101 protein-coding genes and 1 pseudogene (2 of these 102 only partly in view) are annotated in these 115,343 nt (G+C 61.3%); 50 read left to right on the top strand and 52 right to left on the bottom strand.

Features of this window, described 5'->3' with window-relative positions:
• From D8670_RS11550 to D8670_RS11530, 5 genes are all read right to left on the bottom strand, one after another.
• On the bottom strand, positions 1-789 hold the start of the coding sequence (locus D8670_RS11550; RefSeq protein WP_121818242.1) for an FAD-binding and (Fe-S)-binding domain-containing protein. It extends 2,286 nt beyond the left edge of the window; 789 of the gene's 3,075 nt are visible here — the first part of the coding sequence; the start codon lies at positions 787-789; its stop codon lies off the left edge, out of view.
• Positions 790-1,437: 648 nt separating this feature from the next.
• Positions 1,438-1,875, bottom strand: a complete 438-nt coding sequence (locus D8670_RS11545; RefSeq protein WP_121818241.1) for a universal stress protein — start codon at positions 1,873-1,875, stop codon at positions 1,438-1,440.
• Positions 1,876-2,129: 254 nt separating this feature from the next.
• Positions 2,130-2,540 carry a cupin domain-containing protein gene (locus tag D8670_RS11540; protein ID WP_121818240.1) on the bottom strand — a complete coding sequence of 137 codons (411 nt, stop codon included), beginning with the start codon at positions 2,538-2,540 and terminating at the stop codon, positions 2,130-2,132.
• 65 nt (positions 2,541-2,605) lie between these two features.
• Complete coding sequence (locus D8670_RS11535; protein WP_121818239.1) at positions 2,606-4,627, bottom strand: TRAP transporter permease; 2,022 nt, start codon at positions 4,625-4,627, stop codon at positions 2,606-2,608.
• Between the two features lie 27 nt (positions 4,628-4,654).
• A complete protein-coding gene (locus D8670_RS11530) occupies positions 4,655-5,725 on the bottom strand; it encodes a TAXI family TRAP transporter solute-binding subunit (RefSeq protein ID WP_121818238.1) in 1,071 nt (356 codons plus the stop codon).
• 153 nt (positions 5,726-5,878) lie between these two features.
• Between D8670_RS11530 and D8670_RS11525 the strand changes: the two genes are divergently transcribed.
• The gene (locus tag D8670_RS11525; protein WP_121818237.1) at positions 5,879-6,865 is read left to right on the top strand and encodes an NADPH:quinone reductase; all 987 of its coding nucleotides are present in this window, start codon (positions 5,879-5,881) and stop codon (positions 6,863-6,865) included.
• A 32-nt stretch (positions 6,866-6,897) separates the two neighbouring features.
• Here the strand turns inward: D8670_RS11525 and D8670_RS11520 are convergent, their stop codons facing one another.
• The 3 genes from D8670_RS11520 to D8670_RS11510 form a co-directional block, all read right to left on the bottom strand.
• Positions 6,898-8,097: an MFS transporter gene (locus D8670_RS11520; protein WP_121818236.1), complete on the bottom strand. Its 1,200-nt coding sequence runs from the start codon at positions 8,095-8,097 to the stop codon at positions 6,898-6,900.
• A gap of 42 nt (positions 8,098-8,139) precedes the next feature.
• Positions 8,140-8,910, bottom strand: coding sequence for an IclR family transcriptional regulator (locus D8670_RS11515; RefSeq protein WP_121818235.1), 771 nt, complete (start codon positions 8,908-8,910; stop codon positions 8,140-8,142).
• Positions 8,911-9,462: 552 nt separating this feature from the next.
• Positions 9,463-10,722, bottom strand: coding sequence for a CaiB/BaiF CoA transferase family protein (locus D8670_RS11510; RefSeq protein ID WP_121818234.1), 1,260 nt, complete (start codon positions 10,720-10,722; stop codon positions 9,463-9,465).
• Between the two features lie 146 nt (positions 10,723-10,868).
• On the opposite strand from D8670_RS11510, the gene D8670_RS11505 reads away from it, so the two are divergent.
• The 5 genes and pseudogenes from D8670_RS11505 to D8670_RS20960 all read left to right on the top strand — a co-directional run bounded on the left by D8670_RS11505 (position 10,869) and on the right by D8670_RS20960 (position 15,373).
• Positions 10,869-12,047 (top strand): thiolase family protein, encoded by a 1,179-nt coding sequence (locus tag D8670_RS11505; RefSeq protein ID WP_205254077.1) that lies wholly within the window; start codon positions 10,869-10,871, stop codon positions 12,045-12,047.
• On the top strand, positions 12,044-12,370 hold the full coding sequence (locus D8670_RS11500; RefSeq protein WP_121818232.1) for a Zn-ribbon domain-containing OB-fold protein: 327 nt from the start codon (positions 12,044-12,046) through the stop codon (positions 12,368-12,370). Before D8670_RS11505 ends, D8670_RS11500 begins: the two co-directional genes overlap by 4 nt.
• A gap of 113 nt (positions 12,371-12,483) precedes the next feature.
• Positions 12,484-13,128 (top strand): annotated as a pseudogene (locus D8670_RS11495) (IS6 family transposase); the annotation flags it as partial.
• 754 nt (positions 13,129-13,882) lie between these two features.
• Positions 13,883-14,896, top strand: a complete 1,014-nt coding sequence (gene ilvC / locus D8670_RS11490; RefSeq protein WP_121818231.1) for a ketol-acid reductoisomerase — start codon at positions 13,883-13,885, stop codon at positions 14,894-14,896.
• Positions 14,897-15,094: 198 nt separating this feature from the next.
• On the top strand, positions 15,095-15,373 hold the full coding sequence (locus tag D8670_RS20960) for a HalOD1 output domain-containing protein (protein ID WP_162994277.1): 279 nt from the start codon (positions 15,095-15,097) through the stop codon (positions 15,371-15,373).
• A gap of 274 nt (positions 15,374-15,647) precedes the next feature.
• On the opposite strand, the gene D8670_RS11485 is transcribed toward D8670_RS20960, so the two are convergent.
• The 5 genes from D8670_RS11485 to D8670_RS11465 form a co-directional block, all read right to left on the bottom strand.
• Positions 15,648-17,603: a VirB4 family type IV secretion system protein gene (locus tag D8670_RS11485; protein WP_121818230.1), complete on the bottom strand. Its 1,956-nt coding sequence runs from the start codon at positions 17,601-17,603 to the stop codon at positions 15,648-15,650.
• The gene (locus tag D8670_RS11480; RefSeq protein WP_121818229.1) at positions 17,600-18,616 is read right to left on the bottom strand and encodes a TraC-like domain-containing protein; all 1,017 of its coding nucleotides are present in this window, start codon (positions 18,614-18,616) and stop codon (positions 17,600-17,602) included. Before D8670_RS11480 ends, D8670_RS11485 begins: the two co-directional genes overlap by 4 nt.
• Complete coding sequence (locus tag D8670_RS11475) at positions 18,613-19,893, bottom strand: TrbL/VirB6 family protein (protein WP_121818228.1); 1,281 nt, start codon at positions 19,891-19,893, stop codon at positions 18,613-18,615. Before D8670_RS11475 ends, D8670_RS11480 begins: the two co-directional genes overlap by 4 nt.
• Positions 19,894-21,546: a DUF8186 domain-containing protein gene (locus D8670_RS11470; protein ID WP_233752231.1), complete on the bottom strand. Its 1,653-nt coding sequence runs from the start codon at positions 21,544-21,546 to the stop codon at positions 19,894-19,896. It abuts the gene before it with no gap.
• Between the two features lie 65 nt (positions 21,547-21,611).
• Positions 21,612-22,019 carry a DUF7985 family protein gene (locus tag D8670_RS11465; protein WP_121818227.1) on the bottom strand — a complete coding sequence of 136 codons (408 nt, stop codon included), beginning with the start codon at positions 22,017-22,019 and terminating at the stop codon, positions 21,612-21,614.
• 471 nt (positions 22,020-22,490) lie between these two features.
• On the opposite strand from D8670_RS11465, the gene D8670_RS11460 reads away from it, so the two are divergent.
• Positions 22,491-24,845, top strand: a complete 2,355-nt coding sequence (locus tag D8670_RS11460) for a bacterio-opsin activator domain-containing protein (protein WP_193569351.1) — start codon at positions 22,491-22,493, stop codon at positions 24,843-24,845.
• A 121-nt stretch (positions 24,846-24,966) separates the two neighbouring features.
• Here the strand turns inward: D8670_RS11460 and D8670_RS11455 are convergent, their stop codons facing one another.
• Together D8670_RS11455 and D8670_RS11450 are read right to left on the bottom strand one after the other, a co-directional pair.
• Positions 24,967-25,398, bottom strand: a complete 432-nt coding sequence (locus tag D8670_RS11455; RefSeq protein WP_121818226.1) for an ester cyclase — start codon at positions 25,396-25,398, stop codon at positions 24,967-24,969.
• A 20-nt stretch (positions 25,399-25,418) separates the two neighbouring features.
• Positions 25,419-25,850, bottom strand: coding sequence for an ester cyclase (locus D8670_RS11450; protein ID WP_121818225.1), 432 nt, complete (start codon positions 25,848-25,850; stop codon positions 25,419-25,421).
• A gap of 804 nt (positions 25,851-26,654) precedes the next feature.
• On the opposite strand from D8670_RS11450, the gene D8670_RS11445 reads away from it, so the two are divergent.
• Complete coding sequence (locus tag D8670_RS11445) at positions 26,655-28,838, top strand: DUF6345 domain-containing protein (RefSeq protein WP_162994276.1); 2,184 nt, start codon at positions 26,655-26,657, stop codon at positions 28,836-28,838.
• Positions 28,839-29,088: 250 nt separating this feature from the next.
• Here D8670_RS11445 and D8670_RS11440 read toward each other — a convergent pair whose 3' ends face one another.
• Entirely contained in the window at positions 29,089-30,027 is a 939-nt protein-coding gene (locus D8670_RS11440; RefSeq protein ID WP_121818223.1) for a transcription initiation factor IIB, read from the bottom strand.
• A 308-nt stretch (positions 30,028-30,335) separates the two neighbouring features.
• Entirely contained in the window at positions 30,336-31,490 is a 1,155-nt protein-coding gene (locus D8670_RS20955; RefSeq protein WP_162994275.1) for a hypothetical protein, read from the bottom strand.
• A gap of 104 nt (positions 31,491-31,594) precedes the next feature.
• Here D8670_RS20955 and D8670_RS20950 point away from each other — a divergent pair, with 104 nt between their 5' ends.
• Positions 31,595-31,897 carry a hypothetical protein gene (locus tag D8670_RS20950; protein WP_162994274.1) on the top strand — a complete coding sequence of 101 codons (303 nt, stop codon included), beginning with the start codon at positions 31,595-31,597 and terminating at the stop codon, positions 31,895-31,897.
• 759 nt (positions 31,898-32,656) lie between these two features.
• Complete coding sequence (locus D8670_RS20945) at positions 32,657-32,968, top strand: hypothetical protein (RefSeq protein ID WP_162994273.1); 312 nt, start codon at positions 32,657-32,659, stop codon at positions 32,966-32,968.
• Here the strand turns inward: D8670_RS20945 and D8670_RS11425 are convergent.
• The 3 genes from D8670_RS11425 to D8670_RS20940 all read right to left on the bottom strand — a co-directional run bounded on the left by D8670_RS11425 (position 32,932) and on the right by D8670_RS20940 (position 34,295).
• Positions 32,932-33,468: a DUF7342 family protein gene (locus tag D8670_RS11425; protein ID WP_121818220.1), complete on the bottom strand. Its 537-nt coding sequence runs from the start codon at positions 33,466-33,468 to the stop codon at positions 32,932-32,934. The genes D8670_RS20945 and D8670_RS11425 overlap by 37 nt on opposite strands.
• A 131-nt stretch (positions 33,469-33,599) precedes the next feature.
• Positions 33,600-34,046 (bottom strand): SWIM zinc finger family protein, encoded by a 447-nt coding sequence (locus tag D8670_RS11420; protein ID WP_121818603.1) that lies wholly within the window; start codon positions 34,044-34,046, stop codon positions 33,600-33,602.
• A 96-nt stretch (positions 34,047-34,142) separates the two neighbouring features.
• The gene (locus tag D8670_RS20940) at positions 34,143-34,295 is read right to left on the bottom strand and encodes a hypothetical protein (RefSeq protein ID WP_162994272.1); all 153 of its coding nucleotides are present in this window, start codon (positions 34,293-34,295) and stop codon (positions 34,143-34,145) included.
• Positions 34,296-34,742: 447 nt separating this feature from the next.
• Between D8670_RS20940 and D8670_RS21830 the strand changes: the two genes are divergently transcribed.
• Positions 34,743-34,934, top strand: coding sequence for a hypothetical protein (locus tag D8670_RS21830; RefSeq protein ID WP_375137274.1), 192 nt, complete (start codon positions 34,743-34,745; stop codon positions 34,932-34,934).
• A gap of 105 nt (positions 34,935-35,039) precedes the next feature.
• Complete coding sequence (locus D8670_RS11410) at positions 35,040-35,600, top strand: TATA-box-binding protein (RefSeq protein WP_121818219.1); 561 nt, start codon at positions 35,040-35,042, stop codon at positions 35,598-35,600.
• A gap of 585 nt (positions 35,601-36,185) precedes the next feature.
• On the opposite strand, the gene D8670_RS11405 is transcribed toward D8670_RS11410, so the two are convergent.
• A complete protein-coding gene (locus D8670_RS11405; RefSeq protein ID WP_121818601.1) occupies positions 36,186-37,061 on the bottom strand; it encodes a DNA-binding protein in 876 nt (291 codons plus the stop codon).
• Positions 37,062-37,731: 670 nt separating this feature from the next.
• On the opposite strand from D8670_RS11405, the gene D8670_RS11400 reads away from it, so the two are divergent.
• Together D8670_RS11400 and D8670_RS11395 are read left to right on the top strand one after the other, a co-directional pair.
• A complete protein-coding gene (locus tag D8670_RS11400; protein ID WP_121818218.1) occupies positions 37,732-40,017 on the top strand; it encodes a copper-translocating P-type ATPase in 2,286 nt (761 codons plus the stop codon).
• A gap of 389 nt (positions 40,018-40,406) precedes the next feature.
• Positions 40,407-41,273 (top strand): alpha/beta fold hydrolase, encoded by an 867-nt coding sequence (locus D8670_RS11395; RefSeq protein ID WP_233752229.1) that lies wholly within the window; start codon positions 40,407-40,409, stop codon positions 41,271-41,273.
• A gap of 5 nt (positions 41,274-41,278) precedes the next feature.
• Here D8670_RS11395 and D8670_RS11390 read toward each other — a convergent pair whose 3' ends face one another.
• Together D8670_RS11390 and D8670_RS20935 are read right to left on the bottom strand one after the other, a co-directional pair.
• The gene (locus D8670_RS11390) at positions 41,279-44,335 is read right to left on the bottom strand and encodes a PAS domain S-box protein (protein WP_121818217.1); all 3,057 of its coding nucleotides are present in this window, start codon (positions 44,333-44,335) and stop codon (positions 41,279-41,281) included.
• Between the two features lie 192 nt (positions 44,336-44,527).
• Positions 44,528-45,016: a hypothetical protein gene (locus tag D8670_RS20935; RefSeq protein ID WP_162994271.1), complete on the bottom strand. Its 489-nt coding sequence runs from the start codon at positions 45,014-45,016 to the stop codon at positions 44,528-44,530.
• A gap of 355 nt (positions 45,017-45,371) precedes the next feature.
• On the opposite strand from D8670_RS20935, the gene D8670_RS11385 reads away from it, so the two are divergent.
• The 4 genes from D8670_RS11385 to D8670_RS11370 all read left to right on the top strand — a co-directional run bounded on the left by D8670_RS11385 (position 45,372) and on the right by D8670_RS11370 (position 47,780).
• Positions 45,372-45,860, top strand: a complete 489-nt coding sequence (locus D8670_RS11385; protein ID WP_121818216.1) for an Lrp/AsnC family transcriptional regulator — start codon at positions 45,372-45,374, stop codon at positions 45,858-45,860.
• Positions 45,861-45,939: 79 nt separating this feature from the next.
• Entirely contained in the window at positions 45,940-46,191 is a 252-nt protein-coding gene (locus tag D8670_RS11380) for a HalOD1 output domain-containing protein (protein WP_121818215.1), read from the top strand.
• A 238-nt stretch (positions 46,192-46,429) separates the two neighbouring features.
• The gene (locus D8670_RS11375) at positions 46,430-47,227 is read left to right on the top strand and encodes a TrmB family transcriptional regulator (protein WP_121818214.1); all 798 of its coding nucleotides are present in this window, start codon (positions 46,430-46,432) and stop codon (positions 47,225-47,227) included.
• Positions 47,228-47,426: 199 nt separating this feature from the next.
• Entirely contained in the window at positions 47,427-47,780 is a 354-nt protein-coding gene (locus D8670_RS11370) for a DUF7344 domain-containing protein (protein WP_121818599.1), read from the top strand.
• 367 nt (positions 47,781-48,147) lie between these two features.
• On the opposite strand, the gene D8670_RS11365 is transcribed toward D8670_RS11370, so the two are convergent.
• Entirely contained in the window at positions 48,148-48,468 is a 321-nt protein-coding gene (locus tag D8670_RS11365) for an antibiotic biosynthesis monooxygenase family protein (protein ID WP_121818213.1), read from the bottom strand.
• Positions 48,469-48,670: 202 nt separating this feature from the next.
• Here D8670_RS11365 and D8670_RS11360 point away from each other — a divergent pair, with 202 nt between their 5' ends.
• Entirely contained in the window at positions 48,671-49,855 is a 1,185-nt protein-coding gene (locus tag D8670_RS11360) for a trans-sulfuration enzyme family protein (protein WP_121818212.1), read from the top strand.
• Between the two features lie 308 nt (positions 49,856-50,163).
• Here the strand turns inward: D8670_RS11360 and D8670_RS11355 are convergent, their stop codons facing one another.
• Positions 50,164-51,489, bottom strand: a complete 1,326-nt coding sequence (locus tag D8670_RS11355; RefSeq protein WP_121818211.1) for a Cdc6/Cdc18 family protein — start codon at positions 51,487-51,489, stop codon at positions 50,164-50,166.
• Between the two features lie 925 nt (positions 51,490-52,414).
• Here D8670_RS11355 and D8670_RS21935 point away from each other — a divergent pair.
• Positions 52,415-52,573, top strand: a complete 159-nt coding sequence (locus D8670_RS21935) for a DUF7563 family protein (RefSeq protein ID WP_449272252.1) — start codon at positions 52,415-52,417, stop codon at positions 52,571-52,573.
• 39 nt (positions 52,574-52,612) lie between these two features.
• Here the strand turns inward: D8670_RS21935 and D8670_RS11350 are convergent, their stop codons facing one another.
• Together D8670_RS11350 and D8670_RS20930 are read right to left on the bottom strand one after the other, a co-directional pair.
• The gene (locus tag D8670_RS11350; RefSeq protein ID WP_121818210.1) at positions 52,613-53,545 is read right to left on the bottom strand and encodes an ArdC-like ssDNA-binding domain-containing protein; all 933 of its coding nucleotides are present in this window, start codon (positions 53,543-53,545) and stop codon (positions 52,613-52,615) included.
• Between the two features lie 172 nt (positions 53,546-53,717).
• The gene (locus D8670_RS20930; protein ID WP_162994270.1) at positions 53,718-54,053 is read right to left on the bottom strand and encodes a DUF5615 family PIN-like protein; all 336 of its coding nucleotides are present in this window, start codon (positions 54,051-54,053) and stop codon (positions 53,718-53,720) included.
• A 591-nt stretch (positions 54,054-54,644) separates the two neighbouring features.
• Here D8670_RS20930 and D8670_RS11335 point away from each other — a divergent pair.
• The 5 genes from D8670_RS11335 (at position 54,645) to D8670_RS11315 (ending at position 64,457) form a co-directional block, all read left to right on the top strand.
• Positions 54,645-55,214, top strand: a complete 570-nt coding sequence (locus D8670_RS11335; protein ID WP_121818207.1) for a DUF7342 family protein — start codon at positions 54,645-54,647, stop codon at positions 55,212-55,214.
• Positions 55,207-55,632 (top strand): toxin-antitoxin system TumE family protein, encoded by a 426-nt coding sequence (locus D8670_RS11330; RefSeq protein ID WP_121818598.1) that lies wholly within the window; start codon positions 55,207-55,209, stop codon positions 55,630-55,632. The genes D8670_RS11335 and D8670_RS11330 overlap by 8 nt, the downstream gene beginning before the upstream one ends.
• A 161-nt stretch (positions 55,633-55,793) precedes the next feature.
• On the top strand, positions 55,794-59,594 hold the full coding sequence (locus D8670_RS21520) for an ATP-binding protein (RefSeq protein ID WP_233752228.1): 3,801 nt from the start codon (positions 55,794-55,796) through the stop codon (positions 59,592-59,594).
• 1,484 nt (positions 59,595-61,078) lie between these two features.
• Positions 61,079-63,418, top strand: a complete 2,340-nt coding sequence (locus tag D8670_RS11320) for a PAS domain S-box protein (RefSeq protein ID WP_121818206.1) — start codon at positions 61,079-61,081, stop codon at positions 63,416-63,418.
• 154 nt (positions 63,419-63,572) lie between these two features.
• Complete coding sequence (locus D8670_RS11315; protein WP_121818205.1) at positions 63,573-64,457, top strand: PhzF family phenazine biosynthesis protein; 885 nt, start codon at positions 63,573-63,575, stop codon at positions 64,455-64,457.
• 520 nt (positions 64,458-64,977) lie between these two features.
• Here the strand turns inward: D8670_RS11315 and D8670_RS11310 are convergent.
• The 3 genes from D8670_RS11310 to D8670_RS11295 form a co-directional block, all read right to left on the bottom strand.
• On the bottom strand, positions 64,978-65,994 hold the full coding sequence (locus D8670_RS11310; protein ID WP_121818204.1) for a DUF7972 family membrane protein: 1,017 nt from the start codon (positions 65,992-65,994) through the stop codon (positions 64,978-64,980).
• Positions 65,991-66,197, bottom strand: a complete 207-nt coding sequence (locus tag D8670_RS11305; protein WP_012945603.1) for a Sp36 family protein — start codon at positions 66,195-66,197, stop codon at positions 65,991-65,993. The genes D8670_RS11310 and D8670_RS11305 overlap by 4 nt, the downstream gene beginning before the upstream one ends.
• 1,026 nt (positions 66,198-67,223) lie before the next feature.
• The gene (locus D8670_RS11295; protein ID WP_121818202.1) at positions 67,224-67,688 is read right to left on the bottom strand and encodes an SPW repeat protein; all 465 of its coding nucleotides are present in this window, start codon (positions 67,686-67,688) and stop codon (positions 67,224-67,226) included.
• A gap of 291 nt (positions 67,689-67,979) precedes the next feature.
• Between D8670_RS11295 and D8670_RS11290 the strand changes: the two genes are divergently transcribed.
• Positions 67,980-68,393 carry a hypothetical protein gene (locus D8670_RS11290; protein ID WP_121818201.1) on the top strand — a complete coding sequence of 138 codons (414 nt, stop codon included), beginning with the start codon at positions 67,980-67,982 and terminating at the stop codon, positions 68,391-68,393.
• A gap of 154 nt (positions 68,394-68,547) precedes the next feature.
• Here D8670_RS11290 and D8670_RS11285 read toward each other — a convergent pair whose 3' ends face one another.
• On the bottom strand, positions 68,548-69,267 hold the full coding sequence (locus D8670_RS11285; RefSeq protein WP_121818200.1) for a DUF2270 domain-containing protein: 720 nt from the start codon (positions 69,265-69,267) through the stop codon (positions 68,548-68,550).
• Between the two features lie 578 nt (positions 69,268-69,845).
• Between D8670_RS11285 and D8670_RS11280 the strand changes: the two genes are divergently transcribed.
• Positions 69,846-70,304: an SHOCT domain-containing protein gene (locus tag D8670_RS11280; protein WP_233752227.1), complete on the top strand. Its 459-nt coding sequence runs from the start codon at positions 69,846-69,848 to the stop codon at positions 70,302-70,304.
• Complete coding sequence (locus D8670_RS11275) at positions 70,301-71,848, top strand: multicopper oxidase family protein (protein WP_121818199.1); 1,548 nt, start codon at positions 70,301-70,303, stop codon at positions 71,846-71,848. The genes D8670_RS11280 and D8670_RS11275 overlap by 4 nt, the downstream gene beginning before the upstream one ends.
• A 186-nt stretch (positions 71,849-72,034) precedes the next feature.
• On the opposite strand, the gene D8670_RS11270 is transcribed toward D8670_RS11275, so the two are convergent.
• The gene (locus D8670_RS11270; protein ID WP_121818198.1) at positions 72,035-72,862 is read right to left on the bottom strand and encodes a helix-turn-helix transcriptional regulator; all 828 of its coding nucleotides are present in this window, start codon (positions 72,860-72,862) and stop codon (positions 72,035-72,037) included.
• Positions 72,863-72,997: 135 nt separating this feature from the next.
• Here D8670_RS11270 and D8670_RS11265 point away from each other — a divergent pair, with 135 nt between their 5' ends.
• From D8670_RS11265 to D8670_RS11215, 11 genes are all read left to right on the top strand, one after another.
• Positions 72,998-74,389 (top strand): FAD-binding oxidoreductase, encoded by a 1,392-nt coding sequence (locus D8670_RS11265; RefSeq protein WP_121818197.1) that lies wholly within the window; start codon positions 72,998-73,000, stop codon positions 74,387-74,389.
• 350 nt (positions 74,390-74,739) lie between these two features.
• On the top strand, positions 74,740-75,648 hold the full coding sequence (locus D8670_RS11260; RefSeq protein WP_121818196.1) for a phosphatase PAP2 family protein: 909 nt from the start codon (positions 74,740-74,742) through the stop codon (positions 75,646-75,648).
• 507 nt (positions 75,649-76,155) lie between these two features.
• A complete protein-coding gene (locus D8670_RS11255) occupies positions 76,156-76,596 on the top strand; it encodes a universal stress protein (RefSeq protein WP_121818195.1) in 441 nt (146 codons plus the stop codon).
• Positions 76,593-78,857, top strand: a complete 2,265-nt coding sequence (locus tag D8670_RS11250; protein ID WP_121818194.1) for an amino acid permease — start codon at positions 76,593-76,595, stop codon at positions 78,855-78,857. Before D8670_RS11255 ends, D8670_RS11250 begins: the two co-directional genes overlap by 4 nt.
• Positions 78,858-79,102: 245 nt before the next feature.
• Positions 79,103-80,656: a sensor histidine kinase gene (locus tag D8670_RS11245; RefSeq protein WP_193569350.1), complete on the top strand. Its 1,554-nt coding sequence runs from the start codon at positions 79,103-79,105 to the stop codon at positions 80,654-80,656.
• A 214-nt stretch (positions 80,657-80,870) separates the two neighbouring features.
• Positions 80,871-81,293, top strand: a complete 423-nt coding sequence (locus D8670_RS11240; RefSeq protein WP_121818193.1) for a hypothetical protein — start codon at positions 80,871-80,873, stop codon at positions 81,291-81,293.
• A gap of 121 nt (positions 81,294-81,414) precedes the next feature.
• A complete protein-coding gene (locus D8670_RS11235) occupies positions 81,415-82,464 on the top strand; it encodes an RNA-guided endonuclease TnpB family protein (protein WP_121818192.1) in 1,050 nt (349 codons plus the stop codon).
• 374 nt (positions 82,465-82,838) lie between these two features.
• Positions 82,839-83,303 carry a nucleoside deaminase gene (locus D8670_RS11225; protein WP_259370042.1) on the top strand — a complete coding sequence of 155 codons (465 nt, stop codon included), beginning with the start codon at positions 82,839-82,841 and terminating at the stop codon, positions 83,301-83,303.
• A gap of 103 nt (positions 83,304-83,406) precedes the next feature.
• Positions 83,407-83,571, top strand: coding sequence for a hypothetical protein (locus D8670_RS20925; RefSeq protein WP_162994269.1), 165 nt, complete (start codon positions 83,407-83,409; stop codon positions 83,569-83,571).
• Between the two features lie 144 nt (positions 83,572-83,715).
• Positions 83,716-84,309, top strand: coding sequence for a hypothetical protein (locus D8670_RS20920; RefSeq protein WP_162994268.1), 594 nt, complete (start codon positions 83,716-83,718; stop codon positions 84,307-84,309).
• A gap of 279 nt (positions 84,310-84,588) precedes the next feature.
• Positions 84,589-84,957 (top strand): DUF7522 family protein, encoded by a 369-nt coding sequence (locus D8670_RS11215; protein WP_121818190.1) that lies wholly within the window; start codon positions 84,589-84,591, stop codon positions 84,955-84,957.
• Between the two features lie 133 nt (positions 84,958-85,090).
• Here the strand turns inward: D8670_RS11215 and D8670_RS11210 are convergent, their stop codons facing one another.
• Positions 85,091-85,789 (bottom strand): SDR family oxidoreductase, encoded by a 699-nt coding sequence (locus tag D8670_RS11210; RefSeq protein ID WP_121818189.1) that lies wholly within the window; start codon positions 85,787-85,789, stop codon positions 85,091-85,093.
• 83 nt (positions 85,790-85,872) lie between these two features.
• On the opposite strand from D8670_RS11210, the gene D8670_RS11205 reads away from it, so the two are divergent.
• On the top strand, positions 85,873-86,967 hold the full coding sequence (locus tag D8670_RS11205) for a phosphotransferase family protein (protein WP_121818188.1): 1,095 nt from the start codon (positions 85,873-85,875) through the stop codon (positions 86,965-86,967).
• Positions 86,968-87,171: 204 nt separating this feature from the next.
• Positions 87,172-88,767: a COG1361 family protein gene (locus D8670_RS11200; protein WP_162994267.1), complete on the top strand. Its 1,596-nt coding sequence runs from the start codon at positions 87,172-87,174 to the stop codon at positions 88,765-88,767.
• Here the strand turns inward: D8670_RS11200 and D8670_RS11195 are convergent.
• The 13 genes from D8670_RS11195 to D8670_RS11135 all read right to left on the bottom strand — a co-directional run bounded on the left by D8670_RS11195 (position 88,687) and on the right by D8670_RS11135 (position 100,850).
• Positions 88,687-89,313 (bottom strand): DUF8054 family protein, encoded by a 627-nt coding sequence (locus D8670_RS11195; protein ID WP_375137273.1) that lies wholly within the window; start codon positions 89,311-89,313, stop codon positions 88,687-88,689. The genes D8670_RS11200 and D8670_RS11195 overlap by 81 nt on opposite strands.
• Positions 89,310-90,083, bottom strand: a complete 774-nt coding sequence (locus D8670_RS11190; protein ID WP_121818186.1) for a nucleotide-binding protein — start codon at positions 90,081-90,083, stop codon at positions 89,310-89,312. The genes D8670_RS11195 and D8670_RS11190 overlap by 4 nt, the downstream gene beginning before the upstream one ends.
• A gap of 437 nt (positions 90,084-90,520) precedes the next feature.
• Positions 90,521-92,071: a cobyric acid synthase gene (locus tag D8670_RS11185; RefSeq protein ID WP_121818185.1), complete on the bottom strand. Its 1,551-nt coding sequence runs from the start codon at positions 92,069-92,071 to the stop codon at positions 90,521-90,523.
• Positions 92,071-92,691, bottom strand: a complete 621-nt coding sequence (locus D8670_RS11180; RefSeq protein ID WP_121818184.1) for a cob(I)yrinic acid a,c-diamide adenosyltransferase — start codon at positions 92,689-92,691, stop codon at positions 92,071-92,073. The genes D8670_RS11185 and D8670_RS11180 overlap by 1 nt, the downstream gene beginning before the upstream one ends.
• A gap of 23 nt (positions 92,692-92,714) precedes the next feature.
• Positions 92,715-94,022: a cobyrinic acid a,c-diamide synthase gene (locus D8670_RS11175; protein WP_121818183.1), complete on the bottom strand. Its 1,308-nt coding sequence runs from the start codon at positions 94,020-94,022 to the stop codon at positions 92,715-92,717.
• Positions 94,019-94,732 (bottom strand): adenosylcobinamide amidohydrolase, encoded by a 714-nt coding sequence (locus D8670_RS11170; RefSeq protein WP_121818182.1) that lies wholly within the window; start codon positions 94,730-94,732, stop codon positions 94,019-94,021. Before D8670_RS11170 ends, D8670_RS11175 begins: the two co-directional genes overlap by 4 nt.
• Positions 94,725-95,735: a threonine-phosphate decarboxylase CobD gene (cobD, locus tag D8670_RS11165; RefSeq protein ID WP_121818181.1), complete on the bottom strand. Its 1,011-nt coding sequence runs from the start codon at positions 95,733-95,735 to the stop codon at positions 94,725-94,727. Before cobD ends, D8670_RS11170 begins: the two co-directional genes overlap by 8 nt.
• Positions 95,732-96,745, bottom strand: a complete 1,014-nt coding sequence (gene cobT / locus D8670_RS11160) for a nicotinate mononucleotide-dependent phosphoribosyltransferase CobT (RefSeq protein ID WP_121818180.1) — start codon at positions 96,743-96,745, stop codon at positions 95,732-95,734. Before cobT ends, cobD begins: the two co-directional genes overlap by 4 nt.
• On the bottom strand, positions 96,742-97,284 hold the full coding sequence (locus D8670_RS11155; RefSeq protein WP_121818594.1) for an NTP transferase domain-containing protein: 543 nt from the start codon (positions 97,282-97,284) through the stop codon (positions 96,742-96,744). Before D8670_RS11155 ends, cobT begins: the two co-directional genes overlap by 4 nt.
• Positions 97,284-98,099, bottom strand: a complete 816-nt coding sequence (gene cobS, locus D8670_RS11150; protein WP_233752226.1) for an adenosylcobinamide-GDP ribazoletransferase — start codon at positions 98,097-98,099, stop codon at positions 97,284-97,286. The genes D8670_RS11155 and cobS overlap by 1 nt, the downstream gene beginning before the upstream one ends.
• Complete coding sequence (gene cbiB / locus D8670_RS11145; protein WP_121818179.1) at positions 98,090-98,992, bottom strand: adenosylcobinamide-phosphate synthase CbiB; 903 nt, start codon at positions 98,990-98,992, stop codon at positions 98,090-98,092. The genes cobS and cbiB overlap by 10 nt, the downstream gene beginning before the upstream one ends.
• A complete protein-coding gene (locus tag D8670_RS11140) occupies positions 98,983-99,612 on the bottom strand; it encodes an HAD family hydrolase (RefSeq protein ID WP_121818178.1) in 630 nt (209 codons plus the stop codon). The genes cbiB and D8670_RS11140 overlap by 10 nt, the downstream gene beginning before the upstream one ends.
• Before the next feature lie 41 nt (positions 99,613-99,653).
• On the bottom strand, positions 99,654-100,850 hold the full coding sequence (locus D8670_RS11135) for a M24 family metallopeptidase (RefSeq protein WP_121818177.1): 1,197 nt from the start codon (positions 100,848-100,850) through the stop codon (positions 99,654-99,656).
• Between the two features lie 99 nt (positions 100,851-100,949).
• On the opposite strand from D8670_RS11135, the gene D8670_RS11130 reads away from it, so the two are divergent.
• The 4 genes from D8670_RS11130 to D8670_RS11115 all read left to right on the top strand — a co-directional run bounded on the left by D8670_RS11130 (position 100,950) and on the right by D8670_RS11115 (position 103,169).
• Positions 100,950-101,348: a universal stress protein gene (locus D8670_RS11130; protein WP_121818176.1), complete on the top strand. Its 399-nt coding sequence runs from the start codon at positions 100,950-100,952 to the stop codon at positions 101,346-101,348.
• Between the two features lie 113 nt (positions 101,349-101,461).
• Entirely contained in the window at positions 101,462-102,043 is a 582-nt protein-coding gene (locus D8670_RS11125; RefSeq protein WP_121818175.1) for an NADPH-dependent FMN reductase, read from the top strand.
• On the top strand, positions 102,043-102,945 hold the full coding sequence (locus tag D8670_RS11120; protein ID WP_121818174.1) for an arylamine N-acetyltransferase family protein: 903 nt from the start codon (positions 102,043-102,045) through the stop codon (positions 102,943-102,945). The genes D8670_RS11125 and D8670_RS11120 overlap by 1 nt, the downstream gene beginning before the upstream one ends.
• A gap of 11 nt (positions 102,946-102,956) precedes the next feature.
• Entirely contained in the window at positions 102,957-103,169 is a 213-nt protein-coding gene (locus D8670_RS11115) for a heavy-metal-associated domain-containing protein (RefSeq protein WP_121818173.1), read from the top strand.
• A gap of 6 nt (positions 103,170-103,175) precedes the next feature.
• On the opposite strand, the gene D8670_RS11110 is transcribed toward D8670_RS11115, so the two are convergent.
• Positions 103,176-103,823, bottom strand: coding sequence for a DUF2238 domain-containing protein (locus D8670_RS11110; protein ID WP_121818172.1), 648 nt, complete (start codon positions 103,821-103,823; stop codon positions 103,176-103,178).
• Entirely contained in the window at positions 103,820-104,407 is a 588-nt protein-coding gene (locus D8670_RS11105) for a hypothetical protein (RefSeq protein WP_121818171.1), read from the bottom strand. The genes D8670_RS11110 and D8670_RS11105 overlap by 4 nt, the downstream gene beginning before the upstream one ends.
• A gap of 110 nt (positions 104,408-104,517) precedes the next feature.
• On the opposite strand from D8670_RS11105, the gene D8670_RS11100 reads away from it, so the two are divergent.
• Complete coding sequence (locus D8670_RS11100) at positions 104,518-105,162, top strand: phosphatase PAP2 family protein (RefSeq protein ID WP_121818170.1); 645 nt, start codon at positions 104,518-104,520, stop codon at positions 105,160-105,162.
• Positions 105,163-105,181: 19 nt separating this feature from the next.
• On the opposite strand, the gene D8670_RS11095 is transcribed toward D8670_RS11100, so the two are convergent.
• Entirely contained in the window at positions 105,182-106,795 is a 1,614-nt protein-coding gene (locus D8670_RS11095) for a long-chain-fatty-acid--CoA ligase (protein ID WP_121818169.1), read from the bottom strand.
• Between the two features lie 91 nt (positions 106,796-106,886).
• A complete protein-coding gene (locus D8670_RS11090; RefSeq protein ID WP_121818168.1) occupies positions 106,887-107,495 on the bottom strand; it encodes a translation initiation factor IF-2 subunit beta in 609 nt (202 codons plus the stop codon).
• Between the two features lie 242 nt (positions 107,496-107,737).
• On the opposite strand from D8670_RS11090, the gene D8670_RS21930 reads away from it, so the two are divergent.
• The 4 genes from D8670_RS21930 to D8670_RS21925 all read left to right on the top strand — a co-directional run bounded on the left by D8670_RS21930 (position 107,738) and on the right by D8670_RS21925 (position 114,838).
• Positions 107,738-107,899, top strand: coding sequence for a DUF7563 family protein (locus D8670_RS21930; RefSeq protein ID WP_449272251.1), 162 nt, complete (start codon positions 107,738-107,740; stop codon positions 107,897-107,899).
• A gap of 440 nt (positions 107,900-108,339) precedes the next feature.
• Entirely contained in the window at positions 108,340-108,504 is a 165-nt protein-coding gene (locus tag D8670_RS20915) for an FmdB family zinc ribbon protein (protein ID WP_162994266.1), read from the top strand.
• 92 nt (positions 108,505-108,596) lie between these two features.
• On the top strand, positions 108,597-109,985 hold the full coding sequence (locus D8670_RS11085; RefSeq protein ID WP_121818167.1) for an arylsulfotransferase family protein: 1,389 nt from the start codon (positions 108,597-108,599) through the stop codon (positions 109,983-109,985).
• A gap of 50 nt (positions 109,986-110,035) precedes the next feature.
• A complete protein-coding gene (locus D8670_RS21925; protein ID WP_121818166.1) occupies positions 110,036-114,838 on the top strand; it encodes a PAS domain S-box protein in 4,803 nt (1,600 codons plus the stop codon).
• 43 nt (positions 114,839-114,881) lie between these two features.
• Here the strand turns inward: D8670_RS21925 and D8670_RS11075 are convergent, their stop codons facing one another.
• Complete coding sequence (locus D8670_RS11075) at positions 114,882-115,223, bottom strand: 2Fe-2S iron-sulfur cluster-binding protein (protein ID WP_121818592.1); 342 nt, start codon at positions 115,221-115,223, stop codon at positions 114,882-114,884.
• A gap of 93 nt (positions 115,224-115,316) precedes the next feature.
• Positions 115,317-115,343, bottom strand: partial view of a helix-turn-helix domain-containing protein gene (locus tag D8670_RS11070; RefSeq protein WP_121818165.1) — the 3' end only. Its footprint extends 645 nt past the window's final position; the window shows 27 of its 672 coding nt (coding positions 646-672); its start codon lies off the right edge, out of view; the stop codon is at positions 115,317-115,319.

Genomic DNA, 115,343 nt, shown 5'->3' with positions numbered 1-115,343 from the left:
CGCTTCCTCGACGAGTACGTCGAGGTTGTAACCGGAGACATTGCGCTTCAGATCGGGAAATCGCTCCCGAACTTCGTCAGCTTCCTCGTCAAGGATGCGGACGACCTCGGCGTACACGCGTTCGAGCAGGTCTCCATCGAGGTCGGCTTCCTCGCGCAGAGTCTGGACTTCAGTATCGCCGAGTGTTGCGACAGTGCCGTCTGCGAGGACGACTTCGCACTCCTCGATGTAGGCGTCGGTCTTCCCGTAGACGAGTGAGTGAGCCCCAGTCGAGTTGTTGCCGATGGCACCGCCGATAGCGCTGCGGTCACCGGCAGCCGGATCGGGCGCAAACTTGAGACTGTGCGGAGCGAGTCTTCGGTTGAGGTCGGCAAGAACTGTCCCCGGTTGCACCCGGACGCGACGAGCGTCGGTCGAGACTGAGATGATATCATCCATGTATCGCGTGAAGTCCAGAACGACAGCCTCGTTCACTGCCTGGCCGGCTAGACTGGTTCCGCCTCCACGCGGGAGGACAGGAATCTCTCGCATGGCGCAGTAGGTAACGACTGCCGAGACGTCGTCAGTCGATGTCGGATAGACAACGCCGATCGGCGTTTGTTCGTAGGCGCTGGCGTCTGTCGCGTACAGCTGTCGCGTGTACGTATCGAAGCGAACGTCGCCGTCAATACGACCGCGGAGATCTTCGACTAATCCGGGGCGTTCGACGTCATCGGAGACGTAGTCGTACTCTGCACGATCGTCGGCGGCCGGTGATACCTCAACCGGCGTGTTGGAATCTGCGGTCATCCTTCTATCTGGATCCTTTTGAACAGTTTCTTTCCACAGATATGGTATATGTCGTCAGCTTGATCACGTCAAGAATAGCCATGATTACGTCCTTATGGGAGATCCGCCAATATAAGTCCTATTCTCGGAGTAAGTTTTCTATCCGTTTTCAGCCCATCACTCCGGAACTGGCTCTGTGATGCTACGAAATATCATACCGGATGGATCTCATCAATGTCTATTCGGTCCGCTGGTCGAGATCATCGTTCCAAGTTGGATGTTATCCGTGAACCGCTGTGTCCGTAACAGTGAGTCGAGCGACAACGAAAACGGCAATAAGGCAAACGAGGAGACCAATCGGGATCATCATTGCCAACGCGAGTTCTATCTTTTCCGCGAGGAGGCCGATACTGACTGGGCCCACGGCCATGCCGAGATAGGTAGCAGCGGTTGCGATCGCGCTTGCCGGTCCACTAAATTTCGGTGCAGCGTCGACGCCGAACGCAGAGTGGAGAGGGATGAACCCGGAGAAGAAAAAACCGGCGACTAATATGGCGATGAACAGTTTCAGGGCTCCGCCGCCGGTGACAGCCCACGGTTAGCGGCTTCGCAATCAAGACGACGTTCGGTCGCCGATCGTCACGAGGTCAAGGGACGCCCGGAGGACGGTCAGTCCTCATCCTTCGGGAAGACGAGGATGGGGCGGTCGGCCGTGAGGATCACCTCTTGAGTCACACTTCCCAGAAGTGCCTTACCAACTGGGCTACGCTGTCGTCCGGCGATGGCGATTGCATCCACATCGAGTTCGTGAGCAAGGCTGATGATTTCCTCCGTTGGGTCGCCATGCTCTCGGCGAACGTCGACTGTATAGCCGAAGTCAGACAGTTTTGCGGCGGTCCGCGCGACGTTTTCAGGGAACTCTTCTTCGTTGTAGAAATCGTCTGACTCGATGGTCGACCACTCCCCGCTCGTCACTTCGAACTCCTCAAAGACGTTCAGTACCGTGAGACGGGTCTCTTCGGGATCAAACGGGAAACCTGCGATTCCATCCACAATCCGTTGAGCTGGTTGTTCCTGCTCGTCTATCGGAACGAGAAGTTCAGGCATATTCAACATATGATCGGCTGGCAACTTAATATTCCCGTTGGAACCCGCTCTCGGTCTGGCCAGAACACTTCGAAAACCCGATCTGAACGACGGGCATCTCTGTTGGGTTTACTCTTGATTTCGTACCCCACATAAACGAGACCTATCTCAATCAAATAGATGCTTCTAGCCCATATCGATGTTATCAAGGTTCACGCGGATGGCTAGAAAATAGGCGCTAATACGCTTTCGTGACAATTATCATCGATAGCTGATCACTCCCGTTCTTCGAGCAGTTCATCGCGCGTCTTTACCTTCTCGACGGGATACCGTCCCTCTGGCGGCCATCCGATTGCAATAATACGGCAGGGCTCGTCGAAGGGATTATGCACGAGGTGGACACCGGTTTCGCCGGCATCGAAGCGGACTGTGTCTCCGTCGTCGACGTCGAAGCGGTCGTTTGCCACTTCGACCTTGCAACGGCCGACAGCGACGTGAATGAGTTCTTCCTGTTCCTCATGGTAATGGAAGTGGTTCTGGGAGAGCCGTTCGCCGGGCTCAAGGACGGCGACGTTAATATTGAACGCATCGATACCTAGTTCAGGCGATAGTTCCCACCGTCGACCGGGTTTCTCGTCCTCTGGGTCATTCTCCGCCGCTTGGAGCAATTGCCATCCATCAGCCATACAAGTCCATTATCTTCGTACATAATAAAAACAATCACTGAAAAGCCGACAGAAGTGGTCGACACCTATCCTTCGGTCGTCTGCATCGTGCTGATTTCAGTGGTGCGCAGGAAGTAGGCAATTCCGGCGACGATAGCGGCGGCGATGACTGCCTGACCGATCATCGCCGGCACAAAGATGGCGCCTAGCCCGAGTGCTACGAATGCGACCCGCATGTACCCAGGAATCTCCTGCTGAACGCGACCCATGAGGCCAATGCTGACGGCGATGAATCCGGCGAACACGATTAGGAACGCGACGATTGTCATCGGTCCGGGGTACAGTAGCGCCTCGTTGTAGAAGAACGCGAACGGGATCAGGAACATCGGGAAGCCGATCCGTAACGCCTCCAGCGCGGTTTCCCAGAAGTCCGACCCTGCGATACCCTGACCGATGATAACCGACAACGCGATCGGGGGAGTGATGTTCGAGACGATAGCGAAGTAGAACACGTACATGTGAGCGGTGAACTCGTTGACACCGATCTCGGTCAGCGACGGTGCGACCAACACGGCGACGATCATGTACGCGGCCGTCGTCGACATACCCATGCCGAACGCGATCGCCGATAGCATTGCAAGGAACAGCATCACGATGACGCTACCGCCCGACAGGAGAACGAGGTACGACGAGAGCTGCTGGGCGAAGCCAGTGACAATAAGCGCCCGGATGACGATGCCAAGGCTCGCCAGGAGGATGGTGATGTCGAGCGTCGCCTCAGCACCGCGCCGAAGGCCCTCAAGTGACTCGCGGAGGTACTGCTTCAGGGCCGGTTGGGCCTCGTCGTCCCCGGTAACGATTTCGAGGGCGACTCTCACTAGGCGCAACACCATCAGCGCGAGGATGCTGTAAAACCCAGCGACCATCGGGTCTGCCCCGATCCCGATTAAGTACCAGAGCAGAACGGCGAACATCCCCAAGTACTCGAAATGCCAGAATATGTCGAAGACCCGCTTGAAGGCGCTCCGAGAGTCGGGCGTCGTCCGGATGTTCTGTCCTACAGTGTGACTAGTGCCGAGCGAGATAGACACTGCGACTGTCAGGAAGAACAGTAGCGCGGGAGCGACGGCGCCGACGACGATGTCGGAGTAGTTTGGATCGATGAGCTCCGCCATCAGGAAGGCGCCTGCGCCCATGATCGGGGGCAGGACCTGACCGCCGCATGAGGCGACCGCCTCGATTGCGGCTGCGACCTTCGCCCGGTAGCCGTTTTCTTTCATCAGCGGGATGGTGAACGCACCGGTCGTCGCAGTGTTCGCGGCGGTCGAACCATTGATCGACCCCATAAACATGCTCGCGGCGACGGCCACTTGCCCGATCTCGATGTGCTTGCGGCGTGCGGCCAGGCGGGTCATTCCCTTAATGAACGTCGCCATCCCGCCGTATTTCTCCATCAGGCCAGCCAGCAGGAGGAAGATGACGACCCAGGTCGCCGAAATCTGCAACAGCGTCCCGAACAGACCCTGCATCTCAAGGGTGTTCATTGTGATGATCCGCCGGGGCGTTAGGCCGCGGTGGGCTAGGATCCCCGGCATCATCGGGCCGAAGTACGAGTAGACGAGACCGAACAGTACAACGCCAGTGATGAGCCGGGAAATGTGTAGGAGCGCGATCATCACTAACGCGATGACCAAGATTCCCAGATATACATAGGTATCTTGGTAGATACCCGCGGCCATCACGATGCTGTCGAAGTTGTCTTGGATGATATATAGCGGTATCACCGACACCACACTGTAGAGCCCGTATGCGGCCGTTTTTATCTTCCCCTGCCACGACGACCGGTCGACGCCGAGCATCTGAATGATTCCCCAGAGCGAGAGGACCATCGCCAGGTGGATGATCCCATGGCGGGAACCAGGTATCGCAAACGTGTAGCCGTACCACATGTGGTACGCAAAGAAGACGATAGCGATTGCGTACGTAAGCAATTCCAGTAGTCCCTGGTTCCAGATCGAAACCTCATAGTTGTCTCTAAACTTTTCGTCTATCGTTTGCTCGATATCCTCTAACGTTCGGCTGTTGTCCGACGGTGTTTCTTGAGCCATTTGTAGAAAAAGGAGTCTGCTACTAAATCAAGCTTCGGGCGGGGGAGTCAGGTCGTAGTCCTCCCAGAGCCCCTCTTCGGTGTAGTAGTCGTACGCTCCCTGATGAACCGGAACATCGGGGTGGAGCGTCCCGAGGAAGGCATCAGGGTCAGGGAAGAAGCCCATAACCTCGTCCTCTTCAAGCAGATCCTCACCGTGCTCGTACGTCATCTTCGTTATCTCGTAAACCCTCTCTGGATCACGGTCGCTCTTGACCACGTAGAGGTACGTCAGGGTGAACGAATCGATCGGATCCTGATAATTCTCGGCGAACTCAGAGACGGTTTCCGAATCGAGTTCGACGTATGTAGAGTACCCTAGTTCGTTGTTGAGTTTATCGATGGTTGAGTCCGAGAACTGCAGGGGTTCCCAGTTGACTGTCGCGTCGATCTCCTGGAACCAGCCCTGCGGAATAGTCTGATTGACCGTCCACGTGAATGCCGCGTCGACCTGCCCTGAACGCAATGCGGCAGGAATGTCGGCGAATGCCATGTAACGGTTGTCGATATTGTCCAGACCGATCTCTTGGTCAACAAGCCACTCGACCGGCGGTCGAGTCCCGGACCCGGACGAGGAGATGGCAACTGAACGTCCCTCAAGGTCGTCCCAACCGCTGACCTTGTCAGCGTTGTATACACCGAAGTTGTAGAAGCCCATATACCCCCGAACCTGCCGGATCGAATCGAAGTCCTGCAACGATTGGTCGGAGAAGGCTCCTTGGTCAGGCGAGTCGGCTAGCAGTTGCGTCGTTGTGCCACTCATTTCGAATTCGTCGTTATCTAGCCGCCGATAGGAAGCGCTGGTCCCTTCTGTGACGACAGCCTCTACGCCAACATTGTCGAGCAGGTCGTTCTGCTCGGCATACTGTGTCCAGGTAGACCCGATACGGAACGAAGACGATCCTTCGGAAGAAGTCCCCAGCGTCCAGTTTGATCCGCCGCCATCACCACCACCACTACCGCCAGCCGTCTGATCGAGACAGCCAGCGACGCCGAGTATTCCTGCAGCTGATGCTCCCTTGATGAACGTCCGCCGGTAGTGTTTGTTACTCTCAGTCATTCTTCAGACCCGTCCGGAACCCTACTGGTCCGAACTTACACCAAGAATAGTGACAGGGGTTGTTAAGCTTTTTCTAGACCAAACTATCTAAACTCAACCCACGTTGTGAGTTCTTGCCGCAACATTATATACGAGGTCTCCTAACGTGACGGTATGCGAGCTGTTCGTTACCACGAATACGGCGACGAAGATGTATTGCTACTCGAAGACGACGTGGAAAAGCCTACGCCAGATGACGATCAGGTACTTATCCAGATCGAGGCAGCCAGTGTGAATCCTATTGACACGTACCTACGGAAAGGAAACGTTCCTCCAGCGGAAGGGCTTCCACACATCGGGGGCTCGGACATGGCCGGCGTCGTCAAGGAGGTCGGAGATGACGTTAGTAACTTCAAAAAGGGTGACCGTGTCTTCGCCACTGGCCTTGGGATCTTTTCGCCGGGGACCTATGCAGAGTACACGGTGGCGGCAGAGAACATGTTGGCACACCTTCCTGAAGCAGTGTCCTTTCGAGAGGGTGCAGCGGCCGCAATGGCCTTCGCGACTTCTTGGCGTGCACTCATTGACCGTGGCGGACTCTCTATGGGAGACGTTTGTCTAATTCATGGTGCGTCCGGCGGCGTCGGTCACGCTGGTGTTCAGATTGCGGCCCAAGCCGGGAGTTACGTGATTGGGACAGCTCGCGAGGGCGAACCTGCATCAATGGCCAGATCGATGGGTGCCGACGCTGTCGTCGATTATCGCTCCGATGACCTCGTCGACGACCTCAAGGCTGCTGCGGATGGACAAGAGATCGATGTGGTGCTTGAACCCCACGCCGACGCCAACATTAAAGCCGATCTCGAACGGCTCGCCGCCAGTGGACGCATTGTCATCATTGGTGAGGAATCACCGATCGAAATTCCACCAGGTCCGTCGATGACAGCGAAACAGGCTGACGCTGACTTGCGGTTCATGTCGCTTGCGGCATCACCGGACGTACAAGCGCCGATCCTGCAACGCGTGGCTCCACGACTTGCCGATGGGCGGTTTACTGTTCAGATCGATAGCGTATTTGACCTTGATGAGCTATCAGCGGCTCACGAGCAGCTAATGTCCTCCGGTGTAATGGGGAAAATCGTCATCGATCCTACCAGCTGAGTAGTGCTTTAGTGAGGATCTGAAATCTTGTTTTAGATGTGTCGTAGAACGAGGACACAGAAGGCCCCTGTTGCCGCGAGCGCCGCAAGTACCAGAAATAGACTCGAGGTCGTAGCGTATGTCAAAACCGTCCCAGCGACGCTCGCTCCTATTGCCCCAATACCGAACATTGCTAGGTACGTGAACCCGTATGAAAGCCCTTGGACGCCGTCTGCGGCCTGTTCAGAGATGATGACCTGGTAAATAGGCGCAGTTCCATACACGAAAAACCCAAGTGCGAGACTAACAGCCACGATCGCAGTCGCGCCCACCTGCCACACGAGAACAAATGCCAAAGAGAGAACAACGAGCCCGGTCAGCGCACCAAGGAAAGCAACCTCACTTGAAATTCGGTCGGTTAATTTACCACCTGCGTACTGGCCAGCGATACCCACGGTTAACAGACCTGAATAGACATACTCAGCAGGTGAGAACGACTGGCCGAGAAATTCGGACGGGGAGAGCCACGGGGACTGTCCGAGAACATCGGGGAGAAACGTCAACAGTCCTCTGTAATACGTTCCGTATAGCAGCACGGCGATGAACGCGACTGAGAATCCAAGTGTGAAAAGCCTCCGGGAATTTGTGACAACAGTTCGACTGGCATCAAACAGCGAAGTTGGCGCCATCGCATCCCGTTCTCCCCCCTCGAACTCTATACTGATGCCAATGAGGGCGGCGATAGCGGCTGGAACGAACAGAATCACCACAGTCATCCGCCAGTCTACGACCGAGAGAAGGAACGCCGTACACAGTGGCCCGAGCGCAGTTCCAACATTACCCCCCGCACCATGATAAGCGAAGACAGTCCCTTCTTCCGTCGCTACACGGCTAATAAGAGAAAGCCCAGCAGGATGATATATGCTGGCGAACACTCCCCAAAGAAGGACGGCAAGCAGCAAACTGGCAATCCCACTAGCTAAACTCAGTAAAGCGAATCCCACTCCCATGCCCAAGATAGAGATGATGATCAGACGCCGGGATCCAAAGTAGTCCGACAGCACGCCGCTGACCGGCGCACCAATCCCGATGAGTGCATACCCGGCGCCTACGACAGTACCAATGACAAGTGCTGAGAATCCAAACTCGTCCATCCACAGTCCGACGAATAGGGGAATAGAAAGCTCGTACGTATGAAAGAGCGCATGACCGAGTGTCGTAAACTGGGTCACCTTCAGATCGTTTGTCTGCATATTTACTTCGTAGTTCTCTTGCGATACCGAAAACAGTTCTGCTCAGTTAACCGAATGCTCGATATGGAGTTCGAGTTCGTTAACTGCTCCCAGAACTATTTCTGGTAGTTCCTCAGTCAAGATGTCCTCCTTTAACCGATGAGCGGGTCCAGAAACACTGAGCGCACCGAGGACCTCACCTTCCGAATCCAAGACGGCAGCACCCACCGCATGCACGCCTTCTGTCGTCTCCTGTTTATTGAATGCATATCCCCGATCCCTGATTTCGTCGAGTGCATCAAATAACGTCTCCCTTGAAGTGATCGTGTTCTGGCCTGTCTTAGATAGACCCCGCTCTTCGACGATCTCGTGAACACGCTCTTCGGGAAGGTTCGCCAAGATTGCCTTCCCGCCTGCACTTGAATAAGCTTCTCCTCGCTTCCCGACGTGAGCCCCCGTTTGGACTGCACTCTCTCCAACCTCTGTATACAAGTAGACACGCTGTCCTTGTTCCTCGACGATGAATTGCGCACGTTCGCCTGTCTCCTCAGCTAGTTGGTCTACCTTCTCCTTGATCATCGGATAGGCATCGACTTGGCGCTGTGCATATCCTCCTATAGAGAGAAACTTCAGTCCGATTCGATAGACATCATCTTCTTGAATCACATAGCCGTAGTCCCTGAGCGTCGCTAAGTGACGATGTACCGTGCTGGTAGACATTCCCATGTATTCGGATAATTCTTCCAAAGTAGCCCCATTAAGCTCACGTACAGTCTCAACCAGCTCAAGGGACGTTTGCGTCGTTTTAGCGCGTGTTTTTATCTTATCACTCATGGATGGATCCTGGGGATACGTAAGCATAAATCTTACATTCTGGGATGCGACCTCTGGATAGCCGTATTCTGCTGTTTCGGTCTCTCTGCCCACTACCCCAAGATACTGCTTCCGCTGACCTCCCTTCTTGAATCCTAAAAGCGGTTTGTGGGGAGAAAAAAGAAAATAGAAGTAGAGAATGCAGGTGATCTAACACCGCTGCACCAGGGATCTTCATATACTAGGATGGCATTGCCAGAATATCAATTCCAGAGTTCTCTATGAGAGGTGGAGGAGCCAAAGTCAGTGAGGTATCCCCTCGCCTTTACACTCATATCATTGTAAAAAGGATCGTAAAATGGGTCAGATCTTATCCCGTATATTAGGATGAATGATGGGGGGAAATGACGATAGTCAAGCCAAAGTATGGTGATTGGGTGAACTTATGATTTCTAATCTACAGGACAAAGAATAGTTCCTAATAGAACGTATCTGCACCCAGTAATCCAAAATACGGCATTCGTGATGCTTCCAAAAGTTATCTCAGCAGTGGCAGAGACCGACAGATGATTATTATTCGTCCGGTATTGCGCCTTTCTCTCGCAGAGTATCCAACTCCTCGGTGGTATATCCGAGGTTCCGAATTACAGACTCAGTGTCCTCACCAAGCAGCGGCGGTGCATCGGCAAAGCCCGCATCAGCATTCGCGTAGTTCAAGGGATGCTCAATGACTGGGATCTCGCCAGCCGCCGGGTGTTCGGTCTTTCGGACTACATCTCGTGACTGAACCTGCTCGTTCTGCAGTGCTTCCTCCACCCCATAAACTGGCCCCACCGGGAGACCTTTCTCCTCAGCTAACTTTTCCACCCAGTCGTTGGTTGTCTGTTCACTGAACGTCTGTGTGAGTTCGTCTTCCAGTTCTTCCATGTGCTCAACACGGGTCGAGTTTGTCTCAAAGCGGGAATCACTGATAAGCTCCGGACGATCGATTGCTTCACAGAGTTCTTCCCAGAGTTTCTGGTTCCCACAGGCAACATTTAGGAACCCATCAGCAGTGGGTATGCTCTGGTATGGAGCCAAGACTGGATCTTTTGTACCCATGCGGCTCGGCTCCTCGCCGGCATACACCTTCCCTGCCTGCTTGGTGAGCCAAGGTAGAGAAGCATCAAGCATTCCCAGTTCAACGCGATCCCCTTCTCCAGTGAGCTCTCGTCGGAAGAGAGCCCCAACGATGCCGAATGCCGCCCACATCGCTGTGATGAGATCTGTCTGTGGGAGCCCAACCTTGACTGGATCACCATTCTCCGGCCCGGTAACATTCATGATTCCGCTCATCCCTTGGATGAGTAGGTCGTATCCTGGTCGTTCGCTCCACGGCCCTGTATCACCAAACGCCGAGATGGAGCAGTAGATGATGCTATCGTTCACCTCCCGGACATCATCGTAGCCGACGCCGAGTCGATCAGCTGTACCAGGACGGAAATTCTCGACAACCACATCTGCCTCTTCGATTAAGTCATACAACACTGCCAGTCCTTCGGGGCTCTTAAGATTGAGTTCGACGCTACGTTTATCGTAATTGACTGTCCAAAAGTAGGGTGACTCCCCCTCCTCCGCAGCGGACTTCCCAGGACCATCGTATTCGCTCGTATCCACAAACGGTGGGCCTGAGTACCGACTATCATCTCCGACATCTGGCCGCTCTACTTTAATCACCTCTGCACCTTGATTAGCGAGCATCAAGGTGGCAAATCCACCAGTTACGAACGTCGTCAGGTCGATCACAGTGATACCATCGAGTATTTTCTGCGGAGTGGCCTCTCCATCTGCCATGCAAAGATGATGCGGAACGGTGCTAATAAGAGTTTGGTGTAGTACGATGTTAGAATAGAACTGATATTACCTGAAAGTACCTTGACTACAGTGTTCTATACGGACAACACATTTTTACCACCGTGGATGATATGCCAACACGTACAATGACACAATCGACGGGAAGCGGAGAGCCATTAGATAGATCTCCAACCATTACTGGTGTTGGAATGACAGTGTTTACTAATAAAGACGAGCGTCCTCTTCTCGAACTGCTCACGACTGCAGCAGATCGTGCATTAGATGACGCTGATGTAATACCGACTAACATAGACTCGCTTCACGTAGGCAACGCTGCTGCCGAAGCATTCAATCGCCGGTCCGGGTTAGCGAATGCACTCTCCTCCGAATTGGGGATTACTGATATTACTGCACGCCGTATCGAAAACACCAGTGCAAGTGGCGCTAGTGCTTTCCTTGATGCTTTTGATGCCATCCGATCAGGCCGATCCCAGGCTGCGCTCATTATTGGTGGAGAGAAGATGTCGGCCGCCGACACCGCGACTTCGACTGAGATCATCAGTCGAATCACTCATGACGCGGAATATGAGCAGGGCGTGACTCTTCCCTCATTCGCGGGCTTAGCAGCAGATCGCTATTTCCGGATGTACGACGCCGATAGAGAGGACCTTGCACATGTCGCAGTCAAAAATCACGACAACGCTAGGCAGAACCCCTATGCTCACTTTGATAAGGAGGTAACTGTCGATGACGTACTCGAATCACCAGTAGTGGCAGATCCCCTTCGCCTCTATGATTGTTGTCCGACAGGAGATGGAGCTGCTGCCGTGCTACTTACTGCAGGAGATGATGGCGTTGAAGTTGCTGCCTGTGAAGGGGCTGTCGGAACCCATGCTGTTGCAGACCGATCTGACCCCCTCAAAATCGAAAGTGTCCGAGAGGCCGGTAACTCCGCTTACGCTGCTGCCGACGTAACCCCAGCCGATATCGATGTTGCGTGTATTCATGATGCCTTTTCAATTTTAGAATGGTTAGAAGTTGAGGAATTGGGTCTTGCAGAACGTGGCAAGGCATGGCAGCTTACAGTTGATGGAACTACTAACCGAGACGGGAGTCTTCCAATCAATCCGGGTGGAGGACTCAAAGCACGTGGCCATCCACTCGGGGGTACAGGTATTTCTCAGATCATCGAACTTGTATGGCAACTTCGGGGTGATGCGCCAAACAACCGTGCGGTAGGTGACGTCAACTGTGGGCTGGCAGTCAACGTTGCCGGGTTTGGAAATAATAGTGTTTGTACGGTGCTGAAGGGTGAGACAGCATGACGAAAGTTCTAGAGTGTAGTAACTGTGGGTATCGAACATTCTACAAGAAGAAACACTGTCTAGAGTGCGGTGGTCAAGAGTGGAACAAACAGGAACCAGGTGTCGGAGAACTACTCGCAATTACAACTGTCCACGTTTCTCCTGAAGGTGTTCGGGAACCAAATCGACTAGGAATAGCCAGATTTGAGGGGGCAAACTTGGTTGCGCAAATTAGGAAAGGTCTCAATCCAGGTGATAATGTGAAACTTGATGACAGTAACATACTTCGGGAAGGAGATAATGGAACTCATGTCGGAGCACAATTCGCTCCTGTTGACGATTGATACGAGTTGATAAATCTAGAAGATACCCCAGAAGTTCACCATATCTGTAAAACAAGGAAACAGGTACTGTCTAGATAAAGAACGAACTGGTTGAAGAGCTAGGTGTTCATGCCATTCTCTGCCCTGCTCAGAGAGAGTTTCGCGGCGGATATCTTGAGTGTTGGCAGCGGGAGCGGACGCCCGTCAGGGTATTCGACGTCCGCCTCGCCGCTGGCGGTTGACGATCAGGGACACAACCGCTGTATTACGGCTCTCGGCCTAGATCGCTCGCATGGTGCAGTCTGGTAGTGGATTCATCGGCTGGCAGACATTCTGATGGACCCTCCGACGGCAACGCTGTCGCGGATCGCTGTCGATGACTTGGCTGTCCGAATTAACGATGAGTTCCACTGGCTCTATACCACCATCGTCATCGAGACAAAACTCTTGCTCGATGTTGAGATCTTCGAACGGCACGGCACGGACGCTGCAACAGCATTTCTGTACTTCTTGGACCGGTAGCACGATCTCGCAGACACTGTGGTTCTGGTCGATGGCTACGGCTATGTGACTGCCCTCGTGTGCCTCGATCTCACCGGTCGGTTCGTCTACTCCTTGCAAAACCACATCGAAAAGTGATTTCAGACTCTCAGGATTCAGATCGACCGCTTTCAGGCCTCGTGGGCAGGCAATCAGACGCTCACTGGATCGCTGTCTTCGTCAAGTAGTATAATCGTCAGCGGCCGCATCAGGCACTCAACCACCGCACGCCGGCAGAGGTGCTCGATAAGACAGTACCTTCCCCCCTCACCCATTCTCCGAGAGGTATTTATTCTATTTTACATCTCTCGAATCCCCCACAATCCTAATATACGGGATTCAGGGAGAAAATCAGGGGCGCCAATTACAATAATATTAGAGTAAAACACCAGAGTTTCCTAATTGAGTACGATCCCAAAAGGCCGCCATATTCTGTATCTTTTATACCGCTCCACTCCTTGCTGGCAGTATTAAACTCCCTACACATTGTTCCCAGTTATCGGGATGTGATTGATTCAGACGCAACCTCACGTACAGATCCAAGAAATATAGTTTAGTGTAAATAGTACAATGCTAATGTGGCATATCATGAGGGACCAGGACTTTATTCCGAATCTATAATTATATTATAAATTGTATTCCTATTAGATCATGGCTAAATGAGAGGGGTATATGGCCAATAGATGGGGCTGGTCGTATTTACTTCACTGGATTCTAAATTCGCATCATGGGGATCGTTTAACGACAGATTTTAAATTTCGGTGCAATACTACAGCCGTTATTTTCCAGTTGATATATCTCACATGAATTTTCTGGCCGAATAAAATCGGCCTATGATTTTGTATGGTGCTGGAGAGGAGATAACAGACTTTACGACCCTGCAAGACAGGAGTACACATACCACTAATAGAAAAATGGGAAGAGGCCGCGATCAGATAGCGGAAAAGCAATTGTACAGCGTAGTTAATAGGCCAATAGAAACCAAGAACGAATATGACTGAAAAAGAGTTCACAACATCGGTATATTATGACGAAGACGCAGAGGATTCTCAAATAGAAGAAAAAACGGTTGCTGTCCTCGGGTATGGCAGTCAAGGACATGCTCATGCACTTAATCTACATGAGAGCGGGGTGAATGTGGTTGTTGGCCTTCGCGAAGGGTCATCTACCCGTAAGGCAGTTCAGGATGATGGTTTAGAGGTAATGGAACCTGTGGAAGCGGTTGCTCAAGCAGACATCGTCTCCATCCTTGTCCCTGATACTGTCCAACCAGCTGTTTATGAACAAATCAAAGACGAACTCACCGCCGGTGATACGTTACAGTTTGCTCATGGGTTCAACATTCACTATAACCAGATCCGACCTCCCGAGGATGTAGACGTGACGATGATAGCGCCAAAAAGCCCAGGGCACCTTGTCAGACGCAACTACGAAAGTGGTGAAGGCACACCTGGTCTACTGGCCGTCTACCAAGACGCTACAGGCGACGCTAAAGCGGAAGCATTAGCGTATGCGAAGGCGATCGGTTGCACCCGGGCAGGGGTCGTGGAAACCACATTCCGGGAGGAAACGGAGACGGACATCTTTGGGGAACAGGCTGTTCTTTGTGGTGGGATTACGAGTCTCATCAAGCAGGGATATGAAACACTTGTTGACGCGGGATATAGTCCAGAGATGGCGTACTTTGAATGCCTTAATGAGATGAAGCTCATCGTTGATCTCATGTATGAAGGAGGGATGGGTGAGATGTGGGACTCTGTCTCTGATACAGCAGAGTATGGTGGGCTCTCCAGAGGCGACGAAATTATTGATGATACGGTGCGCCAGAATATGGAAGAAGCACTTGAAGATGTACAGGACGGTACGTTTGCTCGGGAGTGGATTTCAGAGAATCAGGCTAGCCGTCCAAGCTATACTCAGCTCCGCCAGGCAGAGAAAAATCACGAAATCGAAGACGTTGGCGAACGATTGCGTGACCTCTTCGCTTGGTCGGAAGAAAACGAATAGAACCAAAATAAATAGAATTCTCTACTTTTATATTAATATAAAACAGTTTGTATAATGGTGGTGGGATAGTATATTCCCTTGGAAATTGTCTTTTCAAGCGGTTAGAACAGCCCTCAACGGAGACACACAATCATAAATTATGTATATTTTTACATATTTAGTAAAATTGGTTATGGTAGACTCCACTAGGGAATCCTAATGGACGAGTTTCTATTCAGTGACTTCTCAGAGGTGGAAGCAACATCCTATGTAACCGAATATAGGGACCATCCTCTAAAACGTGCTCATGAACTCTTATCTGATATCAATTCCAGCAAGGTTTCAGAGAAGGATCCCGCAGTGAATGAAGTGATCAACTCCGATGCACTCGCAAAATTACTTTCTACCGCTCAAAACCCAACTCAAGTTACATTTGAATACAATGAATACGAAGTCACAATTACTAATAGCGAAAGAATAAAAATAGAAAAGAAGTAGTTCCATATTGATAGACCTATCTACCTTATCAATACAACGAGTAGGTTAATCTTCACTGCCCTAATTCTTGGAGTCCCTCCCTACCTCTGGAGACGAATAGAGAAAGGATTCGTACGTAAAAAGCAGCATTAGGTTCACGGACAGGACAACGTCACTCCCAAGCTACAGTGGGCGAAAATTCCGCGGTAAACAGTTGAGCGGTACCGTAGTTTCGGAGTCCTCCGTTCAAGTTCGCTTCTTCGTGTTTTCCTAATCTTGAGATGAGGCTCTAGAATTATCCGTCTCTATCGATCTGTTCTACCTCATACTCACTCGCCCGTACCCGCAACGGGAACCACCCTTCGCCATCAACACCGAGCAATGTCTCCGAATAGCCGTCGTCCTCGTTCCCAGCCTTTGCGGTCTGCACCCAGTTGACCTCGCGCTCGCTCAGGCCGAACCACTCCGACAACTTCTCGGCCTCCTCCTTCACGCGGTGGATGATCGTCATCGAGCAGAGGTTCGCGATCGTCTGTGCTTCCGGCGTCAGCGCGAACTCGCCGCCGGTCTGCGTGATGAAGTGCAGGGAGAGGTCGTAGTGGCGACTGTGGCGAACGGCCGTCTCCAGAAACTCCAGCGACGTCGAGTCACCCATCAGGTAGTGGGCTTCGTCGATCGCGAAGACGACCTTCTTGTCCGTTTGCTTCGCCCGCTCGTAGACGGCGTTGAAGATCACCTGCATCATCAGGCTGGTCTCGGACCGGCCCCGCGTCCCTTCTTCCTGGTGCAGATCCAGATACAGCACCTTCGAGTCAAGGTTCAGTTCGGTCGGTTGCGCGAGATTCTCCAGATCCCCGCCGTCGCGGAATGACGGCCGCAGGTCCGTCAGGAGCGACTGCGCGTCGGTCCGGACGCTCTCTCGCTCGCCGTCGGTGACGTACCCGAACTCCCCTGGGTCGTCCAGCAGTGCTTCGAGGACGCTGATGACAGTCCGGACTGTCGGCGACTCCCTGTCGTGCGTCGACGGCGCCCGAGTGATCCCCTGGCGTTCGTACGCAACCTGCACGGCGCGTCTGAGCGTCTGCTTCCGGTCGCCGAGGGGATTGTTCGCCACGTGGTCGAAGAACGTCTCGAAGAACGTGAGCACCCAGTCGATCTGCTCGCTCCATGGATCGAGGTCGGGCGTCCGCTCGAGCACGTCCGCTGGCGTCGCCTGCAGTTCGAGCGGGTTGAACCCACGCGTCCCGCCGACGGTCACGCGTTCGCCGCCGAGCGCGTCGTTCACGCCGGCGAACCCCTCCAGCGGGTCGAGCATGATGATGCACGTGTCCCGGTCGTACATCGCTCGCCGGACGAGCTGAAGCTTCGTCGAGAACGACTTCCCGGCGCCGAGTTTTCCGATGACCATCGTGCAGTAGCCTGTCTCCCGTTCGAAGCGGTCGAGGATGAGCGGGCTCTCGTTGAGCGCGTACGTCCCGTACTCGATGCCGGGTTCGGCGAACGCGCCGGCGACGAAGGGGAACATCGCGCCGAGCGCGCCGCCGAGCATCGGCGTTTTCGTGTCCATCGAGTCGTTTAGCCGGTCGACAGCGACCGGACTGTTCGACTGCAGCGTCTCCAGTTGCGCCCAACGCGGAAGGACGGGAGTGAGGTTCGCCGGCGACCGACGTGCTGTGTTCACTACTCCATCCGCGTCGACGTCCGCTTCGCTCTCGCCGCGGACGGTCAGGTACATCGACGCGTCGAACGCCTTCATCGACGTGTTCCGGAGGACGTCGTACAGTTCTCGGTAGTCCTCCAGGTCTTTCGTGACGCCGCGAGCGCCCGCCCGGCGCTTCTCGGCGAGGTACTCCTTGTCGGCCTCGAGGTCCTCGATCTTGTTCTCAAGGGAGTCGAGCGTCGCGGCGGTGTCTCTCGGATCGATGTGGATCGAGATGTCCGTCGTTCGCGTTTCGGCCGTCGAGTACAATCCTTCGAACAGGCCGTCGACCGGCGCGTCCGGGAACTCGCTCACCCAGAACGACTTCGTCACTTGGTCGCCAGTCTGGACGGCATTCGACCGGTGTTCGATACTCGAGGGTGCGACGATCGACTGATGAACGTCGCGGACGTCATCGAGCGGTTCTGACGTCGGATCATACGCGACGGTAACGTCGTCGTCATCGGAATCCGGCGTCTCGCCTGTCTCGTCCTCTGTGGACTCGGCGGACGCTTCTTCTACGTCGAAGAACGGTAGTTTCTCTCGGATCATTCCGATCGCCCTCCGATGAGCGGTCGCGTCCGAAGCACCTGCTCCGGGTCGCCGTATTCGGCCGACTCCCCGGACCAGTACTCGTCGAGGAGCCGAACCGCTTCAGCCGACGCGGCGCGGTCGGCACTACAGCCCTCTATCTCCCTGATACCGGCTTCGATACGTCGGCAGCGTTCCTCCAGAGCCGTCATCATCGCTTCGTGTTGTGCGGCCTGCTGTGGGGCGAACCACGCCCGTACGAACAGGCCGACGAGCGGCAACGCGGAGAGTTTCTGTATGAGACTCTCCCGTTCGAACTGTACCTCACTTCGCGTCACCGGAACGACGATGTAGTGATCCCGGATCGTCATCTGGCGCTCTTCGAGTTCGGTCCGGTACCAGGAGACGTAGTTCTCGATGAGGGCCGCCAGTTGCGGATTATCCGCAACGTCCGGATCGTCGAGGCGGTCCTCGTACCGCGAGAGGTAGTCCTCTGCGGGGAACTCCTGTGTCGTTGAGTAGATCTGGATCGGGAACTCGACGACCGTATTCAGGAAGTCCTGGAAGGATTCCGCCTGCGAGTGCCACCGCTCGCGGGTCGCGAGCGCCATCGTCGGCGGCATCACCTGTATGAACGCCAGCAGCGTGCCGTCCGTCCGCTCTATCGCGTTCTGGTCGGGATAGACCCGTTCGACGTTCGTGAACTCGGCCGCGGCGTCGTGGGAGTGTTCGTGGTCGCGACGGTAGAACTCGAGAAACGTCTCTATCCAGTCGATGCTGGTCGTGTACTCGGGCGTCAGGTAGACGAACAGCCCGCCGACCGCAACGCCACAGAGAGCGAACGGGAGCGCGAACGCCTGGAGTGAGTATCCGGCGATCGAGAGAGACTGTGGTAACAGTACCTGCGTGACGAGGATGACCGCCACGCCCGGGAACAGTCCGACCGCCAGATCGGTCAGCGTGTACCTGCCGAACAGTTTCGTGCCTGTGCCCAGCGACTTCGGAACTCGTTTCGTCGGATCGTGGTTATTCATTGGTCACCTTCGGAGGGATCGGTAGCGTCAGCGGGCGTGTCAGTCGGATCCGTGGGATCCGTTCGATCCGTGTCCTGCGCCTGTGACCGCCGGTCGCGAAGCGGGTCGACGCCCTCGGTGCGCCCTTCGAGTGGAAGCGGGTCGGTATCGCCGGTACCGGTAGACCGATCGGGACCTCTGTTGCTCCGTCCCGGCTGGCGGCTATCGTCGGTACCGCCGCCGAACGCCTCCCGCAAGCCAACTCTGGTCGTGTGCAGGCGCGACCCCATCGCGTGAGCGCGGGAGTTGTTCTGCAACTTCGTCTGGCCGGTGCTATCGACGGCGGCTTTCCCCTGTACGCCGCGCGCGAAGTTCCGGCCGCCGCGGACGGCCGTTCCGCCACGGTCTTTCGTTCGTGAAACCCGCTGTCGGGCGCGCCCCTTCGACATCCGATGTGACGCGCGGTCGGCGGCGAAAAAGAGCGCGCCCGCCTGCCAGAACAGGACGATCGGTGTCGCAAGCGCGACAAAGGGGAGGACCAGCGCGGTCAGCCACGCACCGATCCCGCCCATCGAGAGTTCGAGTTCGCTCCCGAGGATCGCGCCGAGGCGGAACAGCAGCGCAACGGGGACGGTCATGAACAGGAACGGAACGTAGAAGCCGGCCATCCGGCGCATGAATCGCGAGACGAGTGTGAACGGGCCGACGCCCGGGATCCAGAAGACGATGAGCAGGGGCATCAGCAGGACGAACATGTAGAGGACCACCTGACGGACGTAGTAGATGAGCGCGATCAGGACGAACAGCGTCAGGTCGGTCAGGAGGGTGACCATCACGCCGAGTGCCCCGAGTGCGCTGAACGACAGCGTCTCGAACAGCGTTACGTCGGACAGATCCGGCAGGATAAATCCCGTCAGCGCGCTAATGAGCCGGAGGGAGATCGCGGCGAGCCACCACCACGAAAGGATCCCGAGCAACCCCGAGACGGCTCGCTTCTTGAGCTTCGAACGGTGGTAGGAACTGAATAGGTAGCTCGTCGACTCGAGAAAGATGACGAGACCGATCGACAGCGCCCAGAGCATGAGCGATAGGGGGACGATCGACTCCCAATAGTACTCGTAGATGCCGCCCCACGCGCCGTTCGTGGGCGGGGAGAACACCGCGTTCGGATGCGGCGTCACGACGATCGTCCGGACGAGGTCGTCCGCGTACGTCTCGATGAGGCTCGTGACGGGGCTGAACAGGACGCGGATGAACTCCGTGAGCGCCTCGACGATCGCGTCGGCAAGCGCACCCATTCACATCCCTCGCCACGGGGGCCAGATGCCCCAACTGGTCAGTCGATCGAGCACGTACACGACGACGAGGACGGTCGCAACCGGAACGAGGATCCGGTACACCGTCGATATCGTCTGCAGGACCGTTCCCCGGACGTAGGCGGTGTCGGAGTCGCCGACGTAGCCCTGTTCATGCCGCCACCACTGTGCTGGTTCGTATCGAGCGGTGACCCCGTCGCCGGACCGGGGGAGCGTCAGCACCGCGATGCCGCTCGCGTTCGTCTGGACTCGTTCGCCGTTGAGAACGACGACGCCTTCGCGGTCCGCCGTCGCGATCGGCTCTCCCGTCGCAGCATCCCGGAGTCTCACTGTCGCGGTGACCGTCTCGTCCGTGACGTTCGTCACGGCGACGGTGAGAGTACTCTCGTTGATCGGGACGTCTACGAAGTGAGTCGCGGTGACGTTCGTCGAGACGCCGCGAACGATACCGTCGGCGGTCACGTGCTTGTCGATGACGTTTCTCGCGGACGGGTCGTCGAGTTCCGTCCGTGTCGCAAGGCCGAAACTCGCCGTGTAGGGCGCGGTGACGGCGTCGAGTTCGACGTTTTCGGGCATCGATCCCGGTTCGAGTTCGCGTCCGTGCGTTGCGAGGATCTCGACGCGTCCGCGGTCGGTCGTCGGGCCGATCTCGCTCGGGTACGCGTACACCTGCAGCGGTTGCAGCGGCGAGCGTGTCTCCCACTGATCGGCCGACGTTCGATGAACAAGGACATCCCAGTCCCGATCGCGAGCGGAGTAGAAACGCCAGACGCCCTGTACTCCGCCGCCGGGGAGCGAGTAGCCCGCCCACGGCTGATTATTGTACGCGACGATCCCCTGATCGCCGTTCGGATACTGTCCCGCAAACCCTGAAACGCGGAGGGTATACAGGGACACTGGCCTCGAGGTGTTGACCGTGAGCGTCTCCGTCGGATGCGTAATCGTCGTGTTCCACTCCTCACAGCCGTCGTCGCTCTCGTTGACGCAGACGGTGACGTTGTGTTCGAGCGTGACGGCGATATCCGCCTCGACAGCGAGCGTGTGATTCGTCCCGACGTAGGAATCGAGCGACGTGTACCCGAGTCTTGGCGTGTGCGTTCCCCGCCGTGTCGTCTCGACGTCGCCGTCGACTAGCAGTCGCGTTTCGGCGATTTCGTGCGAGTCGATCGACCAGGTACTCCGGCGCGTATCGGTCTCCGTATCGACGGGCCGCCTGACCCGGTAGTCGAGCGTCGCGAGGAGGCTTCCGTTCGGTGCGACGTAGAGTGGCTGGTTCTCAGCTGAGACTTGCGCTCGCGTGGACGGCTGGATAGCGAACACGTCCACGTAGGCGTCTTTCACGAACCGACCGTCCTCCAGGGTCGTGTTCCGCGGATGGATCGACACGTCGGGAGACGTCTCCGGGAACTCACGGTGGTCGCCGCTGTTCCACCGTTCGATGTCCCGTGGCGGAGCGTTGAACGGGATGTCCGTGAGCATGGCGAGTTCCGCCATCTCGGACCGATTCCCGTCCGTGAGGTTTTCCGAGTCAGCGATGTCGACGTCGCCGGACCACAGCGCGTGAAACGTCGTCTCGTTCACGCCGTGGTCGGTTTCGTTCGGCGGGTCTATCGGTTGGGGAGCTACGTCACCCATCGGTACGCCACCCATAGTGCCTCCGGTGACCGCGGCGAGAGCGGTCACGACGAAGAGCGTTGACGTTAGAACCCGCAACTCGTCCCACCCGCGACGACGTTGTTCAGGAGGAACTGCACGATCGCCGTCCCCATCGGCGCGACGATGATACCCCAGACGACCGCCTGGTTCCGGGCCTCCTTCAGCTCTTTCTTGATGTCCGACCGACGGATCGTCGGCGTCGCGACCGTCGCTCCGAGCGCGATGACGCCGCCGACGAGCGGGCCGCCGAACTGGATAAGGGTGAACAGGTTCTGGATCGTCTCGGCCATCTCCGTGTCGCAGAATGCCTCCCCCGTCGACTGTGCCAAGGCGGGTTCGACGGCGATGAGACTGAACAGGAGGATGCCGAGCCCTGCCGATCGGACGAATCGTGAGCAAGATCGATCAGTAGTCTGGTCCGTTAAATCGCTGGAACGATTGTGTTCGGTCATGTGAGTTGGATACCGTCGGCTACTGACCCCCTTCTCTGCTAATCCGGGGACGGAGCGCGATCGGTATCGTAAATTCCGATCCAACACGGCAGTATATAACTATTTCTTTACTATATTGTATCTGTAATTATTGTCGGTCGAGGAGTCTGTGCATCTATTAAATAGATCATAGGAACGTTCAGGGACGCTGAACGACCGCATCGATGTCGGTCTCCTGCCGCAACGAGAGTGGGTGCGAGAAGGTCAGCGGTTCGGTGACAAACCCATCCCGGTCGATACGGTCGATCAACGACTGTCGATGAGGTTATTTGTACTACGTCAGGAGTTCGTCGCCACTGCGTGGGCTGTCACACTCGTCGGATTGCTCGGAATGTCTCCTACCCTTGCCAACTGGAGTAATCGGTACAGTAGTTTAGGGGCTGGCTGGGATGGCTCCTGAACTTTATCATCCATGCTAGTCAATGACTCACTATGTCGAACGTAGTCGATGTCACTCGGGAGCAGGAGCAAGTGCTGGCTGCGTCGATGAACCCGATGGCCATCATCGAAAGCGACCGATACATCTCAGTAAACCAGCCGTACGCCGATCTGTACGGGGTTGGACGTCCGGACGATCTTGCCGGGGAACTGTGGAACCGCCACCTTGCCGAATACGAGCGGGAGCGGGTCAAGGGAGAGATTCTACCGACGTGTCGTGCAGACGGGACGTGGAGCGGGACGCTTACGGGCCGTCGATGTGACGGCAGTACCTTCTCCCTGGAACTATCAATTGCCTGTTTGGACGACGAACACTTCGTCTTCACCTGCCAAGAGAACGACCGTATCAAGCAGCCCGAGCGCGGGGTCGAGAATCCGCAGCAGCTCATTGAAAACGTCTTCGACACGGTCGATGATATTGTGTACGTCTTCGATGAAGATGGTACTCCTATCCTCTGGAACACGAAACTCTGCGAGATGACTGGGTACACCGACGAGGAAATCGAAGCCCTCGAGCCGAAGGAATTCGTTTCCCCAGAACAGCACGAATACGTACCCGGTCTGGCCGAGGCCATCGACCAACTCGGTGACCAGCACGTCGATCTCGATCTCATTACCAAAGACGGTGAGCGCATTCCCCACGAGTTTCGCGGGACCACGTTCGAGGACCCCGATACAGGTCGCGTGTACCGCTGTGGCATTGCCCGCGACGTCAGCGACCGCAGGGAGCGCGAGCGGCAACTCCGTATCGCCCGTCAGTTCAACGAGGAACTGGTCGAAAACGCCCCCTTCGGGATGTTTCGTCTGGACGAAGAGCTCCGTATTACGTACGAAAATCCTCGGGCAGAAGAAATCATTGGGTTGCCCGACGATGAAGAGGCATCGGCAGCCATCGGGAGAGACATCCGTGAACTCCCATCAATCATCGAGACCGGTCAAGCAGACCTCTTCACGCGCCTGCAAGCCGGGGAGACCATCGAATTCGAGTTCCCATTCGAGTCGATCTACGGGAAGGAGGCGTACTTCACTGGGCGCGGTGTCCCTCTGTATCGAGACGGCGAATTCGATGGGGCGGTTCTGATGGCTATCGATATCTCGGAGCGCAGGCAACACGAACGGGACCTGGAACGCCAACGCGACGAACTCCAGACACTGGACCAGATCAACGAACTTCTGCTCGAGATCACCCGCGACCTGTTCGAATCGCCGACGCGGGCGGAAATCGAGCAGACGGTCTGTGACCGGCTGGCGGTGTCTTCCCTGTACCAGTTCGCTTGGATTGGCGAGCCAGAGCCTAACGGGGATCAAATCCGACCTCACGCTAGTGCTGGAATCGACGACGGGTACGTCGAGACGATAACAGTCACGACGGCGGAAACCGAAACCGGCCAAGGACCCGGTGGACGGGCGTTTCGAACCAGTGAGTTGCAGGTCAGTCATGATATTCGATCTGATCCAACGTTCGAGCCGTGGCGCGAGGCGGCCCTCGACCGCGGCATCAAGTCGGCTGCCGCCGTGCCGCTAGTCCATGGGGACACCACCTATGGCATCTTGGCAGTGTACGCGACTCGCCCGCTCGCGTTCAGTCACCGCGAACGAGACGGGCTCGAAACCCTCGGGGAAGCCATCGGCTTCGCTATTAACGCCATTGAGAATCGTAAGCTCCTGTTCGCTGATTCGGTTGTCGAACTCGAGTTCGAGGTCACCGATTCAGGGTTGGTGTTTGTCCGGACCTCAGAACAATTCGGGTGTGAACTTACCATCACTGGATACGTCGAGTCGGAATCCGGTTCGTGGAGCGTGTATCTTACCGTGGACGACGTCGCCCCGACAGCGATTCGCGATGTCGCCGTCGATGATCCAGATGTGGACCGGATTCGGATCATCGCCGACGAAGACGACACCGGAGTACTCGAGTTCGTCATGAAGGCGGACGCCCTGAATCACATAACAGATCACGGGGCAATCCTTACGTCAGGACACGTAGCTGATGGGCGGGGTCGGTTTCGTATCGAAGCCCCCCAGTCCGCCGATATCCGGCAGTTATCCACCCGACTTCGAACTGAGTATCCAGATTCGACGCTGGTTGCCCAGCGCGAATTCGATCGCCCCGCCCAGAAAGCGCGTGAGATACGCCAATCAGTCAGCGATCAGCTGACCGATCGGCAACAAGAAGCGCTCACGCACGCGTATCACGCCGGGTACTTTGACTGGCCACGTCAGAGTACCGCCGGCGACATCGCCGCATCGATGGACGTTGCAGAAACTACGTTCCACTATCACCTGCGCAATGCCTTGGAAACACTCTCATCGGTGCTCATCGGCCTTGAAAGGCATAAGGAACGCTAATTTGGTTCTGAATGATATCCGGGTAGTGAAAGATCCCATAAGTACGTGACGCGGCGAGCGATCCGTCGCTGTTGGGGCTTTTCTATCACCACTTCTAAAAACGCGATCGAATATGGCTGCCTCACTCACGGGGCGACTCAACGATCCCGAGTTGCTGCATCAACCCGAGAGTGTCAAAGAGCCCCCACGATTCGACGATTTGACCGTCTGCGAGCCGGTTGATTTCGAAGCCAACGATCTCAACGTCGTTCCCGGTCGGTTCCATGCCCATGAATTCGCCGTCGTGCGTCCCCGTGGCTGTATACCGGACGGCAACGCTGTCACCGTCCGCAACCATCTCTTGGATAGTGAGCGTTGCATCGGAGAACGCGGAGTGATACTCCTCGATGAGTTGCTTTTCTCCCGCAGGGCCGGGTGGAACGGGTGGCTCTTGAGGATTATGCTGCTCAGCGTCGGCGGCCACGACTTCGTCAACGACATCGAAGTCTGCCTCGTTCCATGCGTCGAAGAACCGACGCACGATGGCTTCGTTATCTTGGTCGGTGGTTGCCATTGTATTCGCTCTCGGTCGTGTTACTCCTCGGACGGTTCGACCACTCCAAGCTGTTTCATCGCCCGCAAGAAGTCGGCGACGAGCCACGATTCTGCGAGTCCGCCGTCTTCTATCCTGTAGATAGCGACGCCGGCGATCTCGACCTCCTCTCCAGTCGGCGGAACCCCCTTGAATTCGCCTTCCTGAGTGCCGGTCATAGTGTACTGGATCGTGACCCTGTCGTCGGTCGCGAACACGTCGTCCGGTTCTTTGCGTAGGTCGGGTATCGACTCGCGAGCCTGGGCGATGACCTCCCGGAACTCGTCGAGTGTGTAGGTATCGTGCCCGCCGCTGTGCGTGTGGACCTGAAAGTCATCTGTAAGGACTGCCGTGTCGAACTCGCCGTGGTTCCACACGCGAGTGAAGTGGTCGCGTGCGAGTTGCTCGTTTTCCTCGGTGGTGGTTGTGGCCATTGGTGGATTCACCTACTATCGGGTCGCTATATTCGTGAGTCCGAGACCAAGTCCGGGATCATCGCGTACTCCCGGTCGTTCCATATGACCACGTACGCGGTCACGAGCTGCTCGGCGTCTAGTGTCGTTTCTGCCATAGGATATCACCCTGTATCACTTGGCTGCTAGCCTTCTTGGAATCCCCCTCTAGATAGCGCTAGTGGCCACACAGCCGATATCCACACGCTCTGCGATGAGCGCATCCTCAGTCTGGCGATCCTCGGAAAGAGGGAACCACCATGTGGATTATCGGACTAACAGGAGGGGGTGGACGTTGTCGTTTTCGAGCGAGAGTGGACTGGTCACGGCTCGGAGACCTCACTGAGTCACCAACAGATGGTGATCAGTCCGACGAACAGAGAGGACAGGCTATTACCGTCACTGCACTTTACGACCCAGACACTCGCCTAGAGATCGTTTGAGGGGTGTTTTCTATGCACTTCAAGTGTAGCAGGACCTACGGTATACGGTAGGAAGTTCACTATAGGCGACGCGGTAGCGTCACAAACAAGTCAAGGAAATCTGGATATCGTTACCAGAGAGCAATTGCGTATATTTTGCTCGTGACCTAGAGTCTATTCAGCAATCCTGTTCAGCGGCCATCTAGTTGCATGACTACCAGCCCCGCGCTCGTCTAGTGCTATCTAGAGAGGGTGCTTACGGCACCCGACAGTCTGCTACTGTCCGCTGCACACCAGCGAGGGCAAACATGACACGGATATCCAAGACGCGTGGTCACACCGTCTGGACGAGAGGGACGACACAATGACAGACAACGATCCGAACGAAAGAGAAACAGGTTCAGCGCTTGCCGCCCGCAACTCGAAGACCGAGTCCAACTCGAGGCCGGTGACGCGACGTCACGTGCTTCGATCGGCCGGTGCGGCCGCGCTGGCGACGGGACTCATGGCGTCTCAGGGGGCAGCAGGGGGCGCCGACGTCCCGAGGACGACCGCGGGGGCGCAGAGCGGACAAGAACGCGAGACACTACCGGTACTGGCGGTCACTTCCCGTGGGTTGACCGACGATCAGGCGGCGACGATCGGACAGGAGCTCGAGGTCGACGGCGAGTTCCAGGTCGACGACCAGGGAGTTCTTCAGTACATCGACCCCGAGGCGTACATGCCCATCCCGGCGAGGGACGTCGAGCCCAGAGAAACCGAGGACGAAGACGAGACCGAGCAGTACGATCCGTCGATGGCGATGGACTTCCAAGCCCTGAGCCAGCAGCCGGAGCCGCCGAACCCGGACGAGCTGGGCGAGCGATTACTGCAGGCGCTCGAAGCAGCCGAGGCCCTCCCGGACGACCCGCTGCAGTTCGAACGGACCGCGAGCAACGCCTCGATCGAGGTCGCCAGCGCCGACGATGGCTCCCGGGAATTCGAGCGACGGCTCGATACGGCCTTCTACCTGACCCCCTCCTTCGACGGAATCAGACTCGAAGGACCGGGGGCGAAGATCCGGAGCCGGGCATCAAATAGCGGCGAGGGAACAGTGATCGGGGACGTCCGACACAGCTTCCGACAGGTCGAACCCGGGCCCGAGATCGAACTCACCCCGCCCGAGGAGGTGGTCGAGCGTTACGGCCGTGCGGTCAACCAGCTCGTCGACGGCGAAATCGTCGAACTGGCCGAACCCCGCCTTACCTACCTCGCGCCAGAACTCCGACGTGTCAACGACAATCCCGTCGGTGAGGGGACCAACGAGGTGCAGGCGCTCGTACCGCACTACTCGGTCGGTGGGACGGTCAGGATCAAGAACGACGAGGCGGAGGAGCCCGTCGAGGTCGAACTCCTCCGAGAGTACGTTCCCGCGACTACAGACGACGAGTTCGTACCCGTCGTCGAGGTTTCGGCCAACGCAGAAGGCGACCGCGTCGACGCGAGTGTTGACGTCGAGGGCGGGCAGCCGCCATACAAGGTCGAGTGGAATCTCTCGCAGGGATCGCTCGGACTCGATCCAGCGACTACGGGTGATCCGCCCGAGATTTCCGAGACGATCACGGCCCGCGAGGCCATCGAGGAAACCACGATCACGGCAGAGGTGACGGACGCGAACGGCGTAACCGTCAGTGCCCAACAGCGACTGACAGTCGCGGTGGAACCAGAACTCAGCGTCGCTGCAGGCGCCAGTGGCAGGCTGTTCGGATCGCGGCCGCACGCGACTCGAACGGGGAGCATCAGCGGCCCGGCAGACGCGTCCGCGCGGACTGATACGAACGTTCCCGGGACCGTAGATGTCGGTACGGAGACGGCGATCTGGCCAAACTGGGCGTCGGGGTTCATCCGCGAGGCTAGAATCGCCGGCGTCAGCAGGAACAATACCTGGACCGGTAACAGCGTCTGGGAGAAGGACTTCCGGTCTCCGACTGACGACAACGTTGGCGTCGACACCGCGGACCTCGTGTTCGCCAGTGGGCACGGGATGCCACGCGGCTGGACTGTCGAGAACCCGAATCACGACGACAAGTGGATCTGGCACACGAACGCCGACGGCGACTGGGGTGATTTCGACATCGAGTGGCTCGCACTGATGTCCTGTAACGTGCTGGCCCCGGATGACGGGTCCTGCGGCAGCTGCAACGGTCTCAGCGTGTTCGATCGCTGGCGCCAGGAGTTCGACGGCCTGCACCAGTTCCAAGGGTTCCGGACGCTCGGCTGGCGCGTTCCCGGGTTCCCGGACGCGTACGGCCGGTACGTGTTCGGCAACTGGTTCTTCCCGGGACTGCCGCTGCGGAAGGCTTGGTTCCTCGCCGTCGACAACTACCAGCCGGCATACGACACGGACCAGAACTGGCGCGTACGCGGTGCAGTGATGTACACGGCTGACAGCGAGGGGCGGAGCTGTTTCAACGATCACTTCCACGGGGAAGGCCCCGTTGGCCCAGACATCCCACTGGGCCAGTCCCGGTGGATCTGCTACGTCATCGGTGGGGTGGGCGGCGGGTAGGTCCGCCCCGCCGGCGCGACTGCGGGTGCTGCTGCTCGGACCGCGCTGCTCGTAGGCCCCATTGCGTTCGCTGCTCGTGAAGAAACTCGTCAGTCTGGAGGGTGACAGTTGTCGGAAATAGTGTTCCCTCCTGCAGACGGGTGCGTAACATTCGATAGTCAGTCATTCGTCGTTAGCGACGAGACCGGGAGGGAACGGTTCTCGATCTCGGAGACATCCTTTGGCTCGGTTATAGGTAATTAAAAGTCCCTCAGTCCTCCAGCAACGCCTCCAGTTCGTAGTACCGTTCTCGGAGCGTCGCCGGACTCACGGACGCGGCCGTCGCCAGTGCCGCCTGCGTGACGCCGAGGTCGCGTTCGCGCCCGGCCCGATACAGACAGGCCGCTGCGACGCCCGCGGGATTCCGTCCGTTCGCCAGTCCGTGGTCCGCGGCCAGTTCCGTCAGTTCGGTCGCGCGATACTGCACCGACGACGGGATCGACGCGTCGCAGGCGCTTGCACACCGCGGGACGAACGACCGCGGACGGCGCAGTTTCGTCTCGAGACCGAGTTCCCGGTTGAGGACGCGGTAGGCGTTCTCGATCTGGTCGACCGACCGCGACGACGCGGACGCGACCCGTTCGAGCGTCATCGTCTCCCCGCGACACCGACACGCCGCATACACGCTACCGGCAGCCATCGACTCGATCGACCTCCCTCGGATGAGCGACTGATCTTGCGCGCGTCGGTACACGAGACTCGCCTCCTCCCGATGATCACGGGAGAGCTCGAGGGCACTCACGAGTCGCGCGATCTCGGAGCAGGCGAACGCGAGGTTCCGTTCGGCTTTCGACTGCTGTTGCGCCCTGTTGTGCTGCGTCCGAAGGCGATTGAGTCGCCGTCGTTTGTCCAGCGAGAGCAGGTTTCCGTTCCCGTCCCGTTTCCTACCGATTGTCGAAGTGAGCCCGCGATCGTGTCTCGCGAGCGTCAACGGCGACCCGGTTCGCTTCTTGGACTCGTCGCCGTCGTCGAACGTTCGGGGTGTCGCCCCGTGTGCGAGCCGATACTCGTCCGTGACGAGCCCGCAGTCGAGACACCGCGTCTCCCCGTCGGCCGTCAGGAGTGGTCCATCGCACTCCGGACAAGCCGTGTCAGTCGTCGAGTCGGTATCCTCGTCGAAGCCACTGTCGTAGATATCTCTGAGCGACATCGGTCGTATCGAGACGGCCCTTTTGGACCGCCCCGCGCCCCTCACGGGGCGATAAACAACCACCGTCTATTTCCGACAAAGCGGGGCTCGCTCGTTTGAACGAGCATCCCCGGGGTATCGGTCGTTAGTACGGATACTGGTGGACGAGCGTTCCGGAGCCGTCGAAGATGAACACCGTATCGCCCGATTTGTCCCAGATCGGCGAACCACTTCCAGTAGAGATCAGTCTCTGTATCGGTCCAACTTCCGGTGTGAAGCGACACCAGTCACTATCTCTCAGAGCCTCCAATTGATAAGCCGCCCCGTATTCACTCGGTAGAGATGCTAATATCCACAACATCACCCAAATCAGTATCCCAAAACCGGTTATAGGATTTACTGTAGACCGAGACTGGGGAGTCTGCATTGGGTAGAGGGTCGACTAAGACGTAGTGGCGGGTCGAATCTGTGAAGCTGATTTTGTGCCGCGCACGGTTCGGATCGGCATAGTACGCTGATTCGACACCAACGAACGTGCCACTCTTCGTGAGTATATTTCCGCTTTTCGCGGACTCGTACTGTACGGTCAACTCCCGCTCCGGAACAGTGCCGTTGACCGATTCGGCGAACAGTCTCAACGCATCATCCGCAATCGCGACATTCGGCATACGATCGAATGCAGCACCGAGTTCGGCAATCCGATCCGCGACAGACAACTCACTGAGCGGCGTGAACTCCACTGCAGGAAGTGTGTCGTTGGTCATTTCCAATAGCTGGCCGTCTGACGGCTCAATCCGCACCCATTCAACGGACAAGGCAGGTGTATCACTCGGGCCTTCCCACCGAATTTCGAAGGGCTCACCTGTCCCATAGAGATCAAGTGTCCCATTCCCATCACCAACGGTTTCCAACCGATGCGTCAGTTGTATCTGGCGCAGTTGACCGTCATCGAGGGGTGCAGCATCGGCAAACCGCACTCGCATCGACAGTACGGGATGGTCCGAGTAGTCCAGATTGTAGGAGGTGTAATCAGGGACAGCCCCACAGGAATCGACGAGCTGGACAATATCTCCTTGGATTTCTTTTGTTCCGGGGGATACGGTTGCGTCCTTTCGAAGCCCAATGACGATGTCGTCTCCAACCGAGACATTACATAGGGACGACTGGACATCAAGCGTCAGCATCTCCGCCGCCGGATATGGAGGTTCCTCGTATTCGATCCGTACCTTGAAATCGTACTCTGGATGTGGCGGTGTGAAGACGTAGGTCCCAGTTTCTGGCGATCGATCCAGGGTCAACGAGAGGATACGATTCGAATTGTCGGGACAAGCAAGTACGGAATAGAACCCCTGTTCAGACGGGGAGACAGCAACTTCGGGCCCTTCCCCATCCTTGTGTGACCATGTTCCGAATACGTGGCGATAGCCGTTCGTTTCCGTGAGCGCCTGGTCGTTCCAGTATGCCCGCACCCGTTCAGTAGTCATTCTACTGGGACGATGAACTGGAGTGCCATAACCACTATCGCCGCCTCGCGCGCGGGGGTGGTGCAAGAGTCATTACGGCACACCCCGACCTTCACCAAGATGCGATGGTCGAATCTACCACAGCTGACGTCGAGAAACACGCGAACACATTCCAAGAACTGAAAAAATCGTTCTATTTCACGAGCACTATTGTGAGTGCAAAACACGGCAATGACCACGCACTAGAACGACTCCGTCAGCCCCAATCCATTGCATTGGAACTGCCCGGCAACCGTGCGGAAGCGTTGGAGAATGCAGCCGTCTATACCCGCAAACTCGCCAACCTGAACATTCCGACAGAGGTGGAACATCTCACTGCAGTGGAGCGAGGCCACCGGATCGCTATTCATCTCAATCCAGGAACGTAGTGGCAGTAGTTGCACGCTCGAAATATGGATGTGATAATTTGATTCGCCGGAGATCGAGATGTTGCGATGGTGTGGCCCTGAGAATTCAACCTAGCTGGAATCGGCAGCGGGGATCAGCTTTTCCACTTGAAAGCAGGCTATAGAGGTATCACCGGCTTCTTTGATACCGACTCCGCGATCGAGAGGGTGCTACGGACCGTCCAGACGTTCTGTGAGTCGGTCGAGGACAGCCCAGAGGGTCCGCAACGGCGTCTCCGCATCGAACGAGATCGATCGATACTCGTAGTCAGCCTCCGATGACTGTCTGACCTGAAAGTGCGTCGTTCCCTCGACGTGAGGGTTCGGTTCGCGGTGTCACCCGCAGTCGAATCCCGTACTCTCGCTATGACCTCCTCCTCGCCGTAAACGGTGAGGCTTCCCACGGCACCGCACCGCTGGATTGGGATATTTGATGGTTTACGACCCGACGGCATGACGGGTTGATGGCGGGGCCACACCGCCGTTACTCCTATCCTGGCATGGGACTCGGAGTTATCTTGGCCGAGACACCACAGCGGTTCGAGAGGACGTCTCGAACGTTATGGGCCTCAGGGTCCTGATATTGTGCATTTATGCGGGCGGTGTGACCGCCTCAGCGTATGTCCTGCTATGAACCGATACTGCTTAAATATCCGTATTAGCGTCGATACGTGGTTCGTGAAGGAATTGGCGGGTTCACTCCCACCGTAAACGGCGGGATTCTCTCCCTGAAGAAAGATAGTGAAACACGAACTCCGGTTCGACTGGGCTCGGCCACCAGGCAACGCGAAGCGTCGCGTGGTCGGCGTCGCTCCCAAGTATCGCGGGAACGAGTTCGGCCCGCAGTTCCCGGAATTTACCGTCCGGGATCCCACGTACGTGTTCCACTGCAGGATGGCGCTCAAGTTCGCGTTGGAGTTCACGAAGGATACGATGTCGTTCCTGCCCGGGGTCGTCCGGCTCTCGGCCGCCATCCGAACGGAGGCTGGATACTGTCTGTTCAACAGCGAAGAAGGTCATGCCAGCGCTGACCGTCCAGTGAACTCGCCGTAGTGTTCAAGCGCATCCTGAACGAGCGAGAGACGGTAGCGGGTGTGCTCCCAGTCACTCGCGTCCCGCCGTCGTTTCCGTGCTGCCTCCGCGGACACTTCTTCGGCAACTGCGCCGACGCGGACATCGTCCGGGTTGGCGACGTCGTACTCGGATTGCCACTCCTCGATATCCGCCTTGAGGTCCGCGGCGAGATCTACCAGTTCGTCCCGGTCGTGTTCATCGACGAGTGCACGCAGCTCCCGCGTCCGTACGTACACTGGATCTGGGTAGTACCTCGTTGCATCAGTGCTATTATTGGCCGTCAGGACGTTCAGGTCGGTGAGTCGTTGCAGGTGACTCCGTGCAGTGTTCTCTGCGACCAGCGCTTCCTCGGCGATCCAGGATGCGGTTCGTGGCTCCGAGACCGTCAGTGCGACACTCTGAACGCGGTCGAACGCGCTTGTGTGTTCTTTCCACGTCGCAGTTCCCGGCGGATCGTCTGTCGAATCGTCCGTAGTCATAGGGTGATATACCGTTTGGGGCGTACAATTCTACTTCAAGCTAGAATTATTGAGTTCAAGGCAGCTACCTGAAAGGGAACGAACTGGGAACGGTCACAGTGGCCTCGTAGGATGATCGATTCATCCGTTGCTCAGGCGTTAGGAAGTTCACGTCGCCCAGTTCGGACGCACTCCCAGCACGGGAAGTCACCGGCGAGTTCCTCACAGTCACAGTTCGCAGCATCGCCTGATCGCTTTTCGTCGGTTGTTTCGTCGCTTTCCCCGGCCGTATCATCCGTTGCCGTCGCGCCACCATCTGTGGCGACCTGCTGGTGAATCGCGGCCGTGAGGACCGGTTCCCGAATCGCGACGGCAACGCGATGCTTGCAGGCGCCGTCGTAGTGTTCGTCCGCCGGACACTCGCAGGAGCTTGGGATCTCCTCGTCGACCGTGACGAGGTACTCGTGTTCGTCGGGGTTCGCGTGACTCCCGTTTCTGACGCGGACGCCGCGTTCGTCGACGGTGAACTCGAAGGCCTCGTACTGTGCGCGCTTCACGACGCGCGTTGTAACGTCTAAGTGAGCTAGTGGAACAGTCATGGGTCCGCAGGGCACGTCGAAGCGTGCCCCGCACCCCTCAGGGGCACAAAAAATCGCTATAGAGGAAACAGCAGTCGTCGGAATTCGTCGGCGATTTCAGCCGATCTCGTACTCGACTACGTCCGTCTGTCCGCAGTACGGACACCGCTCTGCTTCCGAATCGAGATCTTTCCCGCATCGCCGGCATTCGTAGATGACCATCGAACCGCCGCCCGCGGTCGGGAGACAGACGAGGAGTGTTCGGATCATCCTCGTCGATCCGAATGAGGATCGTCCGTCGACGAGGTGTCCACCCACAGTCGAGGGACGTATCCGACCGTGTCGACCGTCGTCGCGTACCTCCGCAGGACCGCGACGAGTGCGAGTTCCGGGACACCTGCTTCCGCGTGCGTGACTAACCATTGTTCGAGTTCGTCCGTTGCCTCTTGCCGTCGCTGGTGTTCTACTGGCGTCATAAGCGAGACGGACACAGATGAACGCGCCCGCACCCCTGCGGGCGCAAATAAACGTAGAGGCCCTGGTTCACAGGGTTCTGTACGACTTATTTATCGCGATAACTCCGAAGTTAGGGTGAAGTTGTCTTATCGATCGCGTCTTCGAGGAGATCCAGAAATGCATTGTCGTACTGTTCTTCTGCGTGATTCACGTTCCAGTTTGATGCCGACGTAGTGGAAACAGAGGAGGGCTGAACGTGATTTGCGCGACCAGTTCAAGGCTCTAATCCAGGATATTGAGGAGGAGCATGATGAAGGTGCTCCTGTTGAGGTATTGAGGGAAAGAGCGAATGAAGTAGGTGTGAGTTCTTCACAAATAGATGCGATGATTGAGAAGTTGAAGCAGCTAGGCGAGGTCTACGAACCTCGTACCGACCACCTGCGTACTACTTGAAACAGGATTAGCTGGTTCAACCGGTTGTTTGACGGATGCAGAGGGCTTCTCCGGAAACTACCATTACTATATGTATGCGATAACCGAATGTGTAGTTAACAGGGTATGGTTCCACCGAAAGATACTATCTCCACCGAGAATGTAGTCGGATCCAGTAGTATTGAGCAGGAGTTGGATTTAGAGACCTTGGCAGATGACCTGGATGAAGTCAGCTATGATCCCGGTCAGTTCCCAGGAGTTATCTACCGAATCGAGGAGCCGAAGGCGACTTGTTTGATTTTCCGGTCAGGGAAAGTGGTGTGCACTGGCGCACAGTCAATTGATGATTTGACTGAAGCAGTGTCGTTGACATTTGAAACGCTTCAAGGGTTAGGGCTTGAGATCCCCGCTGAACCAGAGGTAGAGATCCAGAATATCGTTTCGAGCGCTGACCTTTCTTCCCGTTTGAATCTTAATGCGATTGCGATTGGACTCGGGCTGGAGCATGTGGAGTATGAACCTGAACAATTTCCAGGGTTAGTGTATCGTCTAGAGGAGATGGATGTTGTGGTGCTTCTGTTTGGCAGTGGGAAAATCGTTATTACGGGCGGTAGCCGGCCTGAGGATGCAGAGGTGGCTTTTGATAGGGTTGAATCTCGTTTATTTGATCTCGACCTTCTTGAATAAACGCGGGCGAGACACTATCTTATATACATGAATTTATTTAACCATAGAAAGTTAAAGGGAACCAACCTAACTTGTAGTGCCAACCTTCTCCTTTTCGAATTGGTGCAGTATACCATCCGAAAATCTACTCCGGTTCTGTATCCCCCTCTGTCCAGTTTGGATTGTTGATAACTCCGTATCACCCATTTCAGGGGAATCATCACGGCCAGCGTCTTATCCGTCCAGTATGGCGGTTCTTTCAGTTCCTGCCAATCGTGGCGGTTCACGTAGTCCTCAAAGGAGGTTTCTGGATCAGCACCATACTCACTTCTGTATTCCGCACCGGGTTTCACTTGATACGTGCCCGGCTCGACGAAACGTATCTGTACGTATTCGTCTTGCTGGAACTGGAGGACAGGTGAACGCGCCCGCACCCCTTCGGGGCAAATGAATCACCGGCTATTCTCTCGGGAGTGATTCGCTGAGACCTCTAAACAGCATTGAGGTTGTGGCTGCGCGCGCAGCGAAGCGAGCACGGAGCGGAGGGCGGGGCGGTGGGGACCGGGTCGGACCGGCACACAACAAAAAAGAACTGCTTCTCGCCGCCTACTCCCACCACCGACCGCGGTCGGGGAACAGGACGGTGCTCCACCCAGTGACGGCTACCGAGACGCGTCCCTCGTACCAGTTTCTACTCGCTCCGTGGATGCGCACGCGTTCGCCTTCCTCCATCCAGGGTTGTCTCGATTGCTTCCACACCGTCACGCGTGTCTGCCCGCTCTCATCCGCGACGAGGCCGACCTGAGCGATGCTCGGATGCGAGGGATTCCAGAGTGTCTCGACACGACCTTCGATGCTCACTGATTGTCGATTCACGTCTTCGAGCCTCCCAATCGGGACCACCTGTCCCGGCGCTTCCTGAAGTTCCTCTTTCGTCCCGACGACCGCGCCCAGCACGCCCGCGCCGTCCGCGACTCGCTCGGCCAACCGCCGACTGATCGCCGCCCGCGACCAGCCGTCGAGTTCGTCGTCCAACCGCACAGCCTGCTTGTTCACCGTCCCCAACTGCTCCTGAGACAGTTCCGCTCTCGGGTCGCCTCGGTCCGGGTCTTCCCACGGAGTCACGCTCGCCGCGCGCTTCCGGAACTCTCGATGCCGCTCTATACATCCTTCTCTCGCCACGAGCCGGGTCTGCGCTTCCCGATTCAGTTCGATGTTCCGCTCTCGTCGCTCTCGTGTCCGCCGTATCTCCCGTTCGCGCGCTTCCAGTCGTTCCTCTGCTTCCAGCGTGAGTCCCGATGTCTTCGCGTCGGGGTGGTTCGTGTCGACCTTCCCTTGGATCTCCTGCTCAACCGTCGGCTGGAGGTTCTGTTCTCGTTCGGCCACTTCGTCGACGACCGCCGACTCGTACAGCGCGAGCGTCGTCTGTTCGCTATCCGTCTCGTCCGAAACTTGATTACCGCGTAGGTTCTTACGTGACATTGGAATCTCACCGATTCCGAAGGCGCTCACCGCGCCGACACCGCGACTCCACTCGCGGTTTCTCAGACTACCATCGACGATAGACACATCTGCGCGCCGCTCGCGCCTTCGTGAGCGCCCGGAGGGCGCGAGCGGCGCGCCCGTGTGGGAGGACACGACCAGCCCCGCGCGCCGACCCGGCCGTCGCAAACGGCCAGCGGAGTCCCCGTTTCGCCCGCGACGCAACGACGTCCGTCGCGGGGCGACGCGTTCCGGAAGCCTCCGGAAGTCCGGAACCGAAACGGGAGACCCGCTGGCGGCAAACCGGACGGCTGGCAGGACCCGCACCCACTGGAGCGGAAAGCCCGCCCGGAACGGTCGGTGCCGAGTGCCGCGACGGCCGGCAGCGGCGAGCGGGGCGAGCCGTACCGTAGCATCTGAACATCTGGCGGCGTCGCTCGGCGAGCCATCTACCGTCCTGGCGGACGCAGAAAGGGCAAGGTTGTCTCGACCGCTCCCGACCTGAAGCATCACAAGCACGAGGCACACAGAAACCGCTGAACGTTCTCTTCCAATTTTGCCGTCCCTATTCCTTCTCTACAGTCTCAGGGCCCGGACAGACGATTAGGAGATGTTAATTGGTACCAAACATTCAGGAAGTTAGCGAATCCACATCAAGAGAGAGTGGCTCATGGAAGACTCCCAGGATACAAATGAGAACGTAGCAGACAGAGATACCCATCCAGACGACGGTAGCCATCACCAGCACGGACCCGGCGATCACGATGAAACGATAGACGAGTCTGACGAGCAGCGAGTCGAACAGGAGTTACTGGAAGACGAAGCTCAAACTTCTGAGAAGGGTGAGGCGGCTCTAGATGGGCAGCACGAGCACGCCGGACACGAGGGCGAAGGGCACGGCCACGGTTCCCACGAGGGACACGGTGAGGGTCATGGCGGGATGCACGAAGGCCACGAGCAGATGTTTCGCCGGCGTTTCTTCGTCTCGACGCTTCTGTCGATTCCTGTCCTCCTGTACAGCGAAACACTGCAGGAGTGGCTCGGGTTCTCCGTCCCCGCGTTTCCGGGGAGCGAGTGGATCAACCCGGTCTTCGCGGTCATCGTCTTCGCGTACGGTGGTGTCCCGTTCCTCCAGATGGCGGTCCCGGAGCTGAAAGACCGGGCACCGGGGATGATGACGCTGATCTCGATGGCGATCAGCGTCGCGTTCGTTTACAGCCTCGCCAGCGTGTTCGTCCCGACGGAGTCGGCGTTCTTCTGGGAGCTCGTAACGCTGATCGACATCATGCTGCTGGGCCACTGGATCGAGATGCGATCGGTGCGGCGTGCCTCGAGCGCGGTCGACGAACTGGCGAAGCTGATGCCTGATACCGCCGAGCGGATCACCGGTGACGGGGAGACGGAGGAAGTCCCCGTTAGTGAACTCTCCGAGGGCGACCTCGTGCTCGTCCGGCCGGGTGCGAGTGTCCCTGCTGACGGCAGCGTTCAAGAGGGTGATTCGGACGTCAACGAGTCGATGATCACGGGTGAGTCGAAACCGGTCTCGAAGCAACCCGGCGACGAGGTCATCGGCGGGACGATCAACGGCGACGGTAGTCTCCGCGTGCGCGTCGGTGCGACGGGCGAGGAGACGACGCTCGCGGGGATCATGCGACTGGTCGAGCAAGCCCAGCAGAGCAAGTCCCAAACCCAAGTGTTGGCCGACCGCGCCGCTGGCTGGCTGTTCTACGTCGCCGTCGCGGCGGCGGGCGTGACAGCAATCGCGTGGACAATCGCGGTGTCGTTCAACGCAACGGTCGTCGAGCGCGTCGTCACGGTGCTCGTCATCGCCTGCCCGCACGCGCTCGGACTCGCTATCCCACTGGTCGTCGCGATCAATACGTCGCTCGCGGCTCGCAATGGAATGCTCGTCCGTGATCGGATAGCCATGGAGGAGGCACGGAATCTGGACGCTATCATCTTCGACAAGACGGGGACGCTCACCGAAGGTGAGCACGGCGTCGTCGACATGGCGACTGTCGACGGCGTCGACGAGGACGACGCACTCGCGCTGGCGGCGGCCGTCGAGAGAGACTCCGAACACATGATCGCACGAGCCATCCGCGAGGCCGCCGAAGAGCGAGACATCACCGGTCCTGACGCGTCCGGCTTCGAGGCGATCAAAGGCCGGGGCGTCCGAGCGACCGTCGACGGAAACGAGGTGTACGTCGGCGGGCCGAATCTGTTGCCCCAACTCGATCGCGAGGTCCCTGACCACCTCCAGCGCTTCGCTGACGAAGCCGGCCAGAACGCACGGACCGTGGTGTATCTCGTTCGCGAGGGAGAGTTGATCGCCGCCTTCGCGATGGCCGACGTAATCCGCGAGGAGAGTTTCCGTGTCGTCGACGCCCTCCACGATCTGGGCATCGAGGTAGCGATGCTGACTGGGGACTCTCAGGACGTGGCCAACGCCGTCGCCGACGAACTGGGGATCGACACGGTGTTCGCGGAGGTCCTCCCCGGAGACAAGGACAAGAAAGTCCAGGAACTCCAGGACCAGGGCAAGCTCGTAGGAATGGTCGGTGACGGCGTGAACGATGCTCCGGCGCTGACACGGGCCGATGTCGGTATCGCCATCGGAAGCGGCACCGACGTGGCCGTTCAGTCGGCCGACGTCATCCTTGTCCAGAATAATCCCATGGACGTGGTTCGGCTGGTGAAGCTGAGTAAGGCGAGCTACCGGAAGATGCAGGAGAATATCGTCTGGGCCGCGGGATACAACGTCTTCGCACTCCCGCTTGCAGCGGGCGTGTTGGCTCCGATCGGGATTCTGCTGTCGCCGGCCGTTGGCGCACTGCTGATGTCGCTGAGTACGGTCATCGTCGCGATCAACGCGCAGTTACTGCGGCGCGTCGACCTCTCCGTACCGAGTCTTTCAGGCGTCTCAGTAGGTGGTCAGGCCCGTCCGGCAGACTAGACCACAGGAACGATCCTCGACGAGCACACGTCGGGGAAGCCTCACTGGTAGCGATACTTTTTGACTCCGGTGGTCAAACGTCGGGACCTGGGATCCAAGCGTTCTGATTCACTCAGCGATTCCGCTCAATCCAGTCACAGAATTCCTGAAAATCCATCGTGCTTGGTCTGCGATATCCCATAATGTGCCTGTACTCAGTTCATCATGAAGTGATCCGGGAACGGCTCGTGCATCGGTAGCATGACTGGAGGGCGGCTCCCAACGAAGAATTGCAAGGTCGGCATTCGTCCGATCCCGCTATTGCGTATTCAGCGTTCTATTGTCTGGTGTATTCTACGGAGGTGGCGTGGTATCGGTATGTGGTGTTTTGTGGGGAACGAGACTTCACAGTGGTTTTCTACGGCATCTTCATCTTGCAGAGTGCCGTAGTGTTGGGGGAGATGCCCACCGTTCAGATGGACGATATCGAGACCTACTACGAGGTGAGCGGAGATGGTCCACCTATCGTCTTCATACATGGCGCACTGTCCGATCATTCAGCAGCAGCACAACAGCTAGAGGCGTTCAGTGACACATACACTGCCATTGCGTACGATCTTCGAGGCCATGGCAACACCACGAATCCCCAGCACACACCGTATTCAATCGACTTGTTGGCAGAGGATCTCCACGCATTTATAACGGAGATGAGCCTCGATCGTCCGGTTCTCTGCGGGGCCTCGATGGGAGGGATGATCGCCCAGGTTTACGCAAGTCGTTACCCGGATCAGCTTAGCGGGCTCGTGCTCGCCGACACCTTCTCCCCAGCGTTCCTCGGCCGGCGCGACCGCATGGAGCGATCGACGCTGGTGAATGCCATGATAGGGCTCGTTCGCCTTGTTGGATACAACCGTGCGAAGGGTCTCATACTATGGTTCGGACGCAAACTAGAGCGGGATCAGACCACAAGTCTCCGCACCGACGCCTTCCCGGATATGGATACCGAGGACGCCGTGAATGCTCTCAAGGCGGTCGCCGACTTCCATACTACCGATCTCGACCTCTCTTCGATCACCGTCCCGACGCTCATTCTATACGGGGAGCACGAAACCTCCATAATCAGCCGCCACGCCCCGATACTATCCTCCCAAATCCCCGACTCGACTGCCCAAGAAGTCCCCGACGCAGGCCATGCATCTCCCTGGGATAACCCCGAATTCTTCAACAGCACAATTCAAACGTTCCTCACGGATCGAACCCCAATCGAGGCAGAATAGCGAGTCTATCTCTTCTGGTCACTCGCCGCAGGTAGTGTAAAGGAGAACGTCGCTCCCTCACCGGGTTCGGAGTCGACCCATATCTCGCCGCCGTGGCGCTCGACGATGCGCTCGCACAGCGCAAGGCCGATTCCCGTCCCCGTGTGTTCGTCGTCCACGTGGAGGCTCTGGAACACCTCGAAAACGCGGTCGGCGTCGGCCGGGTCGATACCGATCCCTTCATCGCTAACCGAGACGACCCACTGGCCATCGTTTCGTTCGGCCGAGATATCAACCCGGGGTGGACCGTCGCCGCTGTACTCGATGGCGTTGTTGAGCAGGTTTTGGAACACCTGGCGTAACTGTCCGCCGTCGCCCTCAACGACGGGTAACTCGTCGGCGGTTATCTCGGCGTCGTTCTCCTCGATCCGGACCTGGAGATCGTCGCGGACGTCTGCGATAACGTCGTCCAGATCGACGGACGCGAAGTCGTCGCCCTGTGTCTCGACCCGCGAGTACTGGAGAAGTCCCTCGATCATGTTGCGCATCCGATCCGCGCCGTCGACCGCGAACTCGAGGAATTCCTCGCCCTCCTCGTCGAGGACCTCCCCGTAGCGCTGTTCGATCAGCTGCAGGTAGGTCGACACCATCCGCAGGGGTTCCTGCAAGTCGTGGGATGCGGCGTAGGCAAACTGTTCGAGGCGTTCATTCGATTCTTCGAGCCGGTCGATTAGCTCTTCGAGTCGTCGCTCGCGCTGTTTGCGTTCTGTGATGTCCTGAGCTGCCCCGCGGAACGAGACGACTTCGCCGTCGACGGTCTCCGGGACTCCCTGTAACCGGAGCCAGCGTACGTCGCCAGTGGCCACGGTCCGGAGCCGTACCTCGATGTCGAAGGGATCACCCGAGGTGAGCGCTTCCTCGACGGCCGCCTCGACCCTCGGCTTGTCTTCCTCGTGGTACATGTCCAGCGCCTCGTCCAGCGGTGGTTCCTCGTCGCCGGGCACCTCCAGAAGGTCGAAGATATGGTCGGTCCAGAATACGTCCTGCGTCTCCGGATTGATCTCCCAGCCGCCGACATCAGCGATACGTTCGGTCCGCTCGAGTAAGTCGAGCGTCCGTTCGAGTTCGCGTTCACGCTGCTTGCGCTCGGTGATGTCCTGAGCGAAGCTCAGACCAGCGAAAATCTCGCCGTCGTCGGCCCGAAGTGGTGTGGCCCATACGCGCCAATGCCGACCGACGACCTCGGTTTCGATACTCCCGGTTTCACCGTCCTCGATAGCGGCCCGGAACAGTGGTTCGAGGTCGGCCACGGCGTCGTCGGGGTAGAGATCCGGCATTCGCGTCCCCTCGACTTCCTCTGCGCTGGGCGCTGGGTCACCGATCTTCTCACCCGCCGCCAGTGTGTACCGGAGGTCGTGGTCGTAGACGCCGACGACACCGTTCGGGAAGTGTTCGGCAAGCGTTCGGTAGAGGCGTTCAGATTCCTCAAGCTGGCGCTGGGCCTCTCTGCGTTCAGTGACGTCACTCAGAGTGATGACCCCACGGTCGACCTCGCCGGTCTCGTCCCGGATCGGCATGCCCTCCGCTTCGACGACGCGGCGCTCGCCGTCAGTAGCCTCGATCTCGAAGATTTCGGGGTCGGTCACCTCTTCGCCGTTGATCACACGGGCCAGGGTCATCTCTTCGGGTTTGACCCGGTCACCCGAGTCGGCCCATCTCACCGGGTACTGTTCGTACTCCGCTACAGAGTCTGCATCGAACACGTCTCCGCCCCAAATTTCGTGTGCGTTGTCGTTGGCCGCGACGATCTCCCCATCGTCCTCTGCGACGACGACACCGACTGGGAGCACCTCGAACAGGGTCTCAAGCTGTTCGTTGTTCCGCTCTATCTCGCGTTCGTATTCTTTGCGCTCGGTGACGTCCCGGACGACGAGCATACCGGCGAACACCTCGTCCGCGGCGTCCCTGACGGGGAGAGCGTGTGCGTAGAGGTATCGGTCCCCAAACTCGATCTCGAAGGTATCGGCTTCTCCTTCGAGTGCACTCTGAAAGTACGGCTCAATCTGTTCGACGAGGTCGTCCGGATGGAGCTCGTGGATGGTGCTCCCGATTCGGTCCTCCGGCTCTATATCGAGACTATCGAGGAGCTGTCCGCCAACGGCGGTGTACCGCATGTCCTCGTCGAACATGCCCACCGATCCGTTCGGAAAGTTCTCGACGAGTGTTCGGTACCGGTGCTCGCTCTTTTCGAGCTTGCGCTCGTTCTCGCGTTGTTTGGTGACGTCCTCGAAGGCGAACACGGCCCGTTCGAGTTCATCGTCTTCGTTCCATTGCGGGGCGCCGTTGACTGACACCCAGACGCGCTCACCAGAGGGTCTGCGAAGGCCAAGGATCTGATCGTGTATCTCCTCTTCCTGTGTGACGACGCGGTTGAACGGCATTTCCCCCGTTTCGAGCGGGTCCCCATTCTCTTCGACGAGGTCCAAGCGAGTATCATCGTGGGAGAACTCGCTGAGTTCGTCGCGAGAGCGTCCGTAAATTTCTTCGGCGCGCTCGTTGGCGAACGTCACCTCGCCGTCGGCGTCGACGACCGCGATCCCCACGGGGCTAGTCTCGACGATCCCTTCGACGATATCGCGTTCCTGTCGGAGGTTGCGCTCCTCCTGCTTGCGTCCGGTGATGTCACGCACGACTCCCATCGACCCCTGAAACGTTCCATCCTCGACGAGCAGTTGCAGCTCCAGCTCACACGGGATCGAGTCGTCGTCAGCCGTCCGGGCCGTGAACTCGATCGGCTCATCTCTGCGGTCATCATCGGTAAGCCGTCGGTGAATCTCGTGCTGGATACGACTGACGTCCTCGTCGGCAAGCACGAGCGACACGTACTCGCCGAGAAGTTCATCCTTGGAGTAGCCGGTTAACTCGACGATGGTGTCGTTGACCGCGACGAACCGCCCTTCGGAATCAAGCTGGTAGATGCCGTCGTCCACCATATTGACGATTGTGGAGTAGCGATCAAGTGCGAGCTCGCCGGTAGCGTCCGCCCAGAATCCTCTCTGTGTATTCCCGGCCTGATCGCTCATACGACCAGTGGTGGATCTCAGGTGGGATAAGTTCGTCGTGTACTGGTCGGGTCCGGAACTGCTCCTAGGTTTCTATACAGGCACACTCACCTGTCCGGTTCTCCGTTGAGAAACGGACACCAGCTCGATCTCCACTGGGAGATTATTGAGAATGGATCTGTGGAGAATGACCTCTTTAGTAGCGCTACGAACTTAGCAGGGTGCGATGTTATCGCCACGGACACGCTCGATACTGTCGGCAGTAACGAGGTAGAGTGCATTTGAACCCCCATCTGCCTCTTCACGTACACGAGGATCCCCTTCTGCCTCCGTCTGTTCCGCCGAATAGGAGAATGGATGAACGACTTCCACGTACACCCCGTCTGCGGACCGCTCGGTGATAGTCGCCTGTTCACCCACCGTAGTTGGGGATGTTCCCCAATTCGAGAGACAGGACGCGTTCTGAAATTGCTCGGTAAGGTATTCTTCTTCGGCAGTCAGAGCGCGTTCTTTCGCTTCTTCGTCTGATACGTCACCCGCCGCGATCGTCGTTCGTTCGGATGTCGTTGACTGTGCTTGAATTGTGCTGGTTTCACGCGAACCGTTTTCATTTGGCAAATCCTCGAGACAGCCCGCAGTTCCGAGGCCGAGCGCGACCCCACAGAAGTGAACAACATCTCTTCGAAGGTGGGTGGAGGGCATGGTTCCAGTCAGAATATCACTCGATAAATCCTTTCTGCTTCTGTGAAATGCACGTTCTGTATGAATCGGCTCTCTAGGCGTCTTTCAGTCCCTACCGTAGTGAATTAGCTGAGAAGTAGAGCTGCTTATTGACCGCCGTGAATTCTACCAGTTCAAGGGGGTGTTCCGATAAACGTGCAAGATACACAGGGCGTATCTCGCACGACATATCCTCTGGATCCAGCCCCTTCGAGTAGGACTGTTCACAATAGTATTATTCAATGCTGGGTAAAAACACACGGCAGCAATCGGCGAGGTCGGCGTGTGTTGACTACTGTGAAAATCCATTTCCCGTTGCGACCCCTATAGTCTAAAGATGGTTTCCGAGGAACTCGACAACGTGGATAAAGGCATTCTGTATCTTCTTCAGAAGGACGCCCGGCGTAACACGACCGAGGATATGGCTGAGAAAGTCGGTGTTTCATCCAGCACCGTCGCTAATCGAATTAACAGTCTTGAGGAGCGTGGCGTTATTCTCGGCTATCACCCAATTATCAATTACAGTGAAACGGGATTAGGTCATCACCTCCTCGTCACTGCGACAGTCCCCCTCCAAGACCGAGAGAAGATGATGGACGATCTTATGGAGGTCTCCGGTATCGTAAGCATTCGGGAGCTATTGACTAACAACGAAAACCTGTCTCTGGAAGTAGTGGGCCTCACATCAGATGACGTTGAGGATACCCTTGAAACTCTGGACTCACTCGGTGTCGATATTGAGCGGATGGAGATGATGAAACAGGAACGAACCAACCCCTACAACCACTTCGGGGAGGAGTTTGCGGGTGAGGACGACACTGGATAATCTCCAGTCCATCTTAAGTCACTCTGTAAATTATCAATATCGCAACAGGTTAAAGGAGGGTGAGAGACTACAGTGGTATATGGTCAAAGCACAGTCCGCAACAGCACACGTCGGTAATGTTAGCAATGAGGTAGTTAAGACAGTTGCCGAAGCAGAAGACGTTGACCCTCTGAAACTCACTCCTTCGCTCTACGAAGTAATCGACCTTGACGCATTGGAGAACTTGTTCGCCAACGATCAAGCAGTTGGGAAGGTCGTTTTCAATTATAATAGGTGTGAGGTGAGTGTTTTCTCTGATGGGTATGTTTCGGTCAAATACCACGGTACATAACCACGATCGGGTAGAGAATCGATGATGTAAACACTTCAATATGTAATACTTTGCTGTATACATACTCTATATGATCCGATCAACCGTACGATTCTTTCAACGGTAGCGCACTGAATCGCCCCTGCGTCTGGAGTACGTATCATTCGGTGTGGGATACCCGTTTCAACACAGAGTTCCCGAAAACCATTGGGAGTGAACTGCCACCTTCCTTTTCCGGTACTGCATCGTATGAGGTACCATGGCGGGAAAGCCGACCGAGCAACTCGAGTATGAGTGTGCCAATTTGCTCAAAGAATTCGGCTTCAGCGAGTACGAAGCCTACACGTTCGTCTATCTCCTTCGACTCGGGGCTGGTACCGCAAAGGATGTTGCAGACGTCGGCGACGTGCCCCGCACCCGTGTCTATGACGCGGTTGACGCCCTCCACAAGGTTGGACTAGTCGATATCCAACACACGTCGCCCAAGAAATTCACGCCGGTGTCACGAGAGAGCGCCCTCCGAAAGCTCGACCTCCAGCGAAAAAACATTATCTCGGAGTTGAGCGAACTGCTCGAACACCTCGAACCCGCCACCCAGCCGCCCGAGGAACTTGGGGTGTGGACGGTCACGGGTCACGAGGCCGTCACCAATCGACTCCTCGAATTTATCGACGACGCTGAAGACGAACTCATCTACATGACCGTCGACGAACTCCTGACCGATGACCACCTCGACCACCTGAAGGCGGCCGAAGAGCGTGACGTCGACATCTATCTCGCGGGGCTTTCCGAGCCCGTTCAGACCCAGATTCAGGAGCGGGTTCCCTCGGCTGAACTCTTCGAGACGCTGTGGGCGTGGTCCGATGAGGGAGCCGGAAGCCTGCTCATCACTGACAAGCGAACCGCTCTTGTGAGTGTCCTCGTTGACCAAGAGGCGACGAACAGCATCCACGAGACGGGCATCTGGGGGACGGGCGAGCGCAACAGCCTCGTCGTGGTGCTGCGGACCATCTTCTCCTGGCGACTCGATTCCCTCTCCTCAGAATCCGGTGATTAAATCTCTGTATGGACCGATCTTGTCCACTTCTTTCCGTCACTATCGTCATGAATTAGATGAGAAGTAGAGATATGAATGTCTTAACGAAGTACTACGAGATACGGTTCATTTCGTATCACCGGCGTTGTGACGCATGACCCAATGACTTTGGGCACGGCGTCTTTGCGCTTGGAACCTGTTGTGTACGGTGATTCTTGCTATGGAGGAGGTGAAAGTATTCAGAGTGCTGGCCAGTGCTGACCGACAGATTGTGCTCCATGAGTTGGTAAGAAGGAATCAAGCGATCTCTGTGAAGAAACTCTCTGAGCAAGTATCCTCCCGGAGATATAGAGTGGATCCTGAATCAATTAGTGAGGAAGAGGTCCACCGTGCCCAAATCCGGTTGGTCCATGAACATCTGCCTCTATTGGAGGAGAGAGAAATTATCAAGAAAAGTTGGAGGGACGGAGATGTGGCCCTGACTGAGAAAGAGTGTGTAGATCAATTATTTGAAGTGGCTGAGGAATTAGGCACGTGGCCTCCAGACGATCTCTTGACACCGTCTTCCACATAATATCCGTACACAAAGCTGTATATACCACTTAGCCCCAGTCTCAGTTGGAGACACATTAGCTTCCGATAATTGCACTCTTACCTTGTCTGGTTCTGCGCGAAGAGTTGGACAGTATGTAGGAGAAAACCTCATCCTCCCGTACAGAAAATATTGAGATATTATGAAGTGAGATACCTGTTTAGTGAACTTGCGAACATACCGCTGGAGATTCTTCCAGATATCATTGATGTTCTCGGTGTAGTGCTGATAGAGGACGTGTATTTTGCAGGAACAGGAGATCTCGATCGGGAGCCACTGAATTGATCGATACAGGGAGGAACTCGTTATCCGCTTTCAGACTTCACTAATCAAAATCAGTCAGTGACCCCTACGCGAGAGGGCTCGCGTCGTCACCGAACCCGCTCCCATACGTCTCAATGACTTCCGTAACGGTGATCTCATACGCATCGTACCACTCTGTCCACCGATTTTTCGCGCGTTTATGATCCGAATCCGCTCCAAACGACTCAATTGCGTCCAACGACTCCCAGTAGTAGACGACAAGAACCTCCTCACTATCCGGTGCATGCCACGTCTGCTTGCCCAGATATCCCTCCGTGTCCTCGGCAGCCGCTTGTATCGCGTCATTCAACTCATGAAACTCCGCATCGTACTCGCCCGGAGCGAGGCGGAACGTTACCAAATACATCAGAATTATTCACTTGTTCACGCAAGACGCTTCCCCCGGAGTGTACAACGGTAAACAACTAACAACTCGCTGACCCACATCAAAGTCGGGTTGGGTTTCTGGCCACTTTCGCTGGGAACTTCACGCCTATCCTTCGCAACTGAGAACATTCCTATGAACACCCTCAAAATCGGATCCAAGCGGGTCTCGTGGTGAATATCCAATGACACGACACAATAGTCAGTCCGATGGAAGTCGATTCGCAACCATTGCAGTCGGCACAGCTGACGCCCAGCCGCATCCTCACAGGGATGGAACGAACGACGTCGTCCCGCCGATTCACCTCTCGACGACGTTCGAGTGGGCCAGCGGGAAGGACGCCAATGAACACGACTATTCACGGGAGAGTAATCCGACTCGGGCAGCCCTCGAAAAGCAGTTAGCCCGCCTTGAAGGTGGCGAGCATGGGTTGGCGTTCGCTTCCGGAATGGCCGCTACATCGACGACGATGCTGTCGCTGGTCCCACCGGAAGGCCACGTCGTCTGCTCGGATTCCATCTATAGCGGAACCGAAAAACTGCTCACGGACCACATGGCCGGACAGATCGGCGTTGACATCGACTTTGTTGACGCCCGTGACCCCGACAACGTCGCCGATGCCGTCACCGTGGATACTGATGTGATATGGGCAGAAACACCATCTAACCCCTTGATTCGGCTGTGCGATATCCAAACGATAGCCGACATCGCCGATGACCACGATATCCTCTTCGGCGTGGACAGTACCTTTGCGAGTCCGTACTACCAAGCGCCACTTGAATTGGGTGCCGACATCGTTGTCCACAGCACCACCAAGTATCTCAACGGCCACTCTGACTCGATCGGCGGTGCTGTCATTACTGACACCGAGGAGGTTTACGAGCAATTGGCATTCGCGCAGCAGGTTGGCCTTGGAAATATGCTATCGCCATTCGACTGCTACCTCGTTGCGCGAGGCATCAAGACGCTGCCCGCGCGGATGGAACACCATGAGAAGAACGCGATGGCAGTTGCCCAGTTCCTTGAACGCCACCAGCGAGTCGGTCGAGTTCACTATCCAGGGCTTGAGAGCCACCCGCAACACGAGCTTGCAAGAGAGCAGATGTCCGGGTATAGCGGGATGCTGTCCTTCGAATTCGACGGATCACTCGTCGAACTTGAGGCGTTCGTTGAGGGCCTTGAGGTGTTCACGCCGGGCGCGAGTCTCGGTGGGGTCGAGAGCCTTATCGAGGTGCCGTCACTGATGCTCCCCGAAGAGTTCAGTCGGAGTGAGGAGTCAGCAGAGATCCCCGAGACGTTGGTCCGGGTTTCCGTTGGCCTCGAAGACGCCGATGACCTCTGCAAGGATCTCCGGACGGCGCTACCGTAAGGTCACCGACGATTCATTGTACCCTGTTTACTGACCTGGCTAACGCGGAAACTAACTCCAGACTGCTGAATATACCCTCTGAATTCAACAGGCGATTCTTGGCAGGTGGCGGGTAGATCTTAATCCGTCGCGTTACATCGTCTGCCTGTATGTACCGATTCGGTTCTCCCTTACTAGACTCCTCGGAGCTGAACAAATGCTCTATCCAGAGCGAGCTATCAGACGAAACCAACAACTATGAAATCACTATATTCCAATAATATAATTGAAGTTAGCTTTCTAGAGTACGATAGTATGTCGATGGCCAATTACGAACGCAGACGGTCGGCGCTGACGCTGCGGAAATCGAGCGACGAAAACCGCGGCGTGTCCTTGAGAACTTCGACGGCGATCTCGGTGTCGACCTGCAACTGATACACCCACGCCGGGCCACCGATCGATCCTGCAGCCACCTTTTCGCCGTCGGCAATGCCCTGCATGTCGAGTTCTCGGAGATGGTCCTTGAATCGCCGCTGGCCGAGTTTGTCGATATCAACCTCGGCGGCGATGTTCTTGTACATCCCGTAGATCGGCTTGGCACGGACGGGCGCGTCCCCGGATAGCTCCAGCGCGGTAAGGGCGGCGAGTGCCAGATGCGCCTGCATCGTCATCTCGCGCATGGCTTCGACGACGGCCTCGCGCTCGACGAGGGCCTGTGCTTTGCGGGCGTGTTCGGCAGTCACCTGGTCCGCGTTGTTCTTGTCCGCCAGCTCGCCGGCTTTCCGAAGGTACTTGATCGCCTGTCTGGCGTCGCCTGTGTCCTGCGCCGACAGTGCGGCGATCAGGGGAATCACGTCGTCGGTCAGGACGTCGCTTCGGAACAGGTACTCGTCCGCGGAGTTGTCGATCTCAACGACGTTCCCGTGCTGTGCAGTCCGCTTACTCACCTCGTCCGCGGGGACGATCTCCGTGTGTCGGAACGCCTTGGCCGCTCGCCGTCGCAAGATCTGCTGGAGCTGAGTCGCATCGTAGGGCGAGAACAGGACGGAGTCGTCGTAGAGCGAGCTCTTGACTTTCGGACTGAGATTGTCCCGCCACTGCAGGTCGTTGCTGATGCCGATGATGCTCGGGAAGACGTGATCGTCGACGTCCCCCTGGGCCCGAGCGCGCGGGAGGCTGTAGAGGATCCGGTCGTCGTCACCGAGCGTGTCGATCTCGTCGAGGACGATGATGATGGTGCCGCCGATCTCGTTCATCGCCTCGAACATCATGTCCATCACCACGTCAGTCGCGTACCCCGTAGGGCGGCTGTCGCCAGTGAGTTCCTGATAGATGCGAGAGGCCGTCTTGTACGACGTCGAGAGATCGTGTGACTCACAGGAGACGTAGCAGGTGGTGAGATCGAGATGTTCCGATTCCTGCTCTGCGTGGACCTGGAGTTCGGATAGTTTCGCTTTGGCAGTCGCAGTCTTTCCCTGTCCCGCTTTCCCGTGCAGAAACACGTTGTTGGCACCGACGCCCCGCGCGGCTGGTGCGAGGGACATGTGGAGGTCGTCCATCTCGTCTTCTCGCTCCGGGAGATCGTCTGGGCGGTATTCCTCGCGAAGAACCTCCTCGCGTTCAAAGATAGGAGAGGTGTCCGAGAACTGGGTCATGGAACGGATACCTGCCCCGGGCGCAATAAAACCCCCGTTTCAGGAATGACGGGGAAGACGGCAATAGGTGTCCCACCTGCAGCGATCCACACCCACACCACCGTTTCAGCAATTCCGGCCTGAGAAGGCGGGTGGGCAAAACGTGGGAAGAAAACCCAGAAACTGACGATACCAGTCGTTACGGGTGACTGTACCTGACAAACGGTGAAACTGGCTATTATACTATATTATAACGATTTCGTCTAGGAATAGTAAAGGCAGGGAATGAGAGTCTCACTCACTCATCTAGAGTCTCTATACGTTCACTGTATGATTCTTTATATAGACACCAGTCCGTTGGAATTGCTGAAACGGTGGTGTGGGTCCCGTTCACAGTGTACTTCACACAGCGATAACACAGCCGTCCTCCCCGACAGTTCCGAGATCTATTCCTGAAACAGGGGTGTATCTGCTCGGCAGAACTGCAGTACGTGTCATCCGGCATCGAGGAGTTGCTGAAACGGTGGTGGGGGACTCACAGCGGTGACTGGCCGCTACTTGGAATCGAATTCCTGAAACGGTGGTGTGTGCCTTGGAACTGCAGCGTTTCCCCTCCAATGGACGACCCAGAATTCATGAAACGGTGGTGTGTCTCCCTTCGTTCTGCTGACGAACATCGTCAGTCATCTACGACAACGCCGAAATTCCTGAAACGGTGGTGGGTGGGGCACTCAAACAACCGCGCGGTACCGGAACCCCACTCTTTTCCAACTTCTCCCCTGTCCGTGTTGTCGACCGGCAGGACGCTACGGACGAAACGCATGCACTGAAGCATATGACTCAGCGAGCACCGTGAGTTATCGCCGCCGTTCTCTCCAGTACGTCGCCGATAAAGCTATATACAACCTTGGTGTGTGTGTTAACTTGTAACAAATAGGTGTTCAGAATGCCAAACTGCGAGAACTGCGGAGAGATGGTGTCAGCGTCCTTCGCCCGAGTGTTCGGAGACAACGAGGAGACGATCTACGGTTGTGTACACTGTCTCCCTCCCGACGAGATCACGAAGGTATCGGCAACAGGGAAGACGCCATCGATCATCCAGTAAACGGTGTTTTCGTCGAGGTCGTGGGACGCGCTTACGACTCTATTCCTCGACGACTTCGATGATCTCGCTCGCGGTCCGACTGATCCGGCCGAGTCGATCCATGAGCGTCTCCGTATCGTCGTCTTGCCAGGCAGCGAGGTAGAACGCCGACCCGCTCGTATCTAGGTCGAAGTATCGGCCGACGACGTACGCGACGGCTTCGGCCTCGACCTCGCGTTTCGACCGCGCCGTCTCGTCAACGATGTCGGCACCGACGTGAAGCACGGCGTGGGCGTACTCGTGAATCAGTGTCGCCGCGAGGTCGGCGCGGTTCTCCCGATCTTTCGCCTCGACCAGGGGACGATCCCCGGGTGAGTGGTCCTGTCGACACACGCCCTCGGCGTCGCCGTGCGACCAGTCGCTCGCGGGAACGACGCGGACGTCGACGCCCAGTTCGTCGGCGACATCCAGCAGCGCGGGCACCAGTTCCGTGCCGTCACCTGCTGCCTCGGTATCCAGATCGGGAAGCGGGACGCCGTCGGTCTGCGAGACGTCGAACACGGGGATCGGCTTGAACCCGACGACGCCGTCGGACCACTCCTCGGGCGGTGTCTCGTCGTACTCGCAGTCACCGTCGTCGTGGTACGACAGCGAATTCCCGCACTCGGGGCATTGCTCCGTGATGATCGGTGCCCAGATCCAGATGGCCGACTCTCCTTCCTTGACGTGGCGACCGAACTCTTCTTGCCACGTCCGATACCCCGCGACGCGCGTCGCGTCGGGACGCTGGAGTTTGATCAGGAGCGTGTTCCGGTAGGAGTAGTCGTGGAACCGACTCTGGACGTCGAGCCACTCCTGGAACTGCTGGCTCGCCGCTGCCTCGTCGACGAGGTCGACCAGGTCGTCGATCCACGCTTCGATCGTACTGTGCATCTCGTCGGAACGGGTCTTCGATTCGCCGAAAGACACCGTGGTGTCGTCACTCGTCGCCATGATGATGTCCGGAGCAGCCCGGATGCGGACTGCCCCGCACCCTTCTGGGGCAGAAAAACGTCGACGAATTCTCTCGTCTTACAGAGATTGTTCGTCACTTCGTCGAACAAGGGAGCGCCCTGTTGAAGCGATAATGGCGTGGATGGCTGGAAGCCGAAGTGATGGACGCTCGTCAGGCCCACGGATCGAGTTCTTCACGGCCACCAAACTCCGCACGGTTGCCGTACGCATCAACCATCGCAAGCAGTCCGGATGCAACACGGTATGCGGGCATCGCGTCGTCGTAAAGAAGCACGATGCCTGCGTGAGCTTCGGAGGGTACCGGCCCGAAATCCGTCACGTCGCTCGTGACGATGATGAGATCCTGTTCTCGTGCGTACGGAAGGATATCGGTCTCGTCGTCGGCTCCTCGCCCGAGTTCACCGCGGATATGCTCGCCGTTTCCGGCGAGGAGGAAGTCACTTCGGACACTGACTGCGGGTGGTAAGTGCGCTTGATTACGGCCCACACTCGTTCGAACGGCGTCGAGTTATCCATCCACTCCGATTGGACAGATTCGTTCACCTCGTCCATCGGAACCTCGGTCATGCATCCTTCTACGACTGAAGAACATATTACTCTACGAGCTGTCGTCCGCCTCATAAAGTAGATCATCACCTACTGCTCTCGTCATTACGCAGTTCATCTGCCCGCTGCTGTAGCCGTTTCAGCACCGGAAGCCGGTTTCGGTGCGTGTTCTCGTAGGCGACGCACGCCCGAAGCGTCTCCATATCGGAGATCGTCGTGATCCCTGCTCGGAGTAATCGAGGTTGCGTCGCGAGTCGTTGTCGCGGCGTTAGTCGTCCATCGTCCGTCACGTTCTTCGAGTTATTCATTGGCGTCTCCACCCGTGGAGACGCATACAAACACTGCTCTCTAGATCATCGCTGCTGGCCGATCTACGGGCACCGGCTTCCTACGATATCGACTATGGCCGCCGATGCCTCTCCTCCCACGCAATAACCGTGATGGGCTTGCCCACGCTCTATGCTGAAATAATTCAGCTGTCCACAGATATATTACTGTAGCCGCGATAGTACGAGTACGGAGGTACACGCGCATGGATTTGACCGACGTCCCAGATGATGTTCGCGACGTCAGCGAGGATCCGCCTGATTTCGATGAGTTGAACGCACCTGAAGACGAGCTAAAAGGCGGTCCAACGAGAGAGCGACTGCTCGACGTTGTCGTGCAGTTGCGTGAACCGACGAAGGTCTCGACGATAGCAGAGAGTGCAAACTGTGATACGGAGACCGCGCGGGACTATCTGGAGTGGTTCGCCGCGATGGGAATCGTACATGAGTATTCGGGGCGACCCGTCCGATACGAACGGAATCAGTCGTATCTTCGGTGGCGGCGAGTAGAGCGGCTCCGTGATGCATATTCGGCAACGGAAATCGTCGAGAAACTCACGGAGACGGTGGAGGCGCTCAAGGAGTATCAAGCGCGGTTCGCCGCTGAGAGTCCGGACGCAGTATCACTCGTCAATGCGAGTCGCGAGACACCAGTCGAAGAGGTCTGGGAGGCACTCTCTGAGTGGAAGACGCTAGAGCAGCGTGCGGAACTGTTGGATGCCGCTCGCCGCGATGAGGATGTGCCCGGTGGACGGGACGGACGCGCCGATGCCTGATGACGAGCAGGACGTCGGTGCGATCGATATCGACGTTCTCGAACGGATCGGTCGTCGCCTGAAAGGGAGTAGCCGGATCGCAGCGGTCGCGTATCATCCGGAGTACGCACCGAACTCGGTCATTACGGACTACGAAATGGGCTATTTTCCGGCAGCCGTCGAACGAGCGTATCTGCGGATACGGTGGTTCGAAACGGATGACTTCTGCATCCACTACTCGGAGCAATATGATAGCGGTGAGTCGTGGGACTGTAGATGGGACAGACATCCAAACGACCACAATACGAGAGGGCATTTTCATCCGCCACCTGAGGCAGGAGCCCCAGCAAACGACGCTGAGTATAGCGAGGATTGGCGTGACGTACTCGCTCGCGTATTGCGCGACCTCGACGAACGCGTGCAGGCTTTTTGGGAATGACGTTTCCCCTCCACTGAAAGACGGGAGATCCACCCAGAATCTCTGACGAAAACATCGCCGTGTCCGCCGTGGGCGATTCATCTGGTTCTGCTGTATATAATTTTATATAAAACTATATCGAATATAGCGATGCGATCCGCCATCAATACCATCTCTCAACAATGCTGTCATCCGATACTTCCGCTACATCCGACGAGACCGCCGCCGAGAACGAGGTTGACGATCCGAGCGAGACATCCCTGCCCGTACCCGTCGACGACCCACCGCGGGAGTACGTCCGCATCCGTCCGACCGAAGACCCGATCCGAAAGACCCTCGACGCCGAGTTCGAACGCCTCCACCAGCTCTGTCTCGACACGGACGTGGGACTGCTCGATCGACTCCGCGGCAACGCCGACCACCGCACCGTGGAGTGTCTCCTCGTCGCGGACGGCGACCCGGAGACGCCGATCACCTACAGCTTCGGGATCGTCGACCCGGACGCGCTCGACGCGCTCGAAACGACGCTCCGCGGGGTCTTCCCGGACAGCTACGAGTTCGACCGCGTCGACCACCTCCAGTCGTTTCCCGCTCGTCTCCTCGGGATCCCCGGCAACGACGACGAAGCGGATCCCCCACGAGCCGGCGACCCAGCCCTCGTCGCGGTCGACTACACCGGAAACCCGGAGCGTGGCAACGACTGGCAAACGCGCCTCCGATCGTTCGAGTCGCTCCACGAGTCGGACGACGAGGACGACACACAAGACTCGATCAGCGTCCCGCTCGCGACGGTCGCCGAGACGATGGCGAACGCGACCGAGCCGATGGTCTATCAGGCGCTCCTCCGACCGAAGCCCGACTGGAGCGGCCAGTTGGACGAGCGCCGACAGGACATCGAGATGCAGGCCGACACGGTCGGCGACAAACTCCTCAACGGGCTCTTCGGCACGCCCGACCCCGACGACGACCACGTGACCTACAGCGCGAGCGACGAGACGCGACTCGAGGAACTCTCCGCAAAGGACCCGCGACACTGCTTCGAAGTGACCGCACGCGCCGTCGCCGTCGCGACGGACGAAACCGAGCGCCACCTCGAGGCACTCCAGACGGCGCTGAATCCGGTCGGCAAGACGTGCTACGCGGTCGAGGGGCGCCACGCTACGGGCGACGACGCCGTCGCGGTCGCCCGCGACCTTTGCGACCGCCGAGGCCACTCGCTTTCGAGCGACGGACTCCGCGACCGACTCCCAGGCACCACGTCGACCAACCCTATCGTCGCGGACCCGGCGGAAGCCCCGACGCTCTGTCTGCTCGACGGCAGCACGCTCAACGCCGAGGGGAGACGCAGCCTCTCGCCGACGCCCGGCGAACGGACCACGCTCCCGCGCCCGCCCGTCGACCAGCTCGGGCGCTACCACGGCCCGGGACTCCTCCTTGGCGACCCGCTCACCCAGGACGGAATGCCCGACGTCGACCCGCTCCGGCTCCCGCCGTCGCTCCAGCCGCTCCACGTCGGCTGGTTCGGCAAAACCGGTTCGGGGAAGTCGACGAGCCTGATCAACGCGATGCTGGAGAACCACGCCGCCACCGACGGCGCGAACATCCTCGTCGACCCGAAGGGCGACGGGATGGCGCTGGAGTACATTCGTGCACATTATGCGCGCTACGGCCACGCCGAGAACGTCGTCTACTTCGACTGTTCGTCGGTCGTCCCCGCGTTCTCCTTCTTTGACATCCGCGATGAACTCGACGCCGGCATCGCCCGGACGACCGCCGTCGAGGACACGGTCGATCACTACATCGAGATCCTCAGGGGGATCATGGGGAGGGACCGCTTCGAACAGGCCGTCCGGTCGCCGGACATCATCCGCTATCTCGTAAAGGCGATGTTCGACCCCGTCCACGGACAGGACGCGTTCTCTCACCGCGAGTTGCACGAGGAAGCGCGGGTGATGCACGAACGCCAGTCGACGAAGGCGGTCTCCGACACCGACCTCGAGCGGATGCTCGGCGGCGTCGCGGCCAACCGGTCGCGGACGTTCGACGAGCTCATGCAGGGCGTGGCGAACCGGATGGAGAAGATCCCGGTCGACAAACGCCTCGGGACGATCTTCAACCACGTCGCGACCGAGGACGGGCCACACTTCGACCTCGCGGACTTCCTGAACGACGACGTGGTCGTCATCTTCGACACGGGCGCGCTCCGCTCGGAGGCCCAACGCGTGCTCACGCTGCTCATCCTCTCGAACCTCTGGACGGCCCTTCGCCGTCGGAAGCGACGCCACCAGGACGAGAGCCTCGCGGATGACGACGAGACGGAGCGAGACAGCGACGGTGACGACGCTCGCTCCGCCAGCACTGACGACGACCTCCCGCTGGTCAACCTCTACGTCGAGGAAGCCGCGAGCGTCGCGGTCTCCGACCTCCTCAAGGAGTTGCTCGCCCAGTCCCGGAGTTTCGACTGCTCGGTCACGTTGGCGATGCAGTTCCCCGGCCAGCTCCGCGACCAGCACGCCGATGTCTACGACGAGGTTCTGAACAACATCTCGACGTTCGTCACGGGGAACGTCCCCGTCGACAAGCGGCTCACGGAGCGACTCGCCACCGACGACATGCCGCCCCAGGAGGTCGGGAACCGCCTGCGTGCACTCGAACGCGGCCAGTGGCTCGTGAACCTGCCCGCACCGTTCGGCGAACCGGAACCGCGACCGTTCCTCGTCGAGTCGGCGTCGCCGCCTCCGGGCGACCCAGAAGGCCCGCGGCCGCTCCGCGACCGCGAGCAGGCGGCGTTTCGTGATGCCGTCGACGCCGTGACCGAGCGGACGACCGCGGAGTACGGCTTGACGCTCGGCTCGCCCAGTACGGCCGGAACGGACGAGGACGCCGACGAGTTCGCGGAGAGCGACGTCGCGACCGACTCGGCCGCCCACCAACCGACGATGCGCGTCGATAGCGCCCTCCCGCACACGAAGCGCCTCCCGGAGACCGTCGAGTACGACGAGTCGATCCACGCGCTGCGCTGTACGAACTGCGACAACCGTTACGACCCGCAGATATCGGGAATGAAGCGAGCGATCGGCTGCTGTGGTACGCTCGACGACGTCGAGCCCGACGACGTCCCGATCTGCGACCTGAACCTGAAGCTCACGCCCGAGGAACGCCAGGCGTCGCCGTGGTCGGACACACAGCTCATGTTCGTCCAGGCGGTGTACAACGCCCAGCAACTACGCTACGACCCGCTGGAGTACGACCTGCTGTACGACAGCATGATCCGCTTACAGGAGTACGTCGGTATCGAGAGCGAGGCCGTGCAGGATCTGGTCGATGCGGACGTTCTCCGCCACGACACGGACCATCCTCACCGGCTGTTCACGGTGACGCCGAGCGGCCGCGACGTGATCGGCGAGAGCTATCGCCTCGGCGTCGACTACGGCCATGGCCAGGGCGACCTCGAGGAGTCGAGCCAGCACATCATGGCCGTCGAGATCGCCCGGCAGTATCTGGAGTCGGAGTACCTCGACGACCCCGAGTCCGAGGTCGTGGAGGTGACGCCGTACTACGACCTGAAGGAGGTGTCACTTCCGGCGTCGGCGTTCATGGCTCCGGACTCCGACGAGAGCGAAGAGGTGACCGACGCGTACGACCAGCGCCGACTCGACATCGCCGCGCTCGACGACGACGGCGAGGTCGTCGTCGCCGTTGAGGCCGAGCGCGTGAACCACGACACGAGACGCGCGGTCCCCGACGACTTCGACAAGATCGCTGACTGCGACCCGGACGAGGCGATCTGGGTTGTGACGACGCGCCAGGAGGCCCACGACGTTCTCGAAGCGTTGAACGACCCGCTCGAAGGGGAGCCTCGCGTCGAGAAGACCTACAGCCAGAACACCCCGCCGGACCACTTCAAGATCGATACACCCGGGCTGACGGCAGTCTACACGGTCGACTATCTCCGCGACAGGATAGAGCGTGAGGGAGAGTAGTCCGCCAAGGGCGCTTCTTCGCTTTCGTCGTTCCCCGATCGTCATCCGAGTGCAAGTCCAAGCGATACCGACGCCGCTCTCTCAGTCACGGGTGTCGCAGCAATACACCCTGATGACGGGACAGTTACACCACCAGAAAACCTATTACGAGAATCAGTGACCTTCTGCATGGGTCACCAGTTCCGCGCTGTACATTCCATACCACCTGCCAGATCCACTCGCCGTCCACAACCAGCCATCTGCGCGGACTGATTGGCCCCTTCTATCACCGCTTCACCTGTACGGCCACAAACATTATCTCCAGTAGAGGATATCTCTATCTGTCACCACCCTACCCCCTCAGCATCCACCCCACCCACCTGAGACACGATGACGCTGCTGATGGTTCGGTTGATAGCCATCTCGGGTGGTGACGCCCCCATTCCTACGTTGCGAGAGATTGACACGTGATCCTCGACGACGGCTGGCAAGCATGACGATCGCTCGTCACAGTCGGGGAGCGAGCAGTTGAGCGTGTCAGAGGTTCGCCTGTGGTCTCTCGCGGGCGCTCCGCATTTCCACACTCGGCGGCACACGCCGCAAACAGACACTTTACCGGGTGTGTGGGCGTTCGTGGGGGCCGAGTGTGGACCGTTTCTCAGGGCGAAGTTCGAGCGCGAAGGCGCAGGAGTGAGGCGCTCTACGCGGCGATAACGGCCTATCTGGATGTCGGTCCGCTCGTCGCTACAGGGCTGTGTCTCACTGTAGATCCGGAAATCGCCCGACGGCAGCCGTGTGTGAGACGGCAGTCATCCGGACGCACGATCTCCGGGATGTAGGACAGTCAGGTATCGCCTCCGCGATCAGACCGTTTTCGTCCCCTATAGGGACTGTAACTGCTGTTTTCGTGCAGGCTCTCGCTTGCTGCCCTCCGCGCTCGCCGCGACGGCGGCGTCCACACTTGCTCCAGATTCATCAGAGAGGGTGTTCTTGCGGCCGAAAACGCCGATTGTGAAAGTTCAGGGCTCTCGCAAACGAGACAAGACCTGCGTTAGTTGCCTCTCGTACGATGTGTCTGAGCGTGTAGTGGATACCAGAACAAATTCCAACTGGTGCCTGCTTCGAGGGAGTTACGCTACCTCACATACTCCGTCCCACTGGAACCGTCTGTTTCTGCCCGCGGCTGGTCGCGGTCGACGCTGGTGGTACGGGCGGCGACCGGAACGACCGCCACGCCGTGATGTAGGGTCCGGCATTCGAACGACGTTCGACACAACAGCGGCGTCGAACGCTCGCGGCGCCGTCCAGATTCTTCGCTCGGCCGCCCAGCACGTCGGCGACCGCGGCCAGTTTGCGGCCGGCGTCGTCGATGCGAACGGCCTGCCGAGTAGAGTGAGTGTACTCCTCACAACTGGTGAATTGGAGGGAAAACGCGGAGTCCGTATCTTCCGAGAACGCCGGCCGAATGAAGACTTATCCGACTGACGTTCCGTACTATTGCGCGTATGAGTGAACGAGCTGGGTCTCCTGACCCGGTATTCTGGGGTGACATTGATGACGCCGAGGCCCTCGGGCGTTATCGGTCGCTCATGAGGGCGATCGACGATGGAATCTACCAACTCGATGCTGATGGTCGATTCGTTGCGGTGAACGACAGTATCGTCGAGCTAACGGGATATGCACGTGGAGAACTTCTCGGCGAACACGTCTCTCTGTTGGTCGACAACGACGACTCGACCGCTGAACCGCTCCTCGCGAAACCGACCGATCAGAGCAGAGAGTTCGAGGTCGCTGTACAGACTGCCGAGGGAGACCGAGTTCGTTGCGACGTGCGGGTCACCCCGCTCGAATCGGACGGCACGGTGCAGGGAACCGTCGGTATCGTTCAATCTACCACCGACTGCAGGCGACCGGATCAGCCTCTGGGAAACCCCGCCCAGCGGCAGAACCGTGGGCCGACTACCGAGTGCGAACGGAAGCTCCGTGAGACGGAAACTCGACTCGAAGTTGCCAAGTCCGTCGGGTCTGTCGGCACGTGGTCATGGGACGTTCGAGAAAACGTTGTGACTGCGGACGAACGTCTCGCTGAACCCTACGGCACGGCCCCAGAGGAGATCACTGCGGGCGTACCGATAGAGGAATTCTTCGCCTCGGTTCACGAGGCGGACCAGGAACGGGTGTGGAACCGACTCGACGAGGCGGTCGAGGAGGCGGGTGAGTTCGAAGCCGAGTACCGCATTACTGACGCGAAGGGCGAGACGCTGTGGGTGGTGTCCCGTGGCGAGGTCGAGTGTGACGGCAACAGTGAACCGTACCGGCTAATCGGTGCTACCGCTGACGTCACTGAACGCGAGGAAGTAGAGGCAGCGTCGAAGCGAGCGTCGTCCGAAGCCGAGGCCGAGGAGCAGAACCGGCTCTACGAGACGATCATCTCCAGCACGCCCGATCTCATCTACGCCTTCGACCTCGATTACCGCTTCACGTTCGCCAACGACGCGGTGCTGGAGATGTGGGGCCGAACCCGTGAGGAGTCCATCGGCAAAACGCTACGGGAGATCGGCTACGAGCCGTGGCACGCGGAGATGCACGAGTGTGAGATCGACGAGGTCATCGAGACGAAAGAGCCGGTTCGCGGCGAGGTCGCATTCCCACACGCCGAACGCGGCCGTCGCGTCTACGAGTACATCTTCGCACCGGTGCTCGACGACGACGGCGACGTCGAAGCCATCGCCGGGACGTCGCGCGACGTCACTGAACGCAGGCAGGCCGAGGAGAAACTCCAGAAGAGTAAAGAACGATTCCGCGCGCTGGTCACTGCCAGTTCGGACGTGGTGTATCGCATGAGCCCCGATTGGAGCGAGATGCACGAGCTCAAGGGCAAAGAGTTCCTCGCCGATACGGACGAACCGACCAGAGACTGGCTCGATAAATACATTCATCCGGACGAACAGCCGCGAGTCAAGGAGGCCATTGACGAAGCAATCCAGACGAAGAACACGTTCGAGTTGGAACACCGCGTGGAACAGGACGACGGGAGCATGGGCTGGACGTTCTCGCGTGCGGTACCGATGCTGAACGAGGACGGTGAGATCGAGGAATGGATCGGAATGGCGAGCGATATCACCGATCGGAAGGAGTACCAGCGCAAGCTGGAGGAGTCCAACGAGCGCCTCGAACAGTTCGCCTACGCGGCCTCCCACGACCTGCAAGAGCCCCTGCGGATGGTCACGAGCTACCTCCGGTTGCTCGAGCGCCGGTTCGGCGACACCCTCGACGAGGACGGCGAGGAGTTCCTCGAGTACGCGGTCGACGGGGCCGAGCGCATGCGCGATATGATCGACGCCTTACTCGAGTACTCGCGGATCGAAACGCGAGGCGAGCCGTTCGAGCCCGTCGACCTGAACGAGATCCTTGAGGACGTGCTCGCGGACCTTCAGGTCCAGATCGTGGAGAGCGGCGCCGAAGTTACGGTCGAGGAACTTCCCCACCTTGAGGGCGACGCCAGCCAGCTCCGGCAGTTGTTCCAGAACCTGCTCGACAACGCGATCACGTATAGCGGCGACGAGCCGCCGCTGATCCACGTCGACGCAGATCGACGCAACGACGAGTGGGTGATCTCGGTCGAAGACGACGGCATCGGTATCGAACCCGACGATCAGGAGCAGGTATTCACGGTCTTCGATCGACTCCACAGTCGCGAGGAGTACGACGGAACAGGCATCGGCCTCGCGCTCTGCCAGCGTATCATCGAACGCCACGGTGGTGAGATATGGGTCGAGTCCGAACCCGGCGAGGGAGCGACGTTCTCGTTCACGCTCCCAGCCGATAGTGAACACGATCTATAGACGGCCGTGTGAACCGATTTTGCCCACTTCTCTCCGTCACTACCGTCCAGAATTAGCTGAGAGGTAGCGATGCATATCGATCACTACGACTGCAACGATTCAACCACGCAGATTAGCTATAAATATTCCTGTACCGCCACATCGATAGACGCAAATGGCGACCGATCGAGTCCATTTCGTGGATGTATTCGCGCAGGGGAAGTACACGGGAAACCAACTGGCGGTCGTTCGTGAAGCATCGAATCTGTCTACTGATGAGATGCTCGCTTTCACCCGCGAGACGAACTTCTCCGAAGCGACATTCATCGAATCATCCGACACGACAGAGGGCGCATACGATGTCCGGATCTTTGACCCTGCTGAGGAGATCCCCTTCGCCGGCCACCCAACACTCGGAACGGCATTCGTAATCCGTGAATACCTCCGAGACGATCGCCCGGAGGAAGTCGTGCTTAACCTCGACGTCGGCCAGATCCCCGTTTGGGTCGAAAACCACGACGGCGGCGAGATCTACTGGATGCGACAAATTCAGCCGACATTCGATGACGAGTTCTCCCCGGGCCTGTTCGCAGATATTCTCGGTCTCGACACGGCGGATATCGATGACTCCCATCCGATCAGACTCGTCTCGACGGGTCTTCCCACCGTCGTTGTCCCCTTGACCTCTCTCAGCGCCGTCGAACGAGCCGAGACGCAACTGGAACCGTACTATAATCGGCTCATCGACCCCTACGGCAACTTGAACGTGCTCGTGTTCTCTACTGAGACGTCTGAGGACAACGACCTGCATGCCCGTGTATTCGCTGACTGCGCTGGTGTCCCAGAAGACCCCGCGACAGGCTCCTCGAACGGTTGCCTTGCTGCCTACCTCGTCAAGCACAACTACTTCGACACGGATGAGATCGAGGTCACTGTCGAACAGGGCTACGAGATGGATCGACCATCACTCCTCCACCTTCGAGCGTCAAAATCGCCAGGCGGTATTGGTGTCGAAGTCGGTGGGCGCGTGCGTTCTGTCTTAGATGGACGACTTCAATAAACACGAAGTACCGATGTAATAGCGTTTTACCTGAACCAACATGAACACATCGTGGGTTCCGAGATGAGTGAACGCTCTGTATCCAGCACGCGATTTATGACAAAAATTCGGTAGTTCGGCCAGACGATATGAATACAACGCGCATATTCAGTACTCATATCACCCCTGCAAGGGAGGGCCGGATTGGTACATACAGGTGAGAACGTTACCAGCAGAGCGATTGTCCTATAAATAGTATGTCAAGAGCCGCGTGCTGAATTTAGAGTGTCTATCGGTCATTCCAGTGGATTAAGGCCGACGAATCGTTTCGGGGCTATATTTTCGATGTTAGAGGCTTCTATAGGGTTGTGGAATTTCCCAAAGGCATTCAACAGCGCCTGTGACCATCTCCTCGGGGAGGACGGTATTGGAACTGTAGTGGGACGCGAGCAATCGACGCCCGTTCTGAGAGTGACTGATCTCGTACCCTACGAAGCGTCCACACCCAACCGTGTCTGAGGTTTGAGTTCTGCGTCGGATCTTAGCGTTGTGAGTCGCGGAGGATCAGCGGCTCGATGGCAAGAGTCCGTTTTGCTATGGTGATGATGCGAAGGATGTACGAGACGAACAGCATGAATGGAACGAGCGTCACCGCAAACGCACCGCCCACGACGAGGATGATGTGATCGAGACCGAGTGTGCTTCCTGGGAACGTCTCCGCATCGACGATTGCGACCATGATACCCGCAACGGCCAATGCCGGGACTGCAGCATAGAGAATCATCTGAGACAAGTCGATGAGTGCCCACTGGAAGTACAGCGTCTTGATGTGTTCGCGCGCCGGACCAAACAGAGACAGCGCTGTTTTGAGGTCGTCAAGCAAGCCGCGTTCTTCCTCATTGAGGCTCTCTTCGTATTTGTTCGTAAGGCGTTCAACTTGGAATATTTTCCAGCCATAGTTGAAGTCTAGTGCAGCGAATAACACATTAAACGAGCCGAACTGGGCATCCTCAAGTTGGTCATCCACCGTATCAGCGTTCCCAGTGACGCTTTCAGTGAATTCATCGACCTCTTCTCGGAGGTTCTCGTTATCATTCTTGTTAATAGACTCTCGAAGAGCCGTCGTCCGTTGTGCCGTGGTTTCGATGATCTGCCGGAGGAATTCGGATGGATCGGCAGGACTCGGAGATCCGATTAATTCTTCAGTATAGTCCCGGAAATCCATCGAACTGGACATACGCTCGCGTTGATCGCCGAGCGGGCCGTTCTCTTGGGAGAGGACGAGCTGACCGATCGTGACGACGAGTGTCGTCCCAGTCACGATGACCGAGATCATCGTCGAGAACATCGTCTCGATCATGTCGCCGGACTCGATTTGCTGTGAAAACGGTGGATCGAGAACAGCGACGGTGATGACGAATGCGACGAACATGGCACTGGTCAGGAAGCTGGAGACGACAAATCGGTTCGCGCGAAGCAGCAACCAGAGTTTAATCCGACTCTCGCCTGAGCGCTCACGCATCGTGTTGGCCGTACTGATGTCGGTCTCGTCAGTCATACTGGCTCACCCGATTGGGCAGGTCGCTTGAAAACGAGGTATTTGGTGCCGCCTCCCTCGTAGTCGATCGTCTCCACAAACTCCCAGCCCTCTGCACCGAGTTGATTCAACTCCGCTTTCGGATCCTCTGCTTCTTTTTGGGTCTCATCGCGCGGTGGGCGAAGCGTCTCGTACTCCCAGCGGGTCACTTCTGATTCGGACATCACTCCTAGTAGGAACTACAGTCCTCTATACCCCATCCACCACCGAGGTAGTAGGAACATTTCTGATACGGAATATGGTTTGCTTGGACGCCCAGCAGTACAACGCGCAAGCACTCGGACATCAAAGCGGACAATGGATGGCGAGCACTCCCTCACGCCGCCGGGACGTTCCGACGATAGTCTTGGATTCGATACGAAGCAGTCCTGCTCGGCAAACTCATCGGTGCGTTCGCGCTCGTCAGTCTCGTCCCGTTCACTCTTGTATTCTTGCTCGGTGCTCAGAGTCCAGCTGCGATACTAGCAGTGATCGACCAATTTATCCTCGCCATCGCTGCGGGGATCGTACTTATGTATGTCATCACTCATGGAAGCACCTGTCCGGCGACTGAATCGCATCGTGTTCACCCACCGTTTGAAGCATTCCTACAGTGGTAATCACGAAAACTTGGTGACCGATATGCGCCCTCAATTCAGAACGGCCCTGCCAATATAATTGTTGGCTGTCAGAATCAGCCTCGGGAGGTTAGCACGCTCTACTTCTCAGCTTATTCACGACAGTGGTGACTGAAGGAAGGGTAGAGAAACGGTTCATACAGCAGAGCTACTGCTTGATGATTCCTCCTTCCCGATCTTGTATAAGACTGACTGTCATCACGATTGCGAACCCACTGAGAACGAGTATCCAACCAAGCGGCTGTAGCGGAACAAATAGAAACTCCGTATTCACAGCGAACTCGTTCAAGAGTATCCCCCCAAGGAGAGTCAGCTCGACACCGAATACCGTCTTCAGAAGTGGCGTCACTTGCCGATCGTCATCGATAGATGCCATACGAACCTACCGGGGAAGTGCTACTTGAAACTACGTTAAATGCGCAGCTCTACTTTTCAGCTAATTCATGACGATTGTGACGGGAAGAAGTGGACAAGAGCGGTTCATACAGAGCGATTACTACTCAGGGGCAATTTCAAGAAAAAGGTGGTTTCGTCGCCAGACCAGCGTCAAATGCCTGCTGCCTCAAGAATTGATTATCGGTCTGTCGTGGCTCTTGGTGAGGTTGACTGTCGGCCGCGGGCCTTATAGGCGCTGTACGCGCCGATGATGGTCACTGCGAGACCGACAAGGATGTCATTCCAGAATCCGGCGTCGTTAACCGTTTCCGTGACTCCCGAGTCAGCCCCGAGTACAAACGGAGTGATGATGAGCCACAGCCCGAGGAGTGCAGCAAGTCCTGCGGCGGCGACATTACCGAAGCGCTCGTCCGCGCGGCGACTGTAGTTGTATCCCCCGAGGGCGAGCAGTGCCGCCCCGATGATGACGTCGCTCCAGAATTGGGTTGCGACGAGGTCGAAAACCACTGCCTGCACGATCATCCACAACCCGAGAAGGGCAACGAGTGCTGAGAGCCATTTTCCGTCTTCACGCGGATTCGGGTCGTACTCGTCCGTATCCCGTGGTTGGTCGTAGTCGGTGTCTGTATGTTCGTTACTCATTGTATAACTCCATCTCCTAATAGCGTGCAGACAGGGAAGACAGCGCGCCCATAATACTGAGGTGTGCGAAATGGGTGAGAGATCTCAGCCAGCATCGGGCGAGAGGAAATCCACCGTGTTGACGCAGACCGAGTTCTAAACTATTTATCCGAGAGCTCCTGGAGAGACAGCCGCGACGGCTTGTGAACGCCTCTCAGTTCTGCCATCTGGCCCACGCCTTTTCCCTGTCGCTCCCCGAATACTCACGTAACGATGAGACGCCTAAGAGGACCAACTGAATCAGAGGCCGAGATGGATAGACAGCTTCGAGAGAAGGTGACAGACGCAATGCGGAAGTCGAACGATAAGATCGTTGAGAGCAAGTCGGCAAACAAATCGCGAGGAGGGGGGATGTTACGGTTGATGCTGTTCATTGGCAGCGCACTCACGGTTGTCTACTTGCTGCGAAAGTCGCAGAAGCCGACTGAAGAACTTCAGAACGTAGCGAGCGAGACCGCCGACCAGACCAAGCACGTGACCGAACAGGCCGCCGAGACGATCGAAGAGAACGGTGAGACTGTGGCCGAGCGCGTCGAAGAAGACTCGCAAAAAGCTGCTGAACAGGTGCAAGAGACGGGCGAGAACGCCGCTGAAAAGACCGAACAGGCCGGTGAGACGGCCGCCGAGAAAGCGGATGAAAGTAGTAGCAGTTCGTCAAGCAGCTAATCCGACGGCGAAGGCTGGTTCCGGCACGTAATCTGGTTCCTTCTGTATACCACGCTCACTTCTTGACGGTTAGTTCGCAGCTCTACTTCTCAGATAATTCGGGGCAGTAGTGACGGAAAGAAGTGGACAAGGTCGGTCCATACAGGGAACGAATTTACCGGTCTGTCTCTTTCCAGTCGTCCGTATCCCCTTCCCGGAATTCACCCTTGGCATGGCGCTCATGGGGCCAGAAGGTGACGCCCAGCAGTACGACGTAGAACACACCCACAACGGCAACCACAGCAATCCCGGGGATACGGGCGATTCCAGCGGTTGTCAGCCAGTCTTGGCGCGGTGCGAACGCGGTAATCCTGAAGGCCCATGCGACCAATAGGACACTGAGCAGAGCAAGGTACACACTCCGAAGCCGGTTTGCGAGTGCTTCGTATAACGAGACTTTCAGCGTCGGCCTGCGATAGTCCCTGCTCAGTTCCGCTCGCCAGTCGTGACTTTCGACACCCTCGGACGGATCGAGGGCGTTTGCGAACAGGTTCTCTTGGATGACTCGAGTACGAGAGCGAAAGACATCGTAGTCCCGGTACCGCCGTGCTTCGATGCTCAGAAAGATGGTGACGACAACGATCCCGATCAGCAAAATATAGTGTGGGTTATCGGTACTCGAAAACGCCCACGTGAGAATTGCTGCCATCAGCGTCACCGCCCATGTCGTTGTCTCGTCAAGGCGCTGCCGCCACGTCCCCACTCGGTCTATCTCTCCGCGATAGGCGTGAGCCATCACCGAACCGAGTCCCGTACTGTCGTCAACCATTTCGCGGCCAATCTCCCGTTGGTCTGGTGCTGTAGGGTCGAACTCGTCACTACTCGAATCGCTCATAGAGGATAGACATCCCCTCGCTGTATAAGCGGGTATGATGACGTCGTGACCTGAGTGTCATGTACTGGAGAACATCGAGCAATACGCAGTTCTACTTTTCAGCTTCTTCACGAGAGAAGTGACTGAAAGAAGCGTAGAGAACCGGTTCCTCCAGAGCGTGTATTTACCGAACAGCCTTCGGTTGCTCCGGTAGACTCGGCCGAATGAATCACTTATTGATTTGTCTTTTTCACAGCAGAGGATATTAATTGGACCGGGCAAACCCATCTGAACGCTACCAATACTCACAGTACCCAAAAGTACTCATGCTGCTTGCTTCACGTTCAGATATGCCTGAACCGGTCTTTCTGGAGGGTGACAGCGGAACCCTTCGTCCAGTCGAAGAGTCTGGCGATGATTGTCCTTCAAATGTATGAACGCTGCAGGCTCTGTTCGACCGCCTTACGATCGGCGCTTCTGGCAACCACTGGTAGAGTTTGTACATATAATACAACATAGAACACGTATTCAGTACGGTAAAAACCCAAAATCCAGAGTTCCGGAATCGTTAGTCTCGGAGCGCCTCTTATCGCTGTCTCGTGAACGGGATACAGCTAATCGGACAGGTTCACGACAGACCCGATGACCAGTTGATCGGCGTTCCTTTTTCACTCTTTCTTGCAGAATTGTGTTTTGCGTGCATTACTTACGGCTATGGCAACTATATCGTACTGATGAACGCCAGTTTGCTCGTGTTCCTTCAGATGGGGGACGGAATGGGGCCGGGAGGATGGGGATTCGGCTACGGATTCGTCGGCCTCGCCGTGATGTTGCTGGTCTTCGGCACGGTCGTCTACCTCCTTGCACGTGCCCTCGGCGGCGGAAACAGTGGGGGAGCTGCGGACCGAAGCGGGACCGCCGCCCGCAGTCGTTCGCCCAGTGACGAGGACACGGCGCTCGCCGAACTTCGGGAGCGGTACGCCCGCGGCGAGATCGACGACGAAGAGTTCGAAAAGCGCGCTCAGCGACTCCGCAGTGACTCCAATTCCGTCGAATGACTGGGGAGAAAACCTCGAAACGCCGGACGTTACTCCAGTCGCTGGGCAGTCTCGGCGTCGCGTCGCTCGCAGGTTGCGTGTCCGACTCCCTTCTGGGAAACGACGAGAACGGCGATCGGGGGCGTCGAGGCGCGACCGACGGCGAGGTCACGCCTCGACCTATCCCCTCCGGCCCGGCCGACGAGAACGTCCGACTCACCGCGAAGCAGGGGGCGGTCCAGCCCGGTGGCGACTCGGGAACCGAGACATGGCTGTACGACGAAAAGTTTCCCGGGCCGGAACTGCGAATTCCAGAGGGTAACGTGTTACAGGCGGACGTGACGAACCAGCTTCCCGAAGGGACGACAGTTCACTGGCACGGCATCCCCGTTCCGAACCCGATGGATGGCGTGCCGGACGTGACGCAGGACCCCATCTCGAACGACCAGACGGACACTTACAAGTACCGGGCCGAGCCGGCCGGAACCTACTTCTACCACAGCCACGTCGGCCTGCAGTTCGACCGCGCGCTCGTCGGTCCGCTGATCATCGAGGAAGAATCACCCCACGTCGAGTATGACCGTGAGTACACGGTTTTTCTCGACGACTACCTCGACGAGGCGCCCCGCCTGCCATCGAGTCTCCCTGGCGGCGGTCCCGGCGGTGACGGTGGCGGGCCCGGCGGTGGCGGTGGCGGTCCGGGCGATGGTGGCGGTCCCGGCGGTGGCGGCGGCGGTGGCGGTCCCGGTGGAATGGGCGGCAGGGACGGCAGGGGCGGGATGGGCGATCATCGACCGCCCTACGAGGGCATGCTGATGAACGGTCAGCTCCCGTCCGACGCGCCTACCTTCGAGCTAACGGAGGGCGAGCGCGTCCGGTTCCGGTTCGTCAACGGGAGCGGCGCGACGACGTTCCGCGTGCGACTGGCTGGCCACCGGTTCTCGGTCACGCACGCCGACGGTCGACCCGTCGAACCGGTCGCGGTCGATGCCTTCGACCTCGGGACAGGGGAGCGCTACGACGCAGTAGTTGAGGCCGACAGTCCGGGTTCGTGGGAACTCCGGGCGGACCCAGTAGACGGCGACGAAACCTCTGCCCTCGGCGTAGTCCAATACGGGGAGAGCCAGTCGGGGTCGCCCCGAAGTCCATCCGCGGACAGTCGCCGACTCCAGTACGGCGACCTCCGGGCGCTAAATCCAATTCAGGGGATCAGCGGGCGACCCGACCGGTCCTTCGACCTCACGCTGTCGGGCAACATGGGCGGAAGCTACGAGTGGTACATCGACGGGCAGGCCTACCCCGACGCTGACCCGCTCCGCGTGTCGACGGGTGACCATGTCCGCATCCGGATGGTCAACCGCAGCCCGGTCGTCCATCCGATGCACCTCCACGGTCACTTCTTCCAGGTGGGTGACGCCGTGAAGGACACCGTTCGCGTCCCGCCACGTATGGGCGAGGTCGTCCTCGACTTCGTGGCCGACAACCCTGGCGACTGGCTGTTCCACTGCCACAATATCTACCACCTCGAAGCCGGAATGGCCCGCGTCCTCACTTACGAGTCCTGAGCGCCCCGCTGCTCCAGTGCCGTCGTCAGTCTCCGGCCGATGTCGTAGTCGGCGGCCGTCGAACGGTGTACTCCTGCAAGGGAGATCCGAATTGGTACATACAGAGGAACGAGGTAACACATCGGTCAGCTATTTGTCAAATAGCTGTCAGGACAGGCGTGCTGAATACAGAGGGTACATTCATCGCTATCGTTCTTCCTGAGCAACGGTGGAGTTCGCCACGAAGGTGTCCGGATGGAGTCGGTCGGCCCCCTCCCGATACGATTCTATCTTTTCGATGGCCCAGTTTCTCACTGCCTCACGTTCGCTTTTCACAAATGGGTGTCCTCTTTTGCCGAGGACGACCGTTTCGTCGAACACGAACACATTACACGGAATGTCTCCGTCGTAGACGTAGACGTTGGCGCCTGCATTGATATACTCTCGCCATCTGGGGAGTCGCTCTGGATGGTCACGTAGCGTATCAAGTTCGCCCCTGGTTATCACGTGTTCCGTGGTCAGGCGACCGTCAACGACGGCATCCCGCATCCGGATCTCGAACGCGACCGGAGGTGCGAGACGGACGAGGCATTGGAACTCGGATGCCCCCTGGAGTCGTTCGGTCAGGAACGATGCTGGCGCAAGTGGGTTGTTCGGTGACTGCCCAATGAGAGTGGCATCACTGAAGTGTTCCAATGGTATCTCCTCCAGCGGTAGCCATGTGACGACGTCATCGAGTCGCCGGATCGTCTCCATCGTTCGAACGAACGGTGCCAGTTCCTCGACGACGAGTTTTCCAGTCACTGTAGCTCCGTAGTCTCCATCGGAATTCCGCTTGGCCCAGCCACGGTCTTCCAATTCGGAGAGGATCCGCCGTAGAGTCGATCGGGACGTCTCCGTCCGTTCAGTTAGTTCACGTGGGGGATACGCTTCCCGAGATAGCGTTCCGAGAACACGGATTCGGTTGACGGATCGAGCCAGGAAGGCGACATCACTCAGGGCCTCCTCGGGCACGTCCTCGGATCCGGAGATCATGGCTTAGTGATCCATGTTAACTCGTATCAAATCTTACGCCGTAGAAGCCCGGCCACGGTGTGAGACATTCCCAGGACGTAGCTACAAGCCCCTCAGCGACCTCGTTCGAACTGCAGTACTACCCAGAACCTAACCATGTCAGCAACCAGCCTTGAGACGGCAACCGTTGAGGCCTTCGATGAACAGCTACGGGGAGCGGTTCTCGAACCAGGGGACGAGGGCTACGATGAGGCTCGAACGGTCTGGAACGCAATGGTCGATAGGAAACCTGCGCTCATCGCGCGGTGTTCGGGTACAGCTGACGTCATGGCTGCGGTTGACCTCGCCCGGGACCTGGACCTGCTGCTTTCCGTCAAGGGGGGCGGTCACAACGTCGCCGGAACGGCAGTGTGCGACGACGGTCTGATGATCGACCTCTCGCCGATGAACAGTGTCCGTATCGACCCGGAGACACAGACCGCCCGCGTCGGTGGGGGCGCTACGTGGGGTGACTTCGACCACGAAGCCCAGCGGTTTGGACTCGCCACCACGGGCGGAATCATGTCCGAAACGGGCGTGGCCGGACTCACCCTCGGGGGTGGTCTCGGCTGGCTCGATCGAACGTACGGTCTCGCCCACGACAATCTACGGTCGGTTGACCTTGTAACCGCTCAAGGCGAACTCGTGCACGCAAGTGAGGACGAGAATCCAGACCTGTTCTGGGGCGTCCGTGGCGGTGGCGGGAATTTTGGCGTCGTCACGTCCTTCGAGTTCGAGCTCCACGAGGTCGGTCCCGAGGTGTTGGCCGGGCCGATCGTCTATCGATACGAGGACGCCGCGGAGGTCCTCCGGTTCCATCGTGATTTCATGTCCGATGCACCGGATGAGGTTCAGTGTATGGCGATTTTCGTAAAGGGCTCACCGACGCTGGGGCTTCCTGAACCGCTTCTCGGCGAAACCGTCCTCATTCTGCTGCCCGTCTATTCGGGCTCGATTGAGGAAGGCAAGGAGGCGCTCCAACCGGTTCGGGACTTCGGCGATCCGATCGTGGATCTCGTTGCACCGATGCCGTACACGGAGTTACAACAGCTACTTGACGACCAACATTCCAGTGGCTACCGCTGGTACTGGAAGTCGCGCCACTTCCGGGAGATCACCGATGGTGCTATCGAGACCATAGTGGAGTATTGCCATTCAGACGCGCCGTTCTTCGCCGTGTTCAACGAATGGATGGAGGGGGCGATCAGTCGGGTCGGTGCTGACGAGACTGCCTTCCCCCACCGCGATAAGACGAGCTTGTTGACTGCGGAAATGCGGTGGACGGACCCCGAGCGGGACGATGAACACGTCTCCTGGGCCCGGGATTTCCACGAGGCTATGGCCGAGTATGGGGTAGCTGACGTGTACGTGAACTTCATGGACCGCGATGAAGAGGAGCGAATCCCGAATGCATATGCCGAGAAGTATGAGCGGCTTCGGGAGCTCAAATCCGAGTGGGATCCGGAGAATCTATTCCGGATGAATCAGAACATCGAACCGGCTGACTGATATTCAGGTAGTTATCGGTCCTGTAGATAATGTCTCTGTGTGGCACAGAATATGTGCTCTATATTTAGCACGACGTTCCTGACAGAGGCTGGGGAATAGACGCTTTGCTGTTACGACATCCTCTGACCGCCCGATTCGAGTAACTCGATCGGGTGATTGGTCCTATGCTGCATTCGCCCCCTGTATTCAGCACGGCGCTGTCAATATATGGCTGTCAGAATTAGCCACGTGAGGTTCGTATCTCTACCTCTCAGATAATTCGGGACGGTGGTGGCGGAAAGAAGTGGGCAAGGTCGGTCCGTCAGGCCAAGGGTATAACAGCACTGAAGCCGATAAATTCCCGCACGACTATGCTCGCGGAAGACCGCGGTATTGGCGTCACCGAGGTGCTTCATGCGTCGGCGACGGACCCAGTTCTCGTACTCTTTGCACTGCTTACGCAACTCGGCGACGTTTGGTTCCTCTTTCTGCTAGGTGGCGTGCTCTACGTCGCTGGCGACGAGTTTCCGCGGTGGGGGATCGATCGACGGCGTGGCCTGTTCGTCCTTGGACTCCTGCTCACGTATGTCGCCCTCATTGGGGTACTCAAGGAGTTTTTCTTGCTCCCCCGTCCACCAGGAGCGAGTGATCCACCCGTCGTTCAATGGATTCCGTCTGTCCTTCAGGGGGTGTTCACTAGTATCACGACGGGAGAGGGGCCAGGGTTTCCGAGTGGTCATGCCCTCGGGAGTACGATGGTGTGGGGTGGATTTGCGCTCGTCGTTGTGGAGGACGAACTGTCGCGCGTGTGGCTCGGACTCGCGGGCGTTGTCGTCGGTATTGTCTCGGTCTCGCGGCTCGTCCTGGGGGTCCACTACCTCGTAGATATCGTGGCTGGAGCCGGTCTTGGGCTGGTGGTACTGGGGGTGCTGTACGTGATCGCCGACTGTGGCACCGCTCCCGGTCAGGTGCTCCTCGTTGCTGTGGGGATCGGGGTGTTGGGGTTGCCACAAGGGGTCTCCTTCGAAAGCGTGGCCGCGCTCGGAAGCGCCGTTGGCGCATGGCTCGTTTGGCATGGCATTGCCGATTCAACGCCAGCCCATCCATCGAACCGCCGAGAGGTCGGTGCTGGATTCGCCATCCTTGGACTCGCGGGCGGTTTCTTTGCACTCCTGTATGCTCTCAAGCCACCACTGATAGTCACGTTTTGTGGCTCCATGATAACCGTCGGTGGTGCTGTTATCGCCCCACTGGCCGGTGAGAAACTCCTCGACCGGTGAGGTGCTTGGCCATTTAGTTGGGAGAGGGTCGTGTCCATGAACGACCAATACGCGTCTCTACCTCTCAGCTAATTCGGGACGGTAGTGATGGAAAGGTGTGAGAAGATCAGTATATACAGGGGGAAAGAGATAACAGGCCGGTCGGCAATCTACCGGTATCTGTCAGGAATGGCCTGCTGAATATAGAATGTGTATTTGGAACGGGCCTCCTTGCGGACGGAAACCTCCTCCCCCCGGTTTACCAGTAAAAGCGTGGTTTCAGAACTCAGAATTCATAGCACGCGATCTCGGTCGCGCCACAAGAGGATCATTCCTCCGTCTTTTCATCAGGAGTCGCCCCACAGACCCAGTACTAGCACAGTAGTGAATGTTGGCCTTCCACTATATTCCGAATTCGGCTAAAAATCACACTCGTAATTTTGCTTTCCTCTCCTCATTATAAAAACTCTTTCACGATACCGGAAATAGTATATACACTCTTAAGAGATAGCGAACATACCGATCAGTATGAACTCTCCCTGTGACGCTGGCGACCGAGACCTACTCGCTCACGTTCTTCTGCCGGTTGCCCACGAGAAAGACGCTCTCGCCACAGCGACTGAACTCGAGCCGTATCAACCCGAGCATGTGACCGCTCTCCACGTGGTTGAGAAAGGTGAAGGCGTTCCAGACAAAACGCCGATCGAGCAATCAGAACAGGTGGCGGAAGAATCGTTCGACGCCGTCCGGAGAGTGTTCCCCGACGCTGACGACCACACTGCATATGGCCGAGATATCGTTGCCGAGATTTTCGAAGCCGCTGACGAAGTTGGCGCAAGCGCCATCGCATACCGCTCCCGTGGCGGAAATCGTATCATGCAGTTCCTCACCGGCGATCTCTCTCTGAAACTGGTCACAAAGGCGGACTGTCCTGTAATCGCTCTCCCGCGTGTGGACTCCGACGAATGAGCGACGAAGAATTGGCCAAAGACCTCGGTCTCGTGTCGGCCATGACCATCGGTATCGGGACGATGATTGGAGCCGGCATTTTCGTCCTGCCTGGAGTCGCCGCGAACGCGGCGGGACCGATCGTCGTCGTCTCGTTCGTCGTCGGTGGACTGATCGCGATGGTGAACGCGTTGTCGGTCTCCGAACTCGGGACGGCGATGCCGAAGGCTGGCGGTGGTTACTACTACATCAACAAGTCACTTGGCCCGATGTTCGGTTCCATCGCTGGGATGGGCGATTGGATGGGATTGGCGTTCGCCTCCGCGTTCTACTGTATCGGATTCGGACAATATCTGGCTGTCTTCGTCTCGTTACCCGAAGTCGCTTTTCTCAACCCCATCCAGATCGGCGCACTCATCGCGGGCGCGATCTTCGTCGGAGTCAACTACATCGGAGCGAAGGAGACCGGCGGCGTCCAGACAGTCATCGTGTTCATACTCCTCTCGATTTTGACCGCGTTCGCCGTGGCGGGCTTTGCGTCGTTCGACTACGCAACACTCTCCGATGAAGGCGGCCTCGCGCCGTACGGATCCGGGGCAATTCTCCCGGCAACAGCACTCGTGTTCGTCTCCTTCCTCGGATACGCCAAAATCGCAACTGTCGCCGAGGAACTGAAGAACCCAGGACGGAACCTCCCTATCGCCATCATCGGGAGTGTCGGCATCGTCACCGTCATCTACGCGATTCTCGTGACGACCATGCTCGGAGTGATTCCCTGGCCCGAGCTCAGCCTTGATGCGCCAGTAGCACAGGCGGCACAAGTTTCGTTCCCCTCGTCTATCGGTCCTGTTAAGGGGGTCGCCGCCGCCGCTGCGGCGGTGATGACCGTCGGTGCGCTTCTAGCGACGGCTTCCTCGGCGAACGCGTCGATCCTTGCCTCCGCACGGATCAACTTCGCGATGGGTCGTGACAAGATCGTTACCAACTGGCTCAATGAGATTCACCCAAGTTACGCGACCCCCTATCGGTCGATTCTCGTGACCGGTGGACTCATCATCGTGTTCATCGCGTTCTTGGGGCGTGACATCGAGGTGCTTGCGAAAGCGGCCAGTGTGCTTCACCTCATCGTGTACGCACTCATGAACGTGGGGCTGATCGTCTTCCGGGAGGCCGACGTGCCCGAGTACGACCCGGATTTCGAAGTTCCGCTGTATCCCATCACTCCGATACTCGGCGCACTACTGTCACTCGGACTCGTCGCCTTCATGGACGCAGTAGAGATTGCCCTCTCGGGGGGATTCGTTATCGCTGCGGTGGTGTGGTACTTCGTCTACGCACGGAGCAAAACCCCACAACAGGGTGTGCTTTCGAACTATATCCGAGGTCGCGAGGAAGAACTACCGGATTCGGTCGTTGAGGCTGCAAATGTGGTCGCGCCGGTCGGGAACGAGGGGCCGACTATCATGGTGGCGCTGGCGAACCCGCGAACCGAAAGTGCTCTCATCACCCTTGCCGGTGCACTCGCACAACACAAAGGCGGACGCGTACTTGCTACCCACATCGTCACAGTACCGGATCAAACATCGCTCGAGACTGCTGCCGAGAATAGAGCCCGGATCGATGCCTCCTCGGAAGACCTTCTCAGCGCTGCGAAATCGGACGCAGAGGCATTCGACGTCCCCATTGAGACCAAGACGATTCTCTCACACCGTGGGCTTGAAGAAGTGTTCGACGCAGCACGAACGACCGATGCTGACACGGTCGTGATGGGATACAGTGGGACGCAGTTCGCAGGTGGGCGTGCTGAAGGTACCCTAGACGAACTGACCCACGACTTGCCGTGTGACTTCCTCGTGCTCGACGGTCAGGAACTCGATTACTCCGATGTACTCGTTCCGACTGCTGGCGGACTCTCGTCCGATCTCTCCGCTGAGGTTGCTCATGCGTTGCAGGACACCGTCGGTAGTGACGTGTCACTGCTTCACGTCGTCAATGACGGTGAAAAAGAAGCTGGTCGCGACTTCCTGCGCGATTGGGCGGCCAGTCATGAGTTGTCCGACGCGGAGATACATGTTGAAACAGGGGTCGTTGAGACGGTTATCGGGCGCATGGGAAGCGAGTACAGTTTGGTAATAATTGGGGCGACGGAGCGAGGATTGCTATCGCGCATCGTTCGCGGTTCACTCGTGATCGACACTATCGAGACGCTAGATACACCAGTACTGCTGACTGAACGGCCATCGGAACGTTCCCTTTGGGAGCGGCTATTTAGCCGTAACTGAAATACGTTTCACTCTACCCCATACGAACATCTGTTCCATTTGCCCACTATACGTGTTTGAGGGCTCACTCGATTCCGGATTCTTATATATACGCAGGCTCACTAAGCAGCTATTTCAGTCAGGTGGATGTCAGAAAAGAACATGCCCCCATCACGATAGGTACACCCTCTGTACCTCCGGACGAGCGGATTTGCCGCCAATACAATCCAGTACCCATATTTGTCTGGCACCATTTTCGACAACCGATGCAGCCTTTGGCTGGCATTCTTTCAAAGATCGGCGGACGGCGCGCCATCTTGAGTCTCGGGTGCCTGTATCTCCTGCTTAGTGTTCTGTGGCCGTTCGTGAGGATCTCGAGACCGACTCCCCTGGTGGAGGAACTGATCGTTTCCATCCTGATCGGTGGGGCGGGAATCATTCTCTGTTATTGGAGTTATCGCCTGCCGCAGACTGACATTCGGCCCGAATTCTTCGATACCGTCGCCAGTTGGTGCTTCCGTACAGTCGGAGTGATGGTTGGTATCCTCGTATTCATTGCACTCGCTGCCAATTTGAACGATCCAGCACACAACTTCCTCATCTTGCCGGCGCTTGCTGCCGTCGCTGGCGTTGGCGCAGGCAAGCACGACGCGCGGGCCAAAACACGGACATATACCCTCAAACAGCGTAACGAGGAGCTAGAAGAAACCCAGGCAGAACTCGAAGAAACCGTAGCCCGACTCGAAGAATCCGAGCAGCGATACCGCACTCTTGCAGAGAACTTCCCGAACGGAGGGGTGGGACTACTGGATACCGAACTGCGTCATACGCTCGTTGCAGGTCAAGGCTTCGAGAAGACCGATTTCAGTGCCGCGGACCTCGAGGGTGAACGGGTCCAGGATATCTACTCAGGGGATGTTTTACGGGTCATCGAATCACACTACCGGGCAACACTCAACGGAGAGCCGACCACATTCGAAGTGGACATTCAGGGTCGAACGTTTCAGTTCCGCACACACCCGTTGACCGACGAGGAGAACGACGTCTACGCCATCCTCTCGATGTCCCAGGACATCACCGAGCGCAAGCAGTACGAGGAGAAACTCGAACAGTTAGTCGCCGACCTCGAGGAATCAAACGAACGGTTAGAGCAGTTTGCCTATGCCGCCTCGCATGACCTGCAAGAACCACTGCGAATGGTTTCTACCTACATCCAGCTCATCGAACGTCGGTATGGGGACGAACTCGACGAGGAGGGTCAGGAACTCTTCGAGTACGCCGTGGACGGCGCCGAGCGCATGCGTTCAATGGTCGACGGATTGCTCCAGTACTCCCGAATCGAGACGATGGGCGACGAGTTCGAACCGGTCGATCTCGATGTCGTTTTCGGTGACGTCTGTGAGGACCTCCAAGTGAAGATCGAAGAGAGCGATGCTGAGATAACCGTAGACCAGCTTCCTCGCGTAAAAGGAGATGAAAACCAGCTGCGCCAGGTGTTCCAGAACCTGTTATCTAACGCGATCAAATTCAGCGGTGAGAAACCGCCGCAAGTACACGTCTCTGCCGAGCGGAACGGCGAGAAGTGGAGAGTCTCCGTAGCGGATCAAGGAGTTGGCATAGATTCGGACGATAAAGAACAGATTTTCGAGATCTTTGAGGGGTTGCACAGCGATGGGGAGTATGCAGGGACGGGCATTGGCCTCGCAGTCTGTGAGCGAATCGTCGAACGCCACAGCGGGGAGATATGGGTCGATTCCGAACCCGGTGAGGGGTCGACGTTCTCGTTCACTCTTCCGGTAGTGACTGATTCTGCTTCGTAGATCATCGGTGTAAACCGTTTCTCCTCCCTTCAGTCACTACTGTCGCGAACAGGCGGAAGAGTAGACCCGCGAACTGAACGCCGAGATATCTTGCAGATGCAGCTGACGCTCGTCGAGCCGTGCTGAATTCGGGGCGCGTATCTCGAACGGTGTCTCTCGATCCTCGAAAACGCCCTCGATAACTGTTAATACGGTACGCGGAGAGGCCGCACTCGTGACGCGCGACCTCGTCACTGATGCGAACGAAAACCTGCGGAGTGCCTTCGGCACGCTGGCAGACGAAGCCCAAGCCGGAGAGCTCCGACAGTTCGGGCCGCTCACGGCGGCCTGCACCGGGGTCCCCGTACCGATCTTCAATCGTGTGTTCGTCTTCGACGCCCCGCCCGCTGGTGAGCTTTCAGCGGCAGTCGCATGGATGATCGAGCGGGAGGTTCCGTTCTGGGTCACCGTAACCGAGCCCGTGGTCGAGGACGTCGCGGACCAACTCGCCGACCTCGACCTCGTGAAAGCCGGAGAGCAACCAGGTATGGCGATAGGCTCGCTCGGTGAGATACGACCTCCTGACTCGGCTGTCGATATCGCTGCGGTGACCGGTCCGGACGGACGCGACGACTTCAGCGCGGTTACGGAAGTATGAGGAGAAAGCCCCGTCCTTTAGGGCGGGGATGAATCCGACAGTCGATGATATAAACCACCGACGATAGCACAGTCTGATATTCCCACAGATACTTAAGACAGTTCATCTGATTACAATTGTAATGGTCACGGTGACTGTCACCGCGAAGTTCCACAACCCATCCCTCTCGCGGCGGAAAGAGTGGCAACACGCCTCTCGCCTCTACCGTGACACCAAGCAGTTCTGTATCGAGGGATGGGAGAACGGCAACTTCGGCAAATCCGTGACCACGGCCAGCATCGACAATGACCTCTACTCGGCCATTCAGAACCAAGCCATTCGAGAGGCGAAATCCGACCACAACAAGGACGGGGAAGTTCGCTACCGAGAGAGTCAGCCGTTCGCCGTCAACAACCAGAACTGGGAGATCGACACGACCGAGAACGGCACGGTCGTCGTCGGATTCCCGTGCGTCTCCCAATGGTGGTACACCCCGATAGAGGTGTACGACGACATTGCCGACCCCGTAGACCGACTGGCCGAAGGAGACGCCGACAAGTCTCGTCTACAAGTCTACCGTCGCGGAGATGACTGGTATTGTACGTTCAACATCGAATACGATGCCGACACGGAGGGCGAGACACCCATCGGCGTCGATATTGGCGAACGTCACATCCTCGCTGTGACCGCCTACGGCGAGGACGAGTCGATGCTGGTGTCTGGTGGTGAGGCGAAGTACGTTCGACGCAAATATCGTTCCCTACGCGATTCGCTTTCGGAAGCGGGTGCGCTTCGCGCACGTAACCGTGTGGGTGACAAAGAACAGCGTCGAATCAAAGACCTGAATCACAAACTCTCCCGTCGTCTCATCACGTTCGCGGACCAGTTCGAGAATCCCGTCATTCGGATGGAAGACCTCGAAGGTATCCGTGAGAACAGTTCGTGGTCGGGCGTCCACTCGTGGCACTTCCACCAACTCCAACAGTTCATCGCATACAAAGCCGAACGCGCTGGTATTCGCGTCGAGAAGGTCGATGCGTACCATACCAGCCAGCAGTGTTCGGCATGCGGTTCGATGGGGGTTCGTGATGGTGACCACTTTTCGTGTTCGGAGTGTAGTCGGGAACGCCATGCCGACCTGAACGCTTCGGAGAATATTGCACAACGGGAGGGTGAACCATGCACGGCGTAGCAGTTCGGCTGACGCGAACCGTGCTACCTCGCGGGCTGAAGAACCCGCCGTCGTTGACGCCCGCTGTATGCGGGGAGGAAGGCCACATTGACAGGGCTATACGCGCTGGAAAGCACGTCCTTGGTCACAACTGGACGGCGACCGTTGACGGGGCACGCGAAAGCGTACTTGAACCCCGAGGAAACGCGCAACCTGAATATCCCCTTCGGGGAATCCTCGCCCTTTAGGGCGGGGAGGATGTCAACTACCACCAGTTCGAACCGGTCGACGATCGGTACGGGGCGCCCAGAGCAGGCAATCCCCACCCTGAGCCGACTCGACCTCGAAACCGCTCAGGGGGTGGAACTACGTCGTTGGCGAACCAGCGTACGGACGTGCCCGACCCGACCTCCGACGACTTCGACCACGACTCGCACATGCGCAGGGCCTTCGCGCTCGCTCGCGAGGCCGCCGACCGCGGCGACCGACCGTTCGGTAGCGTCCTCGTCCGCGACGACGCGGTCGTCATGGCCGACTCGAACCGCGTGAACACGGAGGACGACATCCGCCGTCATCCCGAGCTCCACCTCGCGTATCGGGCGTGTCGAGAACTCGACCCCGACGAGCGCGCCGAGACCGTCATGTACACGAGCACGGAGCCGTGCCCGATGTGTGCCACCGGAATGACCAACGCCGGATTCGGGCGGGTCGTCTACAGCGTCGGTAGCGACGAGATCGCCGAGTTCACCGGTGCCGAGTCGCCGGTCAGGTCGGCGGCGATCCTCGACGGCGTCAGTGACGTCGTCGGTCCCGTACTGAACGAGGAGGGGCGCCGGATCCACCGCGACTTCGACTGGTGACTCCGGCGTCCGGGGGAGCGAGACCGACTGACTTGCGACGCGGACGGGCGTCTCGCGACCCGAAGTGAGTCGTTATTAAGTGCCACGAACGGCCAGTAGCCGTATGGTAATTCCGGCACACATCGGCATCGAGCACCCGAACCTCGTCTGGTTAGTTGCTGTCGGGATCGCGACGTTCGCCGCCGGTCTCGGCGTGAACATGTACCGGTCGGACGACGCGGCCGACGCGCTTCAGGAGTCGCCGGCCGGCGACGAACCGTCGGAGTAGCCACGCCGTCCGATCGTCGTCCGCTGCGCGACAGGGCCGCTCCTCGCCTGCGTCGGATCTTCTCCGCATGTGGCTCTCCCGTATGGTCAAACGTCGCTTTGAGCATCAGTGACTCCTTAAGGAGGCCCGATAGTGCGTGACGGTATGCGAGGCAACCGAAACGAACGCCGACCGCGGACGGCGGGGTCTCGTCGGGACGTGCTGGCCGCCGCGGGCGCCACGCTGGCGGGAACGGTAGCCGGTTGCGCGGCCCTTCCGGACGGTGAATCGGCCGACGACCTGGAGTTCGACCGGCTGCAGCGGACGGCGGTCTACCTCGACGGCGGCGTCGACCTCTCCGTTCCCGACGACGTTTCGACCGCGAGCGCGCCGAACAACGCCGACCTCGTCGTGCTGCCCGGTGACCCCGACACCGACGCCGAGCAGGCCGTCGACTGGCTCGCCGACGAGCGCGTCCTCGCGCTGTTCGGCGCCGGTGCCGAGGGCACGTGGACCGAGTGGGTCAGGAGCGACGCGTACGCCGAGACGTTCGACGACGGGGGGTACGGCGACGCCGAACCGGACCCGGACCTGCTGGTCGGGGCGGCCGTGGGGCTCGACGTCGCGAGATACGACCAGTCGTGGTCGGACGGGCCGCGCGACCGCGACGTCCTCCGGGCGCTCGACGAGACCCTGATCGATATCGAGGAGCGGCGGTCGAGCGACCGGCGGCAACCCGGGTTGTCAGGGAAGCGTTGATCGCGACGTTCTTCCGATCGACACCGGCCGCCGTATTCCGGTCCTTCGACCCGTCCGCTAGCGATCGCGGTCACGTCCCCTGACCACGGGACGTGCCCCACCCACGCGAGTCGTGTTCCCGATGGCGGTGCGTCCCGCTTCCGACTGCCCGTTGCCGACCCGGAAACGTGTCAACGCTCCCAGAAAGTCCTTATACGTTTCGCCGTGAAACGTGCCGAACATTGGAGGGGGACGGATGAGAGACAGGTCAGACAGACGCACAACGAACGGGAGGGAGGGATGAGCGGGGAGGATCCGGACTGGATCACCGACCTGGTCGAGGACGTCGGCGACGACCTCCGGGTCGCCGCCGAGTACGACAAAACCGGCTACGTTTCCCGTTACGTTCGGCCGGACTTACAGGAGGAGTACACCACGGACGACCTCGACGAGATACGGCAGGAGATGATCGTCCTGATGCTCGGAAAGGACCGGCTTGAGGAGTTCCTCGACGCGGGCGGGTTCAACGCGCTCACGTACTGGCTGGACGACGCCATCGTCTACCACTTCCCGGAGACAGAGGCGTTCTACGGCCGGGTCGTGAGCGTCGAACCGGCTGCGGAGTCGTTGCGGGAGACGGTGTTCGAGCACTCCAGCGAGAAACCGTAGTCGGACCCGCGGCGGTCCGGACCCGCAGCTTCGCCGCTCACGCCCACACTGCAGGCGCCAACTGCCGAGAATTGCGTCCGGCGCAACGAGTCGGTCGCCGAGGACGACTTCGCATGACCGCGGTTTCCGCGGTCTAGTCGAGCTTGTCGGTCGTGTTGACAGTGATATCGGGGATTTCCACGTGGTCGGGCCGGGAGACGGCGAACACGATGCTCTCCGCGACGTCGGTGGGAGCCATCGGCCGGCCGTCCCAGTGTTCCCAGTCGTTCAGTTCGGTGACGACCGGCCCCGGCATCACGATCGTCACCCGGACCTGCTCGTCCGACAGTTCCTTCCGGAGCGAGCGGCAGAACCCGTTGACGCCGAACTTCGACGCGCTGTACGCGCTTCCGCCCTCCTGTGGGAAGCGGGCGCTCATCGACGAGACGGTGACGATGTCGCCGCCGCCCGATTCGAGTATCTCCGGCAGCGCGGCGTGGGTCACGTTCATGACCCCCTCGAGATTGACCCGGACCGTCCGCCGCATCTCGGTCAGGTCGGCCTCGCCAACCGGTCCGCCGCGGGCGATGCCGGCGTTGTTCACGAGGACGTCGACGCCGCCGAGTTCCTCGCGGACCGTCTCGACCATGGCGGCCACCGCGGTCTCGTCGGTGACGTCCGTCGGGACGACGAGCGTTCTCGTCGCGATCTCCTCGGCGATCGCCTCCAGTCGGTCCTCGCGGCGGGCCACCAGCGCGACGGCGTAGCCTTCGCGGCCCAGCGCTCTGGCAGTCGCCTCGCCGATGCCGGACGACGCGCCCGTCACGACCGCGACGTCGTCTGCTTCCTCCATAGCAGCCCCGTGGAAAGACGAGCGAAATAATAATTCCGGACGAATACTGGCACTTTTTATGAAAATGCGGTTTACGAGGGGGTATGACCGATCCCGAGACGGACGTCGATACGGCCGCGTTCCGGTCGTATCTCTCGCGGGAGCTCGAGGCGACCGTCGCCGACGCGGAGGGCCTCCACGACGGGCTCAACCTGTCGGTCGCGATCTCGACCGAGGACGGCGGGCGAGCGTACGTGCTCCGGCGGCCGAACAAGCTGCGACGCACGGAGTCGTTCAACGACCTGCGGGAGGAGTACGAGGTGCTGCGGCGGCTCCGGGACACCGCGGTCGACGCTCCGGAGCCGGTGCTGATCTGCGACGACGAGTCAGTTCTCGGCGACCCGTTCCTGGTGATGACGCATCTCGACGGCGAGTCGGTCCCGCTCGGCTCCCCGCTGCCCGAGCGGTTCCGGACCCCCGCGGCGCGCGAGAGAGTGGCGTCCCTGCTGATAGAGACCCTCGCCGACCTCCACTCGGTCGACACGGAGCCGTTCGCGGCCGTCTGCGAGCAAGAGACCGCGCGGGAGCAGGTCGAACGCGTCACTGCCCGACTCGACGCGGCGACGGCGGTGACCGGACGCGACCCCCCGAGGCTGCGGAGCGTCGCTGACTGGCTGGAGCGAAACGCCCCGTCGGACTCGGAGATGGCCCTCGTTCACGGGGACTACAGGCCGAGCAACGTCCTGTTCGCCGACGCGGACCGTCCGGTGATCGCGGGCGTTCTGGACTGGGAGACGGCGTTTCTCGGCGACCCGCTGACCGAACTCGGCTACCTCCTGCTCCGCTGGCGGGACGACGGCGACCCGACGCCGCCGCTCGACGAGCTTCGCGCGCGGTATTCGAACGACGACGTCCTGCGGGACCTGGAGGAGACCAACGAACGGGGGCTCGCGCCGTTCACTAATCGTCCCGGCAGCCCCAGTCGCCGGGAACTCGTCGCCCGCTACGAGGAGGCGACGGGGGTCGCCTTCGAGAACGATCGGTTCTACCGGGCGCTCGCGGCGTTCATGCTCGCGACGGTGTGGGAGGATCTCCACCGGCATCAGATCGAAGCGGGGCTGGAGTCCGACTGGGAGCCGTACGTCGACTATATGGCGATGATCGCCGACAGCATCGCCAGCGGGGAGTTCCCGCTGTAGCGAGGGCCTCGCGACGGCCCTGTCGGACACCCCGGCGGGGCGACGAAACTCGCCGAAGCAGCGAAACGGCCGGTCAGTCCGTCGATCTCCGAGTTTCATTAGCCGCCAACTACTGTGAATAGTTAACACACCACTCGACCGAGACTTCAAAACGGATGACGTTGAGAGGGCTCAGTGAGAAAGACGATGGGGGGATCTAGAGACGTGTATCAGAGAGTTGCGGTGATAGCGCTCGTCGGGGTCGTTCTCGGGAGTACGGTCGCCGCGCTGCCGGCCTCGGGCGCGACCGGGCAGACGGCGGCGCAGGCGGAGGCGGACGGAATAGCCCCGGACGCCGCGCCGCCGAACGAGACCGGAGGCGTCGACACGTACGCGGTCAGCCAGAACGGGGACTGCGTCGAAGTGGCGGCGTTCGGCGACGGGGACGACTCCGTCGGTGACTTCTACCAGTACGGGTCCCACTCGGGGCTGTACAGCTCCCAGGGGACCAACGAGTACCAGCGCTGGGACGAGAGCCAGCTGTTCCTCTACGACGGCGACGACGGGGGTAGCGTCGTCTTCGTCCACGGGGAGGCCGGCAGCGAGCGCGGCGGCGGGCAGGCCTCCGTCACCATGACGGGCCTCCCGGACGGCGCCGAGTGGGTCGTCGAGGACGACAACTACGACACGCGGAACGACAACTTCACCGTCGAGGACGGGCGGGCCCACGCCGACTGGTTCTGGGAGGAGAACCGGACTGACGGCGGTGCGCTCCGCGGGCTGGAGCGCGGCGACTACGAGGCGATAACGATCGACGCCGGGTTCAACGAGGACGCGCACCACGCGTCGCTGCGGGCGTCGCTGACCGTCGACACCTGGCGGCTCCGGGGCGCCGACGGCGAGGACTACGTGCTCGACAGGTCCGAGCCCGTCACGATCCGTCCGGGGTCCTGTACCGGGACGTCGACGCAGGTGGCGACCAACGGGTCCGACGCCTACGCCGCGACGGCGCGCAACGTCGGCGACAACGCGACGTTCGACACCGCGCTCACGACCGAAAACGCGAGCGGGGTCGCCGTCGACCAACTCGCCGTCGCGCCGCCGGCGAACCAGTCGTGGTTCCAGATCGACCTCCGCGCGACGACGGACAGCCCCGTCGCCGGGGACGGTCCGGAGGAGCCGCTGCTGTTCGTCGAGCCGACCAGCCCGCAGTTCGACGAGTCGCCGGACCGCGTCCAGTACTTCGTCTCGCTCGACGACGCGGAGCTCGCCGACCGCGGCATTCGCTCCGAGAACGTCGCCCTGTTCCAGTACAGGGACGGCGAGTGGCACCGCGTCAGCCACCTGACGCGGCGCGGCAGCGGCGACCACGTGATCCGGTCGACGAACGCCACCGGCATGGGCCCGCTCGCGGTCGCGGTGTTACAGCCCGACGTCCGGACCCAGGAGCTCTCGCTGTCGAGCGACACGGTCGAACCGGGCGAGGAGTTCGAAGTCCGGGCGACGCTGGTCAACGAGGGCCCGGCTAACTCGACCTACGAGACCGAGCTGCGGATGTTCGACGAGACGGTCGACCGGGCCTCCGTCGTGGTGCCGCCGAACGAACCGCGGACGGTGACGTTCACCCAGTCGGTCGAGTCGCCGGGGACCTACACCGTCGAAGTCGGCGATGCGACGACCGAGATCCGCGTCGAAGGCGATGGCGGCGGATCCGGTGACGGCGGCGTCTCCGCACCGGGGTCAGTGCCGCTGACGGTCGTTCTCGCCGGCGCGCTCGTCGCCGCCCTGGTCGTGGCCGGCGTCGGCTACCGGTCGCGGTGAGTCTTCGAGTTCGCTCGCGAGCCCCCACTCCTCGGCGCGGTCGCGCGCCTCCGCTCGCGCCTGCTCTCTGATCGCTTCTATCTTCGACTCGTCCGCGAGGAACGCGGCGACCGTATTGGCGTCCGCCGTGGAGCCGTCGGCAGCCAGGCGCTCCGCGGGCGCGGCCTCCCGCGTCCGGTCCGCGAGCGCGGGGTCGCCGGCGAGACGCTCCGCGGGCAAGCCCGGCGACACCCGTAGCTCGGGCGTCTCGTGGACCTCGGCGAGCGCCGCCGCGTCGAGTTCGAAGACGTCGACGCTGTACGGGCCGGGCACAGCGAGGTCGGCGAGCGCCGCCGCACCGCCCGCGTCGGTGCCGGTGTGGTACGCGAGCACGGGGACACCGTCCGCGAAGGTGACGACGCCGCGCCCGTCGGCGTCGAACAGGAGCGCGTCCCGCGGTTCGAAGAGGACGTACCCCGTCAGTTCGCGCTCGAGCGCCGTCGACAGCGCGGTGGCCGGGTCGGACACCACGCGCGAACGCAGGAGTCGGCCGCGCGGGAGCTTCATGGGCGGTCCGGGACGACGGCGCTTCGAAACCGGTCCGCGACGGCCCCGGAGTCGCCGCCGTCGACGGTCAGCGTCTCGGCCGCCTCCCGATACGCCGCGGCGGCCGGCGAGTCTGGCGCGTGGGCCAGCAGGGGTTCGCCGGCGTCGCGGGCGTCGCGGACGGCGTCGCTGTCGGGCACCGTCGCCAGCGTCGGGCCGTCGAAGTACTCCTCGGTCCGGTCGGCGATGCGGTCGACGGCCTCCTCGTCCCGAACCTTATTGAAGAGGACGCCCGCGCTCTCGGTCCCGTACGAGCGGGCGTACTCGCCGACTTTCAGCGCGTCCGACAGCGCCGGGATCGTCGGCTGGAGGACGGTGACGACGCGGTCGGCGAGCACGATCGGGAGAACTGCGCTCTTGCTCCCCAGCGCGGCGGGCGAGTCGAGCAGGAGGACGTCGGCGTCGGCTGCCAGCGTCGCCACCACGTCGCGGAGGCGGTCGGGGTCGGCCGCCTCGAAGTCCGCGAGGTTCGTGCCACAGGGGACGACGGACATGCCGAAGCGCTCGTAAGTGGCGTCGGCGACGGCGACGTCCGCCCCCTCGATGAGGAGGTCGTGCAGCGTCACGTCGACGTCCGCCAGCCCGGCGTGGAAGAGGAGGTTCGCCAGACCGGTGTCGGCGTCGACCACCGTCACCTCGTGCTCGTCGGCGAGCGCCATGCCGAGCGCGAGCGTGCTCGTCGTCTTGCCGGTCCCACCCTTGCCGCTCGCCACGGCGAACGCCTCGACCATTGCCGATTCTTACAGATGCTACTCGTGATAAAATTTTCCCTCCGTAGCGGTCGGACTCGCCGGTAGTCGACGTCGCGAAAGGGGGAAAGGGGGAAACGGAGCGTGAAACGGGGAGTTCCCGTCGCACGTGGGGGTGGGGTGAGGGAACGAGGGTCAGGCACGGCGGAAAGCGGTGCCCGCGACCCCCGTTGGCGTGGTTGTCGCCAGTCTTGCAGTGTGGCGAGACGACGTGGCGGCGACGACCACACTTCCAGTTAACAGTACGATGATGTAATACTTTTGGCTAGACGGCGGCAAGAAACGTCACGCTTGTTATCGAATAACGCGATACGCGGTTATCGTCCGAGTCGGTGACCTGTCGCCCCGTCGATTCGGCTGCGACGCATCGAGCCCTCGGGGTTGCGCGGTCGATCGCTCCCGCCGTGGTCGGCCGCGGATCACTCGAATGCGGTTTCGACCCCGAGCCGATGGAGGTCCGCGTTCGACTCGATCAGGTCGGCAGCGGCCTCGTACGGCGACCGACGCTTCCCCGCCGCCGGTCGCTCGCCGTCGAACAGCGTCTCCAGAAACGCCTCGCGCGCGACGTCGTTCTCGAAGAGCCCGTGGAGGTACGTCCCGAGCGCGTCGCTCGTCGTGGCGCCGCGGCCGTCGAACGGCCGCATCACCTCACCCGTTGCCGTCGTCTCGCCCATGTGGATCTCGTAGCCGGACACCTCGCCGTCGGCCCCCGCCAGCGGTCCCGCGCCGTCGAGGCGGCGGGTCGTCCGCGTCACGTGCTTGTCCGCGGAGAACTCGGTCTCGACGGGGAGCAGACCGAACCCCTCGACGGCGTCGCGTTCCTCCGTCGCCTCGAAGCGCGGATCCGCGCTCTCGACGCTCGCGTTCGTGATCCGCTCGCCGAGCATCTGGTAGCCGCCGCAGAGGCCGACCACTGGGCCGTCGAAGGCGGCGAGTGCCTCGCCAAAGCCCGCCTCCCGGAGTTCGAGCAGGTCGTCGACGGTGTTTTTCGTACCCGGGAGGACGACCGCGTCGGCGTCGGCCAGATCCGTCTCCGGCGGGACGTAGGCCACGCGCACGCCCGGTTCACGCGCCAGCGGCTCGAAGTCCGTGAAGTTCGAGATGCGCGGCGTACGCGGGACGGCGACCGTCACGGCGTCCGCGTCGGGGACGCCGTCGTCCGCGCCCCGTACCTCTCGCTCACCCACCGCGGGCAGCGAGACGCTGTCCTCCGCCGGGAAACCGGGGTCGTCGTACGGCAGCACCCCGAGCACGGGGACGCCCGCCCGCTCCTCGAACTCCGCGATGCCGGGTTCGAGCAGGGATTCGTCGCCGCGGAACTTGGTGATGACGCAGCCGACCACCCGCTCGCGAACGTCGTCGGGCATCAGTTCGAGCGACCCGACGAGGCTGGCGAAGACGCCGCCGCGCTCGATGTCCGCGACGAGCACCACGTCGGAGTCCGCGAACCGCGCCGCCTCGACGTTCGCCAGGTCGCGGTCGTGCAGGTTTATCTCGGCGACGGAGCCGGCCCCCTCCGCGACGACCACGTCGTGGTCGCGGGCCAGCCGTCGGTGGGACTCGACCGCCGCTGCGCGGGCGTCGTCCCAGTGCTCCTCGTAGTACGAGTCTGCCTCGTAGTGGCCGACGGGTTCGCCCTGGATCACGAGCTGGCTCTCGCCCTCGCCGCGGGGTTTCAGCAGGACGGGGTTGTGGTCGGTCGTCGCGGGCACACCGGCGGCGCGGGCCTGGACATACTGCGAGACGCCGATCTCGCCGAAGGCATCGGCGTCCGTCTCGCCCGCCTTCGGCACCGCCTGCGCGTTGTTGCTCATGTTCTGGCCCTTGAACGGCGCGACGTCGACGCCGTGGCGCGCGAGCAGGCGACAGAGGCCGGCCGCGACGGTGCTCTTGCCGACGTGGCTGGCGGTGCCGGCGACGAGGACCGTCCGGGCGTCGGGGTCGCCCGCGGAGACGGCGTCCTCGGCCATCAGTACTCCGTGCCCTTCCGCGCGCCCTGACCCGCGTCGATGGGGTGTTTCTCCTTTCGCACCTCGGTGACCAGGTCCGCCGCGTCGACGACGTACTCCGGGCGCTCGTGCCCGCCCGTCAGCACGAGTTCGAGGTCGTCCGGCTTCGACTCGACGAGGTCCACCACGTCCTCGGGGTCGACCAGCCCGCGGTTCGCGGCGTACAGTATCTCGTCGAGGATCAGCATGTGGACGCGCTCGCCGTCGATTTCGGGGTCGTCGAGCAACTCCCGCGCCCGGGCGACGCCGCCTCGCGCGCGGGCCGCGTGCTCGTCGTCCTCGCTCCCGTCGTGAAAGCCGTGCCAGCCGTAGTGGCCGCTGTTCTCGTAGGAGTACCGCGGGAAGGCGTCGATCGCGTTGTACTCGCCGCGGACGTCCTCGACGCTGCCCGCGCCGCCTTTCATGAACTGGAGCATGTGGACGCGGTAGCCGTGGCCGGCCGCGCGAAAGCCCATGCCCATCGCGGCGGTCGTCTTGCCCTTGCCGTCGCCCCACCACACCTGAACGAGGCCGAACTCGTCGGGGTCGGCGGGGTCGATAGCCTGTGCGCGCAGTCCGTCGGATGCGGTGTCGTCTGTCATGAGTGGGATCGGGTGGTCATCGGTTACAGGTGCGCCACGAACGCGTCGAACGCCCCGCTCTCGGGGTGGACGTGCGCGTACGTACCCAGCGTCCGGTACTCCGTGAGGCCGTCGCGCTCGCCGTCGATGCCGTCGCCGCGCACCACGTCGAACGCGAAGCGGGCGTCCCGGTCCACGTCGGCGCTGGAGTAGTGGAACTCGTGGCCCCGCAGCGTCCCGCCGGTGTCGGCGGTGAGCGCGTCCCCGGTCGCTTCGAGTTCGACGTGGTCGAGCGCCTGATAGCGGTCGTGCATCGTCACGTCGGCGGGGAGGACGCCGGCCATCTCGCGGCGTTCGGCGTCGTCGTCCGCGGGTTCGAGCGAGCGCGTCAGCGCCATCAGGCCGCCGCACTCGCCGAGGACGGGGAGGCCCTCTGCGGCCCGGTCGGCGAGCGAGTCGAGCGCGGGACTCGCCGCGAGGTCCGCGGCGTGGAGTTCTGGGTAGCCGCCGGGGAGGTACACCCCGTCGCAGTCGGGCAGGTCGTCGCCCGCCGTCGGCGCGAACGTCTCCACCGTCGCGCGCTCCCGCAGGCGCTCCATCGTCGCCGGGTAGTAGAAGCAGAACGCCGCGTCCCGCGCGACGGCGACGGTCTTCTCGCGAGCGCGGCGTTCCCGCAGGCTCCCGGCCGGCCGCGGCGGTTCCGCGGCGAGGTCGACCAGCCGCTCCGTCCGGACGTGCTCGGCCGCGGCGTCCAGCGCGTCCTCGGGGAGCGCCGCCTCGCTGCCCATGTGCAGGCCGAGGTGGCGGTCCGGGATCTCGAGGTCGCCGTTCGGCGGGATGCGACCGAGGTACTCCAGCTCGTCGGGCAGGGCGTCGCGGATGCCCTGCTCGTGGCGGCCGCCGTGGGCGCGCTGGACGAGGACGCCGGCGACCTCGATGTCCCGGCCGATCCGGTCGGCGTACTCCCGGAACCCCAGCGCCGTGGCGGCGACGCTCTCCATCCCGGCTTTCGCGTCGGCGACGAGGACCACGGGGAGGTCGAGCGCCTCGGCCACCATCGCTGTGCTGGAGCCGTCGCCGTCGTACAGGCCCATCACGCCCTCGACGATGGCCACGTCGCCCTCGCCGCGGTGGTAGTTCCGTTTGAGACCGTCCTCGCCCTCCAGCCACAGGTCGAGCGTCCGCGAGGGGCGGTCCGCGACGGCCTCGTGGTGGCTCGGGTCGATGAAGTCCGGCCCTGCCTTGGCCGGCTGTACCTCGTACCCCTCGCGCTGGAGCGAGCGCACCACCGCGAGCGTCGCGACGGTCTTGCCGACGCCGGAGCTCGTGCCGCCGAGGACGACCCCCTTCACGGCGCGAACACCTCCACGTCCGCCGCGGCGACCGGAGTGACGCCGTGGCGGGCGTCGGCGACGGAGTCGGGCGTCGTCTCGTCCTCGGCCGCGTACCGCGAGTCGAGGCTGGCCCGCACCGCCTCACGGACGCAGGCCTGTGCCGCCGAGCCGACCGCAGTGCCACTCCCGGAGAACCGCGCGTGATCGCCGTCGGGGTCGCAGGCGGCGACGACGGCGTCGGTGGTCGTTCCGGGAAAGCCCGTCTCGCGCGACAGCGTCGCGGCCTTGGCCTCCGCGGCGACCGCGACGAGGTTGGCGAGCGCGCCGGGGCCGAGCGAGCGCTCGACGCCGACGAAGACGTTGACGGTGCCGGCGGGCGGCGCGCCGGACGGGTCCTCCGCGCCCCGGTCCGCCTCCGCGCTGGCGAACAGCGGCGACGGGTTCGACAGCCCGGCCGTCGCCACCGCCGCGGCGGGACCGTGCCGGGCGACGCGGGCGTGGCGCTGGGAGACGCCCGTCAGGAGCGCCGGCCCGTCGGTCTCGAACCCCGCGTCGGCGCGGCGCTCGGCGACGTAGTCGGCGAGGTCGGTGCGGTCCCAGCCCTCCGGGACGGTGACGTTGTACGCGGCGTCGGCGCGACGCTCGCCGCCATCGAACCCGGTGCTCAGCCAGCGAGCGCCCGGGCGAGCGAGCCGCGCGACGCCGTCGCGGACGGCCGTCTCAAACATCCCGCATCGCCTCCGCGAGCAGGTCGTTCTCCTCGGCCGTGCGCACGGCGACCCGGACGTGCGAGTCGAGGCCGCGGAACGTCGTCGCGTCGCGCACGGCGATGCCGCGGTCCCGGAGCGCGGCGACCAGCGCGCCCGCGTCGCGGTCGCCGACGTCGACCAGCAGGAACGGCGCGTCGGAGGGGTAGACGTCGAAGTCCCGGGAGAGCGCGTCCCGCAGTCGCGCTCGCTCCCGGTCGACGCGCTCGCGGGTGTCCGCGACGAACGCCGCCTGTCGCAGGCAGTGCGCGCCGACCGCCGCGGCCGGCGCGCCGAGGGTCCACGACCGCCGGGCGTTCTGCAGCCGCGTGCGGTGCTCGCCCGTCGCGACGGCGAACCCGGCGCGGAGGCCGGGAAGGCCGAACAGCTTCGTCAGCGAGCGCGCGACGATCACGCCGTCCTCGCCGGCTATCGAGGGGTGCCCGGTGAACCCGAGGAACGCCTCGTCGACGAGCAGGGTCGTCCCCGCCTCGCGACAGCGCCGGGCGAACGCCCGGAGCGCGTCCGGATCGTACGCCTCGCCGGTAGGGTTGTTCGGGTTACAGACGATCGCGAGGGCGTGGCCCGCTGGGTCGGCGTCGAGGAGAGCGTCGTGGTCGACGAAGGCCGGCTCCGCACCCTGCAGGCGCACCTCGCGGGCGTACTCGCCGAAGCTCGGCGCGGGAACGAGCACGGTGTCGCCGGCCTCCACCGTCGTCTCGATCGCGAGCCGTATCGCTTCGAGGCCGCCCGCGGTCGGGACGACGCGTCCGGGCGCGCAGTGGAGGTACTCCGCGGCGGCGCGGCGGAACTCGCCGTAGTCGTCGTCGGGGTACCGCCGCGCCGTCTCGAACGCGGACTCGTACACGCTCACCACGTCCGGCGGGCGCTCGGGGTTCGTGTTCGCGCTGAAGTCGATCACGCGCTCGTCGGTGCTCCCGCCGTGGGGCACGCGCCCGGTCTCGGCGACGGCGTCGGGGTTCATCGCCCTCCGGCGAGGGCGCTCTCGTCGCCCAGGAGGTTCTCGTACACCGCTTCGACTCGTTCGCGCACCTCGGCCGTCGGGACGCCGGCGCGGTCGGCCAGCGCCAGCGCGCCGCCCATCCCGACGCCCTCCTTCGCCTCGCCGGCGACGTAGCGCTCCATCGCGACGTGGCCGCTCTCGTCGAACCCGGGGTCCGTGACGGTGAGGTCGAGGTCGAACCGCTCGGCTGCGCCGTCCAGATCCACGCCGTCGTCCTCGGCGACGAACGACGTAGTGGCGAGCGACAGCGGCGCGTCGACGTCGGCGTGGCGGACCAGCGCCGCGGCGGCGAGCATCTGCGTCCCGCCGGCCAGCGTGACGTGGGTGTCCGTCCCGAGCGCCCCGGCCGTGAGGCCGGCGACGGTCGCGAGCATCGGGTCGCCGGCGTATCGGACGGCGGATTTCGGGTCGCCGGCAAGGTCGCCGGGGGCGACGCCGCTCGCGTCCAGCGCCGCGGCGACGACCTCGCGCTTGCGCTCGACGGGGTTGTCGGGGAGCGACGAGGAGACGCCGAACTCCTCGCCGAGGGCGGTGAGGACGCCCAGCGCGGTCGTCGTCCCGCCGGGGATCGTCTCGCCGACGAGTATCTCGTCGTCGGGGAGCGCCCGGCCGAACTGCCGGGCGGCGGCGAACGCGCCCGGCGCGGTCCTGACGGGGTCTTCCTCGCGGATGTCCTCGCCCGGCTGCGCGCCGACCGTCACCGTGGGCGCGGCGGTGTTCTCCGCGAGGCCGGCGTCGACCACGGCGAGGTCGAACCCGACGAGGTCCCGCACCGCGCGGGTGATCACGGCCGGCGTCGGACAGCCCGTCGGGCTCACCGGGACGACCGGCGCGCGGACGGGTTCGCCGTACGCGACGATCTCGGCGTCGGCGCTCGGGGTGTGGACCATGGCGTCCGGGTCCGCGCCGGCGGCGCTGATCCCCTCGATTTCGGCCGTGCGGGTCGTCCCCGCGGCGAGGACGAGCCTCACAGCAGGGCCTCCGCGACCTCGGCGTCTGACCGGCGGTTCACGTTCACTGCGAGTCGCGCGTCGTGTGTCGTGTGCATGGTGTCGGAATCGGAGTGGTCGACGACGTTTATTCCGGTCGGTGCGAGCCCGTCGACCGCCGCGTCGTGGCTCGCCCCGAGCAGGTCCTTCAGCGCCGCGGGGACGCAGACGGTGAGCGACCCGCCCTCGTGCGCCCGGAGGACGGCGTCGACCGCGTCGCCCGCGAGCAGCGGCAGGTCGGCGGCGACGGTGAGGACGGGCGGCTCGACCGCGTCGGCGGACAGCGCCGCGTCGAGGTCCGCGACGTACCCGTCGCCCGGCGTCTCGATGGTCGGCAAATCGAGGTCGTCGCGAACGTGCGCGGCCGTCTCGGGCGCATGCGGCGAGGTGACCGCGTAGGTGGTATCGACGGCGCTCTCGTCGAGGGCGTCGGCGACGCGGTCGACCATCGGCCGGCCGCCGACCTCGAACAGCGGCTTCTCGACGGCCGCGTCGAGCCGGGTCCCCTTCCCGCCGCAGATCAGGAGAGCGTCCACGCGATCACCCCCGCGTGCAGGCCGGCGACCCGGCCGACCTCGTTGACCGCGCCGAACACGTCCCCGCCGACGCCGCCGAGCGCGGTCCGCGCCCGCCGGACGAGCACTGCGGTGGCGAGGCCCGCGCCGGCCAGCGCCGCGGCCGCCGCGAGCGACGGCCACGCCAGCGCGGCGGAGGGGACGGCGACGGCCGCGGGGAGCGCGAACGACTGCGGCGACGCCGGCCCCGTCAGCGCCGACCCGAGCCCCTCGTGGGTCGCCGTCCCGAAGCAGGCGACGGCGGCCATCCCCGCCTTTGCTCCGACCTCGGCGGCGACGACGACCGCGACGGCCGCGGCGACCGGGAGGCCGGCCAGCGCGAGGCCGCCCAGTCCCAGTCCCGCGAGGACCAGCGCGACGGCGAGCACCGCGCCGACCCCGACCGTCGTGTCCTTCATCGCGTCGCGCCGGCGCTCGGCGTCGCCGTGGACGACCGCGGCGTCGCCCAGGTCCGCGACGCCGTCGAGGTGATTGATCCCGGTGACGGCGTAGACGGCGACGACGTACGCGAACGCCGCCGTGGGCGCCGGAAGGCCGCCGGGCGCGGGGCCGGCTGCGGCGAGCGCCGGGAGCGCGAACGGGACCGCGACGAGCGCGCCGGCGAGATAGCCGGCCAGCGGAAACGTCGCCGGCGTCGTCCGAAACGCCTCCCACGACTCCCGATCGCGACCGACGGGGATGCGCGTCAGGAACCCGACGGCGCCGCGCAGGGCGGCGACGCCGCCCCCGACCCGCGTCGTCACGCGCCGGGTCAGAGCCACGCGACCACCCCCGCCAGCGCGTACGCGAGGACGCCGGCCCGCGAGACGACGGTCGCGCCGCGCCGCGCCTCGTCGATCGTCGGGAGCGTCCCCATCGGGTTCAGTTCGTAGACGCCCGGCTTCTCCAGGCGGACCTGCAGCGCGCTCGCGAGCGCGCCCATCGGCCACCCCGAGTTCGGCGAGGGGGGCGCGCCGGCCCACCGCCGGGCGTTCAGCAGGGCGTCGGGGTCCGCCGCCGCGACGGCGACGAGGGCGGCGGCGACGCGGGCGGGGAGCCACATGACGAGGTCGTCGAGGCGGGCGCTCGCCCACCCGACGGGCTTCGAGCGGTAGCCGAGCATCGAGTCGAGCGTGTTGACCGCCTTCACCCACGCGGCCGCGCCGGCCCCCAGCGCCAGCGAGGCGGGCGCGAGCAGGGCGAACGCGAGCAGCGGCGCGACGACCCCGTCCGCGAGGTTCTCCGCGGCGCTCTCGACGGCGGCGCTCCGGACCTGCGCGGGCGAGAGGTCGCTGGCGTCCCGCCCGGCGAGCGAGCGCAGGCGGTCGCGGGCCGCGTCGGGGTCGGTCTCGGTCGCGTCGACGACGGCGCGTACCTCCCCGAGCAGCATCCGCAGGCTCGTCGTCACGAACAGGACGAGGCCGGCGGCCGCCGCGGCGGCGACCGGGTGCAGCGCGCCCGCGCCGCGGACGAGCCCGACGGCGACTCCCCCCGCGAAAAGCGGCAGGGCGAGCGCGGCGACGAGGCCGGCGAGCCGCGGCGCGGGCCACGCCCGGTCGACCGGCGCGACGAGGCGTCCGAACCACGCGACCGGGTGTAGCGAGGCCGGCGGCTCCGCCGCCGCGCGGTCGAGGACGAACGCGAGCGCGACCGCCGGCGGGCCGGTCAGGGGCACGGGTGACCCTCCAGCCAGTCCGGGAAGTCCGCGAGCGGTACGTCCCCGACGTCGACGAACGTCCCGCCGCAGTCCTCGACGCCCCCGTCGGTCCGGGGATCGTCACCGACGTGAACGAGGTCGGCGGCGTCGACGCCCAGCCGGTCGGCGACGGTCTCGAACGCCCGTTCGTGGGGCTTTCGCCACCCGCAGGCGACGCTGGTGACGACGGCGTCGAACGCGTCGCGGTCCAGCTCCGACCGGATCAGCGTCCGGCGGGCCAGTTGGGGGACGCTGCAGTTCGAGAGCACGGCGACCGGGCCGCGGTCGGCCGCCGCTGCGACGGCCTCTGGTGCGCCCGGTCTGGTCTCGACCTCGGGGTCGAACGCCGCGACGACGGCGCGCCGGGGAGCGTTGCCGGGCGCGTCGACGCCGCGGCTCGCGAGCGCCCGACTGACGTGGGCCGGCAAGGGAACCTCCGCGCCCTCGGGCGCGTCGACGTGGACCTCGCGGTAGGCGTCGGCCCAGTCGGCCGGGACCGACACGTCTCGGGCCGCGAGCTCCCGCGCGACGGCCGAAGCCGGGTCGGCGGGCCGGTCGGCGTCCACCAGCGTGCCGAAGAGGTCGAACGTTACTGCCACTGTGTCGTAGCTAGTGCAAATTCACTTGAATCGATCGGTGATCACCGGATCACGTTCCCAGCTATCTCCCGCGGGAAGTACGTCAGCGTCTCCGTCCCGTCCTCCGTGACGGCGACGGTGTCGGAGTGGCGGTAGCCCGCCTCGTCGGTGTAGATGCCGGGTTCGATCGTGTACACGTGGCCCGGTTCCATCTCGCGGTCCCGCTCGTCGCGGTCGTCGATCGCGGCGCAGTGGTCGTCCCACCCGTGGTCGAGGTAGGGCGGCTCGTGCGCGCCGAGGCCGATGTTGTGGCCGACGTGGTGTCGCGCCAGGTCCGCGACGCCCTGCTCCTCGAAGTACGACCGCACCGCGTCGTCGACCGCGCTGATGGACGCGCCGGGCCCCAGCGCGTCGATGGCGATCGACTGGGCTTCGAGCATCACCTCGAAGTAGTGCTCCTGCTCCTCGCTCGGCTCGCCGACGAACATCGTGCGCTCCAGTTCGGCGAAGTAGCCGTCGACGTTCGCGGTCGCGCCGGTGATCAGCACGTCGCCGTCCTCCAGTCGGCGGTTCGCGGTGTGGCCGTGGGGGAGCGCGGTCTGCTCGCCGCTGATGAACCCGGCCGTGACGGGACCGTCGCCGCGGGTCCGCGCGACGTAGCGGTCGCCGAGCGTGTCGAGCATGACCCTGGACGCCTCCAGCGAGGCGCGCTGGCTCGCCGTCGCGGGGTGCGCGCCGGCCTCGGCGTAGTCGGCGAGGTAGCGGTGGCCGAGGTTCGCCCAGCGCGCCGACTCGCGGATCAGGTCGACCTCGGCGTCCGATTTCGCCCAGCGCAGGCGATCGACCCACGACTGGATCTCCACCTCGACGAACTCGGTGAGCGGGGGCCCCTCGTAGCCCATCACGCCCGGTGCGCCCTCGGCGTCGGCGGCGACGCGGTCGACGCCGAGGTCGTCGAGCATCCCGACCGCGGTCTCGACGGGGGCGCCGCCGGGGTAGTCGAAGTAGTCGTAGACGGCGTCGATGCGGGGGTTCGGTTCGACCCGCTCGACCTCCAGGCGGGGGACGGTGAGGGCGACGCGGTCGACCGTCACCGCGAGGACGACCGGCCGCTCGGTCTGGATGTGGTCGAACCCGGTGAGGTACTCGATGCTCGTCGCGCCGAACCAGACGCCCGCGTCGGCGTCGGTCTCGGCCAGGCGGTCGCGAACCGCCGCGAGGCGGTCCCCGAACTCGCTGTCGGGAACGCGAGTCGACATATCGCCGTCCACGGCCGGCGGGGGCAAAAGCGTTCAGGCGGTCCGAACGGGGAGAGAATCGGGGCAACGGATAACTGTCCCCTCGACGAACGGTCACGCATGTACCACGTACTGCTGGCCGTGGACACGGACGGCGACCAGGCGCGACGACAGGCCGAGACGGTCGCGGGTCTTCCCGAAGCGCCCGACGCCGTCAAGGCGACCGTGTACCACTCGTTCACCGACAACCCGTCCGGCGCGTCGGCGACGCAGATCGAGGGCGTGCGCCGGGCGCGGGACGTGCTGGAGGAGCGGGGGGTCGAGGTCGCCGTCGGGGAGGGAAGCGGCGACCCCGCGGAGAGCGTCGTCGAGGAGGCGTCCCGCGTCGACGCCGACGCCATCTGCGTGGGCGGCCGGAAGCGGTCGCCGACGGGCAAGGCGCTGTTCGGGAGCGTCAGCCAGCAGGTGATCCTGAACTCGCCGGTCCCCGTGGTGCTCCCCGGGCGCGCGGAGGGGTGAGATCTGGGAGAGGGAGGCGTGCCGTCGCCCGCCTCTCCGAACGTGTCACTCTCTCGCCAAAAATTCGCTTCAGGGAGCGCTTTAGTGGGCTTCCCGGGTAGTTGCGAGTAACGATGAACGGAAGTCCACGCGTCGCGGCGGTGTGCGGGAGCCTGAACGACGACAGCAAGACGCGGGCCGTGCTGGAGACAGCGCTCGACGCCGCGGCGGCGGCGGGCGCGATGACGGACCTGATCGACCTGCGCGACTACGAACTCCTACCGTACGGCTGGGAGGGACGGGACGCGAGCGACGCCGTCGACCTCCGCCGCCGCGTGCGGGAGGCCGACGCCGTCCTCCTCGGGACCCCGGTGTACCACGGCTCGTATTCGGGGGCGCTGAAAAACGCCCTCGACTACTGCAAGCGCGACGACTTCGACGGGACGGCCGTCGCCGGGCTGGCGGTCGCCGGTGGGGGCTTCCCGGGGTCGACCCTCGAACACCTGCGGGAGGTCGCGCTGACGCTCGATGCGTGGCCCCTTCCCTGCGAGGTCGCCGTCCCGAACTCGGGGACGACGGTCGGCGCGGACGGGATTCGGGACGGCGACATCGAGCGTCGGGTGCGCGAACTGGGCGAGGCGCTGGTCCGCTACGCCGGCGTCGAGGGCTACCCCGAGGCCGCCGCGCCCGCGCCCGAACCGGCGAGCGTGGACTGATGGACCCCGACCGCTACCTCGACCGGATCGGCCTCGACGCCGCAGCGGTCGACGCCGCGGACCGCGAGACGCTCGAACGCCTCCAGCGCGCCCACGTCACCAGCGTCCCGTTCGAGACGCTGTCGATCACGGGCGACCCCTTCGGTCCCCGCGACGGCGAGGACGTGAGCCTCGACCCTGCCCGCCTCTACGAGAAGATCGTGGAGCGACGCCGCGGCGGCTTCTGCTACGAACTCAACGGCCTGTTCGGGCGACTGCTTCGCCACCTCGGTTTCGACCCGGACCGGGTCGCCGCCCGCGTCGTGAACGACGGCACCGCGCGCCCGCCCGCGAACCACCTCACCCACGTCGTCGAGTTCGACCGGCGATACGTCGTCGACGTGGGAATGGGGACGCCCACGATGCGACGGGCGACGCCGCTCGACGGCACGGTCAGGAAGGACGCCGCCGGCGTCGAGTGGCGCGTCGTCGAGTCCGACCGCCCCGACGCGGCGTACGTGTCGCAGTACCGAACGCCCGGCGAGGACGGCGAGGCGGACGGCGACGACGAGAGCGACCAAAGCGACGGTGCCGACGGCTGGAGCGACCGCTACGTCTTCAGCGACGTGCCGCGGGACCGCTCGTACTTCGCGGCGACCTGCGACTTCCTTGCGACCGCGCCCGAGTCCCCCTTCACCGGCGACCCGGTCGTCACGATCGCGACCGAGCGCGGACACAAACGGCTGTCGACGGAGACGCTGACCGTGTACGCCGACGGCGGAAAGCGGGAGCGCTCGGTCGACCCCGAGGAGTGGCACGACGTGCTGGAGACCGAGTTCGGCCTGCGGACGCCCCCGCCGAGTAGCGACCGCCCTGACGCCACCCGGAGGGCTAGAGTAACCCGTCTCCCCGACGTACTGTGAACCGGGACACTATGGCAGTTAGCAACGCGGAGTTCACCGTGCGAGAGATCGAATCGTCGGACGACGTACAGGCTATCGAGAGCGAACTCTCGGAACTGGAGGGGGTGATGGGGACGGAGATCGACGCGGAGACCGGCGCGGCCGAGATCGAGTTCGACCACGACATCCAGTCGGAGGAGCGGATCGAGATCACCGTCGAGGAGCTGGGCTACGAGGTCGAGTAACCGCGCTCACCCGCCCTCCTCGTTCGCCGATCCGGTTCTGCGTATGAGAAAGCCGACGACGCCGTCGAAGTAGCCCGTCCCCCATGCCGCCACGACCGCCGCGCCGAACGCGTTGAACACCATGTCGGTGACGATGTCGTCGATCCCGAAGATGCGTACGGGGGACCTGACGCCGAGGAGGCGAGACACCAGGACGGCACCGAACTCGAACACCTCCCAGACGACGCCGAACGCGAGCACGAAGACGACGACGAAGACCGCGCGAAACTCCGAGGGTACGTCGACCTCCTCGGAGTGGATCTCGAACGTCCGGAGCAGCGCGTACCCGACGCCCGCGACGAACGCCGCCGACACGGTGTGAGTGATCTCGTCGTACCACGAGAACCACCGATAGGGGCCGAGCGATCCGACGACGTGGAGGAGGACGGCGAGCACGATCCAGAGGACAAGTCCGGCGTCCATCGAGTAACCGTACTCCCGCCGCAGGAGCGCGGGCAAGAGCGTCACGGCCAACGCGATCCCGGCGTTGGCCGCCAGCCCGAGTCGGAGCGTCGCCAGGCCGTAGACGACCAGTCCCGCGAGGACGGCCTGCAGTGCCCGCGCGAGTAGGCGTTCACGGTCGTCTGAGAGTCCGAGAGCTTCGCCGAGGGTCATGGTGAGCGAGTGACGGTCGGGTGCTCGTGCGATCCCGCGTGTTCGAACCGCGCGAAGTACCACTGGAACGCCGCGCCCATGACGACCGCGACGACGGTGACCGCGACGATATCGACCTGAAGTTCGCGCTGCGTGGTGAGGAAGTCGGTGCCGAGCCACACGTCCGAGGCGAACTGCGCGACGGTCCAGAGCGCCTGCACCGCGAGCGTCGTCATGGCGGCGAAGGCGACGGCGAACCGGCGGCTCATCTCCACCGACGTGAAGGCGTCGAGTTCGACCACTGCGACGAGAGCCAGCGCCGCGACGGCGACGTAGCCGGCTATCTCGGGGTACAGTCCGACGGCCCGGGCGGCGGCGGCGGCGGCCGCGACCAGCGGTAGCGGCCAGGGGACCACCATCGTCCAGTCGCCGGACAGCAGGGGAGGCACCGCGGTCACGGCCGCGACGAGGAACGCGAATCCGGCCCAGAGGTATGCGGCCGTGAAGACGCTCTCGACGGCCGCGAGCACGACGACGCTCGCGAACAGCCACGAGAGAGCGGCGTTCACCGGTTCGCTGCGCGTGAGTGCGTCGAGCGAAGCCACGGTCGCACTACGGCACCGGAACGGATAAATCGCCGTCTTCGTGGTTCGTATGCGGTAAATACGGCGACTCGGCGGGGGAGTTTTCCCGACCGCGACCGTACGTGTCGGTGATGAGTCTGCTCTCGCAGGCGATGACGTACTACCCGTACGTCTTCCACCCGATCACTGTGGTCGGCGGTAGCGTCCTGTTGCTGATCCGCTACGAGTGGGCGCGGCGGAGCGACGACCGGTCGTCACTCCGACGGCGCGTGGTGGCCTTCCTCGGCGCGGGACTGCTGGCGCTCGTCCCGACGGTGACGTACTTCGCCGTCACCGGGGCGGCCGTGATCCGGTCCACGATGGGGAACGCCTGGGTGATGGACGCGCTGGTCGCGAGCGGCCTGTTCATCGCCGCCGCCGCGACGTGGGGAGCGTGGCGCCGCTTCGACTGGGGGGAACTCGTCCCGGGGTTGATGACGGTCGTCGCCGTCGTGGCTGTGCCGTACGTCGCTCTCTCGCCGTTCTGGAACGTCTCGGGACACGTCCTCATCGCGCTCGCGCCGACGCTGTTCCTGACGCTCGTCGACCGGTCGTATTGGCCGCTGCTCGTCGTTCCGGTCGTGATGGTCCCTAACCGCATCTACCTGGACGCTCACACCTGGGCACAGTCTATCGGCGGCTTCGTCCTCGCCGCGACCGTCACGGCGGGGATATACCGGCTACGGACCGGCGGATCGCCGGGATCGGACCGCGGACTCACCGACGTGTTAGATTGATCCGCCCTCTCCTCCGACGCTACCCCTGCCCGACCATCCGGTCCTCCTCGTCCCACTCCTTCTCGCGGAGCTCGTACTTCTGGACCTTCCCGGTCGCCGTCGTCGGCAGTTCCTCGACGAACTCGACCCGGCGGACGGCCTTGTAGCTCGCGAGGTTGTCGCGGGTGAAGTCGACCAGCTCGTCCGCCGTCACGCCGGGGTCGTCGGGGTCGCCGTTCGCGGGGACGACGAACGCCTTCGGCGTCTCGCCCCACTCCTCGCTCGGCGCGGGAATGACGGCGGCGTCGGCCACCGCGTCGTGTTCGAACAGCGCGTCCTCCAGTTCGATGCTGGAGATGTTCTCGCCGCCGCTGATGATGATGTCCTTCTTCCGGTCCTGGATGGCGATCATCCCGTTCTCGTCGACGGTGGCGAGGTCGCCGGTGTGGTAGTACCCCTCGATCCGGTCGTTGAACGCCTCCTCGGTCGCCTCGGGCTTGTTCCAGTACTCCTTCATCACCTGGTTGCCGCGGACGACGATCTCGCCGATGCTCGCGTCGTCGCGGGGCACGTCGTTCCCGTCCTCGTCGACGACGCGGACCTCGGTGCCGAGGTAGCCGAGCCCCTGGCGCTTCTTGATCGCGAAGCGGTCGCTGCTGTCGTCGTCGAAGTGCCGGCGGGCGTCGGACGTGGTGATGAGCGGCCCCGTCTCCGTCGCGCCGTAGACGTGTTTCAGGTACCAGCCGAACTCGTCCTCGACGGTGCGGATCGTGGCCTCGGGCGGCGCGCTCCCCGCGGTCGCGATGCGCACGTCGTTCGCGCCCGCAGTCTCGGGGTCGTGCTCGTCGTAGTACTCCGAGAGCAGGTTCAGCACGGTCGGCGCGCCGCACATATACGAGACGTCCTCGGTCGTCACGGCCTCGAAGATCTCGCCGGCGTCGACGCCCCGCGTGCAGACGTGCTTCGCGCCCATCCCCGTCACCGCGTAGATGTGGCCCCACCCGTTCACGTGGAACATCGGGAGCGTCCACAGGTAGACGTCGTCGTCGCGGATCTCCTGGTGGACCGTCACGAGGTACGCGTGGAGGGTCTCAGTGCGGTGGGTGCGACAGACGCCCTTCGGGTCGCCGGTCGTCCCGGAGGTGTAGTTGATGGTGATTATCTCGTCCTCGCTCATCTCCGGGCGGTCGTACTCGGCGTCGACGCTCCCGATCACCTCGTCGAAGTCCTCCCAGTCGCCCTCGACCGCGTCGGCGTCGGTCGCGATGAACGCCTCCGTCGGCACGTCGTCGCGGACCGGTTCGATCTTCTCGGCGTACTCGTGGTCGGCGATTATCGCGTCGACGCCGGCGTCGTTCAGGATGTACTCGTAGTCGTCGGGCGTCAGTCGGTAGTTCAGCGGCGTGTGGATCGCGCCGGTCTGCATGATCCCGTAGGCCGCCTCCAGGTGGTAGTGCGTGTTCGGGTCGAGCACCGCGACGCGGTCGCCCTTCTCGATCCCCCGCGCCTGCAGCGCCGCCGAGACGCGGTCGGCCCGATCGCCGAGCTCGTCGTACGTGTAACGGTCGCCGGTCGTCGCCACGACCGCTTCGTCGTCGCCGTAGTGGTCGCGCGCCCGGTCGAGGAAGTCGGTCACGAGGAGCGGCTTCTCCATGTCGTGGGACTTCAATAAACGATAGTGTATAATTTTCGCATGGGGCAACCGTTGTGACGGCGCGGGCGCGGAGAGAAAACGGCGTCAGGAGTCAGGCGAGCCGCGCGAACGCGAGGTTGCCGCTGATGTTCTTGATGTAGATCTGCACGACGTCGCCCTCCTGGGTACCGGGGACGAAGATGGTGTAGTTGCCCTTCTCGGCGACGCCGTCGCCCTTGCGCCCGGTGCCGGTGATCTTGACCTCGTAGGTCTTGCCCTCCTCGACTTCGTCGCGCTGCTGGGTCGTCTCGGTGTTCGACCGCTTCGTGACGGGGCGGAACGCGCCGCAGGCCTCGCAGCGCAGCATCTGCGTTCGGTTCTCCATGGTGAGTCTGGTGTCCGGCAGGCCACACTGCGAGCAGGTGACGAACTCGTCGACGTAGCTGTCGATGGCGGCGTCGAAGTCGCTGCCGGAGAAGGTGCCGTTGTAGCGCGCGCGGCCGTCGTCGAACTGGCCGGCGGTACCGAGTTCGCGCTGTATGGCGCTGTGGAGATGCTCGGGATCGCGCGAGAGGGCGTCGGCTATCGCGCCGAGGTTGGTGAGGCGCGTGAACGCGCCGTCTTTCTGGGCTGTCGCGTCTGGGACGGAGAGTCGCTCATCGGAGCCTTCGTAGTCGGGGACCGCGTCGAGCGCGCGGTCGAGGCTGGCTTCGTAGTCCATAGCCGTCCAACGCACCCGAGAAGTAAAGGGGTTCCCGTCCGGCGCTGCCCGGGAAGTGTAAATTTTTTAACTCCAGTTCGGCCCCGTAATGGTCGTTTTTCCAACTATCTCGTGACGGACGAACGGCCGGCCTAAACGGCCGCACCGCGCCGTAACGCACACCCTAAGTAACTGTTTAACGGGTATTACGCGGTGTATAACTATGCCGATACTGTGAGTGGACGAGAACGAGGTGCATCAAAATGCCGGAATGTAACAACTGTGGGTCGTTCGTCACACCGGATTTCGCGCGCGTCTTCGGCGGGAACGAAGACGAAGTGTACGGCTGTCTGGACTGCGTCGGGGCTACGGCCGTGAAAAACGGTGCTGGCCTCGACCAGGTCGAAGCGCGAACGAGTTTGTAACTGGAGCACGTACTTCTCTCGGCGCCTTCCGTAACGTCTCTATAGTGGCAACTATTGACACACTCGTGCCGGATCAACCAACAGATTACCTTCATTTTACGGCACCACTCGCGGCGCAGAAAACGGGTCTCCTGGCCTGGGTTTCGGCGGGAAACGGTCTCGCAGCCGTCGTTGGGTTCTATCGACCGATACGTCAGTCATCGATCACGGTCGTGAGGCGTGTGGAGACGGATACTCGTGATCGGGAACGCATCCGGCGCGAATGCGGGCGGTTCACCCCGATACCGGACGTTCCGGCGCCTCGTCGCCGTCCCCGGCGGCCGAGTGAGGGCGGATCCGCGGCGTATAGCGCACAATAACGGCCTCCTTCGGTGATTGAACGAAGATACCTTCTTATATCGGACGGGTTCGTGTAGGGATCATTACCGGAGGATCAACGAGTGAGGGTTATCGATAACTTGCGGCAGGTGCTCCGGAGCGAGGACTCGGAGTACACGTACGAGTGTAAGGGCTGCGGACAGCCGTTCGAACTACAGCATCAGGTCTGCCCGTCTTGTGGCGGATTCAGCGTCGAGCGGGTCGACTGGAGCAACTCGGGCGACTGACCGCCGGTGCGCGCCGACCGTTTCGTCGACGCGCACCCGATCCACTCGCACGGATTGGCAAACCATATTATCGTTCCTCTGCAGGTCCGAGTATGAACGGCGAGCCGACCCGCAGGTTGGACGAGATCCGCTCCGGCATCACGCGTCGCCGGTTGCGGGTCCTCTTTTTCCTGATCATCATCGTCTGCGGCGCGTATCTGGCCTACGGCGCCGCGACCGGGGTCACCACCGCGACCGAGAGCGGCGTGCCGGAAGCGCCGCCGACGGAGAACCACACCGTCGTCACCGAGTCCGCAAAGTTCGGGACGATCATCGCGTACGCGCCGGACGGGAGCGTCGCCTACTACAACAACTCGCACACGAAGTACTTCGACGTCGACCCGGTGGAGAACGAGTCGATGACCGTCGAGTACACGGCCACCGACACCATCCACACCAGCGGACCGCGGTGTCAGGACCCTCCGTGTTCGCGCAACATCATCGAGCGGGCGAACCTCTCGACCGGCGAGGTGACCGAGATGGTCGTCCGCTACGACCACCGTGAGAACGCCGGCGAGTGGCACGACCACGTGCGCGTCGACGAGAACCGCGTCGTCGTCGCGGACATCGCCGACGACCAGGTGTTCATGCTGAACACCTCGACGGGGATGCGGGAGTGGGCGTGGAGCGCGCAGAGCGACTTCCCCGTGGAGGAAGGCGGCTCCTACCCCAGTGACTGGGCCCACATCAACGACGTGAGCATGCTCGACGACGGGCGCGTGATGGTGAGCCTCCGCAACCAGGACCAGGTCGTGTTCATCGACCCCGAGACGGGGCTGGACGAGTCCTGGACGCTCGGGGAGGAGAACGACTACGACGTGCAGTACGAGCAGCACAATCCGGACTACATCCCCGAGGAGCGCGGCGGCCCGGCGGTCATCGTCGCGGACTCCGAGAACGAGCGGGTCCAGGAGTTCCAGCGCGAGGACGGCGAGTGGACGCGCACGTGGGAGTGGTCCGACGAGCGCATGCAGTGGCCCCGCGACGCCGACCGCCTCCCCAACGGTAACACCCTCATCACCGACACGAACGGCAAGCGCCTGATCGAGGTCAACCCCGAGGGCGAGATCGTCTGGCAGGTCGAACTCTCGCACCCCTACGACGCAGAGCGCCTCGAGACGGGCGACGAAAGCGCCGGCGGGGAGAGCGCGGAGGCGCTCGGCCTGGAGTCCCGGACGGAATCGGGAAGCGAGGAGTCGGCCGGGGTCGGGACCGGTATCTTCACCGCCATCGGGGACGCCGTCCGGGACCTGCTGCCCTCGCGCGTCGTCAACGCCATCATCTACGTCGGGCCGACGTGGATGGGCCGCCCCGAGTTCGGCGCGGCGGCGATCGCCGTCCTGACCGGGCTGGCGTGGGGCGGTTCCGAACTCCGCTGGCTGCTTCGCTCCCGCGGGATCGGCTTCCGGTCGCCGGTGTTCCGCGAGGGCGGCGGGAACTGAGTGCGGTCCAGGCCCGGAATTTATCACCGTCGGGATGAACTACGAGGTGTATGAGCGAACGAGCGGAAGCCACGGGGGCGGTCTTCCGGGACGAACCGGGTGAGGCGGAGGCCCTCCGACGGTTTCGGACGCTCGTCAACGTCATCGACGACGGGATCTACAGGGTCGACGCCGACGGCCGCCTCGTCGCGGTCAACGACGCGGTCGTCGACCTGACCGGCTACGACCGCGACGCCCTCCTCGGCGAGCACGTCTCGAAGCTCCTCGGCGACGCCGACGCGGCGGCCGTCGAACGCGCGATCGACCGCCGCGCCGCCGGCCGTGACGACGACGCGCTCGACGTCGCGGTGCGGACCGCCGACGGCGAGCGGGTCCCGTGCGAACTCACGCTGAGTACGATCGTCGAGGACGACGCGGTCCGCGGGGCCGCGGGGACCGTTCGAAGCGTCAGCAACCGACGGACGGACCGCGAGCGTCAGCTACAGCGGGAACGCGACCTGATCGACCGGGTGCTCGAAACCAGCCCCGTCGGGATCATGGTCGTCGACAGCGACGGCGAGGTCGCGAAGACCAACGAGCGCGCGCGGGCGATCCTCGGCATCGGCGACGACGCGGAGGGGTACTCCCCCGGAGACAGGGACACCTACGACGAGGACGGGACCCCGCTCTCGGTCGACGAGCACCCCTTCGCGATAGCGCTGGTGACCGGCGAACCGGTGTACGACCGGATCCTACAGGTCGAACGACCCGACGGCGAGCGCCGCTGGTTGCGGGTCAACGCCGCGCCGATACTGACGGCGGACGGCGAGGTCGACCGGGTCGTCACGACGGGGGAGGACGTCACCGACATCAAGGAGCGCGAGCGGGAACTCGAGAGCGAGCTGAGCGAGGTGTTCGGTCGGGTCTCGGACGCGTTCTACGCGCTCGACGACCGGTGGCGGATCACCCACGTCAACGACCGCGCCGAGGAGCTGCTGGGGCAGTCGTCCGAGGACCTCCGCGGCGAAGTCCTGTGGGACGCGTTCCCCGAGTCGGAGTCGGAGCTCCGGGACCGCTTCCGCGAGGCGATGGAGACGCAGGAGCCGTCGACGTTCGAGCGCTACTCCGAATCGTTGGGGTTCTGGGCCGAAGTCCACGCCTATCCCTCCGAGACGGGGCTGTCGGTGTACTTCCGGGACATCACCGAGCGCAAGGAGATGGAGCGAAAGCTGGGCGAGCGGCGGCGACAGCTCTCGACGCTGATGGACAACGTCCCCGGCATGGTCTATCGCTGCCGGAACGAGCGCGGCTGGCCGATGTCGTTCGTCAGCGAGGGTGCGCGCGAGCTGACGGGCTACGACGCCGAGGCGCTGGAACGCGGGGACGTGTCCTACGGCGAGGACCTCGTCCACGAGGCGGACCGCGACGACCTCTGGGTCGAGGTCCAGCGGGGCATCGACGAGGCCGAGCAGTTCTCCGCGACCTACCGCATCGAGACCGCCGCCGGCAAGGTGCGGTGGGTGCGGGACCACGGGCGGGCGATCGTCGAGGACGGCGAGGTCGCGGCGCTCGAAGGCGTCATCATCGACGTCACCGAGCGCAAGCGCCTGGAGTCCGAACTGAGCGAGGTGTTCGGGCGGGTCTCGGACGCGTTCTACGCGCTCGACGACCGGTGGCGGATCACCCACGCCAACGACCGGGCCGAGGAGCTGATCGACTACCGCGGCGAGGGCCTCGTCGGGGAGAACATGTGGGACGTGTTCGAGTGGGGGTACGACTCCAAGCTCGGCGAGGAGTACCGGCAGGCGATGGAGACCCAGGAGCCCAGGTCGTTCGAACTGTACTACCCGGACCCGCTCGACGCGTGGTACGAGGTCAACGCCTACCCGTCGGAGACGGGGCTGTCGGTGTACTTCCGCGATATCACCGAGCGCAAGGAGCGGGAGCGCGAACTGGAGCAGTCCGAGCAGCGCTACCGGGCGCTGGCCGAGCACTTCCCCAACGGCATCGTCACCCTGTTCGACGAGGACCTCCGGTACACCCTGGCCGCCGGCCGGGGGTTCGAGGACATCCCCGTCGACCCGGCCGACCTCGAAGGACGGTGGTTCCGCGACGCCTGGGACGCCGATACCGCGGACGCGCTCGAACCCGCCCTGGAGGCCGTGCTCGACGGCGAGACGCGGTCGGTCGAGCTCTCCTACGAGGGCCGGGAGTGGGTCGTCCGCGCGGTCCCCATCACCGACGAGCGCGGCGACGTCTTCGCGGGGATGACGATGGCCCAGGACATCACCGAGCGCAAGGAGTACGAGCGCAGGCTGGAGGAGAGCGAGCACCGGTACCGGACGCTCGTCGAGAACTTCCCCAACGGCGCGGTGGGACTGTTCGACGAGGACCTCCGGTACACGGCCGTCGGCGGGGAGGCGTTCGACGACCTCGGCGGCTCGTCTGAGGAGATCGTCGGCCAGACCGTCGGCGAGCGCTACCCCGAGGCGCTGGCCGCCCAGCTCGAACCGAACTTCCGGGCCGCGCTCCGGGGGGAGGCGAACGCGTTCGAGATGGAGTTCCACGGTCGGCACTGGTCCGCGTACACGCTGCCCGTCGAGGAGGACGACGGCGACATCTTCGGCGGCATGGTGATGGTGCAGGACGTCACCGAGCGGAAAGCGCGCCAGCGGGCCCTGGAGCGCAGCGAACGGCAGTACCGAACGCTGGTCGAACACTTCCCCAACGGCGCGGTGGCACTGGTCGACGAGGACCTGCGGTACAGGACCGTCGGCGGCACGCCGCCACGGGGCGTCGATTCGCCCGACGAGGTGGAAGGACTCCCGGTCCGAGAGGCCCTCCCGCCGGAACTGGCCGACCGACTCGTCCCGAGCTACGAGGCCGCCTTCGACGGCGAGTCGAACTCGTTCGAGCACGAGGCCGACGGCCGCGTCTACCAGTTCCACGTGGTCCCGGTCCGCGACGAGGGCGGGGAGGTCTTCGCCGCGATGGGAACGTCCCAGGACGTCACCGAACGGAAGCGGCGGGAGCGGGACCTGCGCGAGGCCAAGACGCAACTGGAGGCCGCGACGGAGGCCGGCGCGGTCGGCACCTGGGAGTGGCACATCCCCGAGGACCGGTTCGTCGCCGGGGCGTCGATGGCGCGGACGTTCGGCGTCGACCCCGATGAGGCCCGCGAGGGCGTGTCGCTCGACCGCTTCACCTCGTCGATCCTCCCGGACGACCGCGATCGCGTCCGGCGGAAGATAGCGGACGCTATCGAGTCCTGCGGGGAGTACGAGGCCGAGTACCGGGTCCGAAACGCCGACGACGAGCTCCGCTGGGTGGTCGCCCGCGGGCGCGTCGAGGCAGACGAGAACGGCGAGCCGCTCACCTTCCCCGGCGCGCTCATCGACATCACCGACCGGAAGCGGGCGGAGAAGCAGGTGGAACGCCACAAGGACCAGCTCGAGACGCTGTTCGAGGTGCTGCCCGTCGGCGTCGTGGTCGCCGACGTCGACGGCCGCCTCGTCGAGTCGAACGAGACGGCCCGGGAGATCTGGGGCGGGTCGGTGTTCGACGCCGAGTCGATAAACGAGTACGACCGCTACACCGCGTGGTGGGCGGAGTCGGGCGAGCCGGTCGAGCACGACGAGTGGACGATGTCCCAGGTTCTCCGCGGCGAGGCGATCGAGGAGCCGGACGTGTTCGAGATCGAGACCGCCGACGGGGAGCGCCGGGTCGTCAGGGCCGACGGGATGCCGATCAGAAACGAGCGCGGCGAGGTCGTCCGCGGCGTCGTGACGCTGACGGACGTGACCGAGCGCCGCGAGTACCGACGCAAGCTGGAGGAGAGCGAGCACCGGTACCGGACGCTCGTCGAGAACTTCCCCAACGGCGGCGTCGGCGTGTTCGACGAGGACCTCCGGTACACGCTGGTCGCGGGGACGATGTGGGACGACATCGACCCCGACGCCGAGGACCTCGAAGGCGAAACCATCTGGGAGACGCTCCCCCCGGACACCGCCGACGACGTCGAACCGATCTTCCGGTCGGCGCTGGACGGCGAGACGGACAGCGTCGTCTCCACGCTCGGCGGGCGGACCTACCGCGTCTGGGCGACGCCGCTGCGCGACGCCGACGGGGAGATCACGGCCGGCCAGAGCTTCGCGGTCGACATCACCGACCAGCTAGAGCGGGAGCGTAAACTGGAGGAGTCGAACGAGCGCCTCGAACAGTTCGCCTACGCCGCTTCTCACGACCTGCAGGAGCCGCTGCGGATGGTGTCCAGTTACCTTCAACTCATCGAGCGCCGGTACGGGGACGACTTCGACGATGAGGGCCGCGAGTTCCTGGAGTTCGCGGTCGACGGCGCCGACCGGATGCGCGACATGATCGACAGCCTCCTCGCGTACTCGCGGGTCGAGACGGCGGGCGACCCGCTCGAACCGGTCGACCTGAACGCCGTCCTCGACGACGTCCGGGCGGACCTGCGGGTCCGGATCGAGGAGAGCGACGCCGACGTCGACGTCGGGGACCTCCCCCGCGTCGAGGGCGACGACAACCAGCTGCGCCAGCTGTTCCAGAACCTCCTCTCGAACGCCCTCGAGTACAGCGGCGACGAGCCACCGCGGGTGACCGTCGACGCCGAGCGGACGGGCTCTGCGTGGACCGTCTCGGTCAGCGACGAGGGCATCGGCATCGACCCCGAGGATCAGGACCGGATCTTCGAGGTGTTCCAGCGGCTCCACGGCGTCGACGAGCACGCGGGCACCGGCGTCGGCCTCGCGCTCTGTCAGCGCATCGTCGAGCGCCACGGCGGCGACATCTGGGTCGAGTCGGAACCGGGCGAGGGGTCGACGTTCCGCTTCACGCTGCCGGCGGCGGAGTGACGACGACACCGCGGACCGCACCGCTCTGTCGGCGCGAGCGATCTCAGTCCCGGGACAGCCGGCGCGGGAACACCTGTCCCCAGACGTGCTTGTCCAGGAGCTTGACCATCATCGGCTCCTCGACGTCGATGCAGCAGGAGAGCCGCGGATAGCCGAACCGGACGGCCGCGGCGTCGTGCCAGTGGGTCGGCTCCGGGGCGGGATCGACCTCGACGGTGCAGGTCGAACACAGGCCCCGGCCGCCGCAGTTGGCGTGTCGCGAGAGGGTCCCGTAGACCGGAAACCCCCGCTCGAGCAGCGCCTCCCTGAGGTTCGTACCGCGCTCGACCTCGACGGTCGTTTCTCCCGTTCCGGTGACGACCGTGATCGGGACTTCCTCGTCCATACCGATCACTGCGTCGCCGTCCCACGTGGTTCTGCCGGCGGGAACGGGCGTCGGGTCCAGTGACGAGAAAGTCGTCGGCCACGACCGACGACTCTACGCCCACCGTCCGCGCTCCACCGC

It is taken from the genome of Halostella limicola, from assembly GCF_003675875.1.
GTDB classification, from domain to species: Archaea; Halobacteriota; Halobacteria; order Halobacteriales; family Natronoarchaeaceae; genus Halostella; species Halostella limicola.
Note: the sequence above shows the minus strand (reverse complement) of the source record. Positions and strands in the feature narration are given on the sequence as shown.

What these genes read in the sequence shown, in the direction of transcription:
- D8670_RS11545 (WP_121818241.1), bottom strand. Translation starts at nt 1,875, where the DNA reads ATGCCTGAACTTCTCGTTCCGATAGACGAGCAGGAACAACCAGCTCAA.
- D8670_RS11540 (WP_121818240.1), bottom strand. Translation starts at nt 2,540, where the DNA reads ATGGCTGATGGATGGCAATTGCTCCAAGCGGCGGAGAATGACCCAGAG.
- D8670_RS11535 (WP_121818239.1), bottom strand. Translation starts at nt 4,627, where the DNA reads ATGGCTCAAGAAACACCGTCGGACAACAGCCGAACGTTAGAGGATATC.
- D8670_RS11530 (WP_121818238.1), bottom strand. Translation starts at nt 5,725, where the DNA reads ATGACTGAGAGTAACAAACACTACCGGCGGACGTTCATCAAGGGAGCA.
- D8670_RS11525 (WP_121818237.1), top strand. Translation starts at nt 5,879, where the DNA reads ATGCGAGCTGTTCGTTACCACGAATACGGCGACGAAGATGTATTGCTA.
- D8670_RS11520 (WP_121818236.1), bottom strand. Translation starts at nt 8,097, where the DNA reads ATGCAGACAAACGATCTGAAGGTGACCCAGTTTACGACACTCGGTCAT.
- D8670_RS11515 (WP_121818235.1), bottom strand. Translation starts at nt 8,910, where the DNA reads ATGAGTGATAAGATAAAAACACGCGCTAAAACGACGCAAACGTCCCTT.
- D8670_RS11510 (WP_121818234.1), bottom strand. Translation starts at nt 10,722, where the DNA reads ATGGCAGATGGAGAGGCCACTCCGCAGAAAATACTCGATGGTATCACT.
- D8670_RS11505 (WP_205254077.1), top strand. Translation starts at nt 10,869, where the DNA reads ATGACACAATCGACGGGAAGCGGAGAGCCATTAGATAGATCTCCAACC.
- D8670_RS11500 (WP_121818232.1), top strand. Translation starts at nt 12,044, where the DNA reads ATGACGAAAGTTCTAGAGTGTAGTAACTGTGGGTATCGAACATTCTAC.
- ilvC (WP_121818231.1), top strand. Translation starts at nt 13,883, where the DNA reads ATGACTGAAAAAGAGTTCACAACATCGGTATATTATGACGAAGACGCA.
- D8670_RS20960 (WP_162994277.1), top strand. Translation starts at nt 15,095, where the DNA reads ATGGACGAGTTTCTATTCAGTGACTTCTCAGAGGTGGAAGCAACATCC.
- D8670_RS11485 (WP_121818230.1), bottom strand. Translation starts at nt 17,603, where the DNA reads ATGATCCGAGAGAAACTACCGTTCTTCGACGTAGAAGAAGCGTCCGCC.
- D8670_RS11480 (WP_121818229.1), bottom strand. Translation starts at nt 18,616, where the DNA reads ATGAATAACCACGATCCGACGAAACGAGTTCCGAAGTCGCTGGGCACA.
- D8670_RS11475 (WP_121818228.1), bottom strand. Translation starts at nt 19,893, where the DNA reads ATGGGTGCGCTTGCCGACGCGATCGTCGAGGCGCTCACGGAGTTCATC.
- D8670_RS11470 (WP_233752231.1), bottom strand. Translation starts at nt 21,546, where the DNA reads ATGGGTGACGTAGCTCCCCAACCGATAGACCCGCCGAACGAAACCGAC.
- D8670_RS11465 (WP_121818227.1), bottom strand. Translation starts at nt 22,019, where the DNA reads ATGACCGAACACAATCGTTCCAGCGATTTAACGGACCAGACTACTGAT.
- D8670_RS11460 (WP_193569351.1), top strand. Translation starts at nt 22,491, where the DNA reads ATGTCGAACGTAGTCGATGTCACTCGGGAGCAGGAGCAAGTGCTGGCT.
- D8670_RS11455 (WP_121818226.1), bottom strand. Translation starts at nt 25,398, where the DNA reads ATGGCAACCACCGACCAAGATAACGAAGCCATCGTGCGTCGGTTCTTC.
- D8670_RS11450 (WP_121818225.1), bottom strand. Translation starts at nt 25,850, where the DNA reads ATGGCCACAACCACCACCGAGGAAAACGAGCAACTCGCACGCGACCAC.
- D8670_RS11445 (WP_162994276.1), top strand. Translation starts at nt 26,655, where the DNA reads ATGACAGACAACGATCCGAACGAAAGAGAAACAGGTTCAGCGCTTGCC.
- D8670_RS11440 (WP_121818223.1), bottom strand. Translation starts at nt 30,027, where the DNA reads ATGTCGCTCAGAGATATCTACGACAGTGGCTTCGACGAGGATACCGAC.
- D8670_RS20955 (WP_162994275.1), bottom strand. Translation starts at nt 31,490, where the DNA reads ATGACTACTGAACGGGTGCGGGCATACTGGAACGACCAGGCGCTCACG.
- D8670_RS20950 (WP_162994274.1), top strand. Translation starts at nt 31,595, where the DNA reads ATGGTCGAATCTACCACAGCTGACGTCGAGAAACACGCGAACACATTC.
- D8670_RS11425 (WP_121818220.1), bottom strand. Translation starts at nt 33,468, where the DNA reads ATGACTACGGACGATTCGACAGACGATCCGCCGGGAACTGCGACGTGG.
- D8670_RS11420 (WP_121818603.1), bottom strand. Translation starts at nt 34,046, where the DNA reads ATGACTGTTCCACTAGCTCACTTAGACGTTACAACGCGCGTCGTGAAG.
- D8670_RS20940 (WP_162994272.1), bottom strand. Translation starts at nt 34,295, where the DNA reads ATGATCCGAACACTCCTCGTCTGTCTCCCGACCGCGGGCGGCGGTTCG.
- D8670_RS11410 (WP_121818219.1), top strand. Translation starts at nt 35,040, where the DNA reads ATGGTTCCACCGAAAGATACTATCTCCACCGAGAATGTAGTCGGATCC.
- D8670_RS11405 (WP_121818601.1), bottom strand. Translation starts at nt 37,061, where the DNA reads ATGTCACGTAAGAACCTACGCGGTAATCAAGTTTCGGACGAGACGGAT.
- D8670_RS11400 (WP_121818218.1), top strand. Translation starts at nt 37,732, where the DNA reads ATGGAAGACTCCCAGGATACAAATGAGAACGTAGCAGACAGAGATACC.
- D8670_RS11390 (WP_121818217.1), bottom strand. Translation starts at nt 44,335, where the DNA reads ATGAGCGATCAGGCCGGGAATACACAGAGAGGATTCTGGGCGGACGCT.
- D8670_RS20935 (WP_162994271.1), bottom strand. Translation starts at nt 45,016, where the DNA reads ATGCCCTCCACCCACCTTCGAAGAGATGTTGTTCACTTCTGTGGGGTC.
- D8670_RS11385 (WP_121818216.1), top strand. Translation starts at nt 45,372, where the DNA reads ATGGTTTCCGAGGAACTCGACAACGTGGATAAAGGCATTCTGTATCTT.
- D8670_RS11380 (WP_121818215.1), top strand. Translation starts at nt 45,940, where the DNA reads ATGGTCAAAGCACAGTCCGCAACAGCACACGTCGGTAATGTTAGCAAT.
- D8670_RS11375 (WP_121818214.1), top strand. Translation starts at nt 46,430, where the DNA reads ATGGCGGGAAAGCCGACCGAGCAACTCGAGTATGAGTGTGCCAATTTG.
- D8670_RS11370 (WP_121818599.1), top strand. Translation starts at nt 47,427, where the DNA reads ATGGAGGAGGTGAAAGTATTCAGAGTGCTGGCCAGTGCTGACCGACAG.
- D8670_RS11365 (WP_121818213.1), bottom strand. Translation starts at nt 48,468, where the DNA reads ATGTATTTGGTAACGTTCCGCCTCGCTCCGGGCGAGTACGATGCGGAG.
- D8670_RS11360 (WP_121818212.1), top strand. Translation starts at nt 48,671, where the DNA reads ATGACACGACACAATAGTCAGTCCGATGGAAGTCGATTCGCAACCATT.
- D8670_RS11355 (WP_121818211.1), bottom strand. Translation starts at nt 51,489, where the DNA reads ATGACCCAGTTCTCGGACACCTCTCCTATCTTTGAACGCGAGGAGGTT.
- D8670_RS21935 (WP_449272252.1), top strand. Translation starts at nt 52,415, where the DNA reads ATGCCAAACTGCGAGAACTGCGGAGAGATGGTGTCAGCGTCCTTCGCC.
- D8670_RS11350 (WP_121818210.1), bottom strand. Translation starts at nt 53,545, where the DNA reads ATGGCGACGAGTGACGACACCACGGTGTCTTTCGGCGAATCGAAGACC.
- D8670_RS11335 (WP_121818207.1), top strand. Translation starts at nt 54,645, where the DNA reads ATGGATTTGACCGACGTCCCAGATGATGTTCGCGACGTCAGCGAGGAT.
- D8670_RS11330 (WP_121818598.1), top strand. Translation starts at nt 55,207, where the DNA reads ATGCCTGATGACGAGCAGGACGTCGGTGCGATCGATATCGACGTTCTC.
- D8670_RS21520 (WP_233752228.1), top strand. Translation starts at nt 55,794, where the DNA reads ATGCTGTCATCCGATACTTCCGCTACATCCGACGAGACCGCCGCCGAG.
- D8670_RS11320 (WP_121818206.1), top strand. Translation starts at nt 61,079, where the DNA reads ATGAGTGAACGAGCTGGGTCTCCTGACCCGGTATTCTGGGGTGACATT.
- D8670_RS11315 (WP_121818205.1), top strand. Translation starts at nt 63,573, where the DNA reads ATGGCGACCGATCGAGTCCATTTCGTGGATGTATTCGCGCAGGGGAAG.
- D8670_RS11310 (WP_121818204.1), bottom strand. Translation starts at nt 65,994, where the DNA reads ATGACTGACGAGACCGACATCAGTACGGCCAACACGATGCGTGAGCGC.
- D8670_RS11305 (WP_012945603.1), bottom strand. Translation starts at nt 66,197, where the DNA reads ATGTCCGAATCAGAAGTGACCCGCTGGGAGTACGAGACGCTTCGCCCA.
- D8670_RS11295 (WP_121818202.1), bottom strand. Translation starts at nt 67,688, where the DNA reads ATGAGTAACGAACATACAGACACCGACTACGACCAACCACGGGATACG.
- D8670_RS11290 (WP_121818201.1), top strand. Translation starts at nt 67,980, where the DNA reads ATGGATAGACAGCTTCGAGAGAAGGTGACAGACGCAATGCGGAAGTCG.
- D8670_RS11285 (WP_121818200.1), bottom strand. Translation starts at nt 69,267, where the DNA reads ATGAGCGATTCGAGTAGTGACGAGTTCGACCCTACAGCACCAGACCAA.
- D8670_RS11275 (WP_121818199.1), top strand. Translation starts at nt 70,301, where the DNA reads ATGACTGGGGAGAAAACCTCGAAACGCCGGACGTTACTCCAGTCGCTG.
- D8670_RS11270 (WP_121818198.1), bottom strand. Translation starts at nt 72,862, where the DNA reads ATGATCTCCGGATCCGAGGACGTGCCCGAGGAGGCCCTGAGTGATGTC.
- D8670_RS11265 (WP_121818197.1), top strand. Translation starts at nt 72,998, where the DNA reads ATGTCAGCAACCAGCCTTGAGACGGCAACCGTTGAGGCCTTCGATGAA.
- D8670_RS11260 (WP_121818196.1), top strand. Translation starts at nt 74,740, where the DNA reads ATGCTCGCGGAAGACCGCGGTATTGGCGTCACCGAGGTGCTTCATGCG.
- D8670_RS11255 (WP_121818195.1), top strand. Translation starts at nt 76,156, where the DNA reads ATGAACTCTCCCTGTGACGCTGGCGACCGAGACCTACTCGCTCACGTT.
- D8670_RS11250 (WP_121818194.1), top strand. Translation starts at nt 76,593, where the DNA reads ATGAGCGACGAAGAATTGGCCAAAGACCTCGGTCTCGTGTCGGCCATG.
- D8670_RS11245 (WP_193569350.1), top strand. Translation starts at nt 79,103, where the DNA reads ATGCAGCCTTTGGCTGGCATTCTTTCAAAGATCGGCGGACGGCGCGCC.
- D8670_RS11235 (WP_121818192.1), top strand. Translation starts at nt 81,415, where the DNA reads ATGGTCACGGTGACTGTCACCGCGAAGTTCCACAACCCATCCCTCTCG.
- D8670_RS20925 (WP_162994269.1), top strand. Translation starts at nt 83,407, where the DNA reads ATGGTAATTCCGGCACACATCGGCATCGAGCACCCGAACCTCGTCTGG.
- D8670_RS20920 (WP_162994268.1), top strand. Translation starts at nt 83,716, where the DNA reads ATGCGAGGCAACCGAAACGAACGCCGACCGCGGACGGCGGGGTCTCGT.
- D8670_RS11215 (WP_121818190.1), top strand. Translation starts at nt 84,589, where the DNA reads ATGAGCGGGGAGGATCCGGACTGGATCACCGACCTGGTCGAGGACGTC.
- D8670_RS11210 (WP_121818189.1), bottom strand. Translation starts at nt 85,789, where the DNA reads ATGGAGGAAGCAGACGACGTCGCGGTCGTGACGGGCGCGTCGTCCGGC.
- D8670_RS11205 (WP_121818188.1), top strand. Translation starts at nt 85,873, where the DNA reads ATGACCGATCCCGAGACGGACGTCGATACGGCCGCGTTCCGGTCGTAT.
- D8670_RS11195 (WP_375137273.1), bottom strand. Translation starts at nt 89,313, where the DNA reads ATGAAGCTCCCGCGCGGCCGACTCCTGCGTTCGCGCGTGGTGTCCGAC.
- D8670_RS11190 (WP_121818186.1), bottom strand. Translation starts at nt 90,083, where the DNA reads ATGGTCGAGGCGTTCGCCGTGGCGAGCGGCAAGGGTGGGACCGGCAAG.
- D8670_RS11185 (WP_121818185.1), bottom strand. Translation starts at nt 92,071, where the DNA reads ATGGCCGAGGACGCCGTCTCCGCGGGCGACCCCGACGCCCGGACGGTC.
- D8670_RS11180 (WP_121818184.1), bottom strand. Translation starts at nt 92,691, where the DNA reads ATGACAGACGACACCGCATCCGACGGACTGCGCGCACAGGCTATCGAC.
- D8670_RS11170 (WP_121818182.1), bottom strand. Translation starts at nt 94,732, where the DNA reads ATGTTTGAGACGGCCGTCCGCGACGGCGTCGCGCGGCTCGCTCGCCCG.
- cobD (WP_121818181.1), bottom strand. Translation starts at nt 95,735, where the DNA reads ATGAACCCCGACGCCGTCGCCGAGACCGGGCGCGTGCCCCACGGCGGG.
- D8670_RS11135 (WP_121818177.1), bottom strand. Translation starts at nt 100,850, where the DNA reads ATGTCGACTCGCGTTCCCGACAGCGAGTTCGGGGACCGCCTCGCGGCG.
- D8670_RS11130 (WP_121818176.1), top strand. Translation starts at nt 100,950, where the DNA reads ATGTACCACGTACTGCTGGCCGTGGACACGGACGGCGACCAGGCGCGA.
- D8670_RS11125 (WP_121818175.1), top strand. Translation starts at nt 101,462, where the DNA reads ATGAACGGAAGTCCACGCGTCGCGGCGGTGTGCGGGAGCCTGAACGAC.
- D8670_RS11120 (WP_121818174.1), top strand. Translation starts at nt 102,043, where the DNA reads ATGGACCCCGACCGCTACCTCGACCGGATCGGCCTCGACGCCGCAGCG.
- D8670_RS11115 (WP_121818173.1), top strand. Translation starts at nt 102,957, where the DNA reads ATGGCAGTTAGCAACGCGGAGTTCACCGTGCGAGAGATCGAATCGTCG.
- D8670_RS11110 (WP_121818172.1), bottom strand. Translation starts at nt 103,823, where the DNA reads ATGACCCTCGGCGAAGCTCTCGGACTCTCAGACGACCGTGAACGCCTA.
- D8670_RS11100 (WP_121818170.1), top strand. Translation starts at nt 104,518, where the DNA reads ATGAGTCTGCTCTCGCAGGCGATGACGTACTACCCGTACGTCTTCCAC.
- D8670_RS11095 (WP_121818169.1), bottom strand. Translation starts at nt 106,795, where the DNA reads ATGGAGAAGCCGCTCCTCGTGACCGACTTCCTCGACCGGGCGCGCGAC.
- D8670_RS11090 (WP_121818168.1), bottom strand. Translation starts at nt 107,495, where the DNA reads ATGGACTACGAAGCCAGCCTCGACCGCGCGCTCGACGCGGTCCCCGAC.
- D8670_RS21930 (WP_449272251.1), top strand. Translation starts at nt 107,738, where the DNA reads ATGCCGGAATGTAACAACTGTGGGTCGTTCGTCACACCGGATTTCGCG.
- D8670_RS11085 (WP_121818167.1), top strand. Translation starts at nt 108,597, where the DNA reads ATGAACGGCGAGCCGACCCGCAGGTTGGACGAGATCCGCTCCGGCATC.
- D8670_RS21925 (WP_121818166.1), top strand. Translation starts at nt 110,036, where the DNA reads ATGAGCGAACGAGCGGAAGCCACGGGGGCGGTCTTCCGGGACGAACCG.
- D8670_RS11075 (WP_121818592.1), bottom strand. Translation starts at nt 115,223, where the DNA reads ATGGACGAGGAAGTCCCGATCACGGTCGTCACCGGAACGGGAGAAACG.